At 54.1% G+C, this 115343-nt stretch carries 103 protein-coding genes and 4 tRNA genes (1 of these 107 running past the window's edge); 83 read left to right on the forward strand and 24 right to left on the reverse strand.

Annotation, left to right across the window (positions count from 1 at the left end):
• Positions 1-86: 86 nt before the first annotated feature.
• The 4 genes from AUQ42_RS09680 to AUQ42_RS09695 all read right to left on the reverse strand — a co-directional run bounded on the left by AUQ42_RS09680 (position 87) and on the right by AUQ42_RS09695 (position 4351).
• Positions 87-1199 (reverse strand): ABC transporter ATP-binding protein, encoded by a 1113-nt coding sequence (locus tag AUQ42_RS09680; protein ID WP_068518891.1) that lies wholly within the window; start codon positions 1197-1199, stop codon positions 87-89.
• Between the two features lie 4 nt (positions 1200-1203).
• On the reverse strand, positions 1204-2091 hold the full coding sequence (locus AUQ42_RS09685; protein ID WP_068518892.1) for a carbohydrate ABC transporter permease: 888 nt from the start codon (positions 2089-2091) through the stop codon (positions 1204-1206).
• On the reverse strand, positions 2084-2992 hold the full coding sequence (locus tag AUQ42_RS09690) for a carbohydrate ABC transporter permease (protein WP_068518893.1): 909 nt from the start codon (positions 2990-2992) through the stop codon (positions 2084-2086). The genes AUQ42_RS09685 and AUQ42_RS09690 overlap by 8 nt, the downstream gene beginning before the upstream one ends.
• Before the next feature lie 96 nt (positions 2993-3088).
• On the reverse strand, positions 3089-4351 hold the full coding sequence (locus tag AUQ42_RS09695; RefSeq protein WP_068518894.1) for an ABC transporter substrate-binding protein: 1263 nt from the start codon (positions 4349-4351) through the stop codon (positions 3089-3091).
• A gap of 691 nt (positions 4352-5042) precedes the next feature.
• Between AUQ42_RS09695 and AUQ42_RS15795 the strand changes: the two genes are divergently transcribed.
• Positions 5043-5207, forward strand: a complete 165-nt coding sequence (locus AUQ42_RS15795; RefSeq protein WP_114097336.1) for a DUF1127 domain-containing protein — start codon at positions 5043-5045, stop codon at positions 5205-5207.
• A gap of 205 nt (positions 5208-5412) precedes the next feature.
• Here AUQ42_RS15795 and AUQ42_RS09705 read toward each other — a convergent pair whose 3' ends face one another.
• Complete coding sequence (locus tag AUQ42_RS09705; RefSeq protein WP_068518896.1) at positions 5413-6987, reverse strand: cryptochrome/photolyase family protein; 1575 nt, start codon at positions 6985-6987, stop codon at positions 5413-5415.
• Between the two features lie 268 nt (positions 6988-7255).
• Here AUQ42_RS09705 and bfr (AUQ42_RS09710) point away from each other — a divergent pair, with 268 nt between their 5' ends.
• The 5 genes from bfr (AUQ42_RS09710) (at position 7256) to AUQ42_RS09730 (ending at position 11910) form a co-directional block, all read left to right on the forward strand.
• Positions 7256-7732, forward strand: a complete 477-nt coding sequence (bfr, locus tag AUQ42_RS09710) for a bacterioferritin (RefSeq protein WP_068518897.1) — start codon at positions 7256-7258, stop codon at positions 7730-7732.
• 21 nt (positions 7733-7753) lie between these two features.
• Positions 7754-8245 (forward strand): bacterioferritin, encoded by a 492-nt coding sequence (bfr, locus tag AUQ42_RS09715; protein WP_068518898.1) that lies wholly within the window; start codon positions 7754-7756, stop codon positions 8243-8245.
• Between the two features lie 214 nt (positions 8246-8459).
• Positions 8460-10985 (forward strand): heavy metal translocating P-type ATPase, encoded by a 2526-nt coding sequence (locus tag AUQ42_RS09720; protein WP_082817814.1) that lies wholly within the window; start codon positions 8460-8462, stop codon positions 10983-10985.
• A 15-nt stretch (positions 10986-11000) separates the two neighbouring features.
• Complete coding sequence (gene cueR, locus AUQ42_RS09725) at positions 11001-11384, forward strand: Cu(I)-responsive transcriptional regulator (protein ID WP_068518899.1); 384 nt, start codon at positions 11001-11003, stop codon at positions 11382-11384.
• A gap of 43 nt (positions 11385-11427) precedes the next feature.
• Positions 11428-11910, forward strand: coding sequence for a cytochrome c (locus AUQ42_RS09730; RefSeq protein ID WP_231856731.1), 483 nt, complete (start codon positions 11428-11430; stop codon positions 11908-11910).
• Between the two features lie 102 nt (positions 11911-12012).
• On the opposite strand, the gene AUQ42_RS09735 is transcribed toward AUQ42_RS09730, so the two are convergent.
• Both AUQ42_RS09735 and AUQ42_RS09740 read right to left on the reverse strand, forming a co-directional pair.
• Positions 12013-13125: a PAS domain-containing sensor histidine kinase gene (locus AUQ42_RS09735; protein WP_068518901.1), complete on the reverse strand. Its 1113-nt coding sequence runs from the start codon at positions 13123-13125 to the stop codon at positions 12013-12015.
• Positions 13126-13146: 21 nt separating this feature from the next.
• Positions 13147-14412 carry a D-amino acid dehydrogenase gene (locus AUQ42_RS09740; protein WP_068518902.1) on the reverse strand — a complete coding sequence of 422 codons (1266 nt, stop codon included), beginning with the start codon at positions 14410-14412 and terminating at the stop codon, positions 13147-13149.
• Between the two features lie 209 nt (positions 14413-14621).
• On the opposite strand from AUQ42_RS09740, the gene AUQ42_RS09745 reads away from it, so the two are divergent.
• From AUQ42_RS09745 to AUQ42_RS09795, 11 genes are all read left to right on the forward strand, one after another.
• On the forward strand, positions 14622-16085 hold the full coding sequence (locus tag AUQ42_RS09745) for a bifunctional ADP-dependent NAD(P)H-hydrate dehydratase/NAD(P)H-hydrate epimerase (RefSeq protein ID WP_068518903.1): 1464 nt from the start codon (positions 14622-14624) through the stop codon (positions 16083-16085).
• A gap of 251 nt (positions 16086-16336) precedes the next feature.
• Entirely contained in the window at positions 16337-17737 is a 1401-nt protein-coding gene (locus AUQ42_RS09750; RefSeq protein WP_068518904.1) for a malonyl-CoA decarboxylase, read from the forward strand.
• A gap of 168 nt (positions 17738-17905) precedes the next feature.
• Positions 17906-17990, forward strand: a tRNA-Leu gene (locus tag AUQ42_RS09755).
• 114 nt (positions 17991-18104) lie between these two features.
• The gene (gene tig / locus AUQ42_RS09760; RefSeq protein ID WP_068518905.1) at positions 18105-19565 is read left to right on the forward strand and encodes a trigger factor; all 1461 of its coding nucleotides are present in this window, start codon (positions 18105-18107) and stop codon (positions 19563-19565) included.
• Positions 19566-19608: 43 nt separating this feature from the next.
• Positions 19609-20238 (forward strand): ATP-dependent Clp endopeptidase proteolytic subunit ClpP, encoded by a 630-nt coding sequence (clpP, locus tag AUQ42_RS09765; protein WP_068518906.1) that lies wholly within the window; start codon positions 19609-19611, stop codon positions 20236-20238.
• A 301-nt stretch (positions 20239-20539) separates the two neighbouring features.
• Positions 20540-21805, forward strand: a complete 1266-nt coding sequence (gene clpX, locus AUQ42_RS09770) for an ATP-dependent Clp protease ATP-binding subunit ClpX (RefSeq protein WP_068518907.1) — start codon at positions 20540-20542, stop codon at positions 21803-21805.
• 130 nt (positions 21806-21935) lie between these two features.
• Complete coding sequence (gene lon / locus AUQ42_RS09775; RefSeq protein ID WP_068518908.1) at positions 21936-24347, forward strand: endopeptidase La; 2412 nt, start codon at positions 21936-21938, stop codon at positions 24345-24347.
• A 263-nt stretch (positions 24348-24610) separates the two neighbouring features.
• Entirely contained in the window at positions 24611-24883 is a 273-nt protein-coding gene (locus tag AUQ42_RS09780) for an HU family DNA-binding protein (protein WP_008891813.1), read from the forward strand.
• 113 nt (positions 24884-24996) lie between these two features.
• Positions 24997-25073, forward strand: a tRNA-Val gene (locus AUQ42_RS09785).
• 286 nt (positions 25074-25359) lie between these two features.
• Positions 25360-25436: transfer RNA gene (locus tag AUQ42_RS09790), tRNA-Val, on the forward strand.
• Positions 25437-25814: 378 nt separating this feature from the next.
• On the forward strand, positions 25815-26447 hold the full coding sequence (locus AUQ42_RS09795; protein WP_231856732.1) for a hypothetical protein: 633 nt from the start codon (positions 25815-25817) through the stop codon (positions 26445-26447).
• A gap of 85 nt (positions 26448-26532) precedes the next feature.
• Here AUQ42_RS09795 and fliG read toward each other — a convergent pair whose 3' ends face one another.
• Positions 26533-27552, reverse strand: coding sequence for a flagellar motor switch protein FliG (fliG, locus tag AUQ42_RS09800; protein ID WP_068518909.1), 1020 nt, complete (start codon positions 27550-27552; stop codon positions 26533-26535).
• A gap of 313 nt (positions 27553-27865) precedes the next feature.
• Here fliG and AUQ42_RS09805 point away from each other — a divergent pair.
• The 41 genes from AUQ42_RS09805 (at position 27866) to AUQ42_RS10005 (ending at position 70099) form a co-directional block, all read left to right on the forward strand.
• Positions 27866-27942: transfer RNA gene (locus AUQ42_RS09805), tRNA-Asp, on the forward strand.
• Positions 27943-28226: 284 nt separating this feature from the next.
• Entirely contained in the window at positions 28227-28592 is a 366-nt protein-coding gene (locus AUQ42_RS09810) for an NADH-quinone oxidoreductase subunit A (RefSeq protein WP_068518910.1), read from the forward strand.
• Positions 28583-29125: an NADH-quinone oxidoreductase subunit B family protein gene (locus tag AUQ42_RS09815; protein ID WP_068518911.1), complete on the forward strand. Its 543-nt coding sequence runs from the start codon at positions 28583-28585 to the stop codon at positions 29123-29125. Before AUQ42_RS09810 ends, AUQ42_RS09815 begins: the two co-directional genes overlap by 10 nt.
• 19 nt (positions 29126-29144) lie before the next feature.
• Positions 29145-29774 (forward strand): NADH-quinone oxidoreductase subunit C, encoded by a 630-nt coding sequence (locus tag AUQ42_RS09820; RefSeq protein WP_068518912.1) that lies wholly within the window; start codon positions 29145-29147, stop codon positions 29772-29774.
• A complete protein-coding gene (locus tag AUQ42_RS09825) occupies positions 29774-30952 on the forward strand; it encodes an NADH-quinone oxidoreductase subunit D (RefSeq protein ID WP_068518913.1) in 1179 nt (392 codons plus the stop codon). The genes AUQ42_RS09820 and AUQ42_RS09825 overlap by 1 nt, the downstream gene beginning before the upstream one ends.
• On the forward strand, positions 30949-31611 hold the full coding sequence (nuoE, locus tag AUQ42_RS09830) for an NADH-quinone oxidoreductase subunit NuoE (RefSeq protein WP_068518914.1): 663 nt from the start codon (positions 30949-30951) through the stop codon (positions 31609-31611). The genes AUQ42_RS09825 and nuoE overlap by 4 nt, the downstream gene beginning before the upstream one ends.
• Before the next feature lies 1 nt (position 31612).
• The gene (gene nuoF, locus AUQ42_RS09835; protein WP_068518915.1) at positions 31613-32893 is read left to right on the forward strand and encodes an NADH-quinone oxidoreductase subunit NuoF; all 1281 of its coding nucleotides are present in this window, start codon (positions 31613-31615) and stop codon (positions 32891-32893) included.
• Positions 32894-32920: 27 nt separating this feature from the next.
• Positions 32921-34981, forward strand: a complete 2061-nt coding sequence (gene nuoG / locus AUQ42_RS09840) for an NADH-quinone oxidoreductase subunit NuoG (protein ID WP_068518916.1) — start codon at positions 32921-32923, stop codon at positions 34979-34981.
• 86 nt (positions 34982-35067) lie between these two features.
• Positions 35068-36081 carry an NADH-quinone oxidoreductase subunit NuoH gene (nuoH, locus tag AUQ42_RS09845; RefSeq protein WP_068518917.1) on the forward strand — a complete coding sequence of 338 codons (1014 nt, stop codon included), beginning with the start codon at positions 35068-35070 and terminating at the stop codon, positions 36079-36081.
• 31 nt (positions 36082-36112) lie between these two features.
• On the forward strand, positions 36113-36601 hold the full coding sequence (gene nuoI, locus AUQ42_RS09850) for an NADH-quinone oxidoreductase subunit NuoI (RefSeq protein ID WP_068518918.1): 489 nt from the start codon (positions 36113-36115) through the stop codon (positions 36599-36601).
• An 83-nt stretch (positions 36602-36684) separates the two neighbouring features.
• Positions 36685-37293 carry an NADH-quinone oxidoreductase subunit J gene (locus tag AUQ42_RS09855; RefSeq protein ID WP_068518919.1) on the forward strand — a complete coding sequence of 203 codons (609 nt, stop codon included), beginning with the start codon at positions 36685-36687 and terminating at the stop codon, positions 37291-37293.
• Complete coding sequence (gene nuoK / locus AUQ42_RS09860) at positions 37293-37601, forward strand: NADH-quinone oxidoreductase subunit NuoK (protein ID WP_007089416.1); 309 nt, start codon at positions 37293-37295, stop codon at positions 37599-37601. Before AUQ42_RS09855 ends, nuoK begins: the two co-directional genes overlap by 1 nt.
• 7 nt (positions 37602-37608) lie before the next feature.
• The gene (nuoL, locus tag AUQ42_RS09865) at positions 37609-39612 is read left to right on the forward strand and encodes an NADH-quinone oxidoreductase subunit L (protein WP_068518920.1); all 2004 of its coding nucleotides are present in this window, start codon (positions 37609-37611) and stop codon (positions 39610-39612) included.
• A gap of 6 nt (positions 39613-39618) precedes the next feature.
• Positions 39619-41136: an NADH-quinone oxidoreductase subunit M gene (locus AUQ42_RS09870; protein WP_068518921.1), complete on the forward strand. Its 1518-nt coding sequence runs from the start codon at positions 39619-39621 to the stop codon at positions 41134-41136.
• 11 nt (positions 41137-41147) lie between these two features.
• The gene (nuoN, locus tag AUQ42_RS09875) at positions 41148-42587 is read left to right on the forward strand and encodes an NADH-quinone oxidoreductase subunit NuoN (RefSeq protein WP_324788949.1); all 1440 of its coding nucleotides are present in this window, start codon (positions 41148-41150) and stop codon (positions 42585-42587) included.
• 2 nt (positions 42588-42589) lie between these two features.
• Positions 42590-43357, forward strand: coding sequence for a biotin--[acetyl-CoA-carboxylase] ligase (locus AUQ42_RS09880; RefSeq protein ID WP_068518923.1), 768 nt, complete (start codon positions 42590-42592; stop codon positions 43355-43357).
• Between the two features lie 34 nt (positions 43358-43391).
• Positions 43392-44183 (forward strand): type III pantothenate kinase, encoded by a 792-nt coding sequence (locus AUQ42_RS09885; RefSeq protein ID WP_068518924.1) that lies wholly within the window; start codon positions 43392-43394, stop codon positions 44181-44183.
• An 81-nt stretch (positions 44184-44264) separates the two neighbouring features.
• Positions 44265-45941 carry a ribonuclease J gene (locus AUQ42_RS09890; protein WP_181848943.1) on the forward strand — a complete coding sequence of 559 codons (1677 nt, stop codon included), beginning with the start codon at positions 44265-44267 and terminating at the stop codon, positions 45939-45941.
• 146 nt (positions 45942-46087) lie between these two features.
• Positions 46088-46492 (forward strand): methylmalonyl-CoA epimerase, encoded by a 405-nt coding sequence (mce, locus tag AUQ42_RS09895; protein ID WP_008891215.1) that lies wholly within the window; start codon positions 46088-46090, stop codon positions 46490-46492.
• Between the two features lie 95 nt (positions 46493-46587).
• Positions 46588-46827: a DUF1467 family protein gene (locus tag AUQ42_RS09900; RefSeq protein WP_068518925.1), complete on the forward strand. Its 240-nt coding sequence runs from the start codon at positions 46588-46590 to the stop codon at positions 46825-46827.
• A gap of 433 nt (positions 46828-47260) precedes the next feature.
• Positions 47261-47818 (forward strand): hypothetical protein, encoded by a 558-nt coding sequence (locus tag AUQ42_RS09905; RefSeq protein ID WP_068518926.1) that lies wholly within the window; start codon positions 47261-47263, stop codon positions 47816-47818.
• Between the two features lie 199 nt (positions 47819-48017).
• Entirely contained in the window at positions 48018-49337 is a 1320-nt protein-coding gene (proS, locus tag AUQ42_RS09910; RefSeq protein ID WP_068518927.1) for a proline--tRNA ligase, read from the forward strand.
• 114 nt (positions 49338-49451) lie between these two features.
• Positions 49452-50702: a lipoprotein-releasing ABC transporter permease subunit gene (locus AUQ42_RS09915; RefSeq protein ID WP_068518928.1), complete on the forward strand. Its 1251-nt coding sequence runs from the start codon at positions 49452-49454 to the stop codon at positions 50700-50702.
• Positions 50695-51429, forward strand: coding sequence for an ABC transporter ATP-binding protein (locus AUQ42_RS09920; protein WP_068518929.1), 735 nt, complete (start codon positions 50695-50697; stop codon positions 51427-51429). The genes AUQ42_RS09915 and AUQ42_RS09920 overlap by 8 nt, the downstream gene beginning before the upstream one ends.
• Before the next feature lie 99 nt (positions 51430-51528).
• Entirely contained in the window at positions 51529-55014 is a 3486-nt protein-coding gene (gene dnaE, locus AUQ42_RS09925; RefSeq protein ID WP_068518930.1) for a DNA polymerase III subunit alpha, read from the forward strand.
• Positions 55015-55245: 231 nt separating this feature from the next.
• The gene (gene rpsB / locus AUQ42_RS09930) at positions 55246-56025 is read left to right on the forward strand and encodes a 30S ribosomal protein S2 (protein ID WP_068518931.1); all 780 of its coding nucleotides are present in this window, start codon (positions 55246-55248) and stop codon (positions 56023-56025) included.
• Between the two features lie 86 nt (positions 56026-56111).
• Positions 56112-57035, forward strand: coding sequence for a translation elongation factor Ts (gene tsf, locus AUQ42_RS09935; RefSeq protein ID WP_068518932.1), 924 nt, complete (start codon positions 56112-56114; stop codon positions 57033-57035).
• Positions 57036-57201: 166 nt separating this feature from the next.
• Positions 57202-57933: a UMP kinase gene (gene pyrH / locus AUQ42_RS09940; protein WP_068518933.1), complete on the forward strand. Its 732-nt coding sequence runs from the start codon at positions 57202-57204 to the stop codon at positions 57931-57933.
• Between the two features lie 2 nt (positions 57934-57935).
• A complete protein-coding gene (gene frr / locus AUQ42_RS09945; RefSeq protein WP_068518934.1) occupies positions 57936-58499 on the forward strand; it encodes a ribosome recycling factor in 564 nt (187 codons plus the stop codon).
• Between the two features lie 2 nt (positions 58500-58501).
• On the forward strand, positions 58502-59242 hold the full coding sequence (locus AUQ42_RS09950) for an isoprenyl transferase (protein WP_068518935.1): 741 nt from the start codon (positions 58502-58504) through the stop codon (positions 59240-59242).
• Positions 59229-60047 carry a phosphatidate cytidylyltransferase gene (locus AUQ42_RS09955; protein WP_231856733.1) on the forward strand — a complete coding sequence of 273 codons (819 nt, stop codon included), beginning with the start codon at positions 59229-59231 and terminating at the stop codon, positions 60045-60047. Before AUQ42_RS09950 ends, AUQ42_RS09955 begins: the two co-directional genes overlap by 14 nt.
• 39 nt (positions 60048-60086) lie before the next feature.
• Positions 60087-61247 (forward strand): 1-deoxy-D-xylulose-5-phosphate reductoisomerase, encoded by a 1161-nt coding sequence (locus AUQ42_RS09960; RefSeq protein ID WP_068518936.1) that lies wholly within the window; start codon positions 60087-60089, stop codon positions 61245-61247.
• A 38-nt stretch (positions 61248-61285) separates the two neighbouring features.
• Positions 61286-62389 carry an RIP metalloprotease RseP gene (gene rseP, locus AUQ42_RS09965; RefSeq protein WP_068518937.1) on the forward strand — a complete coding sequence of 368 codons (1104 nt, stop codon included), beginning with the start codon at positions 61286-61288 and terminating at the stop codon, positions 62387-62389.
• Positions 62389-64716 (forward strand): outer membrane protein assembly factor BamA, encoded by a 2328-nt coding sequence (gene bamA, locus AUQ42_RS09970; RefSeq protein WP_068518938.1) that lies wholly within the window; start codon positions 62389-62391, stop codon positions 64714-64716. The genes rseP and bamA overlap by 1 nt, the downstream gene beginning before the upstream one ends.
• Entirely contained in the window at positions 64716-65294 is a 579-nt protein-coding gene (locus AUQ42_RS09975; RefSeq protein WP_068518939.1) for an OmpH family outer membrane protein, read from the forward strand. The genes bamA and AUQ42_RS09975 overlap by 1 nt, the downstream gene beginning before the upstream one ends.
• Positions 65294-66313 (forward strand): UDP-3-O-(3-hydroxymyristoyl)glucosamine N-acyltransferase, encoded by a 1020-nt coding sequence (gene lpxD / locus AUQ42_RS09980; RefSeq protein WP_068518940.1) that lies wholly within the window; start codon positions 65294-65296, stop codon positions 66311-66313. The genes AUQ42_RS09975 and lpxD overlap by 1 nt, the downstream gene beginning before the upstream one ends.
• A gap of 11 nt (positions 66314-66324) precedes the next feature.
• Positions 66325-66774 (forward strand): 3-hydroxyacyl-ACP dehydratase FabZ, encoded by a 450-nt coding sequence (fabZ, locus tag AUQ42_RS09985; RefSeq protein WP_068518941.1) that lies wholly within the window; start codon positions 66325-66327, stop codon positions 66772-66774.
• A 2-nt stretch (positions 66775-66776) separates the two neighbouring features.
• Entirely contained in the window at positions 66777-67580 is an 804-nt protein-coding gene (gene lpxA / locus AUQ42_RS09990) for an acyl-ACP--UDP-N-acetylglucosamine O-acyltransferase (protein WP_068518942.1), read from the forward strand.
• Positions 67561-68424: an LpxI family protein gene (locus AUQ42_RS09995; protein WP_068518943.1), complete on the forward strand. Its 864-nt coding sequence runs from the start codon at positions 67561-67563 to the stop codon at positions 68422-68424. The genes lpxA and AUQ42_RS09995 overlap by 20 nt, the downstream gene beginning before the upstream one ends.
• Positions 68417-69583 carry a lipid-A-disaccharide synthase gene (gene lpxB / locus AUQ42_RS10000; protein WP_068518944.1) on the forward strand — a complete coding sequence of 389 codons (1167 nt, stop codon included), beginning with the start codon at positions 68417-68419 and terminating at the stop codon, positions 69581-69583. The genes AUQ42_RS09995 and lpxB overlap by 8 nt, the downstream gene beginning before the upstream one ends.
• Positions 69584-69658: 75 nt before the next feature.
• Positions 69659-70099 (forward strand): VOC family protein, encoded by a 441-nt coding sequence (locus tag AUQ42_RS10005; protein ID WP_068518945.1) that lies wholly within the window; start codon positions 69659-69661, stop codon positions 70097-70099.
• Between the two features lie 112 nt (positions 70100-70211).
• On the opposite strand, the gene AUQ42_RS10010 is transcribed toward AUQ42_RS10005, so the two are convergent.
• Both AUQ42_RS10010 and gltX read right to left on the reverse strand, forming a co-directional pair.
• On the reverse strand, positions 70212-71519 hold the full coding sequence (locus AUQ42_RS10010) for a citrate synthase (protein ID WP_068518946.1): 1308 nt from the start codon (positions 71517-71519) through the stop codon (positions 70212-70214).
• Between the two features lie 111 nt (positions 71520-71630).
• Positions 71631-73037, reverse strand: coding sequence for a glutamate--tRNA ligase (gltX, locus tag AUQ42_RS10015; RefSeq protein WP_068518947.1), 1407 nt, complete (start codon positions 73035-73037; stop codon positions 71631-71633).
• 177 nt (positions 73038-73214) lie between these two features.
• Between gltX and AUQ42_RS10020 the strand changes: the two genes are divergently transcribed.
• Complete coding sequence (locus AUQ42_RS10020) at positions 73215-75329, forward strand: ComEC/Rec2 family competence protein (RefSeq protein WP_068518948.1); 2115 nt, start codon at positions 73215-73217, stop codon at positions 75327-75329.
• 105 nt (positions 75330-75434) lie between these two features.
• On the opposite strand, the gene lexA is transcribed toward AUQ42_RS10020, so the two are convergent.
• The 5 genes from lexA to AUQ42_RS10045 form a co-directional block, all read right to left on the reverse strand.
• On the reverse strand, positions 75435-76142 hold the full coding sequence (lexA, locus tag AUQ42_RS10025) for a transcriptional repressor LexA (protein WP_068518949.1): 708 nt from the start codon (positions 76140-76142) through the stop codon (positions 75435-75437).
• 158 nt (positions 76143-76300) lie between these two features.
• Positions 76301-76780, reverse strand: coding sequence for a cyclic pyranopterin monophosphate synthase MoaC (gene moaC / locus AUQ42_RS10030; RefSeq protein ID WP_068518950.1), 480 nt, complete (start codon positions 76778-76780; stop codon positions 76301-76303).
• Between the two features lie 19 nt (positions 76781-76799).
• Positions 76800-77597 (reverse strand): indole-3-glycerol phosphate synthase TrpC, encoded by a 798-nt coding sequence (trpC, locus tag AUQ42_RS10035; RefSeq protein ID WP_068518951.1) that lies wholly within the window; start codon positions 77595-77597, stop codon positions 76800-76802.
• Positions 77594-78628 (reverse strand): anthranilate phosphoribosyltransferase, encoded by a 1035-nt coding sequence (trpD, locus tag AUQ42_RS10040; RefSeq protein ID WP_068518952.1) that lies wholly within the window; start codon positions 78626-78628, stop codon positions 77594-77596. Before trpD ends, trpC begins: the two co-directional genes overlap by 4 nt.
• Positions 78629-78661: 33 nt before the next feature.
• Positions 78662-79234, reverse strand: a complete 573-nt coding sequence (locus AUQ42_RS10045) for an aminodeoxychorismate/anthranilate synthase component II (protein ID WP_068518953.1) — start codon at positions 79232-79234, stop codon at positions 78662-78664.
• 270 nt (positions 79235-79504) lie between these two features.
• Between AUQ42_RS10045 and AUQ42_RS10050 the strand changes: the two genes are divergently transcribed.
• Complete coding sequence (locus AUQ42_RS10050; protein WP_068518954.1) at positions 79505-80731, forward strand: divergent polysaccharide deacetylase family protein; 1227 nt, start codon at positions 79505-79507, stop codon at positions 80729-80731.
• 77 nt (positions 80732-80808) lie between these two features.
• Here AUQ42_RS10050 and trpE read toward each other — a convergent pair whose 3' ends face one another.
• Positions 80809-82308 (reverse strand): anthranilate synthase component I, encoded by a 1500-nt coding sequence (gene trpE / locus AUQ42_RS10055; RefSeq protein WP_068518955.1) that lies wholly within the window; start codon positions 82306-82308, stop codon positions 80809-80811.
• An 85-nt stretch (positions 82309-82393) separates the two neighbouring features.
• Complete coding sequence (locus tag AUQ42_RS10060) at positions 82394-84286, reverse strand: peptidyl-prolyl cis-trans isomerase (protein WP_068518956.1); 1893 nt, start codon at positions 84284-84286, stop codon at positions 82394-82396.
• 331 nt (positions 84287-84617) lie between these two features.
• On the opposite strand from AUQ42_RS10060, the gene tpiA reads away from it, so the two are divergent.
• From tpiA to AUQ42_RS10120, 12 genes are all read left to right on the forward strand, one after another.
• Positions 84618-85373, forward strand: a complete 756-nt coding sequence (gene tpiA, locus AUQ42_RS10065) for a triose-phosphate isomerase (RefSeq protein ID WP_068518957.1) — start codon at positions 84618-84620, stop codon at positions 85371-85373.
• 97 nt (positions 85374-85470) lie between these two features.
• Entirely contained in the window at positions 85471-85806 is a 336-nt protein-coding gene (gene secG / locus AUQ42_RS10070; protein ID WP_068518958.1) for a preprotein translocase subunit SecG, read from the forward strand.
• Between the two features lie 125 nt (positions 85807-85931).
• On the forward strand, positions 85932-87560 hold the full coding sequence (locus AUQ42_RS10075) for a CTP synthase (protein WP_068518959.1): 1629 nt from the start codon (positions 85932-85934) through the stop codon (positions 87558-87560).
• A 78-nt stretch (positions 87561-87638) separates the two neighbouring features.
• Positions 87639-88496, forward strand: a complete 858-nt coding sequence (gene kdsA, locus AUQ42_RS10080; protein WP_068518960.1) for a 3-deoxy-8-phosphooctulonate synthase — start codon at positions 87639-87641, stop codon at positions 88494-88496.
• Between the two features lie 103 nt (positions 88497-88599).
• Positions 88600-89871, forward strand: a complete 1272-nt coding sequence (eno, locus tag AUQ42_RS10085; RefSeq protein WP_068518961.1) for a phosphopyruvate hydratase — start codon at positions 88600-88602, stop codon at positions 89869-89871.
• Positions 89872-90213: 342 nt separating this feature from the next.
• Positions 90214-90567 carry a septum formation initiator family protein gene (locus AUQ42_RS10090; protein WP_068518962.1) on the forward strand — a complete coding sequence of 118 codons (354 nt, stop codon included), beginning with the start codon at positions 90214-90216 and terminating at the stop codon, positions 90565-90567.
• Positions 90568-91120: 553 nt separating this feature from the next.
• Positions 91121-92131 carry a pyruvate dehydrogenase (acetyl-transferring) E1 component subunit alpha gene (gene pdhA, locus AUQ42_RS10095; protein ID WP_068518963.1) on the forward strand — a complete coding sequence of 337 codons (1011 nt, stop codon included), beginning with the start codon at positions 91121-91123 and terminating at the stop codon, positions 92129-92131.
• A 53-nt stretch (positions 92132-92184) separates the two neighbouring features.
• Positions 92185-93627 carry a pyruvate dehydrogenase complex E1 component subunit beta gene (locus AUQ42_RS10100; protein WP_068518964.1) on the forward strand — a complete coding sequence of 481 codons (1443 nt, stop codon included), beginning with the start codon at positions 92185-92187 and terminating at the stop codon, positions 93625-93627.
• A 63-nt stretch (positions 93628-93690) separates the two neighbouring features.
• Positions 93691-95010 carry a pyruvate dehydrogenase complex dihydrolipoamide acetyltransferase gene (locus AUQ42_RS10105; protein ID WP_068518965.1) on the forward strand — a complete coding sequence of 440 codons (1320 nt, stop codon included), beginning with the start codon at positions 93691-93693 and terminating at the stop codon, positions 95008-95010.
• 95 nt (positions 95011-95105) lie between these two features.
• Complete coding sequence (lpdA, locus tag AUQ42_RS10110) at positions 95106-96503, forward strand: dihydrolipoyl dehydrogenase (protein ID WP_068518966.1); 1398 nt, start codon at positions 95106-95108, stop codon at positions 96501-96503.
• 118 nt (positions 96504-96621) lie between these two features.
• A complete protein-coding gene (lipA, locus tag AUQ42_RS10115; protein WP_068518967.1) occupies positions 96622-97620 on the forward strand; it encodes a lipoyl synthase in 999 nt (332 codons plus the stop codon).
• Between the two features lie 38 nt (positions 97621-97658).
• On the forward strand, positions 97659-98117 hold the full coding sequence (locus tag AUQ42_RS10120) for a type II toxin-antitoxin system RatA family toxin (RefSeq protein ID WP_068518968.1): 459 nt from the start codon (positions 97659-97661) through the stop codon (positions 98115-98117).
• Positions 98118-98159: 42 nt separating this feature from the next.
• Here AUQ42_RS10120 and AUQ42_RS10125 read toward each other — a convergent pair whose 3' ends face one another.
• Together AUQ42_RS10125 and AUQ42_RS10130 are read right to left on the reverse strand one after the other, a co-directional pair.
• Positions 98160-98675, reverse strand: a complete 516-nt coding sequence (locus AUQ42_RS10125; RefSeq protein WP_068518969.1) for a CinA family protein — start codon at positions 98673-98675, stop codon at positions 98160-98162.
• 3 nt (positions 98676-98678) lie between these two features.
• The gene (locus AUQ42_RS10130; RefSeq protein ID WP_068518970.1) at positions 98679-99161 is read right to left on the reverse strand and encodes a phosphatidylglycerophosphatase A; all 483 of its coding nucleotides are present in this window, start codon (positions 99159-99161) and stop codon (positions 98679-98681) included.
• 224 nt (positions 99162-99385) lie between these two features.
• Here AUQ42_RS10130 and AUQ42_RS10140 point away from each other — a divergent pair, with 224 nt between their 5' ends.
• The gene (locus AUQ42_RS10140) at positions 99386-100708 is read left to right on the forward strand and encodes a M23 family metallopeptidase (protein WP_068518972.1); all 1323 of its coding nucleotides are present in this window, start codon (positions 99386-99388) and stop codon (positions 100706-100708) included.
• Entirely contained in the window at positions 100671-101123 is a 453-nt protein-coding gene (locus AUQ42_RS10145; protein WP_068518973.1) for a polymer-forming cytoskeletal protein, read from the forward strand. The genes AUQ42_RS10140 and AUQ42_RS10145 overlap by 38 nt, the downstream gene beginning before the upstream one ends.
• A gap of 149 nt (positions 101124-101272) precedes the next feature.
• On the opposite strand, the gene AUQ42_RS10150 is transcribed toward AUQ42_RS10145, so the two are convergent.
• Both AUQ42_RS10150 and AUQ42_RS10155 read right to left on the reverse strand, forming a co-directional pair.
• Positions 101273-101971, reverse strand: a complete 699-nt coding sequence (locus AUQ42_RS10150; RefSeq protein WP_068519200.1) for a haloacid dehalogenase type II — start codon at positions 101969-101971, stop codon at positions 101273-101275.
• Positions 101972-102050: 79 nt separating this feature from the next.
• A complete protein-coding gene (locus tag AUQ42_RS10155) occupies positions 102051-104084 on the reverse strand; it encodes a lytic transglycosylase domain-containing protein (protein WP_068518974.1) in 2034 nt (677 codons plus the stop codon).
• A 207-nt stretch (positions 104085-104291) separates the two neighbouring features.
• On the opposite strand from AUQ42_RS10155, the gene dapA reads away from it, so the two are divergent.
• From dapA to AUQ42_RS10175, 4 genes are all read left to right on the forward strand, one after another.
• Complete coding sequence (dapA, locus tag AUQ42_RS10160) at positions 104292-105173, forward strand: 4-hydroxy-tetrahydrodipicolinate synthase (protein ID WP_068519201.1); 882 nt, start codon at positions 104292-104294, stop codon at positions 105171-105173.
• A gap of 17 nt (positions 105174-105190) precedes the next feature.
• Positions 105191-105667: an SsrA-binding protein SmpB gene (gene smpB, locus AUQ42_RS10165; RefSeq protein ID WP_068518975.1), complete on the forward strand. Its 477-nt coding sequence runs from the start codon at positions 105191-105193 to the stop codon at positions 105665-105667.
• A gap of 132 nt (positions 105668-105799) precedes the next feature.
• Positions 105800-106459, forward strand: a complete 660-nt coding sequence (locus AUQ42_RS10170) for a sulfite oxidase-like oxidoreductase (protein WP_082817816.1) — start codon at positions 105800-105802, stop codon at positions 106457-106459.
• A gap of 88 nt (positions 106460-106547) precedes the next feature.
• Complete coding sequence (locus AUQ42_RS10175; RefSeq protein ID WP_082817817.1) at positions 106548-107048, forward strand: glutathione peroxidase; 501 nt, start codon at positions 106548-106550, stop codon at positions 107046-107048.
• A 27-nt stretch (positions 107049-107075) separates the two neighbouring features.
• Here AUQ42_RS10175 and recQ read toward each other — a convergent pair whose 3' ends face one another.
• The 3 genes from recQ to AUQ42_RS10190 form a co-directional block, all read right to left on the reverse strand.
• Positions 107076-108908 carry a DNA helicase RecQ gene (gene recQ / locus AUQ42_RS10180; RefSeq protein ID WP_068518978.1) on the reverse strand — a complete coding sequence of 611 codons (1833 nt, stop codon included), beginning with the start codon at positions 108906-108908 and terminating at the stop codon, positions 107076-107078.
• A 19-nt stretch (positions 108909-108927) separates the two neighbouring features.
• A complete protein-coding gene (locus AUQ42_RS10185; protein WP_068518979.1) occupies positions 108928-109569 on the reverse strand; it encodes a uracil-DNA glycosylase in 642 nt (213 codons plus the stop codon).
• 100 nt (positions 109570-109669) lie between these two features.
• On the reverse strand, positions 109670-110278 hold the full coding sequence (locus AUQ42_RS10190) for an NYN domain-containing protein (protein ID WP_068518980.1): 609 nt from the start codon (positions 110276-110278) through the stop codon (positions 109670-109672).
• 208 nt (positions 110279-110486) lie between these two features.
• Here AUQ42_RS10190 and folK point away from each other — a divergent pair, with 208 nt between their 5' ends.
• The 5 genes from folK to AUQ42_RS10215 all read left to right on the forward strand — a co-directional run.
• Positions 110487-111032, forward strand: a complete 546-nt coding sequence (gene folK, locus AUQ42_RS10195) for a 2-amino-4-hydroxy-6-hydroxymethyldihydropteridine diphosphokinase (protein WP_082817818.1) — start codon at positions 110487-110489, stop codon at positions 111030-111032.
• Between the two features lie 112 nt (positions 111033-111144).
• Complete coding sequence (gene rpoZ, locus AUQ42_RS10200; protein ID WP_068518981.1) at positions 111145-111477, forward strand: DNA-directed RNA polymerase subunit omega; 333 nt, start codon at positions 111145-111147, stop codon at positions 111475-111477.
• Between the two features lie 143 nt (positions 111478-111620).
• A complete protein-coding gene (locus tag AUQ42_RS10205; protein ID WP_068518982.1) occupies positions 111621-113765 on the forward strand; it encodes a bifunctional (p)ppGpp synthetase/guanosine-3',5'-bis(diphosphate) 3'-pyrophosphohydrolase in 2145 nt (714 codons plus the stop codon).
• 160 nt (positions 113766-113925) lie between these two features.
• Entirely contained in the window at positions 113926-114606 is a 681-nt protein-coding gene (locus tag AUQ42_RS10210; RefSeq protein WP_231856734.1) for a DUF2062 domain-containing protein, read from the forward strand.
• Positions 114603-115343, forward strand: the 5' portion of a protein-coding gene (locus AUQ42_RS10215; protein WP_068518984.1) for a pyridoxine 5'-phosphate synthase. Its footprint extends 12 nt past the window's final position; 741 of the gene's 753 nt are visible here — the first part of the coding sequence; the start codon lies at positions 114603-114605; the stop codon falls past the right edge of the window. Before AUQ42_RS10210 ends, AUQ42_RS10215 begins: the two co-directional genes overlap by 4 nt.

Below are 115343 nucleotides of genomic sequence, written 5' to 3' on the forward strand. Positions count from 1 at the left end.
CGGGCCGCTTTTTTCATGACCGGCGGGTTTGACACACCGGTAAAAGAAGAATGGCGGGTGGCCCCCAGAACCACCCGCCAGTCAGATCAGATCCGCAACTCGGTTTCCGGGTCAAACAGACTGATCTGAGACATGTCGGCCGAGAAGGTCATGCTCTCGCCCGGTGTCGGTGCGCGGTCCGGACGGACACGTGCGACGATTTCTTTGCCGGCAATGTCGATCACCGTCATGGTGTCGGCACCGGTCGGTTCGATCACTTCGACCTTGCTGTCGAAGTTGACATACTGGCTGCCCGGTTCGTCTGAGCCGGTACGCTTGTGTGTCAGGCCTTCCGGACGGATGCCAAAGACGACTTTCTTGCCGACATAGGCCTTGTAGCTTTCCGGTGCTTCGAACAGCGGCAGGGTAATCGGACCGCCATCACGTTCGATGGAAACGGCAAGCTTGCCACCATTGTCGATCAGGGTCGCATCGACAAAGTTCATGGACGGCGAACCGATGAAGCCGGCAACAAACATGTTGTTGGGGCGCTCATAGATGTTCTGCGGCGTATCGAACTGCTGAAGAATACCGCCTTTCATGACCGCGATGCGAGATGCAAGTGTCATGGCCTCGATCTGGTCATGGGTCACGTAAACGATGGTCGAACCAAGACGCTGATGCAGTTTCTTGATTTCGGTCCGCATATCAACGCGCAGCTTGGCATCAAGGTTGGAAAGCGGTTCGTCAAACAGGAAGATATCCGGATCACGCACAAGCGCACGGCCCATGGCAACGCGCTGACGCTGACCACCCGAAAGCTGGGACGGTTTGCGATCCAGAAGCGGCTCGATCTGAAGCAGCTTGGCGACATCGGCAACGGCTTTGTCACGTTCCTGTGCCGACACACCGCGGATTTCCAGACCAAAGGTGATGTTCTTGCGAACCGTCATGTTCGGGTACAGCGCATAGGACTGGAACACCATGGCGATGTTACGGTCTTTGGGGTGTACGTCGTTGATGACGCGGTCACCGATGCGGATTTCCCCGCCGGTCGAACTTTCCAGACCGGCAATCAGGTTCAGAAGGGTCGATTTACCGCAACCCGACGGACCGACAAGGACGAGAAACTCGCCATCTTCGATTGCCAGATTGATTTCCTTGAGAACTTCGACAGGGCCAAAGGCCTTGCGAACTTTATCGAGGGTGAGTGATGCCATTTGCTTATCCCTTCACCGAACCGGCGGTCAGGCCGCGGACGAAGTATTTGCCTGCCAGGACATAAACCAGCAATGTCGGAAGACCGGTCAGCAGGGCTGCTGCCATATCGACATTGTACTGTTTCACGCCGGTAGTGGTGTTGACGATATTGTTGAGTGCGACTGTCATCGGAGCGTTTTCGCCAGAGGCAAAGGACGCGCCAAAGAGGAAGTCATTCCAGATCTGGGTGAACTGCCAGATGACCGAAACCACGATGATCGGGGTCGAAATCGGCAGAATGATGCGCCAGAAAATGGTGAAGAAACCCGCACCGTCAATGGTGGCTGCTTTTACCAGTTCATCCGGGATCGATACGTAATAGTTCCGGAAGAACAGGGTGGTGAAGCAAAGGCCGTAAACGACATGGACCATAACAAGGCCCGGGGTCGAGCTGGCAAGGCCGAGCTTGCCAAGAACCTGTGACATCGGCAGCAGAACGACCTGGAACGGAATGAAGCACCCAAACAGCAGAAGCGCAAACACGATGTTGGCACCCTTGAACCGCCATTTGGTCAGTGCATATCCGTTGATCGCACCAAGGAAGGTCGAAATCAGAACGGCGGGGATCGCCATTTTGACCGAGTTCCAGAAATAGACTTTGATCCCGGTGCATTCCACACCGACGCAGGCTTCGTTCCATGCATAATTCCATGCATCAAACGTCACCACCCGCGGCAGCGAAATCAGTGATCCTTCGCGGATTTCGTCAAGCGACTTCAACGATGTTGAAATCATGACAATCAGCGGGAACAGATAATAGGCTGCGAACAGGATCAAAACGAGATAGAGCAAGCCGCGCAGCACCGTGTTTTTCCAGCCTGCGTCGTGGCTATAGGTCTGAAGATCAGCCATTTTTCTTGCCTCCGCGCAGTTCGGAATACAGGTACGGCACAATGATTGCCATAACGGTTGCCAGCATCATCATTGCACTGGCCGCGCCAACACCAAGCTGGTTGCGCTGGAATGCCATGGTGTACATGAAGGTTGCCGGAAGATCCGATGCGTAACCCGGACCGCCACCCGTAAGGGCGATGACCAGGTCAAAGCTTTTGACGGCCAGATGGGCCAGAACGACGATCGCACTCAGGAAAACCGGGCGGATCGACGGAATGATAATGCCGAAATAGATACGGGGCAGGCTGGCACCGTCCATATAGGCTGCGCGAATGATGTCCTGATCGACGCCGCGCAATGCCGCAAGGAACATTGCCATGACAAAGCCAGATGCCTGCCAGACAGCCGCAATCACAACCGTGTAGATCGCCATGTCCGAATTGACCAGCCAGTCGAACTTGAAGCTCGTCCAGCCAAAATCATGCATCATGCTTTCAAGGCCAAGGCCCGGATTGAGAAGCCATTTCCAGACGGTACCGGTCACAATGAAGGACAGGGCCATCGGATACAGGAAGATCGTGCGAAGTGCGCCTTCGGCGCGAATACGCTGATCGAGAAGAACTGCCAAGAGGCACCCGATGATCAGGCAGGTCACGATAAACAGACCGCCAAAGACCAGAAGGTTTTCAATGGCAACATGCCAGCGTTCCATTTGCCACAGGCGTTCGTACTGTCGCAGGCCTGCCCAATCCCATACAGGAAGCATGCGCGACTTGGAAAACGCCATATAGCCCGTCCACAGGATGAACCCGTAAACGAAAAACAGGGACGCAGCAAAGGACGGTGCAACAACGATCTTGGAAAGATGACGCTGGATGCGGGCCGTCAGGTTGCTTTCGGTGCTTTGAGAAGCCCCCATACCCTTTGCCTCAAAAGTTAAAGTAGCGGGAAGCAGGCCCCGGAAACCGGGGCCTGCATACGATTCAGTCGATAAGACTGTTCAGATCAGGTGAGATTAGTCTTTGGCCAGTTCAACAGCTTCGACCAGACGCGAGACGGCTTCGTCAGACGACATGTCGGAGTTGAAGTGGGCGGTGACAACGTCAACGATCGCACCGGACAGGTGGCCGCGAAGTGCCATGCCGTGTGCCATGGACGGCAGGAAGCCACCAGCTTCCTGGGCTGCCAGAAGGTCAGCTTCGGATTTCTTGGCGCAATCGTCGAACTTGTCGAGCGAAACACCAAGACGTGCCGGGATCGAACCTTTGAGAAGGTTGAAGGTTTCCTGGAACTTCTCGCCAACGATCAGTTCAGCGAGCAGTTTCTGGCCTTCGACCTTGTCGTCACCCGAAACGTTGAACATTGCAAAGCTGTCAACGTTGAACAGGTAGCCGTGCTCCGACGGGGTTGCCGAGCAGATGAAGTCTTTGCCCGGTACTTTGCCAGCAGCAAGGAATTCGCCTTTTGCCCAGTCACCCATGATCTGCATGGCAGCTTCGCCATTCATGACCATTGCGGTTGCAAGGTTCCAGTCACGACCCGGGAAGTCGGCATCGACATAACCGCGGATTTTACGCATCTGGTCGAACACCGCTTTCATGGTGTCGGATTTCAGAGCGTCTTCGTCGAGATCAACCAGAGCTTTCTGGAAGAATTCCGGGCCGCCAAGGCCAAGAACGACGGTTTCAAAGACGGTTGCGTCCTGCCACGGCTGACCACCATGAGCAACCGGGGTAATACCGGCAGCTTTGAGTTTGTCAGCAAGGGCGTTGAACTCGTCCCAGGTTTTCGGGGCTTCGGTCGCGCCGACTTTTGCCAGAAGGGTCGGGTTTGCCCAGATCCAGTCAACACGGTGAATGTTTACCGGAACAGCAACATAGTCGCCTTCATACTTCATGACGTCCTGAATCGCCGGCGGGATAACCTTGTCCCAGCCTTCTGCTTCGGCAACGTCATTGAGATCAGCAAGCGCACCCTGTTCGGCCCAATCCTGGATCGCCGGACCTTTAAGCTGAACAGCAGCCGGTGCGTCACCAGACAGAACGCGCGAACGCAGAACGGTCATGGCCGCATCGCCGCCACCACCAGCAACCGGGCTATCGACCCATTTGCCGCCTTTGGCTTCGAAATCTTCTTTAAGTGCAGCAACAGCTTTCGCTTCGCCGCCCGAAGTCCACCAGTGCAGAACTTCAGCGGTCGGCTCTGCATGTGCAAAGCTTGCAGTTGCGAGTGCAGAAATCGCCACACCGGTGGCGAGGATGGTTTTGCGCAGATACATTTAGGTTTCCTCCCTGGCTTTGAACCATTTGCAGCGACAACATGCTGTGAGAGACCGTTCAATGCATCCACAAAACTGTAACAGGGCGTTTCCAGAATGCGAACTGAAACAATCTGTTACAAAAATAATTTGGTAGCCAATCATCATATTGCAGGGCAGCAAAAACAATTAGAGCGTTTGTCAGCATCAAAGATGTTCCGGACCGTCACAAGTGCCGGAAAATTCAAGCATATTGGTATGGTTTACGATGTGATCCGGCACAAATGAAACCTGTTTTACGCCATTTGTCGGTTTTGACGGATCTGTTGTCGGGCGACAAAACAGGCGATCCTGTTTGCCCGACGTCAAATCGGTCATCAATTTCGCGAAAACAGACGTCATTTCCGTCAAAATTAAGCTGATATTGCCCGTGATCACCGGTGTTTTGCCGCGCCGCGGTACGTTTTGACGGGGCGTCCATTGGCTGAAAACATCTGTGAAATATGCATAACTTCGGGATTTTGTGGCCGATCAGCCGTAGTCGCGGGTTTATATGTGACGAAATGGAACAGATGATATGCAAACTTTGGCAATTGAGGATTGAGTGACCCTTGGGCATATTGCATTGCGAAACTACTGAGGTGAATGCGCCAGACAGTTGGAGGTGAGCTCCAAGGCAGCATTCGAATTTTGTAACCCAAGGAGGTTCAACATGTTCCTGTCCAGTATTCTTGTTGCTGTTCGCCGTTGGGCCTATGCACGCTCGGTTGCGAATGAACTTTACGGCCTCGATAAGCGCGATCTTGATGATGTCGGTATTTCTCACTGGCAGATCAAAGACGTTGCTCGTAAAGCAGCTCGTGACGCAATTGCATAACGCCAGCGCACTTTAGGCACCCGTTCATCGGGATTGCCAATGCGGAAGCCGGACATCAGTCCGGCTTTTTGTGTTTTGGGCGACAGTTTCGTCTTTTGGCAATTCTGTCTTTTGGCGTCCGGTCCAGAGCAGCCTTTCCTGCGATCAGCTTGCCGTTCTGGTTCGGAACGGGGAACCCGCCCGGCTTTGGGGTGATTTCCAGAATTTAAAACAGTGTTGCCTGCTTTGGCTGATTTGAAAAATCGCCTTTATCAAGACGGTTCAGGAACTGTTCGGCCTGTGTGATCAGGTCGCGCTTTGTCTGGTCTTTCATCCGGGCCCAGTTACGATATGGCATGCCGAGGCGGGGATTGTTGCCAAGCGTATCGGCATTGCGATCCAGAAAATGCCAGTAAAGCGCATTGAACGGGCAGGCGTCCGGCCCGGTGTTTTTGCGCGGATTGAATTGGCATCCCTGACAATAGTCCGACATGCGATCAATGTATTTTCCGCTGGCCGCATAGGGTTTGGACGCCATGACCCCGCCATCGGCATAAAGCGCCATGCCCAGGGTGTTTGGCAATTCAACCCATTCAAAAGCATCGATATAAACAGCCAGATACCAATCGCATACGTCCTTGACGGACAGACCGGCAAGCAGGGAAAAGTTACCAATCACCATCAGGCGCTGAATATGGTGGGCATAGGCATTGTCCAGCGTTTCGCCGATTGCATGACGCAAACAGTTCAGTGAAACGTTCCCGTCCCAGAAAAAGGCCGGCAGTGCCCGGCTGGCATTGAAATGATTACGCGTGGCGTAATCCGGGCCCATGAGCCAGTAAAGACCGCGCACATATTCCCGCCAGCCAAGAATCTGTCGAATAAAGCCTTCGACCGCATTCAGGGGCGCTGTGCCGTCGTGATAAGCGCGCTCAGCCGCCCGGCAGACTTCTTCGGGCAACAGCAATCCGATATTGAGATAGGGACTGATCAGGGCGTGATAAACGGTCGCACTTTTGACCGTCATCGCATCCTGATAGTCGCCAAAGCGGGGCAGGCGGGTGGTGATGAAATGATCAAGTGCAGCCCGCGCATCATCGCGCGTCACCGCCCATCCAAATGAACGGGTATCCCCAATGGCATCGGGGAAATCTGTGTCAACGCATTCCAGAAGATCGCGGGTTATCTCATCGGTTGCAAAGGACATTGGTTCAGGCGGTGTCACATCGTCGGGCAGGCGTTTGCGATTGTCGTGGTCAAAGTTCCATTTGCCACCGACCGGCTTGCCATCGGGTTCCATCAGAATGCCGCTTTCGCGCCGCAGCCCGCGATAGAAATATTCCATCCGCAATTCTTTGCGATTGCGTGCAAAATCCTCGAACGCGCCAAGTGTTGCAAAGAACCGGTCATCGGGGCGAATTTCAAGTTCCGCATCAAATTGCGTTTCCCAGCCCTCTATTTCCTTGCGAACCCGCCATTCCCCGGGCTCGGTGATGATGATTTTCCGGCAATTATACTGATCAAGGGATGACCGCAGTGCTTTGCTGAAGCTGTCGCAGGGGCGGCTTTGATAGTCATGATAATCGACAATGAAGCCTTCTTGGCGCAGCTGATCTGCGAAATGGCGCATTGCTGACAGGATCAGGACGATCTTTTGTTTGTGATGGGGGACATAGGTGGCCTCCTGACGGGGTTCGGCCATGACAATGACGTCGGTCTGCGGATCTGCATCGGCAAGACTTGAAACAGAGCGCGTCAATTGATCGCCCAATACGAAACGAATGGTCTGACAAGAAGGCATTTTGATCCCGGTACAGGCTGCGTGAATGTGGTTACGAGTCGTACGGATCAGGGGCGGTAAAAGATCGCATTCAGGTGATTTTTTGCCGAAGCGATTTTCATTCGCAGGCCCAAATCTGCGAATGATTTTTAATCAATCAGTGTAAATGAAGAATTTTAAGGAAATCGCCTAAATTATTGATAATGGTAATCAAAGGCGCGTTTTTCTCTTGAAACGGGTGGGGGCTGTTCCCAATATCTTGGTAGCCCAACCCATCAGGAGAGCCATGATGAAAGGTGATCCAAAGATCATCACATATCTTAATCGCATTCTGACCAATCAGCTGACTGCGATTAACCAGTATTTCCTGCATGCCCGGATGCTGCGCGACTGGGGCGTCGAAGAAATGGGCGAATATGAGTACAAGCTTTCCATCAAGGAAATGAAACGTGCCGATGACACGATCGAGCGCATTCTGTTCCTTGAAGGCCTGCCCAATCTTCAGAACCTCAATAAACTTATGATCGGCGAAAATGTCGAGGAAATCGTCAGTTGCGACATGAAGTTCGAACTGGCCTCCTTGCCGCTGCTGCGCGAAGCAATCACTGCATGCGAAAAAGCCGAAGATTTTGTCACCCGTGATCTGCTGGTCAAATTCCTTGAAGAACAGGAAGAACATGTCGACTGGCTTGAGACCGAGGAGTGGCAACTCGAACATGTCGGTATCGCAAATTACATTCAAAGCCGTTCAGGCGACGGCGACTAACCAGATCAGGAGCTTAACGCCATGAAGGGTAGTAAAAAGGTTATTGCCGCATTGAACAAACAGCTGACTGCCGAGCTGTCTGCGGCCGACCAGTACAACACGCATGCCGAAATGTATGCCGACTGGGGCCTGCATTCGCTGTATGAGCGCATGCACCATGAAAAGGACGAGGAACTTGAACACGCCAAGCGTTTGATCGAGCGTATCCTGTTCCTTGAAGGCGTGCCCGACACCGCATCGCGTGAACCGATCAAGATCGGCAAAACCGTGCCCGAGATGATGAAAAACGATCTCGAGCACGAATATCACGTGATCAACCTGCTTAAGGAAGCCATCAAGATCGCGGAAAAGGAAGACGACTTCCAGACCCGTCAGATGCTGGTTGGTTTGCTGGATGACAGCGAAGAAGATCACGCATACTGGATCGAACAGCAGATCCGCCTGATCGATATGATGGGCTTGCAAAACTACATCCAGTTCCGCGCGGCCGGGGAACCGAACCCGCACGGCTGATCGAATTTTCGATCAACGCTTCAAAAGCCCCGGAATTTGTCCGGGGCTTTTTTTATTATAATTCAAAGCTTTCCAGTCTTTTTGCGCATCGGAACTTTTCGGCTTGACCTTCCAGTTGCTGGAAGGTCTATCTTCCACCATATCAAACAGGGATGTGCGCCAAACGGCATTGAAGCCATGCGCCCCCCGTCAACCCGGATTGAGGTGACAAGATATGGATAGCCGGATCGAAACAACCGATCACACCGCCCAGGGTAGTGCCGCCCAAGAAGGCCCTTCCCAGGAAAGCACAGACAGTGGATCACAGGCAGCGTCCGCGCAACAGGACGAGGTCAGTTTACCGATTGAGGGCATGACCTGTGCCAATTGTGCCGGGCGCGTGGAAAAGGCGATTGCCGGTCTTGATGGCGTGACCGGGGTCGATGTCAATCTGGCACTGAATTCCGCCCATATCCGCTTTGACGGTAACAAGCTTGATACGGCAAAGATTGCAGATACCATCAAGGATGCCGGTTATAGCGTTCCGCAACAGCAGCTGTCTTTTGATGTTGATGGCATGACCTGTGCGAACTGTGCGTTGCGCGTGGAAAAGGCTTTGGCCGCGATGCCGGGCGTCACATCGGCCAGCGTCAATTTCGCCCTTGAACGTGCTGATATCGACGCGTTGCCCGGCAAGGTCAATGATGCAGCAGTCATCCGCGCGATTGAGGATGCCGGGTATCATGCAACGTCGCGCAACACATCCGCAACGGGCGATAATGATGCGACCGACGGGCAATCCGCCACCGACAATGGGCAGGCGCGCCGGTTTGACAAATCACTTGTGATGCTTGCGGTATCGGCACTTCTGACCGCGCCGCTGGTGTTGCAGATGGTGTGGATGAACTTGGGTGTGAATTATCACCTGCCGGCCTGGCTTGAACTGGTTCTGGCAACACCGGTGCAGTTCATCATTGGTCAGCGGTTTTACAAAGGTGCCTGGGCGGCATTGCGCCATCGCAGTGCCAATATGGATGTTCTTGTCGCACTGGGAACGTCGGCGGCCTATTTCCTGAGTGTCTATAACATGGTGGTCGGCAAGCCCGGCGACATGCATCTGTATTTCGAGGCATCAGCAGCGATCATTACGCTGATCCTGGCTGGCAAGATCATGGAAGAACGCGCCAAACGCGGTGCGTCTGCTGCAATCCGTGAATTGATGGCATTGCGCCCGCGGCGTGCACGCAAACTGGTTGATGGTGCCGGTGAACAGGATGTCGCCATCGAAAGTCTGACGGTGGGGGATATTGTCCGTGTGCTGCCAGGCGAACGTGTTCCGGTCGACGGGACTGTGCATGCCGGTGAAAGCGAACTGGACGAAAGTCTGATTACCGGTGAAACCCGGCCGGTGGCCCGCATGCCAGGCGATGCCGTTGTTGGCGGTGCGGTCAATGGCACCGGCCGACTGGATATCGAAGTACGTGCGGTTGGCGATGACACAACGCTTTCGCGGATCATTCGATTGGTTGAAAAGGCCCAGACAGGCAAGGCACCGGTGCAAAAACTGGTGGATCGTGTTTCTTCGGTGTTTGTGCCGGTGGTGGTTGTGATTGCCCTTGTGACCCTTTCGGTCTGGTTGCTGATGGGGTACGGGGCAGAGGCATCCATCGTTGCCGCAGTTTCGGTGCTGGTGATCGCATGTCCCTGTGCGCTTGGTCTGGCAACCCCGACCGCCCTTGTTGCGGGGACGGGCAGTGCCGCGCGTAACGGGATCCTGATCCGCAATTTCGAGGCCCTTGAACAGGCACATAACGTTGATACCGTGATCTTTGATAAAACCGGAACCCTGACCGAAGGAACACCGACGGTCCGTGATGTTCGTGCCTTAAACGGGGTCGAACGCAATGACATGTTGCGTCTGGTTGCGGCGGTTCAGGCGGCAAGCGAACATCCGCTTGCGCGTGCGATTGTGTCATTGGCCCGTGACGAGGAAATGCAGATCCCCGATATCACCGATTTCAAAGGCAAAACCGGGGCTGGTGTCCTGGCCAGTGTCGAAAACCATTCGGTTGCAATCGGGACAGAGGCCCTGTTGCAGGATCAGGGTATCGCATCGCCCCAACAGGCGATTGCCGATGAAATCAAACAGCATGAAAGCGAAGGCCGCACTGTTGTGCTGGTGGCGATTGACGCTGCGTTTGCAGGCTATATCACCCTTGAAGACCGCATTCGTGAAAGCGCCAAACAGGCGATTGCCGATCTTAAGGCGCGCGGCATTTCATCCATCATGTTGTCTGGTGACAGTCAGGATGTCGCAACCCATGTTGCCCGTGAATTGGGATTGGAGCGCGGGGAAGGACGTATTCGCCCGCAGGACAAGGCGCGCGAGGTCGAAAAACTGCGTAAGCAGGGCCGTCATGTCGCCATGGTTGGCGATGGCATCAATGATGCTCCGGCATTGGCGGCCGCCGATGTTGGTATTGCCATGGGCGGCGGTACCGATGTCGCCATGGAGACCGCGGGTATCACCCTGATGCGGTCGGATCCGGCACTGGTGTCGGCGGCTATTGATATCTCGATCGCCACGCGCCGCAAGATCGCACAGAACCTGTTTTGGGCCTTTGCCTATAACGTGGTGGGTGTGCCGCTTGCCGCTCTTGGCGTTCTGAGCCCGGCGATTGCCGGGGCGGCCATGGCGCTCAGTTCTGTTTCGGTGGTCGGCAACTCTTTGACGTTGCGCGGCTGGAAAGTCCGGCGTTAAGGCGGGGAGACAGTTATGAATATTTCCGATGCAGCAACCCGGTGCGGGCTTCCGGCGAAAACCATCCGCTATTACGAGGATATCGGGCTGGTTACGCCAGGGCGGCTTGAAAACGGATATCGCGATTACAGTGACGATGACCTGCATAAATTGCGGTTTTTGCAACGTGCGCGCGGGCTTGGATTCTCGGTCGAGGATTGCCGTGTCCTGTTGTCGCTTTACGAGGATCGCAACCGCGCATCGTCTGACGTAAAGGAAATCGCCAAGGCCCATCTGAGTGAAATCGAACGCAAGATTTCGGAACTGCAAAGCTTGCAGAAAACACTTTCCGATCTTGTGCATGCCTGCCACGGCGATGATCGTCCGCATTGTCCGATCATCAACGATCTGGCGCGCTGAAGCGCGGCCCGTGAATCAAAAAAGAAAAGAGAGAGACCAAAGCGTGCAAAACAAAGGTGTTATGGTGCTGGGGGCCGCTGTCGGGGCCGCCATCATGTATGGAATTGTTTCCTTTTTCGTCCCGCAGGCCGGGCCGCAACAGAACGTGGAATTGCACCCCGATGATCTGAAGGTCGTGGCTCTTGGCAAGAAAATCTATGACGCAAATTGTGCGTCCTGCCACGGCGTAAAACTGGAAGGTGAGGCCAACTGGCGCGAACGGGGTGAAGACGGTTTGCTGCCAGCGCCACCACATGATGAAACCGGTCACACCTGGCATCACCCCGATGCCCTGCTATTTGCCTTGACCAAATATGGTCCGGCCGCAATGGCAGGGGATGGTTACACCTCGGCCATGCCGCGGTTTGAGGATGTGTTGAGTGATGAAGAAATCATCGCCAGCCTGTCCTATATCAAAAGCCGCTGGCCCAAGGAGGTCAGACAACGCCACGACCAGATCAACCAGTCAGCTGCACAACAGCAATAGTATGCAGAGCTAATTGGTGCGTTCAGCACGGCTGCATGAAACACCAAGCCCCGCATCGAACGACCGATGCGGGGCCTTTATGTTGATATTCGGGATGCAGGGTTATCCGCGCGGCAGCGTGATGCGCACGGTTGTTCCTTTGCCCGGTGCGCTTTCGATGCTGAGATTGCCGCCATGCAGTTCGACCAGAAGCTTTGCCAGCGGAAGACCAAGTCCGGTCCCGGCACTTTCCTTGACCCCGGATGGGTGCAGCTGTGAAAAGCGGGCAAGTGCGCGCGGAATGTCATTCGGGCTCATGCCAACGCCATTGTCGGCAATCGCGATGGTGACGTCATCATCGGTGGATGTCAGATTGATCGTGATCGTACCGCCATCAGGGGTGAATTTCGCGGCGTTGCTCAGAATATTGATCAGGATTTGTTTGAGCTTCAGCTTGTCACAGCGAAGGGCAAACCCATCCTGGGGCAATTCGATCCGAAGATGGTGCTTGCGACGGGTGATGTCGTCACGAACCAGTTTGGCTGCTTCATTGATGACGATGCCAAGATCAGCGTCTTCGGCTTGAAGGGTCATGGACCCGGCCGACAGCTTGGACACATCAAGCACATTGTTCACAAGTTCAAGCAGGTGCTTGCCTGCTTCATACACATCGCGTCCGCAATCCCGATAACCATCGGGAATATCCCCCAGAACGGCCTGGGCGATCAGTTCGGAATTGCCGATGATCGCATTAAGCGGTGTACGCAATTCATGGCCCATATTGGCGATGAAGTCGGATTTTGATGCATTTGCGTCGGCCTGATGGCGGGTTTGTTCCATCAGGGATCGTTCGGCTTGTTGCTGACGATCATTTTCCAGAAGCGTCATCAAAACCGCAGTACGTGTTTCATTGTTCTGGAAATATTCAAGCGGGGCGATCGAAAGATCGCAAACATGGCTTTCGCGTGATGCACCAACCAGAACAATATCACCGCGCCACGTGCGGCCCGATGCGAACACGTCTTCGATATCGTTGATCAGGCCCTTGGAAAGAAAGCCGGCCTTGCGGCCCATCATGCGGTCGCGCGATACACCAATCAGGCGCGCGATGGCCTCGTTACACTGAAGAACAATACCGTTTCGATCACAGATGACAGCCGCATAGGGCAGGGCGTTCAAGACAACCTGATCGGCCAATGGCACACTGGTTGTGCCAATCGGTGTATTGCTGGTCATATCAGCCCCTGGTCCCATGGTTTACAGTAACGCTCGTTTAAAACGTTCGATACCCAGCCCTGTAAGTGGGATGTCAGGTGTGCGATTGCTTATAACGTCGGCGATTGCCTTTGCCGATCCACAACTCATCGTCCAGCCCAGCGTCCCATGCCCCGTGTTAAGGAACAGATTACCATATTTTGTGCCGCCAAGAATAGGGGCAGAATCAGGCGTCACCGGGCGCAATCCCGACCAAAAGGCGATGCTGGACCGGTCCCCGCAATTTGGAAACAATTCTAATGCCTTATCAACGATCAGCTGATTTCGGCGCGGCGACATGCGCAGGTTATACCCGTCAAGCTCGGCAGTGCCTGCAACCCGAAGTTGGTTGCCAAGTCTTGAATACACCATTTTAACGCTGTCATCGATCAGGGCGGTGTGCGGTGCGCCGTCATAGCCGGTCGTATCGATACTGATCGAATAGCCCTTGCACGGGTAAATCGGCAAATTGATGCCAAGCGGCCTGACCAGAAGCGGACTGTAACTGCCAAGACAGACCAAAAAGGCATCAGCTTTGATCTGCCCCTGATTGGTCTGGACTGCCGTGACCTTGCCATTGTCATGGATCAGCCGGTTAATCGTGGTGTTGAATTTGAAATCGGCACCACGGGCACGGCAATGGCCGGTCAGTTGTTCGGTGAATTTTCGGGCATCGCCACTTTCATCATCGGGGGTGTAGCTGCCACCGACAATAGGGGCCGTGCTTTGACGCAAGGCAGGTTCAATTTCGTAACATTCCTGCGTGCTGACCAGTTTTCGGCCAAGACCGAGTTCCTGCATCTGTTGGGTCGCACGCGCAACCGCAGCCATTTCGCCATCATCGCGGCAAATATGCAGGATACCCCGTTCACTGTGATCGTATTGCAGGTCAAGCTGACCGCGCAACGCACGCAGGCAATCACGGCTATAGGTCGCAACCCGCAAGGCCTTTTCAAGATTGATCTGCGCACGTTTATCCGTGCAATTGGCCAAAAACCGCAATCCCCAGGCAAATAGTTGCGGGTCAAAGCGCATTCTGATCAGAAGCGGCGCTTCTTCGCGACCAAGCCATTTCAGGATTTGTCCCGGCGTACCTTTGTTGGCCCACGGCGTCGCATGACATGCAGAAATCTGACCGCCATTGGCAAAGCTGGTTTCCTGCGCGCTGGCATGTTGGCGGTCAATTACCGTGACCTGATGACCATTTTGCAAAAGATACCAGGCCGCTGTCGTCCCGATGACGCCAGCACCCATAACGACAACATGCATGTGGGCAAAGCCTTGTTGCGGAAAGTGCGTGATCTTTGCAGACCAGAAAGATAACCCTATGTGCTAACTGTCTGATGTGCGAATTTTGGTGCAATATACTGTTACATCAGGAAAATGGCTACCGGTGACTTGCCATGTCCGGTGACCGGATGGCAGGCGGGAATTCCGCCATGCTGGTTGATGCTGCCGCGCAAAGCTGACGGGGTGAAATGTTCGAAATTCTGACCACAGACCAGATGTATGAAGCAGATCGTCGCACCATCGAAGGCGGGATTGCCGGTGATGTGCTGATGGAGAATGCCGGACGTGCGGTGTACGAAGAAATCGTGCGCCACTGGTCACCACGATCGGTATCGGTTCTGTGTGGGCCGGGCAATAATGGCGGGGACGGTTTTGTCATTGCGCGTTTGCTGCGCGAAGCGGGCTGGTCTGTAAGGCTTGGGCTGATGGGGGATGTCGCGGCCCTTAAAGGGGATGCCGCACATCATGCCGCGCGCTGGGAAGGCGCATCCGAACGCCTGTCACCGGCGCTGGTTGTCGGGGCGGATCTTGTTGTCGATTGTATCTTTGGTGCCGGGCTTGCCCGTGACATCACGGACGATATTGCGGTGCTGGTCACCACGATCAATTCAAGTACGGCTTCTGTGATTTCGGTTGATGTGCCCTCAGGCGTTGATGGCAATACCGGCATGATCCGCGGATGTGCGATCAAGGCGGATCTGACAGTGACGTTTTGCCGGGCCAAGCCGGGGCACTATCTTTTGCCGGGGCGATTGATGTGCGGTGAACTGGCCATTCGCGATATCGGGATTTCCGATCAGATCATTTCGGAAATCCGGCCAAATTGCTGGCGCAATGATCCTGTTTTGTGGCGGGCGGGCATCCATTGGCCCGGTCTTGACGGGCATAAATATCATCGTGGTCATCTTCTGGCTTTTGGTGGGGCTGCCATGACCGGGGCGACCCGCCTTGTCGCGCGGGCCGCACGGCGGTCCGGTGTCGGATTGTTGACGGTGGTATCCGACCCCGCAGTCTTGCCGATATACGGGGCCGATAGCCCCGGCGTGATGACCGCACCGATCGGTCAGATCGAAACTCTTTTGAATGATTGCCGGCATAACGCCTTTGTCATCGGGCCCGGATACGGGGTTGGCGACGATACAAGAAGCCTTGTTCTCAAACTTTTGCATCAGTGCCGGTCAACGGTTCTGGATGCGGATGCCCTCACAAGTTTTGCCGATGATCCGTCTACATTATGTTTTGCGGTTCAGGGGCCGACGGTATTGACCCCGCATGAAGGGGAATTCGGTCGCCTGTTCCCCGACATCGAAGGTGACAAACTGACCCGTGCGCGGGCGGCGGCGAAACGAAGTGGTGCGACGGTTCTGATCAAAGGTGCCGATACGGTCATTGCCGCCCCGGACGGGCGCGCGGCCATCAGCGCCATTGAAGCCCCCTGGCTGGCAACGGCCGGTTCTGGCGACGTGTTGGCAGGGATTATTTGCGGGCTGATGGCGCAGGGCATGGAAATGTTTGATGCGGCCTGCATGGGTGTCTGGTTGCATGGCCGGTGCGGTGCGGATATTGGCCCGGGGCTGATCGCCGAAGATATTCCGGACCATCTTCCCGTCATTCTGCGCGAATTGTGGCTGGCCTCGCGGAAGAAAGCCTGAACATTTCGCCATTGATCCCAGTGATTGCGCAAAGCGCGTTTTGCACCAAATTTGTGACAAGTACCAACAGGTGCTGGATGTTTGGTGCCGACCTTCCGATATAAATGTCAGACAGGCCGCATAAAGCCGCATAAAAAGTGATGCCAACGACATCTCCTGCATGTCTTACGTGGTGTGAAAAAAACAACGGTCAGTCGTGGTCTGCCCGGATCATGGCCGGGCTGTAAAACTGCTGGATGTGGGGGACAATCATGTCTCAGACCTTTCTTGACAGAACCATAGATAATCTTCGTCTGGCCTGGCGTGAATTGCGCGACAGTTCGGTTGTGCGCAGTCTTGGTCTTGATGAAGGCCAAAGCCGTCAGGATCGTTGGCGCCGTCAGATCGCAGATTGTTTGGCCCGGCGCGGTGGTGCGGTATCGGCGCGATCACGTGCGGCGGAACTTGGGCATGATTTTCTGCGCCTTGATGATGCTGGCAAACGTGCGTTTCTGCATTTGCTGGTCAATGAATTTGGCGTGGATCGCGATCATGTTTCGGCGGTCATGGCAGACTGGAACATGGCTGATGATCTGGCTGAACAGGCGCTTCTGGAGGCGGAGCTCAGAACCGCACTTGTGCCACCATTTCGCATGATCCTTAAGGAATTCAATTCCTTGCCTCAGGGGGTGAAGTTTCTGGTTGATCTGCGGGCTGATCTTTTGCGCTGGCGCAAGGAGGCACCGGGACTTGCGATTCTTGAACGCGATCTCAAGGAATTGCTGGCAAGCTGGTTTGATATCGGTTTTCTGGAATTACAGCGCATTACGTGGAATTCATCGGCAGCCCTTCTGGAAAAGCTGATCGCTTATGAGGCCGTTCACGCGATCCAGAGCTGGGACGATCTTAAGCGTCGGCTGGCCCCGGACCGCAGATGTTTTGCCTTTTTCCATCCGGGAATGCCCGATGAACCGCTGATCTTTGTCGAGGTCGCACTGGTTAACGGCATCGCCGGAAATGTCGATGCCCTGATCAAGGGCGATCAGGACGCACATGAACAACAAGGCCTTCAAGCGGGCGCAGTGGCCGATACCGCGATTTTCTATTCGATCTCGAACGCACAGGCTGGGTTGGCGGGGATCAGTTTTGGTGATTTCCTGATCAAGCGGGTGGTGGGTGAATTACAGCGCGATTTGCCCGACCTTAAACAGTTCAGCACCCTGTCACCGATCCCGGCACTGCGCGGCTGGATGAACAAACAGCTTGATGCAATGGCGCAAAAACAGGAAACCGGCCTGCCCAAGGCGATCGAGGCGGCCTTGCGTGATTGTGATGACCTGATGGGGCCAAAGCCGCCTGCCAAACATCCCGACGAGGTCAGCGAACGCACGCGTACCAATATCGAATATCTTGCCGCATGGTATTTGTTGAATGCCAGACGCCCGGAAACCGGGTCGGCATTTGATCCGGTGGCTCATTTCCATCTGACCAACGGCGCACGGGTCGAACGGCTTAACTGGAACGGCAATGGCAAGGAAAACGGCTGGCTACAGTCATTCGGGGTGATGGTGAACTATCTTTACGACCTTTCGATGATCGAAAAAAATCATGAAAGCTATGTCGGGCAGGGCAAAATTGCCGCATCTGGCGCGGTCAAACGTCTTTTGCGCTAGTTTCTTTTTTCACGCAAACCGTTGAAAGTCGCGCGATAGCGCGGCCGTTTGCCGGTTAATTTCGACAAGAATGCATTTGTCGAAAAGGCGATGCTTGCATGAGGTGAGCGAAGTTTGTATTAAGGCGCACTCATTCCGGTCTTACCGGCGTGATTTGCGTGCTTGTGTGCGGGCGTGGCGGAACTGGTAGACGCGCTGGATTTAGGTTCCAGTGGAGCAATCCGTGGGGGTTCGAGTCCCTTCGCCCGTACCACTTGCAGGCTTTAAAATTAGATCAGGTTTTATATTCGTTTAGTCATATTGACTTTCTGACGTCCGGACTGCGTCGCGTAACGGACATTATTCGAACCAAGCAAAAGAGTTATCTATGCAGGTTACTGAAACCAAAAACGAAGGCCTGGCGCGCGAGTTCAAAGTCGTCGTGCCCGCCGCACAAATCGAAGAAAAAGTCGTCGCCAAGCTTGACGAGATCAAAGACCAGGTTCGCCTGCCGGGCTTCCGTCCGGGCAAAATTCCGGCGAAACTCCTGCGTCAGCGTTATGGCCAGGCCGTCATGGGTGAAGTTCTTGAAGCTGCTGTGAACGAAAACACCGGCAAAGTTCTTTCCGACAATGACCTGCGTCCGGCTGTTCAGCCGAAAATCGAAGTCACCAAATTCGACGAAGGTGGTGATCTCGAGTTCGATATCGCTGTTGAAGTTATCCCGGCAATCGAAGCCATGGACTTCAAAAAGCTGAAGCTGACCCGTGAAGTTGTTGAACTTGACGAAGCCAAGGTTACCGAAACGCTTGAGCGTATTGCTGCTGCACAGGGCACCACTGAGCCGCTCGCACGCAAGCGCAAGTCGAAAAAAGGCGACGTTGTTGTCATCGACTTCCTCGGCAAAATCGACGGTGAAGCATTCGACGGCGGCAAAGCCGAAGATTACGAACTCGAACTGGGTTCGGGCTCCTTCATCGATGGTTTCGAAGATCAGCTGACCGGTGTGAACGCTGGTGACGAAGTTGTCGTCAAAGTGAAATTCCCGGAAGCTTACGGTGCAGCTGAACTCGCAGGCAAAGACGCCGAGTTCGACGTAACCGTCAAGGAAATCAAAGAAAAGAAACCGGCTGAGCTGGATGACGAACTGGCCAAAAAACTCGGTCAGGAATCGTTCGAAGCCCTCAAGGACGCGATCCGCAAGGATTACGGCCGCGAGTACGAATCGGTTTCCCGTCAGAAGCTGAAGCGTGAACTGCTTGACGCCCTTGCAGAAAACCACAGCTTCGAACTTCCGACCTCGCTCGTTGAAAACGAACTCGAAGGCATCATCGGTCAGATCAAACAGGCCCGTGAAGCTGGTCAGGAAGATGACGAAACCAAAGGCAAGTCCGAAGAAGAGCTGACCGAAGAGTTCCGCGAAATCGCAGAACGTCGCGTTCTTCTGGGTCTTCTGCTGGCAGAAGTCGGCCGTGCAAACGACATCCAGGTTACCCAGGAAGACGTGAACAAGGTCCTCGTTGCCGAAGCTCAGAAGTACCCGGGCCAGGAACAGCAGGTTATTGAATTCTATAAAAATAACCCGCAGGCCTTGCAGGCGCTTCAGGGCCCTGTATATGAAGACAAGGTCGTGGATTACATCGTCGAACTCGCCAAGGTTGAAGAAAAGACCGTTACGGTCGAAGAACTTCTGAAGCCGGAAGAGGAAGACGAAGCTCCGAAGAAGAAATCGGCTGCCAAGAAAGCACCGGCGAAAAAGGACGCAGAGAAAAAGGCTCCGGCCAAGAAAGCTGCTGCCAAGAAGCCGGCTGCGAAGAAAAAAGCAGCTGACAAATCCGACGAGAAGTAATCCGACCGGACACGGTTTAGGATAATGCAGGGAGTTGCAGTTGATGATTAGAGAACAGATGAATTCGCTTGTACCGATGGTGGTTGAACAGACCAGCCGGGGCGAGCGTGCCTACGACATCTTTTCGCGTTTGCTCAAGGAGCGTATCGTTTTCATCAACGGCCAGGTCCATGACGGCATGTCGTCGCTGATCTGTGCGCAGCTCCTGCATCTCGAATCGGAAAATCCGGACAAGGATATTTCGCTTTACATCAACTCTCCGGGCGGTGTTGTGACCTCGGGTCTCGCCATCTATGACACCATGCAATACATCCGTTGCGATGTTTCGACGGTGTGCATGGGGCAGGCGGCATCCATGGGATCGCTTCTTCTGATGGCCGGTGCAAAGGGCAAGCGTTATTGCCTGCCGAATGCACGCGTCATGATCCACCAGCCGTCCGGCGGTTTCCAGGGCCAGGCATCGGATATCGAAATCCATGCCCGTGAAATCTTGGCACTGCGTCAGCGTCTTAACGAGATTTATGTCGAACATACCGGCCGTGATCTCAAGACGATTGAAGATGCGATGGAGCGTGACAACTTCCTCACCCCGGATCAGGCCAAGGAATTCGGTCTGATCGACGAAGTGGTGACCTCGCGTCCGAAGCCGGAAGGCGATGAAAAGAAAGACTGATTGCCATATCGCAATCGGTGAATACGCCCCGGTCAATGGCCGGGGCGTTTTTTTATGTCTTGCCTCATGGCAGTTTTAAGTCATAGACAGGTAATTAGCGCGTGCGACAGGCCGATGTCTGGAACTTGTGGGTCGCTCGAACGTTCGGGTGATTAATGCAAGGGGTTTCGCAACCACGATGGCGGACCCATATCAAACATGACGCCATAACGTCGAAAAGCGCAGATTAAACGTTGAGATCGGTATCGTTTACCGGCTAACATGGCGATAAAAGATAACGTCAAACGTAATTGGGGTTTGTATGAGCAAATCGAATAGCGGGGACTCCAAGAACACTCTGTACTGTTCTTTCTGTGGAAAGAGCCAGCACGAGGTTCGCAAGCTCATCGCCGGTCCAACCGTATTCATCTGTGATGAGTGCGTAGAGCTTTGCATGGACATCATCCGCGAAGAGCATAAAACCCATCTCGTCAAATCGGCAGACGGGGTGCCTTCTCCGCAAGAGATTTGCAAGGTCCTTGATGACTATGTCATCGGTCAGGGCCATGCGAAAAAAGTTCTCTCGGTCGCGGTTCACAACCATTACAAACGCCTGCATCACGCCAGCAAGAATGAAGACATCGAACTGGCGAAGTCCAACATCATGCTGGTCGGTCCGACCGGTTGCGGTAAAACGCTTCTGGCCCAGACCCTGGCCCGTATTCTTGATGTGCCCTTCACCATGGCGGATGCCACCACCCTGACCGAAGCCGGTTATGTGGGTGAAGATGTCGAGAACATCATTCTCAAGCTGCTGCAGGCTGCGGATTACAATGTCGAGCGCGCCCAGCGCGGCATCGTCTATATTGACGAGGTCGACAAGATTTCGCGTAAATCCGACAACCCGTCGATCACGCGCGATGTCTCGGGCGAGGGTGTGCAGCAGGCATTGCTCAAGATCATGGAAGGCACTGTTGCATCGGTTCCGCCGCAGGGCGGCCGCAAGCATCCGCAACAGGAATTCCTGCAGGTCGACACCACCAACATCCTGTTCATCGTCGGTGGCGCGTTCGCCGGCCTGGATAAGGTGATTTCACAGCGTGGCAAGGGCAGCGCAATCGGCTTTGGTGCCGATGTTCGCAGCCCCGATGACCGCCGTACGGGTGAAGTTCTGCGTGAAGTCGAACCGGAAGATCTTCTGAAGTTCGGTCTGATCCCGGAATTCATCGGTCGTCTGCCGGTTCTGGCAACGCTTGAGGACCTCGACAATGATGCTCTGGTCAAAATCCTGACCGAGCCGAAAAACGCGCTGATCAAGCAGTATCAGCGCCTGTTTGACATGGAAGACGTGAAGCTCACCTTCCAGCCGGACGCGCTCAAGGCGATTGCCGACAAGGCAATCGAACGCAAGACCGGTGCACGTGGCCTGCGCTCGATCATGGAAGGCATCCTGCTTGATACCATGTTCGATCTGCCGACCATGGAAAGTGTCGAGGAAATCGTCATCAATAATGACGTTGTCGAAGGAAAGGCAAAACCGTTGCTGATCCATTCGGAGCGCCATGAAGGTGTCGAAAATACCGCCTGATCTTAAATCCCGCACCGGCATCCATTGCGGTGCGGGAATTTCAGCTTATCTAAGAAATGTTCGCGTTACTGGCGGGGCCTATGGCAGGACCCCAGCAACGTTTTTGGCTCAGAGTAGGGAATAGAACATAATGGTCGAATTGGCGCGTGGCGAAATTTACCCGGTGCTGCCGTTGCGCGACATTGTCGTGTTCCCGCACATGATTGTTCCGCTTTTTGTCGGACGCGAGAAATCGGTGCGTGCACTCGAAGATGTGATGCGCGAAGACAAGCAGATCCTGCTTGTTACCCAGAAGGACGCTGGTCTTGATGACCCGGCCGTCGAAGATCTCTATGAAGTTGGTACTGTCGCAACTGTCTTGCAGCTTCTCAAGCTGCCGGACGGCACCGTCAAGGTGCTGGTCGAAGGCGGCAAGCGTGCCGAGATTTCCGGTTATGTCGATAACCCGGACTTCTTCCAGGCTTATGGTGCCGTGCGCGAGGACGCTGACGAAGATGACAGCGAACTTGAGGCATTGGCACGTTCTGTGGTCACACAGTTCGAACAGTACATCAAACTCAACAAAAAAATTCCGCCAGAAGTCCTGGTTTCGGTCAATCAGATCGAAGAACCGGCAAAGCTTGCTGACACGGTGGCATCCCATCTGTCATTGAAGATTTCCGAAAAGCAGGAATTGCTGGAAACCAAGCTGGTTGGCGATCGTCTTGAGCGTATTTTCGGTTTCATGGAATCCGAAATCGGCGTGTTGCAGGTCGAAAAGAAAATCCGTAATCGCGTCAAACGCCAGATGGAGAAAACCCAGCGCGAGTACTATTTGAATGAGCAGCTTAAAGCCATTCAGAAAGAACTTGGCGAAGGCGAAGACGGCAAGGATGAAGCTTCTGAAATCGAAGAGAAGCTGAACAAGGCCAAGATGCCCAAAGAGGCAAAGGAAAAGGCCCAGGCAGAACTCAAGAAACTGCGCAATATGAGCCCGATGTCGGCAGAAGCCACCGTGGTGCGCAACTATCTTGACTGGATGGTGTCGATTCCGTGGAACAAGCGTTCGCGTGTTTCCCATGATCTGAAAAAGGCCAAGAAGGTCCTTGATAAGGAACATTACGGTCTTGAGAAGGTCAAGGAACGCATCCTTGAATATCTTGCGGTGCAGGCGCGTACCAAAAAAGTCAAAGGCCCGATCCTGTGCCTTGTTGGTCCTCCGGGTGTTGGTAAGACCTCGCTTGGTAAATCGATGGCCAATGCCACGGGCCGCAGCTTTATCCGCATGTCGCTTGGTGGTGTGCGCGACGAATCCGAAATCCGCGGTCATCGCCGGACCTATATCGGTTCCATGCCGGGCAAGATTGTCCAGGGCATGAAAAAGGCGAAATATTCCAACCCGTTGTTCCTTCTCGACGAGATCGAAAAAATGGGTTCGGATTTCCGTGGCGACCCGGCATCGGCCCTGCTTGAGGTGCTTGATCCGGAACAGAACTCGACCTTTAACGACCACTATCTTGAAGTCGATTACGATCTTTCGGATGTGATGTTCGTGACCACGGCCAACTCGCTTCGCATGCAGCAGCCGCTGCTCGACCGTATGGAGATCATCCGGATCTCCGGTTACACCGAAGACGAGAAAGTCGAAATCGCCAAACGTCACCTGATCCCGAAACAGATCAAGGATAATGGTCTGCGCAAAGGTGAATGGAGCATTTCTGACGAAGCGCTTCGTGATCTGATCCGCTTCTATACCCGCGAAGCCGGTGTGCGTAACCTTGAACGCGAACTGGCCCGTCTGGCGCGTAAGGCGACCAAACGCATCATGCTTGAAAATATCAAGACCGTGCGTGTGACGCCGCGGACGCTTGGCAAATATGCCGGTATCCGCAAGTTCCGCTATGGCGAGACCGAGGGTGAAGATCAGGTCGGTGTTGTTACCGGTCTTGCCTATACGGAATTCGGTGGTGATCTGCTTCAGATCGAAGCCGTTACCGTCCCGGGCAAGGGCAACATGAAAACCACCGGCAAGCTCGGTGAAGTCATGACGGAATCGATCCAGGCGGCAACGTCGTTCGTGCGGTCGCGTGCAACGGAATTCGGCATCAAGCCGACCCTGTTCCAGAAACGCGACATTCACGTTCACGTGCCCGAAGGTGCGACCCCGAAAGACGGCCCGTCAGCCGGCGTGGGCATGGTGACCTCGGTTGTTTCGGTTCTGACCGGAAATCCGGTGCGCAAGGATGTGGCAATGACCGGCGAAGTTACGCTGCGTGGCCGTGTTCTGGCGATCGGCGGTCTGAAGGAGAAACTTCTCGCGGCATTGCGGGGCGGGGTGAAAACCGTTCTGATCCCGCAGGAGAATGAAAAGGATCTCGAAGAGATTCCGGACAACGTCAAACGTGGCATGGAAATCATTCCGGTGTCCCATGTTGACGAAGTTCTGAGCCATGCTTTGGTCAATCCGCTGGTCCCGATCGAGTGGGAAGAGCCCGATGATGATGTTGCCGTCAAATCAAAGGACGGTGAAGAATCGGAGATCGGCGGTGTGACGACTCATTAAGGTTCGTTACAACCGGCAGAAAACAAGGGGAGCGACCATGTCGCTCCCCTTTTTCTGTGGATAACTTTGCCCAAGAATCGGCGAAGGGCCATGTCGAGATTGGTGTAAAGCGCAAAAAAAGGAAAAAAACGTCAAAAACCGCAGAAAACTGCGTCTCTCGCATTGACGAGCTGTTTGCTACCTGCTTACACTGCCCATGCAACAGGTTTGGGGCAAACCAAATTTCCTCATAACTCCGAACGTCCAAACAAGGGGGCCAGGAAGTGAATAAAAACGATCTCGTTGGAAGTGTAGCTGCTAAAGCTGATCTGTCCAAAGCTGACGCTGCTAAAGCGGTTGACGCTGTTTTCGATTCCATCACCGATTCTCTGAAATCCGGCGACGAAGTTCGTCTGGTTGGTTTCGGTACCTTCGCTGTCGCTGCTCGCGCTGCTTCAAAAGGTCGCAACCCGCGCACCGGTGAAGAAATCGACATCCCGGCATCGAAACAGCCGAAGTTCAAGGCTGGCAAAGGCCTTAAGGATGCCGTCAACTAAGTTTGACGAAGTTCTTAGAAAAAATGCCGGTGACACACGTCACCGGCATTGCTTTTTGTAAAAACCGTGTTATGTTCCGCCCCGCTTCTGCAGGAAACAGCGCGGAAACAAATGGGTGATTAGCTCAGCTGGTTAGAGCATCTCGTTTACACCGAGAGGGTCGGGAGTTCGAATCTCTCATCACCCACCATGAAGAAGGCAGCCCTAAAGGCTGCCTTTTTTCGTATCTGGCCGGATTGCGAATCTGGTCGAATCATTTCCGAATCACTGCGAAATCTTGCACGGCATTGCTTTGCCGAAATTATCGGACGTTCAGTGATGTTTACGGGGAATTTTGGCGGGTTCAGGTTGACCAGTTGCCGTGGATAAATACCCTTGAAATAGAAGTTACATTTTTCTGCAATCAGGGCATTGCTTTTTGAAAAAACCATGGTAAGTTCCGCCCGCTTCCGCAGAAAACAGGGCGGATACGCAACGGGTGATTAGCTCAGCTGGTTAGAGCATCTCGTTTACACCGAGAGGGTCGGGAGTTCGAATCTCTCATCACCCACCATGAAAAAGGCAGCCCTAAAGGCTGCCTTTTTTCTTTGCCGGTTTTCCCCTAATAAACATGAAATCAAGATCGCCATCTGCGCGTTTGCATGCGGGGTGATTTTGCGCTGCGTTACAGGGTGCGAAAAGGCCCTGTGTGGCGCATATGCTGTGTCATGACAAAGTGGATTGCTGCGTGTGCAACGGGGCTCTGTTGCGGGTTTGTGCAGCGGTTGACGGCCGTTGTTTTCGGCATCCGGGTTTGTGGGTGGCTGACAGGTGTGATCCGTCCCATTGAGATGGTGTGGTAAATATCTGTAAAAGTTGACGCTTGGGCATCTGCCGGGCAGTGTTAACAGCAAGGCACCAGCCACTGGATAAAAGAATCGGAACCTGCACCATGAATGCTTCCCCGGCTGAACGCGTTTCAAACCTTGTCAGACGACTTCGCCGTTTGATGTTTGTGCTGTTTCTGCCGTTGGTTCTGGCAAGTTGCTATCTGCCGGAATCCTTCAATATCGACATTTCGATGGAACGTAATGGTGACTATCGTCTGAGCTATCGCGGGCTACTGGTGCAGCCAAACATTACCCAAGGGCTGTTGGACAACAGTCTTGATGAAGCCGGTGAAAAGGAAAAGGTCGCCAAGGTTCTTGCCGATCTGAAACGCGATTCGGGTGTGCGTCAGCTGACCTATAACGGTCGGGGCGTCTTCAACATGGTTTATGAGCGTCGCGGCAATATCATACGCGAAAAAAGCTTCGTGTTTGTGCGTCGGCAGTCCCGCATCCTTGAGATGTTCTTTCACAAGGATCGTAATACTGTCGAAATTCGCGGCGGCTTTGTTCCCGATCAGTATCAGGACCGTCTGAATGCGCTGGGTTATCAGATGACCGGCAAGATCGAGTTCCGGACCACAGCGGGGATCCGCAGCCACAACGCCGCCGAGTTCAAGGAAGTGGGCGGCCAGAACCGGCTACGCTGGGAAATCAGGTCAATCACCGATCCCGTCCCCAATGTGATTGTCGGTTAGGGCAGGGATCAAGACGGCACATGAAAAAAGGGACAGCTTTTGCTGTCCCTTTGAATTTGGATGGTCGTCATGCCGTGCTGGCGATTTAGTAGACCATTTCGTCTTCGCCACTGCCTTCGGAAATGACGATCTGGCCCTGTGCAGCAAGTTCCTTGGCCAGCTGGACAATCATCATCTGCGATTCTTCGACATCGGACAGGCGGACCGGGCCAAGCGCATCCATGTCTTCTTTCATCATCTTGCCGGCACGTTCGGACATGTTCTTGAAGAACAGGTCGCGCATCTGATCGGTGGAGCCTTTAAGCGCCAAGGCAAGTTTGTCTTTTTCGACCTGACGCAGAAGGGTCTGAACGCCGTTATTGTCGAGACGGGCAAGATCCTCGAAGGTGAACATAAGGGCCTTGATCTTCTCGGCCGAGTCACGGTTGCGTTCTTCAAGTGCGGTCAGGAAGCGATCCTGGCTCTGACGGTCAAGGCTGTTGAAGATATCTGCCATCAGTTCGTGGTTGTCGCCGCGCGATCCACGCGCAAGGTTCGACATGAACTCGGTACGCAGGGTTTTTTCAATATTATCAAGAACTTCTTTCTGGACAGCTTCCATGCGCAACATACGCATGATGACTTCCATCGAAAAGTTTTCAGGCAGCAACGACAACACGGAAGCCGAGTGACCCGGCTTGAGTTTTGACAGAACCACGCCGACGGTCTGCGGGTATTCGTTTTTCAGATAGTTGGCAAGGACCGCTTCGTTGACGTTATTCAGCTTGTCCCACATGGTGCGGCCCGCCGGACCGCGGATTTCTTCCATGATGCCGTTGACGCGGTCTTCGGGAAGAACTTTCGACAGCAGTCGTTCGGTCGTGTCAAACGAACCGACAAGAGAGCCGGTCGATGACAGCTGGTCGGCAAATTCAACAAACAGACGTTCAACGATGTTGGCGCTGATGGTGCCAAGCCCGGACATGGTTTGGGAAATCTCTTTGATTTCCTCGTCATCCATCATGCTGAACATCTTGGTCGCGTGCTCTTCCCCAAGAGCAAGCATGAGAATCGCTGCCTTTTCCGGTCCGGCCAGTGATCTGTATTCTTCTTTAACGCGCCCCACGGGTGGTCTTCTCCGTCGTAATGACTCTGTCTTTCATTGAACCGACAATGCAAGAACGTGCCCCTATCGCACCGTAAGATAGGGGGAATTTGTCAACAATTCTATAAAAGCCGGCGCGTCTTTGCAAAGACCGACCGCACCTTGATGTGCAAAATGTACATAATGGGTGAAATCGGTACAAAATCGGGCCGAAATTGCCTTTCAGCGGGTGATGTTGACTGGCGCAATTGTCGAAAGGGTTGAAAACACTGCTAGCTGCTTGACTTGGTTTGGGGGGTGGTCTAACAAAGGCCCGCCGATTGATGGTCATTTTGCGGGCGTAGCTCAGTTGGTTAGAGCGCCGGCCTGTCACGCCGGAGGCCGCGGGTTCAAGTCCCGTCGCTCGCGCCATGACCCATCATCTGTTGTCTTTTGTCGGGCGTTTCGTCTTTTCCGCGATCGCCTTTTCATGTGTTGCTTACACTGCATCGCAGGGCAGGGTCTTGATCATCTCGACATGCGCCCCGATATCGGACGGTAGTAAACGGTAAAAAGATTAGAAAGTTTCCGGTCTTAGAGCAGCTTAATCCTGCTTGAGGACTGGAACTTGTGCGGTGCATACGTTATGGTGCGCCGTAATGGGCCAGGTGGGGACCTGGTCGGGTCACAAGGCCTGTTCTTGAGAGGTCAGAGAGATGCAAGAGCTTCTTTCGGAATATCTTCCGATCCTGGTATTCATCGGGATCGCCGTCGGTCTTTCGGCGGTAATCGTCATCGCGTCGCTGGTTCTTGCCAAGCAGGCACCGGATGTTGAAAAACTGTCCGCATACGAGTGCGGGTTCGCGCCGTTTGAAGATGCGCGTATCAAGTTCGACGTCCGGTTCTATCTGGTCGCAATCTTGTTCATTATTTTCGACCTCGAAGTCGCCTTCCTGTTCCCGTGGGCTGTTGCCCTCGGTGATATCGGGACTTTCGGCTTTGTATCGATGGTGATCTTCCTGGCTGTTCTGACGGTCGGATTTATCTATGAATGGAAGAAGGGAGCTTTGGAATGGGAGTGAGCACCAATACAGGCGCACCCCTGGCACCCGGTACGGATCAGGATGCACTGCTTAAGGGCGTGTTTGACGAGATGAATGACAAGGGCTTTGTCCTTGCCAATCTCGACAAGCTGGCAAGCTGGGCAAGCACCGGTTCCCTTTGGCCGATGACGTTCGGTCTTGCCTGCTGTGCTGTTGAAATGATGCATTCGGCTGCGTCGCGTTACGACCTTGACCGTTACGGTCTGGTGTTCCGCCCAAGCCCGCGTCAGTCAGACGTGATGATCGTTGCTGGTACGCTTACCAACAAGATGGCCCCGGCACTGCGTAAGGTCTATGACCAGATGGCAGAACCGCGCTGGGTTATTTCGATGGGTTCGTGCGCCAATGGCGGCGGTTACTATCACTATTCCTATTCGGTGGTGCGCGGTTGTGATCGCGTTGTCCCGGTTGACGTATATGTACCGGGTTGCCCGCCGACAGCCGAAGCGCTGATCTACGGCATATTGCAGCTGCAAAAGAAAATCCGCCGTACTGGTGTCCTGACACGCTGATCCGTAATAGGGGGCTTGCATGAGCGAACTGCTCAGCGATAACAGCGCCGCATTGAATGATCTTAAAGATCTTGTGGTGTCCCAGCTGGCCAACGAAATCCTCGAAAGCGAGATTCGTTACGGCGAGCTGACCATCGTCGCAAAGCGCGATGATATTCTTAAAGTTCTGACCTTCCTTCGGGATGATACCGGCTGCTTGTTCAAGCAGCTTATCGACGTTTGTGGTGCAGATTACCCGGAACGCCCGGAGCGTTTTGATGTTGTGTATCACCTGCTGTCGCTCAAACATAACCTGCGTATCCGCGTAAAGGTCCGCACCGACGAAGAAACCCCGGTACCGAGCTGTGTACCTGTTTTCAGCGCCGCCGACTGGTTCGAGCGCGAAGCATGGGACATGTACGGTATCTTCTTTGCCGACCATCCGGATCCCCGCCGTATTCTGACCGACTACGGTTTCGAAGGTCATCCGCTGCGCAAGGATTTCCCGCTGACCGGTTATGTTGAAGTTCGTTACGATGATGAGCAGAAGCGCGTTGTCTACGAGCCGGTAAAACTGGTTCAGGATTTCCGTAATTTCGATTTCGAAAGCCCGTGGGAAGGCATCCAGCATGTTCTTCCGGGTGATGAAAAGGCGGAGGGCAACGCCTGATGTCCGAACAAAAAATCAAAAATATGACCATGAACTTCGGCCCGCAGCACCCTGCGGCGCACGGCGTTCTGCGTTTGGTTCTGGAAATGGACGGCGAAGTCGTCGAACGTTCGGACCCGCATATTGGTCTTCTGCATCGTGGTACGGAAAAGCTGATCGAATATAAGAGCTATATTCAGGCGACCCCGTATTTCGACCGTCTCGACTATGTCGCGCCGATGAACCAGGAACATGCATATTGCCTGGCCATCGAGAAGCTTATGGGGATCGAGGTTCCCAAACGTGGTCAGTATATCCGTGTTCTCTATGCGGAAATCGGTCGTATTCTGAACCACATTCTGAACCTGACCGCGTTCGCACTGGACGTTGGTGCGATGACCCCGCTTCTGTGGGGCTTTGAAGAACGTGAAAAGCTCATGGAATTCTATGAGCGCGCCTGTGGCGCCCGTCTTCACGCCAACTATTTCCGTCCGGGCGGTGTTGCGGCCGATCTGCCGGCTGGTCTTCTTGAAGACATTGATGCCTGGGCCGATCAGTATGACGTGTTCCTCAAGGACTTTGACCGCGTTCTGACCGGCAACCGTATCTTCAAACAGCGTACGGTTGATATCGGTACCGTCAGCGCGGAAGAGGCCCTTGACTGGGGCTTTACCGGCCCGAACATCCGTGCATCGGGTCTGGCATGGGATCTGCGTAAATCGCAGCCCTATGATTCATACGAAGATTTCGACTTCGACATTCCGGTAGGCAAGAACGGCGACTGCTATGACCGCTTCCTTGTCCGCTTTGAAGAAATGTGGCAGTCGCTGAAAATCATCAAGCAGGCCATCAAGAATATGCCTGATGGTCCTGTTATTGTTGAAAATAACAAAGTGGCACCGCCGTCGCGCGCCGAAATGAAGCGTTCGATGGAAGCCCTGATCCATCACTTCAAACTCTTTACCGAAGGTTTCCACGTTCCGGCTGGCGAATGCTATGCCGCGGTCGAGGCACCGAAGGGCGAGTTTGGTGTGTATCTTGTTTCGGATGGCTCGAACCGTCCGTATCGCTGCAAAATTCGCGCACCCGGGTTCCCGCACCTTCAGGGTATCGACTTCATGTCCAAAGGTCACATGCTGGCCGACGTCGTTGCCAATATCGGGTCGCTAGATATCGTGTTCGGTGAGATTGACCGATGAGCCATTTGAGAAGACCAGCTCCGAAAGAGCTTCAACCTGTCAGCTTTGCTTTCACTCCGGAAAATCTGGAAAAGGCAAAGAAGATCATCGCCAAGTACCCGGAAGGCCGCCAGCAGAGCGCGGTCATGCCGCTGCTTGATCTGGCACAGCGTCAGACCGAAGGTAACTGGGTTCCGACCGTCGCAATGGATTACATTGCCGACATGCTCGAAATGCCGGCCATTCGCGTCTACGAGGTCGCAACCTTCTATACGATGTATAACCTTGCCCCAGTGGGCAAGAACTTCATCCAGGTTTGCACCACGACGCCGTGCTGGCTTCGCGGTTCTGCCGACGTTGTCGATACCTGCAAAAAGGAACTTGGCATCGGTGTTGGTGAAACGACCGAAGACGGTCAGTTCACCATGATCGAAGTCGAATGCCTTGGCGCATGTGTCAACGCACCGATGATGCAGATCAACGACGATTACTACGAAGACCTGACCCCGGAAACGACCAAGGCGATCCTTGATGCCCTTAAAAAGGGCGAGAAGCCGAAAGCCGGTCCGCAGAGCGGCCGTAAAGGTTGCGAACCGATGGGCGGTCCGAAGGTTCTGAAGGCATTCTGTGGCTGCGGCGCAGCTCCGCAGGATGCTGATGCAAGCGAAGGGGACGCCTGATATGCTGCAGGATAAGGATCGTATCTTTACCAACCTGTACGGTTTCCAGGATTTCGGCCTTAAGGGCGCGCAATCCCGTGGTAACTGGGATGGTACCAAGGCGTTGATCGAAAAAGGCCGCGACTGGATCATCGACGAGATGAAAGCATCCGGTATGCGTGGTCGCGGGGGCGCAGGCTTCCCGACCGGCCTGAAATGGTCGTTCATGCCCAAGGAATCCGATGGTCGCCCAAGCTACCTCGTCGTCAATGCCGACGAAGGCGAACCGGGCACCTGTAAAGACCGCGAAATCATGCGCAATGACCCGCATACCCTGGTCGAAGGTTGCCTTCTTGCCAGCTTTGCGATGAATGCACATGCAGCTTACATCTATATTCGTGGTGAGTTCTATCACGAGGCCTCCAACCTTCAGCGTGCGATTGACGAGGCATATGATGCCGGTCTGATCGGTAAAAACGCATGTGGTTCGGGTTGGGACTTTGACCTTTACCTGCATCTTGGTGCCGGTGCTTACATCTGTGGCGAAGAAACCGCCCTGATCGAAAGTATCGAAGGTAAAAAAGGTCAGCCGCGTCTCAAGCCGCCATTCCCGGCAAATGCCGGTCTTTATGGCTGCCCGACCACGGTGAACAACGTTGAAAGTATCGCAGCGGTTCCGACCATTCTGCGTCGCGGCGGTTCGTGGTTCTCAAGCTTTGGCCGTGAAAACAACCACGGTACCAAGCTGTTCGCCATTTCCGGTCACGTCGAAAAGCCGTGCACGGTCGAAGAAGCGATGAGCATTCCGCTGCGTGAACTGATCGAAAAGCATTGCGGCGGTGTCCGTGGTGGTTGGGACAACCTTCTGGCGGTTATTCCGGGTGGTTCGTCGGTTCCGTTGATGCCCAAAGACATTTGCGATGACGTCCTGATGGATTTCGATGGCCTGCGTGAAGTGGGGTCGGGTCTTGGGACGGCTGCTGTGATCGTCATGGACAAGTCGACCGACATTGTCTACGCGATCGCGCGTCTTTCGGAATTCTACAAGCATGAAAGCTGTGGCCAGTGCACGCCGTGCCGTGAAGGTACCGGCTGGATGATGCGTATGATGGCACGCATGGTCCGCGGCGAAGCCACGCTTGATGAAATTGATCTGTTGTGGGATGTGACCAAACAGGTCGAGGGCCACACCATTTGTGCGCTTGGCGATGCTGCTGCATGGCCGATTCAGGGCCTTATCCGTCATTTCCGTCCCGAAATGGAACGTCGGATCAAGGAATATCGCGCACGGATCGCGGCCTGAGAGGGGCCTGTTGAGAGGGATTGAGACATGCCGAAACTAACAGTTGACGGTATTGAAGTTGAAGTAGAAGCCGGGGCGACAGTCCTTCAGGCCTGTGAAGAGGCCGGTAAGGAAATCCCGCGTTTCTGCTATCACGAACGCCTGTCAATCGCCGGCAACTGCCGTATGTGCCTGGTTGAAATGGAACGCGCGCCCAAGCCGGTCGCGTCCTGTGCCATGCCTGCGGCAGACGGAATGGTGATCAAAACCGATTCCGACCTGGTCAAAAAAGCACGCAATGGCGTGATGGAATTCCTGCTGATCAACCATCCGCTGGATTGCCCGATTTGTGACCAGGGTGGTGAATGTGACCTTCAGGACCAGGCCATGGCCTATGGTTTTGATGCATCGCGTTACGCCGAGAAAAAACGCGCAGTGAAAGACAAGGAACTGGGCCCGATCGTCAAGACGATCATGACCCGTTGCATTCACTGCACCCGTTGCGTTCGTTTCTCCGAGGAAGTCGCCGGTGTCGGCACCATGGGTGCTGTCTATCGCGGCGAGGACACCGAGGTCGGACCGTATATCGAAGCTTCGATCAACTCCGAACTTTCGGGCAACCTGATCGATCTTTGCCCGGTCGGTGCTTTGACGTCCAAGCCGTACGCGTTCACCGCGCGTCCGTGGGAGCTGAAGAAAACCGACAGCATCGATGTGATGGATGCGGTTGGTTCGAACATTCGTATTGATGCCCGTACTGCCGAAGTTCTTCGTGTTCTTCCGCGTACGAACGAAGACATCAACGAAGAATGGATTTCGGACAAAACCCGTTACGCCATTGATGGTCTGAAGCGTCAGCGTCTGGATCGTCCGTATGTTCGCGTGAATGGCAAACTGACCCCGGCAAGTTGGGACGAAGCGTTTGCTGCGATCAAGGCAAAGGTTTCAGGCCTCGATGGCAAGAAAATTGCCGCTCTTGCCGGTGACACGGTCGATTGTGAATCCATGACCGCGCTCAAGGATCTGATGGGCAAGCTTGGCTCACCGAACCTTGATTGCCGTCAGGACGGTTCGAAGATTGGCGGCCCGCGTGCTTCCTATATCTTCAACAGCACGATTGCCGGTATCGACGAGGCAGATGCCTGCCTGATCGTTGGTGCAAATGTTCGCGCCGAAGCGCCGATCATCAATGCCCGTCTTCGCAAACGCTGGCGTTCGACCGCCGGCGATTTCAAAGTCGGTATCATTGGCGAAAAATGGGATCCGACCTACAAGAACGAGTATCTTGGCGCAGGCCCGGACACCCTTTCGGAAATTCTCGAAGGCAAGAACGAGTTCGCCAAAATTCTCGAAGCCGCTGAAAAGCCGATGATCATCGTCGGTATGGGCGCGCTGAACCGTGAAGATGGCGACGCCGTTCTGGCGACCACCCGCGCAATTGCCGAGAAGTTCGGCATGGTTGCCGGTGAATGGAACGGTTTCAACGTTCTGCACACCGCAGCATCGCGCGTCGGGGGCCTTGATCTGGGCTTTGTCCCGGGTGAGGGCGGTCTTGCAACCAATGACATTCTTGATGCCGCTGCCAAAGGCGACGTCGAGGTTGTCTACCTTCTTGGTGCAGACGAAGTCGACATGAGCAAACTGGAAAAGGCATTTGTCATTTACCAGGGTGCCATGGGGGATGCCGGTGCACAGGCAGCAGATGTTATTCTGCCCGGTGCGGCCTATACCGAAAAGAACGGCACGTATGTCAATACCGAAGGCCGCGCCCAGCAGGGCTGGCGTGCGATCTTCCCGGTTGGTGACGCGCGTGAGGACTGGGCGATTGTTCGTGCTCTTTCGGGTGCGCTTGACCAGACCCTGCCGTACAACAACATCGATGCCGTTCGCTCGCGGATGGTCGAACTCAGCCCGACCTTCGCGTCGCTGAACGTTCCGACCAAGGCAGAATGGACCGATTTCGGTAAAGCGGGTGACATGAAACCGGAAGGTTTCGCATCACCGGTTCGCAATTTCTATATGACCGACCCGATCAGCCGTGCATCGGTGACGATGGCCAAATGTACCGAGGCCTTCGTCAAGGATGCGGCTGCCGAGAAGGTTGCCTGAGTAAGATAGGCGACGCACTGTCGTCGCCTATCCCACAAGGGGGTGTCCCAATTCTGGGACGAAACGCAAAAGATACGGTTTGACCGATGGAACTTCTTTGGGACGGATATATTGAACCGCTGGTCTGGATCGTCGCCAAGATTTTGGCGATTGTCCTCCCGCTGTTGGGTGCTGTCGCCTATCTGACCTACGCCGAGCGTAAGGTTATTGGTGCGATCCAGCTCCGCAAGGGCCCGAACGTTGTGGGGCCGTTTGGCCTTTTGCAACCGCTTGCTGATGGTTTGAAACTGTTTCTGAAAGAAACAATCATTCCAAGCAGCGCGAACAAGGGCGTGTTTATTATTGCCCCGATGCTGACTTTCATTCTCGCGATCATTGCCTGGGCGGTTATTCCGTTCGACGAAGGCATGGTTCTGGCGGATCTGAATGTCGGTATTCTTTATATTTTCGCGATTTCTTCGCTGGGTGTTTACGGCATCGTGATGGCCGGTTGGGCATCGAACTCCAAATACGCATTCCTTGGTGCGCTGCGTTCCGGCGCGCAGATGGTTTCGTACGAGATTTCGATCGGCCTGATCATCATTTCGGTCCTGTTGACCACTGGCTCCTTGAACCTGAGCGACATCGTCCGCGGTCAGACCGGCGGTATCTGGGAGTGGAACTTCGTTTATCACTTCCCGATGTTCATCATCTTCATCGTGTCCATTCTGGCAGAAACCAACCGCGCACCGTTTGACCTTCCCGAAGCGGAAGCAGAACTGGTTTCGGGTTACAACGTCGATTATTCGGCCATGACCTTTGCGCTGTTCTTCCTGGGTGAATACGCCAACATGATCCTGATGAGTGGCCTGTGCGCCATTCTGTTCCTGGGTGGCTGGAGCGCGCCGTTGCCGTTCCTCGAATTCATCCCGGGCGCGATCTGGTTCATTCTGAAGATCTGCTTCGTTCTGTTCATCTTCCTGTGGGTCCGTGCAACCTTCCCGCGTTACCGTTATGACCAACTGATGCGTCTGGGCTGGAAAATCTTCCTGCCGCTGTCCTTCGCATGGGTCATGCTGGTTGCCACGTTCCTCGTTGTTTTTGACAAGGTCCCGGCCTGATCGCCGCGCATCGGAAAGAGAGAGGTAAACGATGTCATTTATTGATCGGACGGCCCGGAGCTTCCTGCTCGCGGAACTCGTATCGGGTATGGCGCTCACCTTGAAATATATGTTCAAGCCGAAAGTGACGCTGAACTACCCGTATGAAAAAGGCCCGCTGAGCCCGCGTTTCCGTGGCGAACATGCGCTGCGTCGCTACCCGAACGGGGAAGAGCGCTGCATTGCGTGTAAGCTGTGCGAAGCAATCTGCCCGGCACAGGCCATTACCATCGAGGTAGAGCCGCGTGACGACGGTTCGCGTCGTACAACCCGCTACGACATTGATATGACGAAATGCATCTATTGTGGTTTCTGCGAAGAAGCCTGCCCGGTGGATGCGATCGTCGAAGGTCCGAACTTCGAGTTCGCAACCGAAAACCGCGAGGAGCTGTTCTATGACAAGGACAAGCTGCTGGCAAACGGCGAGCGTTGGGAAGCCGAGCTTGCTGCACGATTGGAGGCAGACGCACCTTACCGGTAAGTGTCGCGTCTGATCGTTAGAAAGAGAGTTCATGGGCCGTTGTCAGCCAGAAGGGCGGCAACGGTTCGCCAAGGGGGTACCTTATGGTCGTACAGGCTTTGGCTTTTTACCTGTTTGCTACCGTCGCGGTCCTGTCCGCGACTGCGGTTGTGACCGTTCGCAACCCGGTGCATTCGGTACTGTTGCTGATCTTGACATTCTTTAACGCAGCCGGACTTTTCGTCCTGCTGGGTGCCGAGTTTCTCGCCATGCTGCTGGTCGTCGTCTATGTCGGCGCGGTTGCAGTCCTGTTCCTGTTCGTCGTGATGATGCTGGACATCAACTTTGTTGAAATGCGCCAGGGTTTCCTGAACTACCTGCCGATCGGGGTTCTGATCGCTGTGGTTCTGTTCGTCGAACTGGCACTGGTTGGCGCTGGTTGGACCCTTACCGACGGGGCGGTTGCGGTTCTCGCACAGCCGACACCGGAAGGGGTGACCAATGTCGAAGCACTCGGTCATCTGATCTATACCGATTACGCATACATCTTCCAGGCGGCTGGTCTGGTTCTGCTTGTTGCGATGATTGGCGCAATTGTCCTGACGCTGCGTCACCGTGAAGGTGTCCGCCGTCAGAAAATCTCCGAGCAGGTCAAGCGTTCCCGCGCTGATACGCTTGAAATCAAAAAAGTTCCGGTCGGAAGGGGGATCTGATGGAAATCGGTCTTGCACATTATCTGACCGTCGCGGCGATCCTTTTCACACTCGGGATCTTCGGCATCTTCATGAACCGCAAGAACGTCATCATCATCATGATGTCGATCGAGCTGATGCTGCTGGCGGTCAATATCAACCTGGTCGCGTTCTCGTCGTTCCTTGGCGACCTCGTTGGACAGGTCTTTACCATCTTCGTTCTGACGGTTGCTGCGGCTGAAGCGGCAATTGGTCTGGCGATCCTGGTCGTCTATTTCCGTAACCGCGGCACCATCGCGGTTGAAGACATCAACATGATGAAGGGGTAAGGCAGATATGTATCCGTTGATTGTATTCCTGCCCCTGATCGCGGCAGCCATTGCCGGGACCATCACGCTGGTTGGCGCCATGTCGACCGCCAAAGATGCCCCGCATGACGCGCATGGTCATCACCATCATGGTGTTTCTTCTGCTGATCGTGTGGCACAGCTTGTCACCGTTTGCGGTGTTGTTATTGCCTTTATCATTTCGATCTTTGCCTTTGTGGATGTCGCGCTTGGCGGCAACCCGCAGACGATCGAACTGTTCACCTGGATTTCTTCGGGCAGCTTTGATGCATCCTGGGCCCTGCGTATTGATACGCTGACCTGTGTGATGCTGATCGTTGTGACCGGGGTTTCCTCGATGGTGCACATCTATTCGATCGGCTATATGTCGCATGACCCGGACAAGCCGCGCTTCATGGCGTATCTCAGCCTGTTCACCTTTGCGATGTTGATGCTGATTACCGCCGACAACCTGATCCAGCTGTTCTTCGGCTGGGAGGGCGTTGGTCTTGCATCCTATCTTCTGATTGGTTTCTGGTATTCCAAGCCGTCGGCATCTGCTGCTGCGATGAAGGCCTTTATTGTCAACCGTGTCGGTGACTTTGGCTTTGCCCTTGGCATCTTTGCCGTCTATGTGCTGTTTGACAGCGTTCAGTTCGACGTCATCTTTGGCAATGCCGAAGAAGTCGCTGGTGCGACGCTGATGTTCCTGGGCCATGAATTCTCGGCGCTGGAAATTACCTGCTTCCTGCTGTTTATCGGCGCGATGGGTAAATCGGCACAGCTTGGTCTGCACACCTGGCTTCCGGACGCGATGGAAGGCCCGACCCCGGTTTCCGCACTTATTCACGCCGCAACCATGGTGACGGCCGGCGTATTCATGGTGGCACGTCTGTCGCCGATCTTTGAATATGCTGAAACCACCCTGATGATCGTGACCATTGTTGGTGCGACCACGGCATTCTTTGCTGCAACGGTTGGCTGTGTTCAGAACGATATCAAACGCGTGATCGCATATTCGACCTGTTCACAGCTCGGCTATATGTTCTTTGCGTGCGGGGTGTCGGCATATTCGGCTGGTGTCTTCCATCTGATGACGCACGGTTTCTTCAAGGCGCTTCTGTTCCTTGGTGCCGGTTCTGTCATCCATGCGATGTCTGATGAACAGGACATGCGCAAGATGGGCGGTATCTGGAAAATGGTTCCGCTGACCTTTGCTGTGATGATGGTTGGTACGCTTGCCATTACCGGCTTCCCGGGTCTTGCAGGCTTCTATTCCAAGGACCTTGTCATCGAAAGTGCCTATGCGGCACATACCGGTGTTGGTCTGTATGCCTTCTGGGCCGGTATTCTTGCTGCTCTGATGACCTCGTTCTATAGCTGGCGTCTTGTGTTCATGACCTTCTTTGGTGCGCCGCGCGCCGATGAACGGACCATGGCACATGTTCATGAAAGCCCGGCTGTCATGACTGGTCCGCTGCTGTTCCTGACCATTGGTGCGGTCTTTGCCGGCTGGTTCGCCAAGGACTGGTTCGGTGGTGGCGACTATGAAGAAATGCTGTCCTTCTGGAATGGCGCCATCTTCATGGCCGAAGGTCACCAGGCGCTTGAACATGCACACCATGTTCCGGGTTGGGTCAAACTGGCACCGTTTGTTGCCATGGTTACCGGCTTTGTCATTGCGCTTGTGATGTACAAACTGGTGCCGTCGCTTCCGCGCACCCTGGCGAACACCTTCAACGGTCTGTATCGCTTCGCGCTGAACAAATGGTACTTCGACGAACTCTATGACAAGATTTTCGTCAAGCCGGCCTTTGCACTTGGCTATGGCTTCTGGAAATCAGGTGATGGTGCCATCATTGATGGTTGCGGTCCGGATGGTGTTGCTGCTGCTTGCCGTAACATTGCACGTCGCGTCAGCGCCATTCAGAGTGGTTTCGTCTATCACTATGCATTTGCAATGCTGATCGGTATTGCAGCGCTGGTCTCCTACACAATTTGGAAGATGGGTTAACGGGCGATGAGTGATTGGCCAATTCTTTCGATCGTCACCTTCTTGCCGCTGGTCGGTGCAGCTCTGCTGCTGCTGATCAATGGTGAAGAGGCGACTGTTGCCCGCAATTCCCGTTGGGTTGCGCTTTGGACCTCGGGGTTCACCTTCCTCGTCTCCTTGATGCTGTGGGTGAACTTCGATGCAACGACCGCAGATTTCCAGTTCGTCGAGCAGGCGGACTGGATGCCGGGTCTGAACATTTCCTATCACATGGGCGTTGACGGAATTTCGGTTCTGTTTGTGCTGCTTGCGACCTTCCTGACGCCGATCTGTATTCTTTCGGCATGGGAAGCAATCCAGAAGCGCGTGAAGGAATACATGATCGCCTTCCTCGTTCTTGAAACGATGATGGTCGGTATGTTCAGCGCCCTTGACGGTCTGCTGTTCTATCTCTTCTTCGAAGGTGTCCTGATCCCGATGTTCATCATCATCGGTGTCTGGGGCGGTCAGCGTCGTGTCTATGCGGCATTCAAGCTGTTCCTTTATACGCTTCTTGGCTCGGTCCTGATGCTGGTTGCGCTGCTTGCGATGTATTTCGAAGCCGGCACCACCGACATCCCGACCCTGATGGAGCACGGATTCAGCTATAATATGCAGCTGTGGCTGTGGCTGGCATTCTTTGCATCCTTCGCGGTCAAGGTTCCGATGTGGCCGGTTCATACCTGGCTTCCCGATGCCCACGTTGAAGCACCGACTGCCGGTTCGGTTATTCTGGCTGGCGTGTTGCTGAAAATGGGTGGTTACGGTTTCCTGCGTTTCTCGCTGCCGATGATGCCGCTGGCATCTGAAACCTTCGCGCCGCTTGTTTTCACGCTGTCGATTGTTGCAATCATCTATACGTCCCTGGTCGCACTGGCCCAGCAGGACATGAAAAAGCTGATTGCATATTCGTCGGTCGCCCACATGGGTATCGTGACCATCGGTGCATTCACCTTTAACCAGCATGGTATCGAAGGTTCGATCTTCCAGATGCTGAGCCACGGTGTGGTTTCGGGCGCGCTCTTCCTTTGCGTTGGTGTTGTCTATGACCGCATCCATACCCGTGAAATTGACGCCTATGGCGGTCTTGTTCACCGTATGCCGAGCTACGCACTGATCTTCATGTTCTTCACCATGGCGTCTGTTGGTCTGCCGGGGACGGGCGGGTTCGTTGGCGAAATCCTTGCACTGCTTGGTGCATTCGAAGCCAACACCTGGGTTGCATTCTTTGCCGCAACCGGTCTGATCCTTGGTGCGGCTTATGCGCTGTATCTCTATCGCCGGATTATTTTCGGGGCACTCACCAAAGAGAACCTGAAAACCATCCTCGATCTGAGCCCGCGTGAATGGCTGATCTTTGCGCCGCTGGTGGTCATCGTTCTGTGGATGGGGGTCTATCCGGTCTCCTTCCTCGACATCATGCATGTTTCGGTTGAAAACCTTGTCAACCAGGTCGAAACGGCACAGGCTGCAGCGGCACATGCCGCCCAGCTGGCCGCGAATTGAGGGGAATGAACATGGGAGTTTCTATGCTCAACCTCGGGGCCGCACTGCCCGAAATGTTTATGGCAGTTTCTGCCTTGGCGCTGTTGATGCTTGGGGTTTTCGCCGGCAAGGACAAAGCGTTCCGTACTGTTTCCTGGCTGGCAGTTGCCGTTCAGGTCGTCGCCATCATCCTTGTGATGACGGGCGAGGGCGGTACCGCGTTCTTTGGACAGTTCAGTGCTGATGCATTTGCCAAGTTCTGCAAAGTCATGATCCTGATCGGATCTGCAACCGGCATCATCATGGCGATGAACTTTGCCGAACGTGAAAATATGGCACGTTTCGAGTTCCCGATCCTGATCACCCTTGCCACCCTTGGCATGATGGCGATGGTATCGGCAACCGACATGCTGTCGCTGTATCTTGGTCTGGAACTTCAGTCGCTTGCACTTTATGTAGTTGCTGCAATTCGCCGTGACACCGTGCGTTCGACGGAATCGGGCCTGAAATACTTCATCCTCGGGTCGATAGCATCGGGCATTCTGCTGTATGGCATGTCGATGGTGTACGGTTTCACCGGTTCCACCAATTTCGGCGTCCTTGCAGAAATCCTGACGGCTGGCAATCTGCCGGTTGGTGCGATGGTCGGCATGGCCTTTATCTTTGCCGGTCTGTGCTTCAAGGTTTCCGCTGTTCCGTTCCACATGTGGACCCCGGACGTTTATGAAGGTGCGCCGACCCCGGTCACGTCCTTCTTTGCGGTTGCGCCGAAGATCGCCGGTCTTGCATTGTTCATCCGTGTCGCAATCGGCCCGTTTGGCGGTGTTGTCGAAGACTGGCAGCAGATCATCGTTCTGATTTCGATCCTGTCGATGGCTGTCGGTTCGTTCGCGGCCCTGCGTCAGGAAAACATCAAACGTCTGATGGCCTATTCGTCGATCGGTCACGTTGGTTTCGCGCTTGTCGGTCTGGCAGCAGGCACCAAGGATGGTGTTACCGGTATTCTGGTTTATCTTGGCATTTACCTTGTCATGAACCTGGGCACCTTTGCCGTTATCCTGTGCATGCGTCGTAACGACCGGATGGCCGAAGAGATCACCGATCTTGCCGGTCTTGCCAAAACCAAGCCGCTGATGGCTGCGATCACCGCGATCCTGATGTTCTCGATGGCGGGTATCCCGCCGCTGGCTGGCTTCTTTGGCAAGTTCTATGTCTTCAAGGCGGCTGTCGATGCCGGTCTTGTGACGCTTGCAGTTATCGGTCTCGTGACCTCGGTTGTCAGTGCGTATTACTATCTGCGCATCATCAAGGTCATGTATTTCGACGAGCCGGTCGAAGGGTTCGATCGCAATGGTACCGAGATGAATGTGATCATGGCTGTTGCCACGATCGTCATCCTGGCCTTTGTCTTCTTCCCGAACCTTCTGATGGACAGCGCAGCGGCTGCTGCGGCATCCCTGTTCGGAATGTAAGAATGACAGCGCGAACGATCCGTCTTCCCGAAGGTTTCTACCTTCATGAACTGGAAGCGATCGACAGCACAAATGATGAGGCCAAGCGCCTCGCAGACAAGGGCGCCCAGAGTGGCGCCCTTGTTCTAGCAAGAACACAAACGTCCGGTCGCGGTCGCCGCGGCCGTGCATGGTCATCGCCGGTTGGAAATCTGTATTCATCCCTGTTGTTGCGCCCGACCTGTTCGTTGGCCGAAGCCGCACGGCTGACCTTCCTGATTGCGGTCTCGATGGCCGAGGCGGTCGAAATTGTGACCGGCAATCAGGTGCGCCCCGATTGCAAATGGCCAAACGATCTGATGGTCAATGGACGCAAGATTTGCGGTATTCTTCTGGAAAGTGCATCCAATCAGGGATCGGCGACCGACTATCTGGTGATTGGGACCGGGGTGAATGTTGCCTTTGCGCCCGATGATGCCGAACGACCGGCGACATCACTTTCGGCGCTTGGCGCACCGGTTTCGGTAGACGAGCTTGTATCGACCTATCTGGCGCGGATTGCCCATTGGCTTCCAATCTGGGAAGACAAGGGATTTGGTCCGGTTCGGGAAGCCTGGCTGTCGCGTGGGTACGGGATTGGCCAGCCGGTCGTGGCACGATTGACCGAACGCGAACTTTCGGGAACGTTTGTCGGACTTGATGATGATGGTTCACTTGTCCTAAGAGAAGACAACGGAACCGAACACCGTATCGGGGCGGGCGAAGTTTTCTTTGCCACCGGATCTGAATGATTACCTTGCGATTTAGCGGAGGCCTGTAAGCATCATGTTGCTTGCGATTGACGCCGGGAACACCAACATCGTCTTTGCTGTTTTTGATGGCGATACCATCAAGGGGCAGTGGCGCTGTTCAACCACCACCGAACGTACGGCCGATGAATTGGGGGTTTGGCTCCATCATCTGTTTGCGCTGGCAAATGTACCGGTTGATGCGATTACAGGTGCTATCATCGCAACTGTGGTTCCGGCTGCGGAATTCAGCCTCAAGACCCTGTGTCGCCGTTATTTCAGTGTCGAACCGATGGTGGTCGGCGATCCTGCGGTTGATCTTGATATGAAGATCATCATGGATCGCCCCAGCGAAGTCGGTGCAGACCGTCTTGTCAACGCGGTTGCGGCCCATCAATTGTTTGGCGGGCCGCTGGTCGTGCTTGATTTCGGGACGGCCACGACCTTTGACGTTGTTGATGGCAATGGTGATTATCTGGGCGGGGTGATTGCCCCTGGGGTCAACCTGTCGATCAAGGCATTGCATATGGCAGCCGCCCAGTTGCCGATGGTTGCCATCGAGGCCCCGCGCAATGTGGTCGGGAAAAATACCGTCGAAGCCATGCAATCAGGTGTCTATTGGGGCTATGTCTCGATGATTGAAGGCCTGTTGGCAAGGATCCGAAAACAGCAAAATCTTGATTACATCAAAGTCGTGGCAACCGGCGGACTTGCGCCGCTATTTGCAAAGGCTGTAGATGAAATTGAACATTTGCACGGCGATCTGACCATGTTGGGTCTTTTGATGATTTATCGTCGTAACAGCGACAAGATCGCCAAACAGGCCTGATCAGACCCGATCAGGTTTGCGCCGGGGGCGGGCACGTTTTGCGCCCCTGATCTGAGCGTCGAAAATAAAGGATTACGGTCAGTGGATTTGTATTTGCCAAAAGACGAAGTGTTGTTCGTGCCGCTTGGCGGTTCGGGCGAAATTGGCATGAACCTGAACCTTTATGGCTACGATGACCAGTGGCTGATGGTTGATATGGGGGTTTCCTTTGGCGAGGAAGGGCTTCCGGGTGTTGATGTTGTCATGCCCGACCCGTCCTTCATCGAGGACCGCAAGGACAAGCTGCTTGGTCTTGTTCTGACCCATGCCCACGAAGATCACCTTGGGGCTGTGCCGTATCTTTGGCCGCGGCTGAAATGCCCGATCTATGCAACGCCGTTTGCGGCCGAATTCCTTAAGGCCAAGCTTGCCGAAACCGATTTTGCAGATCAGGTGCCGATCCATGTGATCGAACTTGGCGGCCGGTTCAAGCTGGGCTGCTTTGACATCGAATTTGTCACCATGACCCATTCGATCCTTGAACCCAATGCGCTTGCCATCCGCACGCCCAAGGGATTGATCGTTCATACCGGCGACTGGAAATTTGATCCCGATCCCCAGATCGGCGAAGCATCCGACGTCAAAAAGCTTGAAGCACTGGGCGACGAAGGCGTCATGGCGCTGGTGTGCGATTCAACCAATGTCTTTTCCGAAGGCAAAACAGGATCAGAAGGCGAGGTCGCCAAAAATCTCTCGACCCTGTTTAAGGAACATCCGCAAGGACGCATTGCGGTTGCCTGCTTTGCGACCAACGTTGCCCGCGTGCAGTCGGTGATCGAAGCCGCGCATGAAAATGGCCGTTGCGTCGGACTTGCCGGGCGGTCGCTTAATCGCGTGACAGAAGCAGCCCGTGAAGTCGGTTACCTTACTGGCTATCCGAACCTTTTGTCCGACGAAGAGGCAATGGAAGTCCCCAAGGATCAGGTGCTTTTGATTTGTACCGGATCGCAGGGCGAACCGCGCGCGGCCCTTTCACGGATTGCCAAGGGTGACCATCCGACAGTGGAACTTGATCCGGGTGATACGGTTGTGTTTTCCGCCCGCGAAATTCCGGGGAATGAAAAATCCATCGGCTATATCCAGAATCTTTTGATCCGGCGCGGGATCAAGGTCATTACCGCCCGCGATGAACCGATCCACGTATCTGGCCATCCGGGACGTGAAGACCTGACACGGATGTATCAATTGACCCGCCCGCAAATTCTGGTGCCGGTGCATGGTGAAACCCGCCATCTGTGCGAACAGGCGGCATTGGGGGCGGAATGCCAGATCCCCGAACAGGTCATTCCCCATGACGGTACGGTCATCCGGTTGTCACCGGGCAATGCGCATGTGATTGGCGTGGCGGATGCGGGAATTCTTGCCCTTGATGGTGGCCGGTTGCTGAAACGTGATGCCGATACCATCCGCAACCGTAACCGGATTGTCTGGAACGGGGTCATGTTTGTCACCGTGGTCCTGAACCAGTTTGGCGAGATGGTGAATGATCCGATGATCACCGCGCCCAGCCTGTTTGACGAACCCGATGACCAGACGCGGCTTGATCATTTTGCGGCGGAAATCGGCAACCGGATTGATCAGCTTAATGATGACGAGGTCCTTGATGATGCGGCGGTTATCCTTGCCGTCCGTCAGGCATTGCGTCGTCCGGTACGCCAGCGCCTTGGCAAACGGCCATTGATCGAAGTCCATCTGGTGCGGGTAACCGAAAAGGGCTGATGACCCAATCAATGCGACCCTGATCACAGTCCATTGGGCGGGCGCGCGGATAATAACCCTTTCGACGAAATGGGGAATTGTCTTTTGGCGTCTGCCTATCCTAGATTGTCGGTGATCGGGCTGATCATATTCGCAGGAGCAAGACCATGATTGGACGGCTGAACCATGTCGCCATTGCCGTACCGGACCTTGAAGCAGGGATCGCGCAATATCGTGATGTCCTGGGGGCCAAGGTATCAGAGCCACAGGACGAACCCGATCACGGCGTAACCGTTGTGTTTGTCGAATTGCCCAACACCAAGATCGAATTGCTGTATCCGTTGGGGGACAATTCACCGATCAAGGGATTTCTTGAAAAGAACGCGTCGGGCGGCATTCATCATGTGTGTTATGAAGTCGACGATATCCTGGCTGCGCGCGACAAGCTTCAGGCAAGTGGTGCGCGTGTGCTCGGTGACGGGGAACCGAAGATCGGCGCGCATGGCAAGCCGGTACTGTTCCTGCATCCCAAGGATTTCAACGGTACACTGGTCGAACTTGAACAGGTCTGAGCCCGCGTAAATCATCATTTGGCATCATCCGACCAATCGGGCAGGGCACATCCATCCTGCCCGTCCTATCCGCATCACCATCAAAAGAGATCTTCATGAACTGGTTTTCGGGACTTCTGGTTTACATCGTTATCTGGTGGCTGGTGCTGTTCATGGTGCTGCCGTTTGGTGTGAAGCGGGCAGAAAATGTTGAACCGGGTCATGACAGCGGCGCCCCGCAAAAAGCCCATATGTGGAAAAAGGTGCTGGCAACCAGCCTGATTTCAGCGATCCTTTGGGTGGTTGCGGTTTTCGTTATCACCAGCGGCATGATCGAAGTCCGTCCGCCAAAATAATACCGGGTACGGTCAAACCACCAAAACAGGCCCGCCAACAGAAAACCCCGCACGAAATGCTGCGGGGTTTTGTCGTTTTATGCTGCAAGGAGAACCGGGATCAAAGCGGCGGGCAAAAAAAAAGCAAGATCACAAGGATCTTGCTAAGATGCTATTTTTATAGCTGTTTTCCCGTAATCTTTTTATGCTTCCTCCTAAGACCTGGGCTTCTTGGCACAGGTTTTAATTCGACGTCGCGCCTGCTTCTTGTATGCTTATTGGCAACAAAGCCTCCCGCAATTTTATGAGCGGCTGCGATACGCCTTCCGCAACGATCTTGCGTCGAAAGCGGAGGACTAAAAAGCCACATGTTTCAGTTTTATGCAAGCTGTTTTGACCAAACTTCACAAATGTTTCGATGCTGCAGTGCACACAGATAGGGTGAAACTAAGAGATGCATAATATTCCATTGGTCGAACCTATGTTAAGCCGTGGTTTTGGTCATAAAATCAGACTATTGGCGGCTGTCGCCGTATCATTGCTGGTGACGGGTTCGGTTTCTTCGGCATTGGCGCAGTCCGAATCCCCGCTGCCAACCAAACAGGATGAACCGGTATCCGGCGATGCCGACCCCGCGAGCGATGGTGCGGAAACCGAAAAGCCCAAAATCATCGTGTCGCGATCAGCCTGCAAGGCCCTGGTGCAGCATGTGCCCGATGATGATGTTGCCTACAAACCCGGCGTCGATGTTCACGGCAACAAGGTTGTCGGTGCCGATCTGGACGGGGGCAGCGACATCACCAAGTCCCTGCCCAAACAGATCGAATTTCCGGTTACGCTGGATTTCTTTGAATATAGCGGCATCGCAGTACCAAGCGGCATGAGCGGCGAGCAATCGGTTGGCAAAATCACCTATCGCAATGGCAGGGTGTATTTTAATGACCAGCCGCTGGGCGATAATGCCTATGATGATGAATTGATTGCGGCATGTCGTGCAGCGGGTTTCCGGTAAGCTGGCGATGGCGGAACTTTGGTCATCGCAGTTTTGCCATCATTGAAAATTAGGGTCCGCATTCAATTGCATGTGAACCTTATTTGGGCGGGGACCAGATAACCGAAGTTCCGGCTTGCGTTTCGGGCAGCTCTGTCGCATTTTCCGGGCAAGGTATTCAAACACCCAAATATTCAGATTTGATCATCACGAGGCATTGATGCGTCTTTCCCAGTTCTTCCTGCCGACCCTGAAGGAAACCCCGTCAGAAGCACAGATTGCTTCTCATCGTTTGATGCTGCGTGCCGGTATGGTCCGTCAGCTCACGGCCGGGATTTATTCATGGTTGCCGCTTGGTTACCGTGTTCTCAAAAAGATCGAGCAGATCGTTCGTGAAGAACAGGACGCCGTTGGTTGCAACGAATTGCTGATGCCGACCATTCAGCCGGCCGAGCTGTGGCAGGAAAGTGGTCGTTATGACGATTACGGTCTTGAGATGCTGCGTATCACCGACCGTCATGATCGCAAGATGCTGTTTGGTCCGACCAACGAGGAAGCGATCACCGATATCTTCCGCAAGGATATCCGCTCCTACAAGCAGCTGCCGCAACTGATGTATCATATTCAGTGGAAATTCCGCGACGAGATCCGCCCGCGCTTTGGCGTGATGCGTGGTCGTGAATTCCTGATGAAAGATGCCTATTCTTTCGATATCGATTACGAAAGTTCGCGTCACGCCTATAACAAGATGTTCCTGGCTTATTGCCGCACCTTTACCCGTCTGGGTGTCAAGGCGATCCCGATGGTGGCCGATACCGGGCCGATCGGCGGTGATTTGAGCCACGAATTCATCATTCTTGCCGATACCGGCGAAAGCGAAGTCTTCTGCGACAAGAAGTGGCTGGACAAAGATCTGAGCGGCAAGGGCGTTGACCTTAATGACCGTACTGCACTTGAAAACTGGGTGCAGGGTACGCTGGTTGACTATGCCGCGACCGAAGAAAAGCACGATGCGGACAACAGCCCGATTTCCGGCGACGACCTGATTGCGACGCGCGGTATCGAAGTTGGTCATATCTTCCATTTTGGCACCAAATATTCCGAACCGATGGGCGCGACTGTTCTGGGCCCGGATGGCAAGGAAGTGCCGGTCATGATGGGATCGTACGGTATTGGCGTTTCGCGTCTGGTTGGCGCACTGATCGAAGCATCACATGATGAAAACGGCATCGTCTGGCCGGATGCGGTTGCACCCTACAAGGTTGGTCTGATCAACCTGCGTACGGGCGATGACGAATGCGATGCCGCCTGTGAAGATGCCTATGGCAAGCTGACCAATGCCGGTATCGAGGTTCTTTATGATGACCGCGATATCCGTGCAGGCGGCAAGTTTGCCGACATGGACCTGATTGGTCTGCCCTGGCAGATCGTGATCGGTCCGAAGGGCCTTAAAAACGGTGTTGTCGAATTGAAAAACCGCAGAACCGGTGAAAAAACAGAAGTCACTTTCGAAGCGGCTCTGAATCAGATCAGCGCCTGATAGACCTTGTTCAAACGGGGCAGCGATTGCTGCCCCGTTGCCATTTCCGGTTCTGGATATATCTTAACCTGTTCAAACCGTTTCCCGACCCGCTTCCACAAGGATAGATTGCCCATGTTCAGTCCGTTCGAACGTATGGTGGCCTTCCGCTACCTGCGTCCACGTCGGCAGGAAGGCTTTGTTTCCGTCATCGCCATCTTTTCGTTGCTTGGCATCATGCTTGGTGTTGCAACGCTGATTATCGTGATGTCGGTGATGAACGGTTTCCGCGCCGAATTGCTTGGCCGTATTTTGGGGCTGAATGGGCATATTTCAGTTTATGCCCAGGGCAATGGCGGCATTGGTGATTATGCCAAGATCGAAAAGCAGATCGCTGAAAACGGCAATGTCATGATGACGGTGCCGGTGGTCGAAGGCCAGGTTATGGCGTCCAAGAATGGTCGCGCATCGGGTGCAATTGTGCGCGGCATGCGCCCCGAAGACGTCAAGAAACGCAAAACCATCGCCGACAATATCGTTTTCGGATCCCTTGATGATTTCAAGGGCGATGACACCGTGATCATGGGCGCACGTCTTGCCATGAAACTTGGGGTCGGGGTTGGCGATACGGTCAATCTGATATCGCCCAAGGGCAATGTGACGGCATTTGGTGCCGTGCCGCGGGTGCGCGCATATAAGGTCGCCGGCCTGTTTGACATCGGCATGTATGAATATGACAGCGGCTTTATCTTCATGCCGCTATCAGCAGCCCAGGTCTATTTCCGTCTGCCCGAAAAGATCACGCATTTCGAAGTGATGCTTGATGATATATCGGCGCTTGACGATACCATGGACCAGTTGCTGACAACTCTTTCCGGTGAAAGTCTGCGCCTTGTAAACTGGCAGCAATCCAATGCCGGATTCTTTAACGCGCTTCAGGTGGAACGCAATGTCATGTTCCTGATCCTGACGCTGATCATTCTGGTCGCGGCCTTTAACATCATTTCGGGCATGGTGATGCTGGTAAAGGACAAGGGGCGCGATATCGCGATCCTGCGGACGATGGGGGCAACCCGCCAGTCGATCATGAAGGTCTTTTTCCTGGCCGGGGCATCAATTGGTGTCTTGGGCACGATCAGTGGCCTGATCATCGGGGTTCTGTTCTGTCTGAATATCGAAAATATCCGTCAGTTCATCCAGAGCCTGACCGGAACCGATCTGTTTAACGCCGAGATCTATTTCCTGTCGCAGCTTCCGGCAGATATGGATGTTGGCGAAGTGGTAATGGTTTGCATCATGTCGCTGAGCCTGTCGTTCCTTGCGACCGTGTATCCGGCATGGCGCGCATCACGCCTCGATCCGGTGGAGGCACTGCGTTATGAGTGATCTTATCAAAACCACTGCTGAACAACGTTCGCGCAATGTCGTGCTGCGTCTGGAAAAGATTGATCGCATTTTCAATCAGGGTCCGGATCAGCTCGAAATTCTGAAATCGGTCGATCTTGAAATCCATCAAGGCGAAATTGTTGCGCTTGTCGGTCCGTCGGGTGCGGGCAAGTCAACGCTTTTGCAGATTGCCGGACTTTTGGAAAAACCCGATGGCGGGCTGGTTTCCATTGGTGGAAAGCGTAGCACGGATCTGTCGGACCTTGCGCGGACCGAAATGCGCCGGAACCATATCGGCTTTGTGTATCAGTACCATCATTTGCTGCCGGAATTTTCGGCCTTGGAAAATGTGGTCATGCCGCAAATGATCAATGGGCTGAAACGGTCCGAGGCCGAAGAACGCGGTCTCGAACTTCTGCGGTGCCTTGGTCTGGAAAAACGCGCCGATCATCGTCCGGCACGTCTGTCAGGTGGTGAACAGCAACGCGTTGCCATTGCGCGTGCACTGGCCAATGTGCCCGATGTGCTGTTTGCTGATGAGCCGACCGGTAACCTTGATCCGCATACTGCCGATACGGTGTTCGGCATGTTGATGGCACTGGTGCGTGAAACCGGTCTGGCGTCGCTGATAGCGACCCATAACCCGGAACTGGCGCGCCAGATGGACCGGGTTGTGACCCTGCGCGATGGTCATCTGGTCGAACTTGACCGGGCTGAACTTTCCTAATCGGTCAAAATTCTTTAAGCTGATTTCCAGCGTCGCTTCGCATTTTAGCAAGGCGGCGCTTTACCTGCCTTTTGTCTTATTTTCCGGGGTTAGACTTCGATGGAAAACGGTTTCGTCCATCTTCGTGTTCACACCAACTATTCGCTTGCCGAAGGTGCCATCACGACGAAGGAGCTTGCCAAACTTTGTGCAGCCGATGGCCAGCCCGCCGTTGCGATGACCGATACCGACAATATGTTCGGTGCTCTTGACTTTGCCGGCGCACTGAGTGGCGGCGGTGTGCAGCCAATCCTGGGTGTCCAGATGGGGGTTGAACGGTTTGGTGACAAACCGGCCGTTGGTAAAATTGCCCGTGAACCGATGCCAGATCGACTGGTGCTGATTGCCCAGAACAAGGAAGGTTATTTCAATCTTCTGAAAATCGTCTCACGCGCCCATATGACGTCCGAAGCCGGGAGCGAGCCCAAGGCGCTTTATGACCATATTCGGAAATATTCCGGACATATCATCTGTCTGACAGGCGGTCCGACCGGTCCGCTGGCCCGCTTGCTGGCCGATGAACAGGTTGAAAAGGCCGAAGAATGTCTTGCGCAGCTCAAGGATATTTTTGGCAACCGGCTTTATATCGAACTTCAACGCCATGGCGAGGAACTGGAAGATCTGGTGGAGCCTGGGCTGATCAAGCTTGCCTATGATCATGACGTTCCACTGGTTGCGACCAATAACTGCTACTTCCCGTCGGCAGATATGTATGAAGCCCACGACGTCTTCATCTGTATCGGGCAGGGGGCGGTTGTCGGCCAGGAAGATCGCTGGAAACTGACGCCCGATCATCGGTTTAAAACCGCAGCAGAAATGCGCGAACTGTTTGCCGATATTCCCGAAGCCTGTGACAACACACTTCTGATCGCCAAACGCTGCTCATGGCATGTCGAAAAAATTGACCCGATCCTGCCGCCATTTGATTGCGGTGAAGGCCGGACAGAGGTCGACGAGCTGCGTCACATGTCAGAAGAGGGGCTGAAAGGCCGCCTTGAAAAATATGTCTTTACCGAAGACATGTCGGATGCCGAAAAAGAAGAAATCGCCAAACCGTACTGGGAACGTCTGGATTATGAGCTGGGCATCATCAACCAGATGGGGTTCCCGGGCTACTTCCTGATCGTTGCCGACTTTATCCAGTGGGCGAAGGACCATGATATTCCGGTTGGACCGGGTCGTGGTTCGGGTGCCGGTTCGCTGGTTGCATATGCGCTTTTGATTACCGACCTTGATCCTTTGCGTTTCTCTTTGCTGTTCGAACGTTTCCTTAACCCGGAACGTGTGTCCATGCCCGACTTTGACGTCGATTTCTGTCAGGACCGGCGCGGCGAAGTTATCGAATATGTGCAAAAGAAATACGGCCATGACCGCGTGGCCCAGATCATCACATTCGGTAAGTTGCAGGCAAAGGCAGCCGTGCGCGACGTCGGGCGTGTGTTGAGCATCCCGTATGGTTATGTCGATAAAATCTGTAAAATGATCCCGGGCGACCCGGCCAAACCGATCCCGCTTAAGGAAGGGATTGATATGGAACCGGATTTGCGGCGTATTGCGCGCGAAGACCCGGACATTGACCGATTGCTGTCGATCGCAATGCAGATCGAAGGTCTTTATCGTAACTCCTCGACCCATGCCGCCGGTGTTGTGATTGGTGACCGCGATCTTGACGCGCTGGTCCCGCTTTATCGTGATCCGCGCTCGGACATGCCGGTAACCCAGTTCAACATGAAGTTCGTTGAAAATGCCGGTTTGGTGAAGTTCGACTTCCTGGGGCTTAAGACGCTGACGGTGATTATCGAGGCCGTCAACCTGATGCGTCAGCGCAAGGACGTCCCGCAAAACTTTGATATCGGGGCTATTCCGCTTGATGACCGTGCGGCGTTCAAGCTTTTGTCTGCAGCAGAAACGGTTGGCGTGTTCCAGCTTGAATCCCAAGGGATGCAGGACGTGTTGCGCGGCCTGAAGCCAGATACGCTAGAAGACATTATCGCTGTTGTGGCCCTGTATCGTCCGGGGCCGATGGATAACATTCCCCATTACATCGCGCGTAAGCACGGTCAGGAAGAACCTGACTATATGCATCCGATGTTGCAGCCGATCCTCGAAGAAACTTATGGCATCATGATCTATCAGGAGCAGGTCATGCAGCTTGCCCAGATCATGGCGGGTTATTCGCTTGGTGGCGCTGACCTGTTGCGTCGCGCAATGGGTAAGAAAATCGCCGAGGAAATGGAAAAACAGCGCGGGCTGTTTGTTGATGGTTCCGAAAAGAACGGCGTCGATCGTGCCCAGGCGTCTGATATCTTTGATCAGGTCGCAAAGTTCGCATCCTACGGCTTTAACAAATCGCACGCGGCAGCCTATGCGCTGGTGGCGTATCAGACTGCCTATCTGAAGGCGAACTATCCGGTCGAGTTCATGGCTGCTCTCATGACGCTCGATATGCATAACACCGAAAAACTGGCGGTGTTCAAGCAGGAGGTCGAACGGCTTGAGATCGAAATTCTGCCACCATGTGTGAACAATTCCCAGGTGGCGTTTTCGGTTGAAAACCATGACGGGGTTCGCAAAATCCGATACGCGCTGGCGGCGGTTCGAAATGTCGGTGATGCGGCGATGGAAAGCCTTGTCGCCGAACGCGAAGCCAACGGTCCGTTCAAGGACATTACCGATTTCGCGTCACGCATCGACAGTCGCGCTGTCAACAAACGTCTGCTTGAAAACCTTGTGCGGGCAGGGGCGCTTGATTGTCTGACGCCCAACCGCAAGGTCATGTTTGAAAATGTCGATAAGGTGATTGCCGTTGCGCAGCGTGAAATGCAGGCGCGCAATGATGACCAGATTTCGATGTTTGGTGATAGCAGCGGCTTTGGCAAGGACAAGATCCGCCTGCCTGATGATCGTGACTGGGTGCCGATGGAAAAACTGACCGAGGAATTTTCCGCCATCGGTTTCTATCTGTCAGCGCATCCGCTTGATACATTCGGCAAAAGCATCCAGCGGATCGGTATTGCCCCGATCAAGGAACTGCCCGCGCGTATGCGTGCCCAGAACAAGGGCGCCATTCGTCTTGCCGGGACATTGATCAATGCGCGTGAAATGATTTCAAAAAAGAACGGGTCAAAGTTTGCCTTTGTCATGTTCTCGGACCCGACCGGAAGCTTCGAGGTTGCCTTCTGGGCAGAAGCATGGGCGGCTTATAAGGAAATCATCAATGCGGGGCGGCCCGTTCTGTTGATTGTGGCAGCAGAAATGCGCGAAGGACAGTTGCGCATTCAGGGACAGCGCGTTGAGGATCTTGAACAGGCTGTTGCTGGCGCGGCCGAGGGTATCCGTATTCGCCTCAACCGTCCTGACCCCGTGCCGGAAATTTGCCAGCTTCTTGCCGATGCTGGCAAGGGACGGGGGCTCGTGACGCTTTCATCTGTTTGCGATGACGGTCGCATGGCCGAAATTGAACTTGAAGACAAATACAAGGTCGGGCCGTCACTGATCGGTGCGATTGGCGCAATTCCGGGTGTGGAATTCGCCGAAGAAATCTGATGATTTGACGTCGAAACTGTCTGCGTGTCGGGCAAAGGTTCCCGGATCGCGCAGAAATGCGTACTTTAGGGCTTGCATTCTTGTCGGGACGGGATTAAAACCCGCCCCGAACATCGCACGCGAAAGAGCGGCGACTGCCGTCATATGGCAACTCGTCCATCCGGTGTTTCATGCATGAGGCATGAGATTCCCTTTCGCGGAGGTATTAACCGGAAAAAGGTAGGAACTATTATGGCATTGCCAACCTTTACCATGCGCCAGCTCATGGAAGCTGGTGTCCACTTTGGTCACCACACCCGCCGTTGGAACCCGAAGATGAAAAAATTCATCTTTGGTGCACGTAACGACATCCACATCCTGAACCTGCAGGAAACCGTTCCGATGCTGCATCGCGCGATGCAGGCAGTTCGTGACGTAACCGCTTCTGGTGGTCGTGTTCTTTTCGTCGGTACCAAGCGTCAGGCTTCCCCGATCATCGCAGACGCTGCAAAGCGTTGCGGCCAGTACTATGTGAACCATCGCTGGCTCGGCGGCATGCTGACCAACTGGAACACCGTTTCCAACTCGATCAAGCGCCTTAAAGAACAGGAAGAAATCCTGTCTTCTGGTGCAGAAGGTCTGACCAAAAAAGAAATCCTGAACCTGACCCGTTCGCGCGACAAGCTTGAGCGCGCGCTTGGTGGTATCAAGGATATGGGTGGTCTTCCGGACATCATCGTCGTGGTCGACACCAACAAAGAATCTCTTGCCATCCAGGATGCCAAGAACCTGAACATTCCGGTCGTTGCAATCCTCGACTCCAACTCTGATCCGGCAAACATTCAGTACCCGGTTCCGGGCAACGATGATGCGATCCGTGCGATCCAGCTGTATTGCGATCTGTTCGTCGGTTCTGTTCTGGACGGTATCCAGGAAGAAATGACTGCTTCTGGCGCAGATCTCGGCGAAGCGGAAGAAGTTCCGGCCGAAGCAGCTGCCGCAGCTGACGCTGCAGAAGAAGCTTCCGCATAAGTTTCATTTTGTACCTGATGAAACGGCGGCTAGCATGCCGCCGTTTTGTTAGGTGTTCACCTGATCGCGTAATAGGGGCTTAAAAAATGGCTATTACCGCTGCTCTCGTAAAAGAGCTTCGCGAAACCACCGGCGCTGGCATGATGGATTGCAAAAAAGCGCTGTCTGAAACCGATGGTAACCTTGAAGCAGCTGTTGACTGGCTGCGTACCAAAGGTCTTGCTGCTGCTGCCAAGAAAGCTGGCCGTGTTGCTGCCGAAGGTCTGGTTGCTGTTGCTGTTGACGGCACCAAAGGTGCAGTTGTCGAGCTGAACTCGGAAACCGACTTCGTTTCGCGTAACGAAGACTTCCAGAAATTCGTCAGCGAAATCGCAGTACAGGCTGTTTCGGCAAATGGCGACATTGATACCCTTAAAGCTGCTGCTTTCCCGGGTACGTCGCGTAACGTCGAAGAGCAGGTTACCCACATGATCGCCACCATCGGCGAAAACATGTCCCTGCGTCGTTCGGCTGGCCTGTCGGTGGAAAAAGGCGTTGTTGCGTCCTACATCCACTCGGCTGTTGCTGCAAACCTCGGCAAGATCGGCGTTCTGGTTGCTCTGGAATCCGAAGCTGATGCTGCTGTTCTCGAAGGCCTGGGCAAACAGATTGCAATGCACATTGCAGCAACCAACCCGGCATCGGCAACGGTTGATGATCTGGATCCGGAACTGGTCGAGCGTGAAAAAGCCGTTCTGACCGAGCAGGCCAAAGAATCCGGCCGTCCGGCAGAAATCATCGAAAAGATGATCGAAGGTCGTATCCGTAAATATTACGAGCAGGTCGTTCTGGTTGAACAGACCTTCGTTATTGACGGTGAAAGCAAGGTCAAAGCCGTGATCGAAAACGCTGCCAAAGAAGCTGGTAAGCCGATCACCCTGAAGGGCTTTGTTCGCTTCGAACTCGGTGAAGGCATCGAGCGCGAAGAAAAAGACTTTGCTGCTGAAGTTGCTGAGCAGCTGAACAAATAAAACATCTGATCGGAATGGTGCGTTCGTCATCATTTCGTGTATGATCCAGACCGGCGAGGTCGGCAGCGCATATCCGCCCTGTTACTCGCCGGTCTTTTTATATCTGAATTTTGCATTTCCCGATCCGGGGCAGTGCGCTACATCGGCATTTAAGAGGCATTGAGATATGGCAGAAAACGGCCAACTGAAATTTCGCCGCGTTCTTCTTAAGCTCTCGGGTGAGGGGCTTTTAGGGAAACAGCAATACGGAATTGATCCTGAAACGGTTGACCGGATTGCCAGCGAAATCAAAGCCGTTCATGACATGGGTGCCGAAGTTTGCATGGTGATTGGCGGCGGGAATATTTTCCGCGGCGTCAAGGGCGCCTCACAAGGGATGGAACGCGCAACCGCCGACTATATGGGCATGCTTGCGACCATCATGAATGCGCTTGCGGTTCAGAACGCGCTTGAGCGCCACGGGGTTCAGACCCGTGTGCAGTCCGCGATCCCGATGTCCTCTGTTTGCGAACCCTATATCCGCCGTCGTGCTGTTCGTCACATGGAAAAGGGCCGCGTCGTCATCTTTGCTGCCGGGACGGGCAACCCGTTCTTTACCACCGATACCGCTGCTGCTTTGCGTGCGGTTGAAATGGGCTGTGATGCCCTGCTTAAGGGGACGCAGGTTGACGGTGTTTATACCGCAGACCCGAAAACGGACCCGACTGCAGAACGCTATGATCAGCTGACCTATATGGAAGTTTTGTCCAAAGATTTGCGTGTGATGGATGCATCGGCTATTTCTTTGGCACGCGAAAATGATATTCCGGTTATCGTATTTTCTTTGCATAATCCGGGTGCCTTTGCAGACGTTGTTACTGCGAAGGGGACGTTTACGATTATTTCGAATGGAGACTGAACGTGTCTGACGTTGCTGGCCTAAAAAAGGACCTGTCCCGCCGTATGGAAGGGGCTGTCGAAGTGTTGCACAAGGAATTCACCGGTTTGCGGACCGGACGCGCCAGTGTGAGCCTTCTTGAGCCGGTCATGGTTGAAGCCTATGGCGTTCCGACCCCGCTGAACCAGGTGGCGTCTGTTAGCGTTCCCGAGCCGCGTATGCTTTCGGTTCAGGTATGGGATAAGTCCATGGTCAAATCCGTTGAAAAAGCCATTCGTGATTCGGGTCTTGGCCTGAACCCGGCTGCTGACGGAACTCTCGTGCGCGTGCCGATTCCGCCGCTGAACGAAGAACGTCGTGCTGAATTGTCCAAAGTTGCTGGCAAATATGCCGAACAGGCCAAGATTTCCGTACGTAACGTCCGCCGTGACGGTATGGACCAGCTCAAAAAATGGGAAAAAGACAGCGAGATTTCCAAAGACGAGCTGCACAGCGAAGAAAAAGAGATCCAGAAGCTGACCGACAAGGTCATCGGTGAGATCGACGAAGCGCTGTCGCACAAAGAACAGGAAATCATGCAAGTCTGATTATGGCTGTGCTTTCTTCGCAAACCCAACCGTCAGATACGCAAACTGTCCCGCGTCACGTTGCCATCATCATGGATGGCAACGGGCGCTGGGCGCGTAGCCGCGGGCGGCCTCGTACAATGGGGCATCGCGCGGGCGTCGAGGCCGTGCGTCGCACGATCGAGGCATCTGTCGAGCTCGGTATCGATTATCTGACGCTGTACGGTTTTTCGACCGAGAACTGGAAACGCCCGGAAAGTGAAGTAAGTGACCTGATGGGCTTGCTGCGCCTGTTTATCAAGCGCGAGCTTTCCACCTTGCAGAAAAATGGTGTGAAAATCCGGATTATCGGTGACCGGTCGCGGTTTGCAGATGATATCCGTGCTTTGCTTGATAAGGCTGAAAGCGCAACCAGTGGCAATTCGCGGCTTAATCTTACAATTGCACTAAGCTATGGCGCGCGTGCCGAATTGACCCAGGCGATGCGTGAAATTGCCAAAAAGGTCGCATCCGGGGAAATTTCGGCAGACGCGATTACCGAAGATCTGATTGAACAGAACCTGTCGACAGTCGGGATCCCTGATCCTGATTTGTTAATCAGGACCAGTGGCGAACAGCGTATCAGCAATTTCCTTTTGTGGCAGTCCGCCTATACAGAATTCGTTTTCGAAGACGTATTGTGGCCGGATTTCGACCGTAACCATCTGGAAAAAGCCATTGACAACTTTGCCGGACGGGAGCGGCGTTTTGGTGCAGTCATCTGAAACCGAACGTCTCAAAGATAATAATTCCGGATTGAAACCGCGCATTCTTTCTGCGCTGGTTATGACCCCGGTGGCTGTTGCCGCTGTGTGGTTTGGATCACCATATTTCGATATTCTGCTGTTTGTTTTTTGCGCGGGCATGATGTGGGAATGGTCGCGCATGTGCGCGCCGGCAAACTATAATGGCATCTCGGTTGTTGCAGCTGTGGCACTTGGTGTTGCGATGTTGATGCAAATGACCGGCCAGGAAGAATATATCGTGATGCCGCTTGCCATCAGCGTCATTATTGGCGCTGCCCGGTCGGGCAAGAATTGGTTCATTGCCGGTTTTGGCATTCTGTATGTATCGCTTGCTGCATTGGCGGCACTTTGGTTGCGCAATCAGGATCATGACGGATTGCTGACCATCATGTGGTTGTTCTTCCTTGTCTGGGCCACCGATACGGGGGGCTACGCTTTTGGAAAGATGATCGGCGGGCCGAAGCTTGCACCGCGTTTCAGTCCGAAAAAGACGTGGGCGGGGCTGATTGGTGGTATGGTGTGTGCGGGGTTGATTGGCGCAATTGTCACCTATTTCAGTGCCGATGCAATCAACTGGATGATTGTTGGTGTCAGCATGTTGCTTGCTGTAGTCGCACAGATTGGCGATCTTGGTGAATCGGCGCTCAAACGTCGGTTTGCAGTCAAGGACAGCAGTAACCTGATCCCGGGTCATGGGGGCTTGCTTGATCGCGCTGACGGGATGCTGTCGGTATTTCCGGTTGCCTTTGTTATTATCTGTTTCGCAGGGCTTGCGCTGCGATAGGGCGGTTGAACCAGCGACCGCTTTTTTTACAGGTGTTTGATGAGTTTGAAGAAATCCGTCAGTGTTTTTGGCGTGACCGGTTCAATCGGGACCAGCACGGTTGATATTCTCAAAAGCCATGCGGACAAATATAGCGTCGATGCGGTGACAGCACACCGCAATGTTGAGGCTTTGGCGCAAATCGCCAGGGATCTGTCGGCAAAATTCGCGGTGATTGGCGATCCTAACCTTTATGATGAGCTGTGCGATGCGCTTGCCGGATCGGGTGTCGAAGCCGGTGCAGGTGAAAGTGCCCTGATTGATGCCGCTCAGCGCCCGTCCGATATTGTTATTGCTGCTATTGTTGGTGCTGCCGGCTTGAAGCCGACATTGGCGGCTATCCGCCGCGGGGCACGTGTCGGGTTGGCCAACAAGGAAACCCTTGTCTGCGCTGGTGCCCTTATGACGGCAGAAGTCGCGCAACATGGGGCGACACTCATTCCGGTTGATTCGGAACATAGTGCTATTTTCCAGGTTCTAGAAGACCGTCCGGAACACCAGGTTGATCGCATATTGCTGACGGCTTCAGGCGGACCGTTTCGCGAATGGTCCCTGGACAACATGAAGTCGGTGACCCGTGCACAGGCGCTTGCCCACCCAAATTGGGATATGGGGGCGAAAATCTCAATCGACTCTGCGACGATGATGAACAAGGGGCTGGAGCTGATCGAAGCCTGGCATCTTTTCCCGGTACCGGAAGACAAGATCGAAATTGTTGTTCATCCTCAATCGGTTGTGCATAGTATGGTCGAGTATTGCGATGGTTCGGTACTTGCGCAACTCGGTTCACCGGATATGCGAACCCCGATCGCCTATGCGCTGGCATGGCCGGAAAGGATCAAGGTCGATGTACCTCGTCTTGATTTTGCCACGATCGGAGGGTTGAACTTCCAACAACCGGATACAGAACGCTTTCCTGCATTGCGTTTGGCACGCCAGGCCTTGCAGGAAGGTGGTACACTGCCTACTGTCCTGAACGGCGCAAATGAAGTTGCGGTTGAGGCCTTCTTGCGCGATCAGATAGGGTTCCTGGATGTTGCGGGAATTGTCGAGACTGTGATGAACAAGATCGGCAGTCATCGATTGACCGATCTGGAACAGGTGTTTGAGACAGATGCGATGGTGCGCCGTGAAACGGCTGCCTGTATCGCTGCTGTTTAAGTTGAAATTTCCGGTTTTTCCGGACAAGGGACGTCTTGATGGAAACCTTACTTGCCTTTCTTTTTGTTCTGTCGGTTCTCGTGTTCGTTCACGAATACGGTCACTATTGGGTCGCCATCAAGAACGGGGTCAAAGTCGAAGCATTTTCCATTGGTTTCGGGCCGGAATTGTTCGGCTGGAAAGATAAAAAAGGTACGCGCTGGAAAGTAAGCCTGATCCCGCTTGGCGGTTATGTGAAGATGTTTGGCGACATGAACCCGGCAAGTGCCGGTCAGCGCGATGATCTTGATGCCGAAGAAGAAAAATACGCCTTCCATCACAAAAGTGTTGCTGCACGCGCAGCCATCGTGTTCGCCGGACCGTTTGCAAATTTCATCTTTGCCATTGTTGTCTTTACATTTTTGTTTGCCGCTGTTGGCCAACAGCGCGCGCTGCCGGTTGTTGGGGATGTGCTTGACGACAGTCCGGCTGCGACCGCCGGCTTGCTCAGTGATGATCAGATTACGGCAATTGATGGTGAAAGCGTTCAATGGTTCTCTGAACTCTCGGAAATCGTTCGTGCCCATCCGGCGCAAACACTTTCGGTTACGGTTCTTCGTGATGGCCAGCAGATCGATCTTTCTGTAACGCCAGAGGCAATCACTGCTGATGAAAGCGGTCAAACTCAGACCTTTGGACGTCTCGGTATTACAGCAGGGGCCTTTGACACCAGTCGAGACGGCGTGATCGATGCCGTAAGCCGGGCGTTTGAGACATTCTATTCGCTGACAACGCAAACTTTTGCCGCCCTTGGTGAAATGATCAGCGGTGATCGCGATAGCTCTGAGCTTGGTGGGCCGATCCGGATTGCACAGATGTCGGGGCAGGTGGCCGAAGGGGGCCTGGGACCTCTTCTGTTCTTTATGGGCTATCTTTCAATCAGTCTTGGGTTGATCAATCTGATGCCGGTACCTGTTCTTGATGGCGGGCATCTTGTGTTTTACGCGATCGAGGCAATTCGCGGTAAGCCATTGGGGGCAAAAGCACAAGAATATGGTTTCCGTATCGGCGCTGGTTTGGTATTCAGCTTAATCATTTTCGCAACGTGGAACGATTTGACGCAATTGGGTGTCTTCAGTTTCCTCAAAGGACTTGCTGGCTAATGAATGACAGCAACAGGGGGGTTAACTTGCTGCGTAAGGTAAAAGCGGCCGCACTGGCTGCGGCACTGCTTGGCGGTACAGCGCCAATTGTTATTCCGGTGGCAGCATATGCCCAACAGAATTCCGGCCTGATTCGCGAAATTCAGGTCGAAGGCAATAATCGAATTGAAAGCGGTACCGTCAACGCGTATCTGACCGTTGCGCCCGGTGATTCCTATGACGCCCGCCAGATCAATGATTCCCTGAAGGCATTGTTCTCGACCGGTCTGTTTGCAGACGTGTCGTTCAGCTTCAACCAGGGTGTGTTGAAGGTAAACGTTGTTGAAAACCCGATTATCAACCGCATTGCATTTGAAGGTAACAATCGTCTGAAAGACGACGTTCTCAGTGCCGAGTTGCAGTTGCGTCCGCGTGTTGTTTATACCCGAACCAAGGTTCAGGCAGATGTCCAGCGTATTCTGGAATTGTATCGCCGAAGCGGGCGTTTTGCGGCAACTGTTGATCCCAAAGTCATTCAGCTCGACCAGAACCGCGTTGATCTGGTCTTTGAAGTTGATGAAGGCGAAGCAACCGGTGTTCGCAAGATCAATTTCGTCGGCAACAAGGCGTTTGATGACGGTGAGCTTTCCGATGTCATCCGTACCACCGAAAGTGCGTGGTGGAAAATTCTGACATCCGATGACAACTACGATCCCGATCGTGTGACCTTTGACCGTGAATTGCTCCGTCGCTTCTATTTGTCGGCGGGGTATGCCGATTTTCAGGTTCTGTCATCTGTGGCGGAACTGACGCCGGATCGTTCCGATTTCTTCATCACCTATACGGTGAGCGAGGGACAGAGATATCGTTTTGGCGATGTAAAGATCGTATCGCAGATCGACAAAATCGATGCGGATTCCCTGTTGCCATTGATCGAGATCGAAAAAGACGAATGGTATAACGCGACCATGGTCGATGATGCTGTTGATGCATTGACCAACAGTGTCGGCGATCAGGGCTATGCCTTTATCGATATCCGCCCGAGTGTTCAGCGCAACCGTGAAACCGGTACCATTGATCTGACCTTCACGATTGCCGAAGGACCCAAGGTCTATGTCGAACGGATTGATGTTGTCGGCAACGTTAGGACGCTTGACGAAGTTATTCGACGTGAATTCCGTCTGGTTGAAGGCGACGCATTCAGCAGTTCGAAAATGAAGCGTTCAAAGCAGCGTATTGAAAACCTGAACTTCTTCAAATCGGTTGATGTCAAAACCCTTCCGGGCCAGACGCCGGATCAAACCATCCTTGAAGTCGATGTTGAAGAAAAATCGACCGGCGAATTTTCAATCGGGGCAGGTTACGGCACGGATAACGGTGCTTTCGGGCAGTTGGGTATTCGTGAACGCAACCTTCTTGGTAAAGGCCAGGATCTGCGACTTAACTTCACTTTGGGTTCCACGGATCAGCAAATCGATTTGTCCTTCACCGAGCCTTATTTCCTGGATCGTGAAGTCGCCGCCGGTTTCGATGTTTATCGTCGTGAAGAGGATAACCAGGACGAAAGCTCGTACGATGAAGAGCAGACTGGTGGACGTCTTCGTGCCGGCTTCAAATATACCGAAGACCTGTCTCATTCGTTCCGCTACACGCTTGAGCAAAACAGCTATTCCGACATCGACGAAGATGAAGCATCCCGGCTGCTGTTGGCAGAAGAAACCGAATTTGTTGAATCCGCCATTGGTCACACGCTGACTTATGACAAGCGTGACAGCGCCGTCGCCCCGACCGAGGGCTATTTTGGGCGCTTGTCCAACGATTTTGCGGGCCTTGGCGGGGACGAGACCTATCTCCGTACGCGACTTGAGGGCGGTTATTACTATCCCCTTGATCGCGAGCACGAATGGGTTCTCTCGACCCGTGCCGGTACCGGTTATATCTTTGGTATCGGTGATGACACCCGCATTTCCCAGCGCTTTATGGTTGGTGGTTCCAACCTTCGCGGTTTCGAATCCGCCGGTGTAGGCCCGCGTGATATCGCAACAGGTGACTCCCTTGGTGGCAAGATGTATTACACCGGGTCTGTCCAGATGGACTTCCCGCTTGGTTTGCCGTCCGAGTTTGCCCTGAAAGGGCGCGTATTCAGTGACTTCGGCTCATCCGAAGGCGTTGACGGTGCGCGTGCCGGTGAAATTTATGACACCGGGTCCATCCGTGGATCGGTCGGTGTCGGTGTTGGTTGGGAATCGCCGTTCGGCCCGATCGGTGTCGATCTTTCCCAAGCCATCCTGAAAGAAGACCACGACAAAGAGGAAGTGTTCCGACTTAACTTCGGAACCAGATTCTAATGATGAAAAAGTCGTTCCAGAAAATTCTCGTTGCGTCTGCACTCGTTTTTGGTGCCGCAATGGTTCCGCAGGCCCAGGCGCAAGAAACGCCAAATCCGGAAACCGTCGCATCGGTCATGATTGTCGATTATGCGGGCATCATGCGTGAAGCATCGGCCATGCAGGACGTCAAAAAGCAAATTCGCGAGCGTCAGGTAACCTATCAGCAGGATATCGAAACGCGTCAGCAGGCGCTGCGCGAAGAGGAAAAGCAACTGGCGCAACAGCGCACTTTGCTTGCCGCTGACGTCTATCAGGAAAAGCAAAAGCAGTTCCAGCAAAAGGTCGCAGCATTCCAGAAGTTTGCCCAGGGACGCAGCCGTGTACTTGATCAGGCGCTTGCCGAAAGTCAGGCAACTTTCCAGAAAGCATTGAACGAGGTTATTGCCGGTCTGGCTGAAGAGCGCCGCGCAACTCTCGTCCTGCATCAGGCACAGGTGATTATCTTTGCCAATGCAATGAATGCCAGCAAGGAAGTGTTTGACCGGATCAATAAAAAAGTGCCGACGATCAAGGTTGAGTTCAAGGAAGGCTCCTGATGGCTGATTCCCGTTTCTTTAGCCGCAAAGGACCATTCAGCGTCGCGCAAATTGCCGAGCTGACGGGAGCAGATGTTGTAAATGCTCCTGATCGCGACCGCGTGTTTGATGATGTTTCGCCGCTGCAAAATGCCGACAGCACGATCCTGAGCTTCTTTGATAACCGCAAATACATTGATGCGTTTATCAATAGCAAAGCCGGCGCGTGCTTTGTCCGGCCCGAGTTTGCCGACCGGGCACCAAAGGACATGGTCCTGTTTACGACCAACGATCCATATCGTGCCTATGCCAAGGCTGCGACGGCGTTTTACCCGTTCGAGACCGGAAATGGTTCCATTTCCGAATTCGCGGTTGTTGACCCGTCTGCCAAGCTTGGAAACGGCGTGCAGGTCGATGCCGGGGCCGTTATCGGTGCGAATTGTGAAATCGGTGATGGAACCATCATCGAAGCCAATGCGGTAATCGGCAAGGGTGTGGTTATTGGTGCGGGATGCCGGATCGGGGCAAATGCATCAATCAGTCACAGCCTGATTGGCAATCTTTGCCTGATTTATCCTGGTGCGCGTATCGGTCAGGATGGGTTTGGCTTTGCTATGGGCCCGCAAGGGCACGTAAAAGTGCCGCAACTGGGCCGCGTTGTAATTGGCAATGATGTTGAGGTCGGGTCGAATTCCACGATTGATCGTGGTGCGGGCCCGGATACCGTTATCGGCAATGGTTGCCGTATCGACAATCTGGTGCAAATCGGCCATAACGTCGAAATGGGTATGGGATGTGTTATCGTATCCCAGGTCGGCATTTCGGGATCGACCAAGCTTGGCAATTTTGTGGTTCTTGCCGGGCAGGCCGGGATCACCGGCCATCTTGAAATTGGCGATGGCGCCAAGGTTGCTGCCCAATCGGGTGTCATGAAAAATATCGGGCCGGGGGAAACAGTTGGCGGAAGTCCTGCTGTTCCGGTCATGGAATATCATAAACAGACGGTGGCCTTGTCCCGTCTGATACGAAAAAAGAAATAAGGGCTACACACATGACCGAATTGGTAAGTGTTGATATTCAGCGCATTCTGGAAATGATTCCGCACCGTTATCCGTTCCTGTTGATCGACAAGGTTGTCGATATTGCCGAGGGTGAATCCGCAACCGGCATCAAGAACGTAACGATGAACGAGCCGCAATTTACCGGTCATTTCCCGCAGCAGCCGATCATGCCGGGTGTTCTGATCGTTGAAAGCATGGCGCAAACTGCAGCCATCTTGGTTGTTCAGACCCTGGGTGCGGATGCCGAAGGCAAACTTGTCTATTTCATGAGCATCGATAACGCCCGTTTCCGCAAGCCGGTTACACCGGGTGATGTCATGCATATTCATGTCACCAAAAAGCAAAGCCGCGGACCGGTCTGGAAGTTCGAAAGCCAGGTCAAGGTTGACGGTCAGGTCGTTGCCGAGGCCACCATCGCCGCGATGATCCGGGATAACTGATAATGTCAAAAGTGCATCCAACCGCCGTTGTCGAAGATGGCGCGCAGATTGGTCAGGATGTCGAAATCGGGCCGTATTGCGTTATTGGTCCGAATGTTGTCTTGGGTGACCGTGTCAAATTGCACAGCCATGTTGCGGTGGCCGGGCTCACGACCCTTGGCGAGGAATGTGAAGTCTATCCGTTTGCTTCGGTCGGTCATGCGCCGCAGGACTTGAAGTTCAAGGGCGAGCAAAGCCGCCTTATCGTCGGCAAGCGCACGAAAATTCGTGAAGGTGCGACCCTCAATCCCGGTACCGAAGGTGGCGGGATGGAGACCACCATCGGCGATGACTGCCTTCTGATGACCGGGGCCCATGTCGGGCATGATTGTCACGTTGGAAATCATTGCATCCTGGTCAATAACGGCACTTTGGCCGGGCATGTTGTGGTTGAAGATTTCGCAATTGTTGGCGGATTGTCGGCCGTGCATCAATTTGTGCGCATTGGCAAACACGCCATGATCGGTGGCATGACCGGTGTCGAAAGCGATGTGATCCCTTATGGGTCGGTGATCGGCAACCGTGCATATCTGTCGGGCCTGAACATTGTCGGCCTGAAACGGCGCGGATTTGATCGTGAAACCATCCATTCCCTGCGCAAGGCATACCGTTTGCTGTTTGCCCAGGAAGGAACGCTGGCCGAGCGCGTAGAAGAAGTTGCCAAAGACTTCGAGGGTGTCGGTCCGGTGATGGAAATCATCAACTTCCTCAAAGCGGAAAGCATGCGTTCCGTATGTACGCCGAAATATGACAGCTCCGCAGGATAATCCGCTACCGAAACTGGGGATTATTGCTGGGGGCGGGGCGCTTCCGGCCCGCTTGGCTTCTGCTGCGCAGACGGCCGGGCGGGCTGTTTTCGTTGTGAAACTTGACCGCCACGCCGATGACCCCGAACTCGACCAATATCCCGGAATAACGGCAAGGCTGGGGGCTGCTGCCAGGATTCTGGACGCGATGCGTGACAATGCTTGTCAGGATGTCGTCCTTGCCGGCAAGGTTGCCCGCCCAAGTTTCACGGCCATTCGGCCTGATTGGCGCGCGGCCAAGCTTTTGATGAAAGTCGGCATGAAGGCACTGGGCGATGACGGATTGCTGCGTCTGGTCGGTCAGGAGCTTGAACGCGAGGGCTTTCGACTGGTTGGTGCGCACGAAATTTTGACAGATCTTGCTGTTTCAGAAGGCGTTCTTGGCACCATCAAACCCGATGATCAGGCATTAAGTGACGCCAGACATGGCTTGCGGGTTGCCCGGATCCTTGGTCAGGCGGATGTCGGGCAGGGATGTGTCGTGCAACAGGGGCTTGTTCTGGCTCTCGAAGCGATCGAGGGCACGGATGAAATGGTGCGTCGATCAGCCAATTATCGTCGTGACGGCGTTGGCGGAGTTCTGGTCAAATCATCCAAACCTCAGCAGGACAAACGCCTTGATCTTCCGGCTATCGGTCTGACGACGTTGGAAGAAGCCCACAAGGCAGGCCTGCGTGGTATTGCGCTTCTGGCTGGTGGGACAATGATCATTGACCGGTCGGCTGTGATTGAACGTGCGGACAGGCTCGGGATGTTTGTCATCGGCATCCGTCCGGAACATGACGGGGATCCCGAAAATGACTGATGATGCCCCGGCAACCGGGCCTAAAATCATGCTTGTTGCGGGCGAGGCATCCGGTGATCAGCTGGGCGGGCGTCTGATGGCGGCAATTAAACGTCAGGAACCGGAAGCCCGTTTCATCGGCGTCGGTGGCCCGCGCATGGAAAGCGAGGGCCTTAAAAGCCTGTTTCCGATGAATGAGATGTCCGTCATGGGGCTGACCGAGGTCGTGCCCCATATTCCGCATCTGCTCAAACGGATCTCGCAAACGGCGGAATTTGCCAAAACACAAAGGCCCGACGCCGTCGTTACCATAGATGCCCCGGATTTCAGTTTTCGCGTTGGTAAAAAGCTGAAGGGCAAAGGCATTCCCCTGATCCATTATGTCGCACCATCGGTGTGGGCCTGGCGGGAGGGACGGGCAAAGAAGATTGCCGGATTTCTGGACCATCTTCTCGCGCTATTGCCGTTTGAACCGCCATACTTTGAAAAAGAAGGCCTTCCAACCACCTTTATCGGCCACTCAGCGGTCGAAGAGCGTCATGACGGCAATGCTGAACGGTTTCGGGCCAAACACGATCTGGACGCGGATAAACGGCTTTTGGCGGTATTGCCCGGCAGCCGCAATTCCGAGGTAAAGCGTCTGTTGCCGATTTTCCGGGAAGTAATTGACGCCATCGCTGCAAAATATCCCGATACCCGGATTGTCGTGCCGACGGTCAGTAAGGTGGCGCAAACGGTAACCGACGAAATGCAAGACTGGCCGTTATCGCCGATTGTCGTTACGACCGATCAGGAACGGCATGATGCGTTTGCGGCGGCCAATTGTGCCCTTGCCGCATCGGGTACGGTATCGCTGGAACTGGCGATTGCCGGTGTGCCGCATGTCATTGCCTATCAGGTCAATGCGATTACGGGCTGGATCGCCAAACGTCTGATCAAGATTGACACCGTCACCATTGTCAATCTTGTCCTCGGGCGGAAATTGATCCCCGAGTTTCTCCAGGACAAATGCCGGGCAAAGGCGATTTTGCCTGCGCTTGAAGATTTGCTGAATGCGACCCCGACATATGAACAGCAAAAGGCCGGATTTGACGAGGCATGCCAGATGCTTGGTTTCGGGGATCGCGCGCCCAGCGAAAAAGCAGCCGAACAAATTCTGGCAATTATCGCTAAAAAATAATGGCTAACGACTGGCATCGGTCGTGAAATGCATTTAGTTTCAGGTCATTGATCAATCCATGACGGAGACATTGCTATGCGTTATTTGCACACGATGGTGCGTGTCGAAAATGTCGATGAATCGCTGAAATTCTATTGCGATCTGCTTGGCATGAAAGAGACCCGCCGTATCGAGAGCGAGCAGGGGCGTTTCACCCTGATCTATCTGGCTCCGCCGGCTGATATCGAAAGTGCCAAGGCAACCAAGGCCCCGGAACTCGAACTGACCTATAACTGGGATCCGGAAAGCTATACCGGTGGGCGCAATTTCGGCCATCTCGCCTATGAGGTCGACGACATCTATGCGACCTGTCAGAAGTTGATGGATGCCGGTGTTACCATTAACCGTCCGCCGCGTGACGGCCGCATGGCGTTTGTGCGTTCGCCTGACGGAATTTCGATCGAATTCCTTCAGAAGGGCGGTAACCTTGAGCCGGCCGAACCATGGGTAAGCATGGAAAATACCGGCAGCTGGTAACACGGTATATCCGGTGAACAGCCAATACCTGTTCACCGGGATTGAAATGCAAAAAGGCCCGGATTTCTCCGGGCCTTCTTTTTGATCTTGTTCAGATCGTCGTCGGTACGACTTAGCGTTTGTCGACCGGAACGAACGGACGTTCTGCGACGCCGGTAAACAGCTGACGCGGACGACCGATTTTCTGCGACGGATCTTCGATCATTTCTTTCCACTGGGCGATCCAGCCGACGGTACGTGCAACCGCGAACAGCACGGTGAACATGCTGACCGGGATACCCATCGCCTTGAAGATGATGCCCGAATAGAAGTCGACGTTCGGATAGAGTTTCTTCTCGATGAAGTACTCGTCTTCACGTGCAATGCGTTCGAGTTCCTGGGCAACGTCAAGCAGCGGATCGCTGATGTTGAGTTCCTTGAGAACTTCGTGGCAGGTTTCCTGCATGACTTTGGCGCGCGGATCGTAGTTTTTGTAAACGCGGTGACCAAAGCCCATCAGACGGAACGGATCGTTCTTGTCTTTTGCTTTTGCAACGAATTCCGGAATGTTTTTCACATCGCCGATTTCGTTAAGCATAACCAGAACCGCTTCGTTCGCACCGCCGTGTGCCGGGCCCCACAGGGACGCGATACCAGCAGCAATACAAGCGAACGGGTTCGCACCCGAAGAACCGGCAAGGCGCACGGTCGAAGTCGAAGCATTCTGTTCGTGGTCGGCATGCAGGATCAGGATACGATCCATTGCCTTGGCCAGAACCGGATTGACTTCGTATTCTTCGCACGGGTTGCCAAACATCATCTGAAGGAAGTTTTCAGCAAAGCCCAGCTTGTTGTTCGGATAACGGAACGGCTGACCGATCGAATATTTGTATGCCATCGCTGCGATGGTCGGCATTTTCGCAATCAGGCGATAAGCCGAGATCAGACGCTGCTGCGGATCATTGATGTCGGTGCTGTCATGATAGAAAGCAGACATTGCGCCAACGACACCGCACATGATGGCCATCGGATGCGCGTCACGGCGGAAGCCGTTATAGAAATTGCGCATCTGCTCATGCACCATGGTGTGCATGGTGATGTCATTTTCGAACTGTGCCTTCTGGGTGGCGTTCGGGAGTTCCCCGTACAGCAACAGATGGCAGACTTCCAGGAAGTCGGAGTTTTCTGCAAGATCGTCAATCGCATAACCACGGTGGCGCAGGATCCCTACGTCGCCGTCAATATAGGTTAGCTCGGACTGGCAGGAGCCGGTCGAAGTGAAGCCCGGATCATAGGTAAAATATCCAGTTTCAGCGTACAGCTTGCGAATGTCGATAACAGACGGGCCTACGCTACCCTCAATCACCGGCATCTCGAACGACTTGCCAGTGGCATTGTCGGTCAGTGTTACGGTGTGGGAAGTCTTGGAATTCTGAGCCATGACTTATTTTTCCTTCCCTGTTTGAACGAACACGGTTTCAAGTTGGGTGCAGCATAATGCTGCGGCGCATTAAGCGCAAACAGACTATTAGTTTTTTATAATTCGCTGTTGTTATGCATCGAAATGTCGAATGCGTTTCAGCGTTTGCTCTTTGCCAAGCACGATCATTACTTCGAAGATGCCTGGTGAAGAATTGGAACCGGTAAGCACCGCCCGCAAGGGCTGCGCAACTTTTCCGAGTTTAAGATCAAGTTTCTCGGCAGTTGCACGAACACATGCGTCAACGTTCTCTTCGGTCCAGCTTTCAAGCGCTTCAAGACTGTTGGCCAATTCTGCAAACAGACCTTCAGGTGCGCTATCGATCAGGGACTGAGCTTTCTCGTTAACGGACAATACGCCGTCAGTAACATAGAAGGCCGAAGATTCGGCGAGCTCGATAAGTGTCTTGGCCCTTTCTTTAAGGCCTGACATGCCATTGATCAAGATTTCTTTTTGCGCTGCATCAATTGCATCGGTTCCAATAATGGCCGCAACCCGTTCGGAAATCTCGTCTACAAGCCGTTTATCATCGGCCTGACGCATGTAAATGCCGTTAAGGTTTGTCAGCTTCGCAAAGTCGAAACGTGCCGCACCCTTGCCAACATCCTTGATGTCGAACCATTCGATGGCCTGTTCCTGGGAAATGACTTCATCATCGCCATGACCCCAGCCCAGACGCAGGAGATAGTTGTTCACGGCTTCCGGCAGGAAACCCATCTCGTCGCGATAGGAATCAACACCCAGCGCACCGTGACGTTTCGACAGTTTCGCACCATCCGGCCCGTGAATAAGCGGAATATGGGCAAAGGTCGGAACATCCCAGCCCATGGCGTCATAAAGCGCCTTCTGGCGGAACGCGTTGGTCAGGTGATCGTCACCGCGAATGACGTTGGTAACGCCCATATCATGGTCATCAACAACAACCGAAAGCATATAGGTCGGGGTGCCGTCGCCACGCAGAATGACATAATCGTCAAGCTGTTCATTGGCGACACGGACTTCACCCTGAACCTGATCATTGATCACGGCGTCGCCATCCTGCGGCGCCTTGAGACGCACGACAGGTTTTACACCTTCCGGGACTTCTGATGGATCGCGATCACGCCAGGTGCCGTCATATTTCATCGGGCGACCTTCGGCGCGGGCCTTTTCGCGCATCGCGGTCAATTCTTCGGGCGTGCAATAGCAATAATATGCTTTGCCGGCATCCAGCAATTGTTGTGCAACTTCGGCATGGCGGTCGCGACGGGCGAACTGGAAAGTCGGTTCATCGTCTGCGGTCAGGCCAAGCCAGTTGAGCCCGTCAAAAATGGCTTCGACGGCCTCGGGCGTTGAACGTTCGCGATCGGTATCTTCAATACGCAGCAAGAATTTGCCGCCGGTGTGCTTGGCATAAAGCCAGTTATAAAGGGCGGTGCGTGCGCCGCCGATGTGTAAAAACCCGGTCGGAGACGGGGCAAAACGGGTAACAACCGTCATTCAATCTATCCGCTATCTGGATGTTGTCGCTTGTCGTATGGACTTTTGGCGTGCAGGCTATAGCACAAATGACACGCTGTTGCACCACAGCCGATGTTAGATAGAAACTAAGCTTAAGGCGGGCTATTGGACATTCGTCGTAATACTTTTACAAGAAGTATTAAAAAACAAAGGCTTGTGGGGTTTTTCTCGCAAGTCATATTTGTTGTTACAAGCCAAAGAAATAAATGGTTTCTGTCATCTGTTATCTTCTTTGGGTTGGGATGTGCCCTTTATTTCTTGCTTCCTGCGCGCATTTCCGTTGCAGAGATTTCAGTTGCCGTGATTCTTTCGTTCTGCGCGTTCTGGATGGTTCGCAGCAAAGCCTGGCTGGCATTTTTGATGCAACTGATGGCCAGTATTACAGCAGGTTGTCTGATCAGTGCCTTGCATACGGAACTGGGACCGGAAAATATCCCGACCAGAACCCTTTATTCGACCGAAATCACCGGAACTGTCATCGGTATTGAACCCCGCGGCAGTCGCATGCGCGTTACCCTTGATCCGACAAATATTCAGGGTCTTTCCAAAGATCAGATCGGCTGGAATATCCGGCTCAGTTTTCTCGGTGACAGTGCGCTTTCTATCGGTGATGAGGTGCGCGTAAAGGCACGGTTGTTTCCCCTGCGCCCGCCGTCGGTTCCCGGTGATCCCGATTTCGCGCGCAACCTTTATTTCAGCCAGATCGGCGCAACAGGGTTTGCATTCGGTCGTCAGTTCGAAGTGTTGAGCGAGAAGGATGCATATGAAAACAATGGCATAGGATCGATTGTTGAATATCTGCGTCAGAAAATATCCGACGTGATCAATCGATATGTAACCGCGCCCGAAGCCGGGATTGCCAAAGCATTGATCATCGGTGAACGCGGCGATGTCACTGCTGAAATTGCCGAGGATCTGAGAAAATCCGGGCTTGCCCATCTTTTGGCGATTTCCGGATTGCATATGGGGTTACTGTGCGGAACTGTTTTCTTTCTGGTGCGTCTGGGATTGGCTGCGATACCGGGGATCGCATTGCGCTATCCGGTCAAAAAATGGGCGGCACTTGCGGCCGCCGGGGCGGGGTTCATTTATCTCGGACTGTCGGGGGCAACAGTGCCGACGCAGCGGGCCTTTGTGATGCTGCTGGTTGTATGGATCGCCCTGTTGCTTGATCGCCGTGCCATATCGTTACGGCTCGTGGGGGTGGCCGCACTGGTTGTTCTGGTGTTAAGGCCCGATGCGGTACTTGGTGCCAGTTTTCAACTTTCCTTTGCGGCTGTAGGGGCACTTGTTGCCTTTTATGACGGGCCCGGGCGCCGTTGGCTTGACCGCCATGGCGGACGTCCGTGGCATGAACGTCTTGTGGTCTATATGGCGGGGCTTTTGATCACCAGTGTCATTGTGACGGTTGTGACGGCACCGATTATCGGATTTCATTTCGGGCGGATATCGGTGCTTGGCATTGTTGCCAATCTGGTTGCCATTCCGATAATGGCATTCTGGGTGATGCCGTTAATTGTACTGACGCTGGCATTCATGCCATTCGGGTTGGCGGGCGGTGTGCTTGCGCTGATGACGCCCGGATTGACTGTTCTGATCAAAACAGCATCCCTTGTCGCCGCCCAGGAATGGGGGTTGTGGTATGTGGCCGGTCTCGGTGATGTGGCAACCGCCTGTTTGTTGCTGGCAATTGCGTGGGCCGTGATCTGGCGCGATCAGATTGCCCTTGTGGTGTCCGGGCCGCTTTTGATCATTGCCATCATTGCGCAGGTGACCCACCAAACACCAGATGTTCTTGTATCGGGTGATCAGGAAAGCTGGGCCGTTTATGACAGGGAACTGGAAATCCTGCATGTGGCCGACGGACTTGGTGATTTCCAAAAATCCCTGTGGATGAGCCGTTTTGGCATCCGTCCGGAAGATGAAGCCACAAGAATAAGCCATTGTAAAAACGATCCCTGTCTTCTGGTCACTGGCGCTGGTGATAAGGAGACTAGGACCATTGTCGCAACCAGTCTGGCCAATCCGTTCTATGCCTGTCGCAATGCCGATCTTATGATTACGCTAAAAAACGATTTGCCAATCCGAACCTGTCGCCAGGCCGGGGCGCGGGTGATGATTGATGATGACGTCTTGTGGTGGCAGGGCGGTGTCGCCCTTGATACGGCTAAGCTTGATCAGGGAAGGTCGTCATTTGAAACCGTGCGGGCAATATCCGGTCACTGGCCATGGATCGTTATTGGCGGCAAAGCTGCTCCATCGCAACGGTAATCAGTGGCCGTGACTGGATCTGGTCGGGCGAACTGATCCCGAATACATAAAATCGCCCGAGTGAAGATCACAACGGGCGATTTTGTGTGTGCAGTTGTCGGTGGCTTAATACTGGCGCAGCAACCCGACCAGGCGGCCCTGAATGCGGACGCGATCCGGTGACAGGGCGCGCGTCTCATACCGGGCATTCGCCGGTTCCAGAAGAACCTCACCGCGCCCGCGTTTAAGGCGCTTAAGGGTCGCTTCGCTGTCATCGACAAGGGCAACGACAATCGTGCCATCATGGGCCTGCTCGCACCGCTGGATCAGAACGGTATCACCATCAAGGATGCCGGCCTCGACCATGGAATCACCCGATACTTCAAGTGCATAATGATCGCCTGATCCCAAAAGGGCAGCGGGCACCTGAACCATGGTGCTTTGATCACGCAATGCCTCAATCGGGGTACCCGCAGCAATTCGCCCGTAAAGCGGAAGCGAAATGGCTTCACCGGTTTCGGAAAAGGCCGTAGGCACGGTTGCCGGACGATGGGGGGCTTTGCGCGCACTGGCAATGGATGTGACGTTGTTCGGGGTTTCGGGGGTGTCATCGTCGCTGTTTTCCGGAAGCCGGATGACTTCCAGCGCACGGGCGCGATGCGCAAGACGGCGGATAAAACCGCGTTCCTCAAGCCCGGTAATCAGACGATGGATCCCCGATTTGGATTTAAGGTTCAGGGCCTCTTTCATTTCATCGAAAGAGGGCGAGATACCGTGATCGCGAAGGTAATTGTCAATATAGACCAGCAACTCATATTGCTTGCGCGTCAGCATGATATTTCCCGAACCTGTAGCAAGAACAAAAAGGATACATAAATGTTCTACTTTAGTTCTTTTGTCGGGTCAAGCGCGTCGGGCCAAAAACAACGGATTGGCCGTAATTCAGGCAATAGTTGCGGCTTTTGAATTGTGCTCGCCCGCCAGCAAACACCCTAATCGGCGATGAAAGTCCCCGATTTCCCGCCTTCCTTGCGAGTGACGCGGATATCGGTAATCTGCATGGCCTTGTCGACAGCCTTGCACATGTCAAACACGGTCAAGGCGGCGACAGAGGCCGCTGTCAACGCCTCCATCTCGACACCGGTTTTGCCGGTGGTCTTGCAGGTCGCAGTGATATCGACCCCGTCAACATCATCGGCCAGTTCAAGATCAACCGTCACCGATGTCAGGGGCAGGGGATGGCAAAGCGGGATCAGATCGGGGGTCTTTTTTGCTCCCATGATCCCGGCAAGCTGGGCGATACCAAGAACATCACCCTTTTTGTGGCCACGATCGGCAATCAGCTTTGCCGTTTGCGCAGACATCAATACCCGCGCCTTGGCAATGGCAATGCGGGTGGTATCGGCCTTGTCCGAAATGTCCACCATCACGGCGTTGCCACCGGCATCAATATGGGAAAGCTTGTCTGTCATGTGCTTTGCCAGTCTCAGGTCAGGCCGCAAGGCCAAGAAGGTTGCGGGTTGCCGCAGTCACGTCATCCTGACGCATCAGGCTTTCCCCAATCAGGAAGCACTGCGCACCAACCTTGGCCATGCGTGCAAGGTCTTCGGGCGTGAACAATCCGCTTTCGGCGACCAGAAGACGGTCGCTATCGACCATGCCAGCCAGTTCCTCGGTCGTGGTCAGCGAAATTTCCATGGTCTTGAGGTTACGGTTATTGACCCCGACCAGACGCGATTTCAGTTTCAGGGCACGTTCAAGTTCCGGCGCGTTGTGAACTTCGATCAGAACATCCATGCCAAGACTGTGTGCGGCATCTTCAAGTTCGGCAGCCAGTTCGTCTTCAAGAGCTGCCATAATCAAAAGAATGCAATCGGCCCCCAAGGCGCGTGCTTCGGTGATCTGATAGGGATCAACCATGAAATCCTTGCGCAATGCCGGAAGATCAACAGCCGCACGCGCCGCCACAAGATAGCTGTCATCACCCTGGAAATAGGGCACATCGGTCAGAACCGAAAGGCAGCTTGCCCCGCCAGCCTGATAGGCCTTTGCCAGTTCCGGCGGATTGAAATCGGCGCGGATTAGTCCCTTGGATGGGGATGCTTTCTTGATTTCGGCAATCAGGCCATAACGGCCATCGGCAACACTGGTTTCAAGGGCCTTGATAAAGCCGCGTGGTGCCGATTGAGCTTTGGCTTCGGCTTCAAGTGTGCCAAGGCTTTTGCGGGACTTGCAGGCGGCAACGTGTTCGCGTTTGTCGTCGCAGATTTTCTTAAGAACGTCGCTCACGCTGCGTTTCCTTCGTTGGTAATGGTGACAAGACCCTGAAGCGTTTCTGCGGCCTTGCCGCTATCAATTGCTTCGGATGCCTTTTTGATGCCATCGGCAAGATCGCTGGCAACGCCGGTCACCACAAGTGCCGCCCCGGCATTCATCAGAACGATATCGCGATAGGCATCTTTTTTCGCTGCCAGAAGGTCAAGAATGGCCTTGGCATTCACATCCGCATCGCCGCCCTTAAGGTCATCAAGCGTTGCTGTCTCAAACCCGAAATCGCCCGGGGAAATTTCAAAGGTCCTAACATTGCCGTCTTTGACTTCGGCGACAAAGGTCGGGCCCGTGGTCGAGATTTCATCAAGACCGCTGTGGCCATGAACCACCCATGCATGAACCGATCCAAGGCGATTGAGCACATGGGCAACCGGTTCGACCCATTCCTTGGCAAAGACGCCAAGAACCTGGCGTTTGGTCTTTGCAGGGTTGGCAAGCGGACCCAGCAGGTTAAAGATCGTGCGTGTGCCCATTTCAACGCGGGTCGGCATCACGTGACGCATCGCCGAATGGTGACGGGTCGCCATCATGAAGCACAGCCCAATCTCACGGAGGGCCTTTTCCAGCAATTTCATATCGGCATCAAGATTGACACCAAGCGCCATCAACACATCAGCCGAACCCGATTTCGACGATGCCGCGCGGTTGCCGTGTTTGGCAACAGTCGCACCTGCGGCGGCGGCAACAATCGCCGCACCGGTTGAAATATTGAAGGTGCCGCTGCCATCACCACCTGTGCCACAGGTATCAACCGCATTTTCCGGGGCAATGATGCCGGTGGCCTTTTCACGCATGACACGTGCTGCCCCGGTAATTTCGTCAACGGTTTCGCCCCGAATGCGCAACCCCATCAGGAAAGCCCCCATTTGCGACGGGGTTGCCTGACCCGACATCAGCACGTTAAAGGCCTGTTCGGCCATGCTTTCGGTCAGCTTTTCACCATCTGCGACTTTGGCCAGAATTGGCTTCAGATCATTATCAGTCGACATTCGGGTTTCCTCGGTTTGCGGTCCGGTGCGGTTTCAGGCGCCGGTAAAGTCGATAAAATTCTTTAACAATGCGTGGCCATGTTCCGATGCGATGCTTTCGGGATGGAACTGAACGCCATGTATCTGATGGGTTTTGTGCCGAACGCCCATGATCAGACCATCCGCGCTTTCGGCCGTGATTTCAAGACTGTCAGGCAAAGTTTCGCGTTCAATCACCAAAGAATGATAACGCGTTGCTTCAAACGGGCTTGGAAGACCGGCAAAGACGCTGGCGCCTGAATGGTTCATGGCATCGGTTTTGCCATGCATGCATTCGGGGGCGCGAACAACCTTGCCGCCAAAAGCCTGACCAATCGATTGATGGCCAAGGCACACGCCCAGAAGTTTGACCTGGCCGGCTGCTTCCCTGATCAGATCAAGACAGATACCTGCGCGTTCCGGATCACAGGGGCCAGGTGAAATCACAATGCCTTCGGGCTTGAGAGCAAGCGCATCTTTAACGGAAATCTCATCATTGCGGCGCACTTCGACCTCGGGGCCGAGTTCGCGCAGATAATGCCACAAATTGAATGTGAAGCTGTCGTAATTATCGATGAGGAGATACATCGGAAAAGGCGCCTGTACACATGAAGGTCGGCAGAGAATAAACGCCCTTGCCGCTACGTCAAGCGGAAGCAGGGTAAGGGTTTTTTCCTACAGCCGGTTGTTGTCGCCCGCGCATAAAGGATCTCTTAACCCGGTGCTAACCAGCACCGATTTAAAACATCCCGACAATATCCGACATGATCGGTCTATAATCACCATATGGGAAGGAGCTGCGAGGTCATCTTCGCAGAGCCTACGAGCGACCCAGAAAACGATACTGGAGACCACCGCGTGGCACGCCGGGCAACGACCGCCAAACGAAAAAAGGCGGCACCCAAAAAATCCAACCGCAAAAAAGCTGCACCGAAAAAGAAATCGGGTGGCATTGGCCGCCTGATGCTGGGGGGTGCCTTTGTTGCGGGAACGCTGTCGGCCATTATTGCCGTTGGCAGCATGCTTGAACTTGACCGCGCGTCCGACGAGTTCGGCCGTGCATCCGATCAGCGTGCACCCGACTATACACTTGCGGCACCCGAAACAAAGCCGATGCTGCGCAAGGATTATCAGCTTCCCGACACACCGCCCACGGGCATTCAGGGACGCACAGGCTATCTGATTGATGAAAACGGGCGCCAGACGGCAAATCAGACCAAAAATCAGGGGCAGGGTGGGCAAAACCTGTCCGATTTCGTCGAAAACCCGAAACCAGACTCCAAAACATCGGTCTTGCCTGGTGAAAGCGGTACGGATAGCCCGGCGCTGACAACTGCTACGCCGACAGACAATTCTGTGCCCTGGCGCAAATTTGCAGCCCTTGCCCCCGATGCCGGGCAGAAACCGGTCATTGCAATCGTGATTGATGATGCCGGTCTGGACCAGCCGCGCACCGCGCGCACGGTCAAACTGCCCGGACCGATCACGATTTCCTATTTGCCCTATGCTCGCGATTTGCAGCCGCAAGTCAATGCCGCACGCACTGCCGGGCACGAGGTCATGCTTCACATGCCGATGGAGCCGTCATCTGCTGCGGTGGATCCGGGGCCGCACGCGCTGCTTGCGACCTATGATCGTCAAAAAATCCTCAGTGAAATGAACTGGATGCTTGACCGGTTTGACGGTTATGTCGGTGTGAACAACCATATGGGCAGCAAATTCACATCCGATCCGGAACGGATGCGGATCGTGATGGAAGTCATGAAGTCGCGCGGATTGATGTTCCTTGATTCGCGTACAAGCGCCACATCGGTCGGCTATTCGACCGCCAACAAATTCGGCGTTCCCGCCATCACACGCGACGTTTTCATCGATGATGCGGATGATGCGGAAAAAATCGCAGAAATGCTGGCGCGTACCGAACGTGTAGCAGCCAAACAGGGATATGCGATTGCCATTGGACATCCCCGTGACCTGACGATCAGTGCCCTTCAAAAATGGATACCCGAAATCGAAGCACGCGGCTTTGTGCTTGTTCCGGTCACGGATATCTTGCGCCGGTCATCACAAAGCGTAACCGGTTAGTTTGATATTCTGAAAAATGCAGACATTAAAAGGGCCGCAAATGATTGCGGCCCTTTGGTATTTGATCAGCTTGGATATTACGCAAATCGGTATGCTTCGCGGGCCGCGGCCATCAGGGCACCGGCCTTGTTGCGGCATTCCTTGTGTTCGAGTTCCGGTTTGCTGTCGACGACAATCCCCGCACCGGCCTGAATATGGATTTTCTCGTCCTTGATGACGGCGGTGCGCAGCGCGATACAGGTGTCCATTGACCCGTCAGCCGAGATATAGCCGATACACCCGGCATAAATGCCGCGCCGTACCGATTCCAGTTCATCAATGATTTCCATGGCCCGAACTTTGGGGGCACCCGATACGGTTCCGGCCGGGAAGCCGGCCTTGAGCGCATCCATGGCGTCATATTTCGTTTCGTCAATCTGACCGACGACATTGGAAACGATATGCATGACGTGGGAATAATATTCGATCTGTTCGCGATCTGTGACGCGCACGGTGCCCGGTTTTGACACGCGCCCGACATCATTGCGACCAAGATCAAGCAACATCAGATGCTCGGATCGCTCTTTCGGATCATCCAGAAGGTCCTGGGCCATGACCTTGTCGTCTTCTGGCGTTTTGCCGCGCCGGCGTGTTCCGGCAATCGGGCGAATGGTGACTTCGCCGTCGCGCAGCCGCACCAGAATTTCCGGGCTGGCGCCGACCACCTGGAAACCACCAATATCAAGATAGAACATGAAAGGTGACGGGTTGATTCGGCGCAGCGCACGATAAAACGCAAAAGGCGGCAACTGATAGGGCAGCGTATAGCGTTGCGACAGCACCACCTGGAAAATGTCGCCAGCCCGGATATATTCCTTGGCCTTGTCGACCATGTCATAAAACCCGGCTTCATCCACGCTGACCTTCGGAGCGGGCAGGGTATCGGGCACGGATTTGGAACGGCGATCGATGAACAGATTGCGCTGGAACTGCATCACCACGTCATTGAGCCGCGCACAGGCCAGATCATAAGCCGCATTGGCATCAATGCCGTCTTCCGGGCGGACCGGGGTGACGACGGTTACGGTATCTTCGATGGTGTCAAAGCTTGCCGTGACGGTCGGGCGAATGAAAATGCCATCAGGTACGCCAAGTTCGTCTTTGTTGCTGTCTGGCAGCTTTTCCATCAGACGCACTGTGTCATAGCCCATATAGCCAACCAGACCGGCACTCATTGGCGGCAGATTGTCGGGCAGTTCGATATGGCTTTCGGCAATCAGCTTTTTCAGGCTTTCAAGCGGGGCTTCGGCTTCGTCAACGAAGGCGTCGGCATCGGCCATCGCACGGCGGTTCAGTTCGGCCTTGTTGCCAAAACACCGCCAGATCAGGTCGGGTTTAAGGCCCAGAAACGAATACCGACCGCGAACAGCGCCGCCTTCAACAGATTCAAGCAAATAGGTATTGGGCATGCCTTCGGCGATCTTGAGGAAAGCCGAAACCGGCGTATCCAGATCGGCTGTCAACGCAGTCCAGAGAACCTGCGAGACGCCGTTATCGTAATTTTGCTTGAAGCTGTTGAAATCCGGTTTGATTTCCATGGTCTATCCAAATGTTGGTCTTGGTCGTAAATGTCATAAAAGAAAAAGGGCGACCGGATCAACCGGTCGCCCTTTTGTGTGGCTGTCAGTTTGCAGCGGACGGGGCGTAAAGCCCGTTAATCACGCTGTTATTGACTGTGACCGAGATTTCATCACGCAGATAGTCAAGATACTGCGACAGGATATCTTCATTGATTGCCTGTTTGAGTTCATCATTGACCGGCTGGGCATCTGCGGTTTCGACATTGGCTTTCTTGATTTCGTCAAGACGCACAACCAGGACGTCTTCACCGGTCTGGATCGCCTTGGCCTTGCCGTCTTCAAGCGTGAAGAGGGCTGCTGCAACCGCCGGATTGACATCAGCACCAAGGCCCTGTCCTGTCCGCTTTGTCAGGCCGCTTTCCTTGACCGATGCGCCATTTTCCGATGCAACTGCTGAAAGGTCGGCACCCGATGTGTTGACGCTGTTGGCAAGTTCTTCGGCCTTGGCAACCATCAGTTTCTGGCGTTCTTCGGACTTCCAGGCGGCAATGACATCTTCGCGGACATCTTCGAACGGGCGCAATGCCGACGGCGTTACATTTTCAACCCGGACAACATAACGGGTGCCCGATGCGGTTTCTTCAAGGAAGCTTTCCTCGCCGTTTTCAAGCTCGAAGATCTTTTCATTGATCTCGTCAGCCCCGTCGATGTTTTCGCCGGCAAGACCTTCGCCACGGACAATGCCGTTAAGCTTGTAGGTCTTTGCACCGACATCGCGTGCAGCGTCTTCGATCGGGGTGCCAGCACCCAGTTCCTCGTCGAAATTGGCCGCCAGATCATAGATCGCGTCTTCGGCCTTGAACTGTTTGATACCGTCGACAATCTCGTCGCGGACTTCGTCAAGCGACTGAACGCTGCCCGGCGTTACCGACGTCACACGCAGGATATGCCAGCCAAGTGCCGTTTCAACAGGTTCGGAGAAACCGCCTTCGGGCAGGGCAAATGTCGCGGCACTCAGATCAGGCAAAATGTCGTTGGCGGTGAATTCGCCAAGCTTGACCATCGACTCATCCATGCCGGCTTCCTTGGCCGTTTCCATGAAATCGGCACCGCCCTGAAGGCTTTTGTAAGCTTCGCGTGCGGACTGTTCATCACCCGGCGCAAACAGGATTTGCTCGACAACGCGCTTTTCCGGGGTCTGGAATTCTGCCTCGCGCTGCTTGTAGGACTCCGCGATTTCGTCTTCGGTAACAGTGACCGTCGCAATCAGGTCCGCAGCACTCAGCGTTGCAAGCGTTACGTCACGGCTTTCCGGTGCCGTGAACTGCGCTGCATTGTCTTCGTGGAATTTGCGAAGGGTGGCGTCATCTGCAACGGCGATATCATCGAACTCTGCACCATTCAGGGCAAAGAACGAACCGCGACGCTGTTCATTGCGATAGGCAACAATCTGTTTGGCCATCATTTCCGGAACGGATGCCGTGCCGGTCAGGCTGCCGACAACCTGCTGGCTCATCAGATCGCCACGAACACCTTCGATGAATTCCTGTTCGGTGTAGCCCGCAGTGTAAAGAGCCTGAAGGAAACGGTCGCGGCTGAACTGGCCGGTGGTCGGGTCCTTGAAGTTGTCCGACGCAAAGATGGTATCGCGGACTTTATCGTCGCTGATGCCGATCCCCATATCCTTGGCGTCTTCACGCAGCACCTTCTGCGAGACAAGCGACTGAACCGTATTGTTCAGAAGACCCATCTGGACAGCCTGTTGCTGGTTGAAATTCGGGCCGAATACATTTCGCATATTCTGCACGCTGCGCTGGAAGGCGCGTTCCAGTTCGACCGGGGTGATCTTCTGGCTGCCGATTTCGGCAACTTCACGCGATGTGCCAAGATTCAGCATCGATGCGTTCAGGCCCCAGATAACGAAGCTCAGTGCAATCACGCCAAAGATCACTTTGGCAAAGATTGATTTCGAAAATGTGCGAATGCCAGCAAGCATATGATAAGCCTAACAATTCGTGGTTTGGTGTCGATATAATGTATCGACAGCTTTTAATTATGATCGCCCAGGGACGCAAATCCCGACGAAATTGCCGGGCATCTTAATGGCGAGAGGTAACAGCGGCAACAGCCGATTGCATAGAAGATCATTGCAATTCCAAACGAAATGCATGAACGCGTGTTTTCCGGGACTTGGCCCGGTGCGGTGGACATGCTAAAAGCCGCTTCGAAATTGATCCTGTAACAATTCGTAACGATTGCCATTGATGCAATATCGAATTGTTATCAAAGGAATTTATCTGAAATCGACCAGCACGAGGTAGCTTCCCATGACCCAACGCCGTCCCCTGATCGCCGGAAACTGGAAAATGAACTGTTTGCGTGCGGATGGTCTTGCGCTGGCATCCGGACTTGCTGCAAAGGCATCCGAAAAGGGAACTCTGGGCTGCGATCTTCTTGTATGTCCGCCTGCGACACTGCTGTCTGATGTGGTTGGCGTCACCAAGGATAGTGCAGTTGGCGTTGGTGGTCAGGATTGCCACGCAGCCGTATCGGGTGCGCATACCGGTGACATTGCTGCACCCATGCTGGCCGATATCGGTGCTGGGTATGTTCTGGTCGGTCATTCGGAACGTCGTGCTGATCATGGTGAGAGTTCGACGGATATCCGCCGCAAGGCCATTGCGGCACATGATGCCGATCTGGTTGCTGTTGTTTGTGTCGGTGAAACTGAACAGGAACGCGATCTTGGTGCGACCCTGTCTGTTGTAAACGGGCAGGTGGCTGTTTCGGTTCCGGACGGGGCAACCGCAAAGAATACCGTGATCGCCTATGAGCCGGTCTGGGCAATCGGAACCGGACGTACCGCAAGTGTTGCCGAAGTCGCCGAAGTTCACACCGCGATCCGGGCCGAGCTTGTCAAACGCTTTGCCGATGGGAACGAATTCCGGATTCTTTATGGTGGTTCGGTCAAGCCGTCCAATGCGGCGGAATTGCTTGCCCTTGAAGATGTCGATGGCGCGCTTGTCGGCGGGGCGAGCCTCAAGCTTGAAGATTTTTGGAAAATTATTGAAACTTGCGCCTAGCCAACAGCCATAAAACGCGTTAAATACGCATCAAATTTATGCCCGATCCGGGCCAAATTGCGTTCGGATCGGAAGTTAGGACAAGAGTTTCGAGACCATGCAAACAGTCATTCTGGTAATCCACCTTCTTCTTGCGCTTGGCTTGATTGCCGTCATTCTCGTGCAGCGCAGCGAGGGCGGTGGGCTTGGTATCGGCGGTAACAGCGGCGGCGGAGGCGGTGGCTTCGGCGTGATGAGTTCACGCGGCGCTGCGAACCTGCTGACCCGTACCACTGCGATTCTGGCAGGTGCATTCATGATCACCAGCATCATTCTTGCACTGCAGTCCAACAGCCACACCAAGCCAGCTTCCATTCTGGAACAGGCACCGGCTTCGGCCCCGGCGGTTACTGAACCCGCCGAGGATACCGGGCCCGCGGCTCCGACCCGCTAAACAAATTAACCGACGACACGAGGCGGCAAACTTGCCGCCTCAATTTTTGATTGTTGTATTCCCCGGTTCGTGATGCACTAAACGGCATTGAACCGAGGCTTTGTGCTTTGAGATGAGGCAAAGAAATGACTCGTTATATCTTTATTACCGGTGGCGTTGTTTCTTCGCTGGGCAAGGGCCTGGCTTCCGCTGCTTTGGGTGCTTCGTTACAGGCACGCGGCTTTACAGTTCGTCTGCGCAAGCTTGATCCGTATATCAACGTTGATCCGGGCACCATGAGCCCGTACCAGCATGGCGAATGCTATGTGACCGAAGACGGTGCCGAGACCGACCTTGATCTTGGTCACTATGAACGTTTCACCGGCGTTTCTTCCCGCCGTTCCGACAACGTGACCACCGGGCGCATCTATTCGAACGTGATCGCCCGCGAACGCCGCGGTGACTATCTTGGCGGGACCGTTCAGGTCATTCCGCACATCACCGATGCGATCAAGGAATTCGTTCAGTCTGACGCGACCGAGGACTTTGTTCTTGTCGAAATCGGCGGCACGGTTGGCGATATTGAAAGTCTGCCATTCCTTGAAGCGATCCGTCAGATGGGCAACGATCTTGGTGATGGCCGCACGCTGTTTATGCACCTTACTCTGGTGCCTTATATCTCGACCGCAGGCGAGCTGAAAACCAAACCGACCCAGCATTCCGTCAAGGAACTGCAAAGTGTCGGTATTCAGCCTGATATTCTGCTGTGCCGTTGTGATCGTGAAATTCCGATCAATGAACGCCGCAAGATCGCGCGTTTCTGTAACGTCCGCGAAGCAGCAGTCATTCCGGCCTATGATGTCGATAACATCTATCAGGTGCCGATCAGCTATCACCAGTACGGCCTTGATAGCGAAGTTCTCCATCACTTCGGTCTTCAGGCCCAGGACCCGGATCTGGCACCGTGGGAAAACATCTGCAACACCATCCGCAACCCGGAAGGTGAGGTCACCATCGGTATCGTTGGCAAATACATCCAGCTTCCCGATGCCTACAAATCCCTGACCGAAGCCCTGACCCATGGCGGTATCGCCAACAAGGTCCGCGTCAATCTGGAATGGATTGCGTCTGACGAGCTGGAAAAAGAAGGCAACGTCAACGAAATCCTGTCCAAGCTTGATGCGATCATGGTTCCGGGCGGCTTTGGCGAACGTGGCGCAGAAGGCAAGATTGCCGCAGCACGCTATGCCCGTGAAAACAAGGTGCCGTATTTCGGTATCTGCTTTGGCATGCAGATGGCTGTTCTCGAAGCAGCCCGTAACCTTGCCGGTCTGAAAGATGCATCTTCGTCTGAATTCGGCCCGACCAAAACCCCGCTTGTTGGTCTGATGACCGAATGGGCAAAGGATGGCGGTTCGGTTGAACGTCGTACCGGCGAAGATGACCTTGGCGGCACCATGCGTCTGGGCAATTATGAGTGCAAGCTGGTTGACGGCACCCGTGCACGCGACATCTATGGCAGTGAAACCGTTCTGGAACGTCACCGCCATCGCTATGAAGTTAACGTAAACTTCATGTCGCAGCTTGAGGAAAAAGGTCTTAAATTCTCGGGCCTGTCGCCGGATGGTCGTTTGCCGGAAATCGTTGAATACCCGGATCATCCGTGGTTCATCGGTGTCCAGTTCCACCCGGAACTGCGTTCGCGTCCGCTCGACCCGCATCCGCTGTTCGTGTCATATATCAAGGCCGCCAAAGAGCGCAGCCGTCTGGTATAATTGGCACGCAGTCTGATTGCGCGAATGGCCGCGTGCTGTATACGTGAATGGCCGAATGCTTGAATGAAAGTCATCGCAATGACCGAAATTAAAACTGTCAAAGTCGGCAATATCGAAATCGCCAATGACAAGCCCTTTGCCGTTCTGGCCGGGCCGTGCGCGATCGAAAGCCGTCAACATGCACTCGAAATGTCCGCAGCCCTCAAGGAACTGTCCGAAGGGCTCGGCATCGGTCTGGTTTACAAAAGCTCGTTTGACAAGGCGAACCGCACCAGCACCACATCCAAGCGCGGTGTTGGTCTGTCCGAAGGTCTCGATATCCTGGCAGAGGTCAAATCGGTCACCGGTCTTCCGATCGTGACGGATGTGCATTTGCCCGACCAGTGTGCGGCGGTTGCCGAAGTTGCCGATATTCTTCAGATCCCGGCATTCCTGTGCCGTCAGGCGGATCTGTTGCAGGCAGCGGGCAAAACCGGTCGTGCGGTCAATGTCAAAAAGGGCCAGTTCTTGGCACCCTGGGACATGGCCAATGTGGCCAACAATCTTGCCGCGACCGGCAATGACAATATTATGCTCTGTGACCGTGGGACCAGCTTTGGCTATAACACGCTTGTCACGGACTTCCGCGGACTTCCCACCATGGCCCGTCAGGGCTATCCAGTTGTTTTCGATGCAACCCATTCGGTTCAGCAGCCAGGCGGCCAGGGCACGTCGTCCGGCGGCCAGCGTGAATTCGCGCCGGTTCTGGCCCGCGCAGCCGTTTCGGTTGGTATCGCAGCACTGTTTATCGAAACCCACGATAATCCGGCAACGGCCATTTCGGATGGCCCGAACCAAATCCCGTTGAACAAATTACCCGAAGTTCTTTCGGTCCTGATGGAACTGGACAAAGTGGCAAAAGCCAATCCGGTTCGTCTGGATATGTTTGACGCATGATTTTCAAATGCCGCCAATCGTCATTGGCGGCATTCTTTTTTGCTGTAACCTGCATGCCTGACAAAAAGGCATGGTTCCTACCAGTGAGGAGAACGTTTCTGTCATGACCGCTATTATCGATATTCGCGGCCGCGAAATCCTTGACAGCCGTGGTAACCCGACGGTCGAAGTTGATGTAACTCTGGAAAATGGCGCCTTTGGTCGTGCAGCCGTTCCGTCGGGTGCATCCACCGGTGCCCACGAGGCTGTTGAACTTCGCGACAAGGAAGACCGTTATCTTGGCAAAGGCGTGACCAAGGCTGTTGCCTCGGTCAATGGTGAGATTTTCGAAGCGCTGGTCGGCATGGATGCCGAAGACCAGGTTGCTGTCGACAATGTCATGATCGAACTCGACGGCACGGATAACAAGTCCCGTCTGGGTGCCAATGCCATTCTTGGCGTTTCACTTGCGACTGCAAAGGCGGCTGCTGAGGACGCAGGTCTTCCGCTTTACCGTTATGTCGGCGGTGCCTTTGCCCGTACGCTTCCGGTCCCGATGATGAACATCATCAACGGTGGCGAGCACGCCGATAACCCGATCGACGTTCAGGAATTCATGATCATGCCGGTATCGGCAGAAACCGGTTCTGACGCGATCCGCATGGGTGCGGAAATCTTCCACAACCTGAAAAAGGCGCTGTCGGCAGATGGTCTGAACACCAACGTCGGTGACGAGGGCGGCTTTGCGCCGAACATCGCATCGACCGAAGCTGCCATCAGCTATGTCATGAAATCGATCGAAGCTGCCGGTTATCGTCCGGAAGAAGACGTCGTTCTGGCCCTTGATGCGGCATCGACCGAATTCTACAAAGACGGCAAATATGTCCTGGCGGGCGAGGGCAAGACCCTTGATTCCAGCGGCATGGTCAAATACTGGGCCGACCTTGTTGGAAAATACCCGATCTTCTCGATCGAAGACGGTATGGCCGAAGACGACTGGGATGGCTGGGCTGAACTGACGGCTGCCATTGGCGCCAAGACCCAGCTTGTCGGTGATGACCTGTTTGTCACCAACCCGAAACGTCTGGCTGATGGCATCAAAAAAGGCGTGGCCAACTCGATCCTGGTCAAGGTGAACCAGATCGGTACGCTTTCTGAAACGCTGGAAGCTGTCGAAATGGCTCATCGTGCCGGTTACACCGCGGTCATGTCGCACCGTTCGGGCGAAACCGAAGATTCGACCATTGCTGATCTTGCTGTTGCGACCAACTGTGGTCAGATCAAAACCGGCTCGCTGTCGCGTTCTGACCGTATGGCAAAATACAACCAGCTGATCCGCATCGAAGAGATGCTTGATGCCGGTGCCTACTATCCGGGTCGTTCGATCCTGAAATAACCGGAACGGGTGATTTCATATCACCGGATTTCTGCGGGATGCGCCATAAACTGGTGCATCCCGTTTTTTGTTTCGATGGCGTTTTGCGGGCTGACTGACAGTGGAAAACAGTAAATCAGAACTATCTGATTGACCGTAAATTGCGGTGCTTGAGGGTGCCGTTTAACGCTATTTTTACCAATGTCTGTGTTACTTGGTGCGTAATATTGGCCGATCTATGACTTTGTTCTAAGGCAAGTTGCTGAATGCAAAGGGAAATGACGTATGTTGTTTTCTTGTTTTGGTTTCAAAATGGTCAGTGATGCGGTCAAAGTCGCGTTTCCGCGCAAGGGGCAAGGGTAAATGTCGTCACACTCACCGGTTTTTCGTCGTCTGCAACAGGCAGTCGCGCCGGTCATCGCATTTACAGTCATGGCATATTTCATCTTTCACAGTGTGGAAGGTGAACGTGGTCTGCTGACCTACTGGTCGATGCAGGACCGGGTGACCGAAATTGCCAAGGTGCTTGATGAAACGACCGAGCGCCGCAAAAAGCTTGAACAGCATGTCATTTCCTTGCGCGCCAATCATCTTGATCCCGATCTTCTCGATGAACGCGCACGTGCGATGCTGAATGCCGCACATCCCGATGACGTCATCATCTTTCATCATGACGGTTATCAGGATATGACCACCATCGCTGCCCACACCAACTGATCTGTTCCCGAACGGCTGATCGCATCCGCCCAGAGAATCCGGGGGCGTGGTATCCTGTGTTTGGGCGGGGAAATTGGCCGTTGCGGCACACTGTCACATCAAAAATCAAAGAAATTCCTGGTTGTGAAATCTGGTCAGCAATGATCGCTTGCCGGTAAGGTATTGTTTAAACTGACTTCTGGTTTATAGTCGGAAAACTGGCCGGATCGGTTGATTGCATTGATAATGAATGCATTCTTTGGGTTGTTTTCGATCTAGAACGGCTATGCGGTATTATCGTCATAAAAGCATAGCATTTGTGACGCAGGGGAATGAACGAAATTTAACGCATTCGCCCAAGTCGCTGAAAATACTCAATCTCTGTATATTTGCCAAAATACACAAATTAACTAAAATCGGGTTTATTTGTGATTGTGCGTTGCAAAACAACAGTTTATTCGGCGTTTGATTGCTTGCCCTTGGAGGTCGTTTTAGGTAGTCATTTCGGTGGTCCAGTACCGAATTAAGCGCTCATACATGATGCTTAAGCGATAGCCATCCACCGGGAGGAAACATGGCGACCACGAAACGCAAACGCGCCACTACGCGCGCCGACAACCAGGCGAGCAGTGACGATCTCCTCAAATATTACCGTGAAATGCTGCTGATCCGCCGCTTTGAAGAAAAAGCCGGTCAGTTGTATGGCATGGGTCTTATTGGTGGCTTCTGTCACCTGTATATCGGGCAGGAAGCCGTTGTTGTCGGCATGCAGTCTGCCATCACGGGTGATGATGGTGTGATCACCAGTTACCGTGATCACGGCCACATGCTGGCTTGCGGCATGGATGCCGGTGGGGTTATGGCCGAACTGACGGGCCGCGAAGGCGGTTATTCCCGCGGTAAAGGCGGCTCCATGCACATGTTCTCGAAAGAAAAGAACTTCTATGGCGGCCACGGGATCGTCGGTGGCCAGGTGCCGCTGGGGACCGGTATTGCCTTCAATTACAAATATCGCGGTGAAGACCGTGTTTGCCTGACTTATCTTGGTGACGGTGCCGTCAACCAGGGTCAGGTCTATGAAGCCTTCAACATGGCCGCCCTCTGGCAGCTTCCGGTGGTTTATTGCATCGAGAACAACCAGTACGCCATGGGCACCTCGACCCAGCGTCACTCGTCCAGCCCGGACCTTTATCAGCGCGGTATGGCCTATGGCATTCCGGGCGAACAGGTCGATGGCATGGACGTTCTCGCGGTCAAGGAAGCCGGTGAACGCGCCGTTGCTCACTGCCGCGAAGGCAAAGGCCCTTATATCCTTGAGCTGAAAACATACCGCTATCGCGGTCACTCGATGTCGGACCCGGCGAAATATCGCACCAAGGACGAACTCGACAAGATGCGCAAGGAACACGACCCGATCGATATGGTCAAAAAGCTGCTGATCGATGGCAACATCATCGACGAAGCTGGCCTTAAGGATATCGACAAGGAAGTGAAAGCCGAAGTCGCAAAAGCGGCCGAGTTCGCGCAGAACAGCCCGGAACCGGATGTTTCTGAACTGTTCACCGATATTCTGATCGACGCGTGATCGCGACTTTCGCGAACCGCTTTTGACCGATATTTCCCGGGAGAGAGGGAACAATGCCGATTGAAGTTTTGATGCCGGCCCTGTCGCCGACCATGACCGAAGGCACGCTTGCCAAATGGAACGTCAAGGAAGGCGACACGATCGCATCCGGTGACGTCATCGCAGAAATCGAAACCGACAAAGCAACGATGGAAGTCGAAGCTGTCGATGAAGGTACTGTGGGCAAGATCGTCATCGCCGAAGGTACTGAAAATGTCGCAGTGAATGCTGTTATCGCCTATATCCTCGAAGAAGGCGAAGACGCATCCGCGCTTGATAACGTTTCTGCATCGTCTGGCGGCGCTGCACCGGCTGCCGAAGAAAAACCGACTGCACCGGCCGAAGAATCAGCACCGGCTGCAAGCACGGCAAGTGCCGCACCGGTTGCGGCCAGCGGCGCAATCGAACGTTCGGACGCCGAGCCGCGCGCCATGAGCGTGATGAACGCGACCCAGGACGAAAAGACCTATACCAGCTTTAAAACCCAGACCGTGCGTGAAGCCCTGCGTGATGCAATGGCCGAAGAAATGCGTGGTGACGAAAACGTCTTCGTCATGGGTGAAGAAGTCGCACAGTATCAGGGTGCCTACAAAGTCACCCAGGGGCTGCTTGACGAATTCGGTGACCGCCGTGTTGTCGACACCCCGATTACCGAAATCGGTTTTACCGGTATGGCAACGGGTGCGGCATTCATGGGCCTCAAGCCGATTGTTGAATTCATGACATTCAACTTCGCCATGCAGGCCATTGACCACATCATCAACTCTGCGGCCAAGACGCTTTACATGTCCGGTGGCCAGCTTGGTTGCCCGATTGTCTTCCGCGGTCCGAACGGTGCTGCTGCCCGTGTTGGCGCACAGCATTCGCAGTGCTATGCATCCTGGTATGCACATTGCCCGGGTCTTAAGGTGATTGCACCGTGGTCGGCAGCTGACGCAAAAGGCCTTCTTAAGGCCGCGATCCGTGATCCGAACCCGATCGTCTTCCTCGAAAACGAAATCATGTATGGTCAGAGCTTCGAAGTTCCCGACGATGACGACTTCGTTCTGCCGATCGGCCAGGCCAAAATCGAACGCGAAGGAACCGATGTCACCATCGTTGCTTTCTCGATCATGGTTGGCAAGGCGCTCAAGGCTGCTGAACAGCTGGCAGAGCAGGGCATCTCGGCCGAGGTCATCAACCTGCGTACCATTCGTCCGCTCGATGTGAACACCATCATTCGCTCGGTAATGAAGACCAACCGTCTTGTTACCTGTGAAGAAGGCTGGCACTTCGCCGGTATCGGTTCGGAAATCGCATCTGTGGTCATGGAACATGCCTTTGACTATCTCGATGCACCGGTTGCCCGCGTGACCGGCGAAGATGTTCCGATGCCGTATGCTGCAAATCTCGAAGCGCTTGCGCTTCCGCAAGAGCAGCACATCGTCGATGCGGCCAAGGCCGTTTGCTATCGCTAAGTGATACGGACAGGGGCAGGCGCCGTCCAATGTGCGCCGCCCCGTTACCGGGAGAATGTGTTCATGCCTGTAAAAGTATTGATGCCGGCCCTGTCGCCGACCATGACCGAAGGCACCTTGGCAAAATGGCACGTCAAGGAAGGTGACACCGTTGAATCGGGCGATGTCATCGCAGAAATCGAAACCGACAAAGCCACGATGGAAGTCGAAGCCGTCGACGAAGGCAAGATCGGTAAAATCCTTGTTGCCGAAGGCAGCGAAGGTGTTGCTGTAAACGAAGTCATCGCGCTTCTGCTTGAAGAAGACGAAGACGAAAGCGCGCTGGATGGTGCCGATACGTCTGCTGCGGGTGCTGCCCCGGCGGCCGAAGCCCCGTCCGAGCCCGCATCTTCGTCGGCACCGGCCCAGTCAGATGCACCAGTAAAAGCCGGCCCGGCCCCGGCCGCACCGGTTTCGGGTGGTGATCGGATCAAGGCAAGCCCGCTTGCGCGTCGCATTGCCGCCAATGACGGTGTTGATCTTGCATCGGTTACCGGTTCTGGCCCGCGTGGCCGTATCGTCAAACGTGATGTCGAAGCCGCCAAATCGGCAAAACCGGCAGCAGAATCCGCATCCGCCGAAAAAGCAGCACCGTCTGCACCTGCTGCGGCAGCAGCACCGGCCGCTTCGGGCTGGAACCCGGATCTTACCGGTCTGCCGGAATACGAGGAAATCCCGAACAGCGGCATGCGCAAAACCATCGCGCGTCGCCTGACGGAATCCAAACAGCAGGTTCCGCATTTCTACCTTACGGTCGATTGCGAACTCGACAATCTGTTGGCAACCCGCAAGCAGCTGAATGAAAAAGCCGGTGACGGCGTCAAGATTTCGGTCAATGACTTTGTCATTCGTGCGGTGTCGCTGGCGCTTAAGAAAGTCCCGGCTGCCAACTCCATCTGGACCGACAAGGCGACCCTTCAGTGCAAGAAACAGGATATCTCGGTGGCGGTTGCCATTGATGGTGGCCTGATCACGCCGGTCGTTCGTGATGCCGGTTCCAAAGGTCTTGCTGAAATCTCGTCCGAGATGAAAGCACTGGCTGGCAAGGCCCGTGATGGCAAGCTGATGCCCGAAGATTACCAGGGCGGGACCTTCTCGGTTTCCAACCTTGGCATGTTTGGCATCAAGGAATTTTCTGCCATCATCAACCCGCCGCAGGGCTGCATTCTGGCCGTTGGTGCCGGTGAACAGCGCCCGGTCGTCAAGGATGGCGCACTTGCCATCGCGACCGTCATGAGCTGCACGCTTTCTGTCGACCACCGTGCGGTCGATGGTGCGGTCGGTGCCCAGTTCATGGCCGAATTCAAAAAGCTGATTGAAGACCCGCTGAGCATGCTGCTCTAACGGTCCAAAGTTGCGCGGGGACTTTCGAAAGTCCCCGCAAGCATTTGAATTTTAAGACCTGTGACCGGATACGGGCAGGCGAAGGAGATCCTACGATGGCGGATAGCAATTTCGACGTAATCGTGATTGGTGCAGGTCCGGGTGGTTATGTAACCGCAATCCGTTCTGCCCAGCTTGGCCTGAAAACGGCCGTTGTTGAACGTGAACATCTTGGTGGCATTTGCCTGAACTGGGGCTGTATCCCGACCAAGGCGCTGCTGCGTTCGGCCGAAGTTTATCGCAACATGAAACACGCCAAGGAATATGGCCTGTCCTGCGAAAAACCGTCCTTTGATCTTGATGCGGTCATTCAGCGTTCGCGCGGCGTGTCCAAGCAACTTGCTGGTGGCGTTGGTCATCTTCTGAAAAAGAACAAGGTCACCGTGATCAACGGCGAAGCCAAGTTTGACGGTCCGAAAAAGATCGTTGTAACGGGCAAGGATGCCGGCACTTATACCGCGAAAAATTACATCATCGCGACCGGTGCGCGCGCCCGTTCGCTGCCCGGTCTCGAAGCCGATGGCAAAGTTGTTTGGGATTACAAAAAGGCGATGACGCCTGACAAAATGCCCAAAAGCCTTGTTGTTGTCGGTTCTGGCGCGATTGGGATCGAGTTTGCCAGCTTCTATCACACCATGGGTGCGGATGTGACCGTGGTTGAAATCATGCCGCAGATCATGCCGGTCGAGGACAAGGAAGTCGCAGCCCTTGCTCAGAAGATGATGACCAAGGACGGGATGAAAATCCTGACCGAAGCCAAGGTCGCCAATCTCAAACGCAATGCAGACAATGTTGTTGTGACGGTCGAAACCAAAGACGGCAAGAAACAGGAACTCACCGTTGATCGCGTGATTTCGGCTGTTGGTGTGATCGGCAATACCGAAAATCTTGGTCTTGAAACCACCAAGGTCAAAGTTGATCGCAACGTCATTGGCACCGATGAATATTCCCGCACGGCCGAACCGGGCATCTTTGCCATCGGTGACGTTGCCGGCCCGCCGATGCTTGCCCACAAGGCCGAGCATGAAGGCGTGATCTGTGTTGAAAAAATCGCGGGCGTTAAAAACGTCCATCCGATTGATCCGCTCAAGATCCCGGGATGCACCTATTGCCACCCGCAGGTCGCAAGTGTCGGCCTGACCGAAGCCAAGGCCAAGGACGCGGGTTACGACGTCAAGGTCGGTAAATTCCCGTTCATCGGCAATGGCAAAGCGGTTGCATTGGGCGAGGCCGAAGGTCTGGTCAAAACCGTGTTTGATGCCAAGACCGGTGAATTACTTGGTGCGCACATGGTGGGCGCCGAAGTGACCGAACTGATCCAGGGCTTTGTTGTTGCGATGGGCCTTGAAACGACCGAAGAAGATCTGATGCATACGGTCTTCCCGCATCCGACCCTTTCGGAAATGATGCATGAGTCGGTCCTTGACGCTTACGGGCGTGCGATCCACTTCTAAAATATTGCGTTTTACCGGGCGCACATGCCCGGTATGACCATTTTTGACGAATGTCGGTTTGACAAATGCGTGACGTGGCGGCAAATTGCCGCCCGTCCAATCCTTCGGAGGTAACTCTATGTCGACGGCGCGCAACGAAGCAAAAGCACTTCGTCACCCGGAAAAACAAAAACGGCCTGATCGTCCTTCCGGACGCAAGCCGTCCTGGATTCGCGTCAAGGCGCCAACCTCCAAGGGTTATCAGGAAACCCGCGAACTTGCGCGTGGCCTGAACCTTCATACGGTTTGCGAAGAAGCCGCTTGCCCGAATATCGGGGAATGCTGGCAGAAGAAGCACGCATCCTTCATGATCATGGGCGATACCTGCACGCGTGCATGTTCGTTCTGTAACGTGAAGACCGGCATGCCAAACGCGCTTGACCCGTTCGAGCCGGAAAACCTTGCAATGGCCGTTGCCGACATGCAGCTCAAGCATGTTGTGATCACCTCGGTTGACCGTGATGATCTTGCCGATGGCGGGGCAGCCCATTTTGCCCGCGTGATCGAAGCCATCCGCTACAAGTCGCCGGAAACCACCATTGAAATTCTGACACCGGACTTCCGTGACAAGCCAGGTGCCGTTGAAATCGTCGCCAAGGCCCGTCCGGACGTGTTCAACCACAATCTTGAAACGGTTCCGCGTCTTTACACCAATATCCGTCCGGGCGCGCGTTATTACCAGTCGCTGCGTATCCTTGATCGCGTCAAGCAGATTGACCCGACCATCTTCACCAAATCCGGCCTGATGGTTGGTCTTGGCGAAGAACGCAAGGAACTGGCACAGGTGATGGATGACTTGCGTGTGGCGGATGTCGATTTCCTTACCATCGGTCAGTATCTTCAGCCGACGCTGAAACACGAACCGGTGCATCGCTTTGTCACGCCGGACGAGTTTGACGAATATGCGTCGATGGCACGTGGCAAGGGCTTCCTGATGGTGTCGGCAACGCCGCTGACCCGTTCGAGCTATCACGCTGATCGTGACTTCGAACAGCTGCGTGAAGCCCGCGAGAAAAAACTCGCCGCCGCAGAAGAAGCAAAAGCCAAGGCAGCACGCGCAGAAGTCGCTGCCCAGTAAACCTGAAACGATACGCGCGACGACAAGGGGAGATACGAGTGCCGACGCATGCAGAGCGCAGGAAACTGCCCTATACGCCGGAACAGCTCTTTGAACTCGTCGCGGATATCGATTCCTATTCCGAGTTTCTGCCGTGGTGCGTTGCATCACGGGTGCGCAAGCGTGATGGCGATGTCTTGCAGGCCGATCTTGTAATCGGCTTCAAGATGTTTCGGGAAAAATACACGTCCAAAGTCACCCTTCAACGCCCCCATCGCGTCGATGTCGAATATCTTCAGGGGCCGTTCAAATACCTCAATAACCATTGGGTATTCGAAGAGGACGAAGATGGTGGGACCTGGCTTGATTTCTTTGTCGATTTTGAATTCCGCTCGGCATTGCTGCAAAAGATGATCGGTGTCGTCTTTAACGAAGCAGTCAAGCTGATGGTTGGCGCATTCGAAAATCGCGCCCGCGAAGTCTATGGGGATCCGAACACCGGTTCTTCGCAAAGCTGATAATGCGATAAGGTGTGCTTTAACAGGGCCGGGCAGGGTGCTTTAACCGCCCAGGCCCTTTTTCTGATCAATCATCTCTGAGATCAGTGCAAATGCCTTAAGAACCGTGGCCTTGCGAACGGCGTGGCGGTTACCGGCAAAAACTTCGTGATAGGTAACCGTCTGGCATCCTTGGCCAGCACAACCAAAATGAACCAGCCCGACGGGCTTGGTTGCCGTTCCGCCGCCCGGGCCGGCAATGCCGGTCACTGAAACAGCAATGCTGGCATTGGGCGCACGGTCAAGTGCGCCTTCACACATGGCGCGTGCAACCGGTTCGGAAACCGCCCCATGTCGTTCAAGTAACGCTGTTTTTACGCCAATCAGTTCATGTTTGGCTTCGTTGGAATAGGTCACGAACCCGCAATCGACAACGGACGAGCTGCCATCCACCCCGGTCAGCGCCCCGGTAATCAAACCACCGGTACAGGATTCGGCCGTGACAATCATTTCGCCATTTGCGGTGCATTTCGCAATCAGCGTGCTTGCCGCTGCAAGAATGTCCTCATCGATTTGCATAACTCATCCACCCGTCAGGTAAACCACGCCCGCCAGCACGATCATGGCAAAGATACCGGCCAGAACATCGTCAAGCATGATGCCGAAACCGCCTCCGACCCGACGGTCGACCCAGCGGATCGGCCAGGGCTTGGCCACATCGAATGCACGGAACGCCACAAAGGCCACAAGAAGCCACACAATGTCCATCCAGTCGGCTGCCAATGGCACGACAAGCAGGCACATCCACTGACCAACGACTTCGTCAATTACAATTTCACCCGCATCATGAATGCCAAGCAAGTGACTGTATTGATGGGCAACCCAAATACCGATCGCAAAAATAATGATGCTGGCGATAATCAGCGCCTCATTGCCGCCGTAAATCCAGATCATCCAACCAAAGGGTAGGGCGGCAAACGATCCGGCTGTTCCCGGCGCCTTGGGGCTTTTGCCGCTATAGAACCAGGTTGCCAAACATGTGATCAGAAAACGGGAAAAAGCCATGGATCAGATACGTATGAGCTGTGAAAGATGGCCATAGGTAACACACCAAAGTGCCCGCACGGTGAAATTTTTACCCTTAAGGGTGTGTTAACACACTTGCCTGCGTGCAAAGTTACAGGTAGCGTAAAGAAAAAGATTAATAAGTCGCAGGCGGGGTCAAAGAAACTCTACGCAACCGGGATACCCGGGCGTGAATACGGGCAACTAGGGGTTAGACACTGAATATGTCGGCGTTTCAAGGCATGCGTCGCTTGGTGGATAAATGGTTTCCTGACCGGCAAATTCTTGTTCGGTCCAATGATTCTGTTTACCAGCTTCGTCTTGGAAAATATGGACAGCTTGCGCTGGCTTCGTTCGGAGCCGCGGCCATTATCTGGTCGGTGGGTGTAACTGGTTATAGTTGGTACCTCGATCAGCGTCTTGCAACGCGTGAGGAACAGCTTTTCCGCAGCGAGCTTTCCTATAATCGTCTGATTGCGCGTGTGACCGAAAGTCAAAGACGTTTCGGCGAAATCACCGCACAGATGGAAGATACCCATCGCAATTTGCTGTCGATGGCTGAAAAGAACCTGCAGCTTCAGGCGCGGGTACAGGATTACACTTCCAAACTCGCCAGCAGCGAGAAGGAAAAAGTCCGGATTTCGGCCCTTCGCACATCGATGGATAACCAGATGAATGCGCTTCAGGGGCAGATTGACGGGATTACCAACCGTAACCTTGCGCTGCGCGATGAACTCGAAACCGTTGAAACCGTCATGTCGCGTGTGATGCGTGAACGTGATCAGGCCCTGCAACGGTCCAAAAAACTTCAAAGTGAACTCAGTGATGCGCGCCAACGCATTGCCGATTTGCACACGGTCCAGCAACAGGCCATGCAGCGTGTCGCCGAAACGGCCGACAACACGATCCTTGAGCTGGAAAACGTTCTGGAAATGACCGGTTTGCAGCCGGAAACCTTCATTCTTCCGCCGATGAAACCCCAGGAGCCGGGGGTCGGTGGTCCGTTCGTGGCGTTCGAACCTGAACACCCCAAGGACGAGGAATTTGTAAATGTGGCGATGGCGCTCAGTGATCGTATGGATCAACTCGCCAATCTGCATGACAGACTGAAAAAGACGCCAATCGGGGAACCTGCCGCGTCTTATTATCTTTCGAGCTCGTTCGGTAAACGAAAAGACCCGATCAATGGTCGCTGGGCTTTTCATTCCGGTGTTGATCTTGCCGGGCCGATCAGAACACCAATTCTGGCAACTGCACCGGGTAAAGTGGTGCATGCAGGATGGAGTGGAAAATACGGGAAGATGGTCGAACTCGATCACGGGAACGGCATTAGAACCCGTTATGGACACTTATTTAAGGTCCTCGTCAAGAAGGGCGACGAAGTGCGTTACCAGGATCAAATAGCGTTAATGGGAAGTACCGGACGAAGCACGGGCAGCCATGTACACTACGAGGTTTTGGTCCATGACAAGCCGGTCAATCCCCTAAAGTTTATTGAGGCGGGACGTTATGTTTTCAAAAACGAGCAAGACGACACAAACAACTAAAAGCGGCAACCCGGTTGCAGAAAAAAAGGGTGGCCTTTCCATTATCAATGCGGATCTCCGGGTTACCGGTGATCTGATCTCGGAATCGGATGTTCAGGTCGACGGTTCTGTGAATGGTGACATTCGCACCCGTACCCTTACCATCGGTCAGCATGGCGAAGTGCGCGGCGAAATTGTCGCTGACAAGATCCGGATTTGCGGGGCCGTTATCGGCCAAGTCCGTGCACGCGATGTTTCGCTGTCTGAAACCGCACGTATGATTGGTGATATTCTTCACGAAAGCCTTTCAATCGAACCGGGCGCCCATATCGAAGGGCATTGCCGTCGTATTGAAGGTGTGTCTGAAGAAGGCGGTCTTACCGTCATTCAGGCCGGCCAGGTCGTTGCGGCCAACGTGAAAAAAGAACACAAATAATCATCAAAAAGATGGTGCTGATGGTGCCGCGATGACGGGTCCGGTTATCGCAAAGCCACACAGAAAAGCAAAAAGGCAGGTCTTATTGGACCTGCCTTTTTCAATTGTGTTTGCAAAACTTGCCCGGTTACCGGGCCGCATCACATGATCTATGCCTTTTCCGGGTTGGACAGCAGCGGCAACAATTCGTCAAGACCACCCAAAACCACGTCCGCCTCGTGCGACAGCCGTTCTTTGGGTTGCTTGCTTCTGTTGATCCAAGCGGTGCGGAAACCGAAATGCCCGGCCCCGGCAATATCCCAGCCATTTGACGACTGGAACGAAATTTCGGCCGGCTCCAGTTCAAGTTTGTCTGCGGCCAGCTGGTAAACATCGGGATGGGGTTTATAGGTCTTCAGGTCGTCAACACAGATGATCTGGTCAAACAGCGACAGAATTCCTGACGATTTGGCAGCTGAAATCAGCATATGTTTTGCGCCATTTGACAGAATGGCAAGCTTGTGTCCCTGCGCCTTGAGGGTGTTGAGCGTTTCGACCACCTCGGGAAAGGTATCAAGCGACAGGTATGTTTCCATCAGTTTGGCGCGCAGAACCGGATCTTTCTTGCCGGTCTGGTCCATCGCGTAATCAAGCGCATCGCCTGTCACGGTCCAGAAATCGGCAAAATCCCCCATCAGGGATCGAAGCCAGGTATATTCAAGTTGCTTCTGACGCCATAAAGCGGAAAGGCGGTCTGCCTCGTCACCGACGGCATCACGCAGTTTCGCAACCGCCGAACCGACATCAAACAACGTTCCATATGCATCGAAAACAAATGCGCGGCAGGAAGACAGTACATTCTCGGACATATTGCTGACCTTTTCTGACAAGCAGTATTGATCAAATATGGGCAATCAGGCCAAAAGCGCAAATGAAGCCCCGGGCAGGTCAATCCCGCCCGGGTGTCTCATTCTGGCCCATTGCAATCTCATCGCGCGCAAAACGCCGACGATAGACATAGGTTCCCTCCATTACGCGCTGTACGTAATTGCGGGTTTCGCTATAGGGAATCATTTCGATCCAGTCGACCAGATCAACTTCCGGATCACGGGGATCGCCATATTCGTTGATCCACTGGCGGACACGCGTCGGACCGGCATTGTAGCTGGCAATCGTAAGGGCCTCTGCGCCATCCCAACGATCAAGAAGCCTGCTGAGATAGGCGCGTCCCAATGTGATGTTGAAGGACGGGTCATCGGTCAACCGGTCGGTTTCATAATCAAGGTCAAGTGACTTTGCCATGCGCTTGGCCGTGGCCGGCATCAGTTGCATCAAACCACGCGCACCTGCGGATGACACGGCCTGCGGGTTGAACAGGCTTTCCTGACGCATGATGGCATGAACCAGTGCCGGATCGGGCGCATGGCCAAGCGGCACCTGTTCATGGATCGGGTAGGCGGCATCAAGATAACCGCTGCCGGTGCGAATGCTGCGCTTGGCGGCAATGATGCCAAGGTCGGCACGGCCATATTCGCGGGCAAGGTCGGTCGCCATTGCAAGGTATTCCGGCTCGTCATGTTCATAGACGAGCGCCATGATGAATGGCCGGATAATGTTGCCAAGCCCGATGGCGCCAAGCTTGCGCACGACCTGAACAAGTTCCTGATTTTCAAATGCGGCGCGCTGCTCCGCCGTCGGCACCGGCTGTTCAACCGAATAGGATGGTTTCAGGCCAAGCGCATCAATGGCAAGCTGCCCGTAGAATGTGTGGGCATGCTGGGCGGCGAGTTCATACCATTCCTTGGCCCGCTTTTCATCGCCAAGTGCCGCATTGGCACGACCGGCCCAATAGGCCCCGCGCGACAGGCTGATCGGGTATTGGACAACGTCATACAGGTTCTGGAAATGGGTCAGTGCAATGTCGGCATCGCCCAGAAATTCCAGCGCGATCCAGCCCGCATACCATTCGGCTTCCGCAATATCGCCCGGATCGGTTTGCCCGTGATTGGCAACCAGACGATAGGCGTCGGTGATATGGCCCTTTTGCAAGGCACGCCGCGCCAGAATGGCCTTTTCAAGCCACCAGTATTGCGGGCGGATCGAGATATAGGCAAGGTCGTTTGCCTGCGACAAAAGCAAATCACGGGCTTCCTGATCGCGGTCCTTGACCCGACGCCAGCGCACGCGTTCATAAATCAGACCCGGATCATTCTGATATTTCTTCGGGACCCGGTTGATGGCCGCATCGACACCGCCGGTCATCGCGCGCAGGGCTGCGCGGGCTTCTGCCAGCAGGCGATAGTCATTGCTGACATATTTCATTGTGCGTGACGCGGTAGTCAGGCGACCTTCCCACAACAGACGGTCAAGACGCTGCTGATGGGTTTCCTGATCGATATATTTGCCATATCGGTCCAGAAATCTTTTTTCCTGCCCGCGACCGAAATTCTCGTTGATCCAACTGGTCCGGACAAGGGCAATGGCCGCCGATTCCTGACCAGCGCCCAACAGCGCCTTGATCTGGCGGGTTGCACCATCGGCTGTAACCGGGGCAGACCGTTTGAACCATGCCAGAATTTCATCATCGGGCACGGCGTCATTCATTGCCTCTTCGGCACGCTGACGCAACAGGGCCTGACTTGGCCAGGTCGGGTGGGTGTCGATGAAATTGGTAATTTCTTCAAAGCTGCGGCCGGAATTCGGCGACGTCAGCAACATCCATTCGGCTGCCTTTTGCAGCAACGGATCGTCGAAATTGGGCAGAAGCTTTTCAAAGCTTTCGGTACGACCATCTTCGACGGCATCAAGGAATGCGTTCAAACGTGCGCGACTGACAGCCGAATAGGTCGGCGAGGGCGGCTGCATCAGAAGAATGCTATCTTCGTTTGCTGCTGCCTGTGCCAGATGACCTGTTGGCATCAATATCGAAAAGCCCAGTGCCAATGCGCAGACTGAAACTCTGCGGAAAGACGCTTGCGCCATGTAATTGTCCCCTTTGCCTGACGGCAGCGAATGCACTCTAGACCGGCGCATTATGACAGTGAAATCCGGAAAAGCCAAACAGTCCTGAAGGGAAATTGCAACCCCGATTACAGTTCCTTTCGATTAATGTATACAGTGCTTGCGGGATTGGCGAACAGCCGCTATTTTCGCGACCGCTTTCAATATATCCAATGTTTGGAGATCTCCATGTTTAAGGGTTCAATCACAGCTTTGATCACACCGTTCACGCAAGATGGTGCGATTGATGAAAAGGCGTTCCAGTCTTTTGTGGATTGGCAGCTTAAACAGGGCACGACAGGTGTGGTGCCTGTCGGAACCACTGGTGAATCCCCGACGCTGAGCCACGCTGAACATCATCGTGTTGTTGAACTGGCACTCGAAGTTGCCAAGGGCCGTGGCCCGGTAATTGCCGGAACCGGTTCCAACTCGACCGCAGAAGCCGTTTCGCTGACGCGCCATGCGCAGAATGCCGGTGCGGATGCCGCACTTGTTGTAACGCCTTATTATAACAAGCCGACCCAAAAGGGCCTGTATGCACATTACAAGGCCGTTCATGATGCAACCGATATCCCGATTGTCATCTATAACATTCCGGGTCGCTCGATTGTGGATATGAGCGTCGCGACCATGGCCGAACTGGCAAAACTGCCGCGTATCGTTGGTGTAAAGGACGCGACCAGCGATCTGGAACGTCCGGCACTGACCCGTTTGGCGGCCGGTGCTGATTTCTGCCAGCTGTCGGGCGAAGACGGGACAATCGTTCCGTTCCTGGCGCAGGGTGGGCATGGCTGCATTTCGGTCACATCGAACATTGCGCCGAAGCTGTGTGCAGAACTGCATGCTGCCTGGGCTGCCGGGAACATTGCCAAGGTTCAGGAGTTGAACTACCGTCTGATGCCGGTTCACAAGGCAATGTTCTGCGAAGCAAGCCCGGGACCGGTCAAATACGCGGCTGAATTGCTTGGCCTTTGTGGCAGCCACATGCGCTTGCCGATGGTCGAGATCGCCGATGAATCCAAACGCAAGGTCGAAGCCGCGCTTAAGGGTGCCGGACTGCTCGGCCACTAAGCGATAATTAGCGTCTTATGGCACCGAAGAAAGAAACAGATAACAATAAGGTCGTTGCGCAAAACCGACGCGCGCGCTTTGACTATTTCCTGACGGAAACATTCGAAGCCGGGATCGTTTTGCGCGGGACCGAGGTCAAATCGCTCCGCGATGGCAAGGGCAATATTCAGGAATCCTATGCCGAAGCCAAGAATGACGAAGTCTGGCTGATCAACGCATATATTCCTGAATATCAAAGCAAGATGCCGTTCGGCCACGAAGAACGCCGTCCGCGCAAATTGCTGCTGCATAAACGCGAAATCGCCAAAATGCATGATGCCTTGAACAAAAAGGGTTTTACCCTTGTTCCGGTCAAATTGTATTTCAATGAACGCGGGATCGCGAAGCTGGAACTCGCCATTGCCGAAGGCAAGAAAAAGGCCGACAAACGCGAAGCGGTCAAGGAACGTGACTGGCAACGTGACAAGGCGCGTATTATGCGCGATTTCGGCTAATTGCCGAACAAGGCCCGGGTTATCGCGCGGAAGTGAATTGCCTTTTGCGACCGGTTTTATGATTAAATGGCGTTGTCATGGTGAACATGTCAGCGCCATTTTTCGTATCAGCTTGTGACAAGGGAGAAAGCGGTGACGCAAAGTTTTTCTGGAAAAATCAAAGACAAGCTGATCGAGGCCAAGCGCAAATGGGCCAAAGATGGTCGTTTGCTGACCGGGACATCCGATGTCGCACGCGAAAACCGTCTGCCGCCGGGGCAGCGGCTGGTAAAGGATTGGCCGGTACTTGATCTGGGCATCACGCCCCATGTCAGTGCAGATGACTTCCGGCTTGATATCACCGGACTGGTTGAAAATCCGCTGTCGCTTGGGTTTGTCGATCTTCTTGATCTACCAAATGTCCGGGCGCGCAATGATATTCATTGTGTGACCAGCTGGTCGCGATATGACAATGACTGGCAGGGCGTGTTAGCGCTAACATTGGCGGAAATGGTCAGGCCGCATCCCGATGCCAAACATGTATTGTTTACCGCACATGACGGTTACACCACAAATGTGAGGATTGATCAGTTTCTTGATGAAGATGTCTTGATTGCCCATCACTGGAATGATGAACCGTTAAGCGAAGAACATGGCGGTCCGGTCCGTGTTGTCATTCCTAAGCTGTATTTCTGGAAAAGCACCAAATGGGTCCGCGAAATCCGGTTTGTCAAAGAAGACGCACCGGGGTTCTGGGAAGAACGCGGATATCACAATAATGCCGATCCCTGGACCGAGGAACGATATGGCTAGGTGTTTTCCTCAAATTGAAAAGCGTCGGCATTTCACTGTATTATGCATGCTTGCAGTGATTACGGTCATTTTTTCCTGGAGAGGAACCATGGCATCGGAAGATGCAAAAACGGCGTATGACTTTTCATTCCCGTCCATCATTGGCGGGGAACTTCATCTTGCCGATTATCAGGGCAAGGTCATCCTGTTGGTGAATACGGCATCGATGTGCGGGTTCACCCCGCAATATACCGGCCTGCAAAAATTGTGGGATGATTACCGCGATGACGGGTTGGTCGTGATCGGTGTGCCATCAGGCGATTTCGGCGGTCAGGAATATGCCGAAGATGCCGCCATTCAGGAATTCTGCGAAGTCAATTTTGATGTCGATTTCCCGATGACATCAAAAACCAACGTGTCCGGGGCCGATGCACATCCATTTTACAAATGGGCGATTGATGTGCTGGGCGCGGATAAGGCGCCAAACTGGAACTTTCACAAATATCTGATCGGGCGAAACGGGGAACTGGTGGCCAGTTTTGATACACGCGTGAAACCGGGCGATGATGTGATTGTTGACGCCATCAAAGCACAGCTGTCAGGGCGCTAGGGCCGGATCATAGTTTTCGGGCGGCTGTTAGCGCCGCCCGTCCATCACATCAAGAAACGCCAGCCCATACTGATCGAGTTTCTTGACCCCAACCCCGTTAATCGACGCCATGTCTTCGAGTGTGCGGGGCTTGAAACGTACCATTTCCCAAAGTGTCCGGTCGCTGAAAATGACATAGGGCGGGACATTCTGGCTGGAGGCCAATTCGCGGCGCATGGTGCGCAACCGTTCCCAAAGATCGCGGTCTTCCTCGTTTTCAAATTCGGTATCGAAATCGCGCAGGCGCCGCGTCATGGCGCGTTTGCTTTCGCCCGGGTCCTTGCGCATTTCGACAACTTTTTCACCGCGCAGGACCGGTCGCGATTCCTCGGTCAGGTAAACACCGCCATGCCCTTCGACATCGACCTGCAAATATCCCATGGCAAGAAGCTGACGGAAAACCGATCGCCATTGCGGTTGTGGGATATCCTTGCCAATTGCATAAACCGAAAGCTGATCATGGCCGTTCTGGCGGATTTTTTCGGTTTTGCGGCCCATGAGAACTTCGATCACATGAGCCGGGCCAAACCGTTGACCTGTCCGATAGACCGCCGAAAGCGCCTTGCGAGACGCATCGGTGGCATCCCAGGTATCGACCGGCTCAAGACAGGTATCGCAATTGCCACAGGGCTGATGTTGATCTTCGCCAAAATAGGACAGGATGACCTGGCGACGGCATTTGGTGGTTTCTGCAAGTCCGACCAGCGCATCAAGCTTGCGCGATTCAATGCGTTTCTGGGCTTCGGGCGCGTCGGAACTTGCTACCATGCTGCGGATCGAAACGATGTCTGAAAGGTCGTAATTCATCCAGGCATTGGCCGGAAGTCCGTCACGGCCCGCACGCCCGGTTTCCTGATAATAGGCTTCCATGCTTTTGGGCAGGTTCAAATGCGCAACAAAGCGCACGTTGGGTTTGTCGATGCCCATGCCAAAGGCCACAGTCGCACAAATGATCATGCCATCTTCACGCAGGAAGCGATCCTGATGGAGTTGTCGTGTTTCCTGTGTCAGGCCCGCATGATAGGGCAAGGCAGGGCGACCGTTATCGGTCAGCCATTGCGCGACATCTTCGGTCTTGCGGCGTGACAGGCAGTAGACAATCCCGGCATCTTCGGCATGTTCACGATTGAGGAACGACAGCAGGCGCTGCTTGGCGTTGCCCTTGGTTTCAATGCGATAGGTGATATTGGGACGGTCAAAGCCGGTAATGAAGCATTTGGCATCGGTCAGATGCAGGTTTTCGGCAATGTCCTTGCGGGTCGGTGTATCGGCCGTCGCAGTAAGGGCGATGCGCGGCACATGGGCAAAGCGCGTCGGCAAAAGGTCAAGCCGACGGTATTCCGGGCGGAAATCATGCCCCCATTGCGAAACACAGTGTGCTTCGTCAATCGCAAACAAGGAAATGCTGATACGATCAAGTAGATTAAGGAACCGGTCGGTCGCAAAACGTTCCGGTGCGACATAAAGAAGATCAATATCGCCATCAACGGCCCGGGCCTCGATCTCGCGGGCGGCTTCGGGGGCCAGGGTCGAATTGATAAAGGCCGCCTTGACGCCAAGCTGATTAAGAGCGTCGACCTGATCTTTCATAAGCGCGATCAGTGGTGACACCACAACAGCGGTACCCGAACGGCACAGGGCAGGGACCTGATAGCATAATGATTTGCCACCACCCGTGGGCATCAGTACCAGTGCATCATTGCCGGCAATCACATGATCAATGATTTCAGCCTGTTGGCCGCGAAAGCTGTCATAACCAAACACCTCGCGCAGGACGTCTATCGGCAGACGTTGTACGGGTCGGTCGAGCAGGTCGTTCATGGGCGATGTATCAGGCAAATTAACCGTCCAGATGTGCGCGAATGTCGGCAAAGACGTTTTCAAACATCTCTGGCGTCAGGCGATAAGTCTGGGTGTTGTAGCGCGAACAGTGATAGCTATCAAACAATGTGATGCCATTTTCCATTTTATGCGATGCGCCATGGCCAAATTTAAGCGATGAAAGTTTAAGTCCAAATGTCCTGAGCATCGCCTGATGGGCAACCTGACCAAGGCACAAAATGGCCGAAAGGTTTTCCATCGCATCAAATTCGCTGATCAGAAAAGGCCGACAGGCATTGGCTTCCGGTCCGGTCGGTTTGTTTTCCGGCGGGACGCATTTCACCGCATTGGTGATGCGACAATCAAGCAATTCAAGCCCGTCGTCAGGTCGCTTGTCATAGGTGCCCCTGGCAAAGCCGAACTTTTTAAGCGTGTCATACAAAAGGTCCCCGGCATAGTCGCCGGTAAACGGACGCCCGGTGGCGTTGGCCCCCTTAAGACCCGGTGCAAGTCCGACAATCAGCAATCGCGCATTCAGGGGCCCGAACGGCCGGACCGGGCCATTATAGAAATGCGGAAACTTTTCCTGATTGGCGCGCCGGAATTCGACCAGTCGCGGACAAAGCTGACAATCAATGTCGGGTTGCTGATAGGCGGTCATGGCAAGTCTGACATGCTTGCCGGTTACGGTTCGGACCGTAACCGGTCGTGATCACGTTGGGCGTATTTCCGGGCTTGTTTCCGGGCGAATTCGGGGTTTCTTACTCGAAATCGAAATCGTCAAGTTCCGGATGATCGGGGTGATCGTCGATATCGGGATGATCGTCATCGCGGCGTTGCTGAACCTTGCGCGCGATCGTTCCTTCGAGTTCGGTCAGCTCGATAAAGTTGTCGGCCTGGCGGCGCAGCTCGTCTGCGACCATCGGCGGATTGGATTTGACCGTCGATACGACCGTGACGCGAACGCCTTTGCGCTGTACGGCATCAACCAGACGCCGGAAATCACCATCGCCCGAGAAAATGACAACATGATCAAGATGTTGCGCCATTTCCATGACGTCAATTGCCAGCTCGATATCCATGTTGCCCTTGATCTTGCGGCGACCGGCAGCATCGGTGAACTCCTTGGTCGGTTTGGTGACCATGGTGTAGCCGTTATAATCAAGCCAGTCGACAAGCGGACGGATCGGGGAATATTCCTGATCTTCGATAAGGGCGGTATAGTAGAAGGCCCGGATCAGTTGACCTTTTTGGGCAAAAAGATCGAGTAAGCGTTTGTAATCAATATCAAAACCAAGAGACCGCGCCGCGGCATAAAGGTTCGAGCCGTCAATGAACAGCCCGATGCGTTCCTGCGGGTAAAAAATCATCCTGAAATTCCTCAAACATCAAATTTAATTATGCAGTTCCAAAAATACGGAACTCTCAATATCTACCGTGGGCAGAGGGACAAAGAAAGGCGAAAATATCGTAGACAGAGTATGATGGCTCCCTTAGATATGCCGTCTTTCGCGCAGCTGGCGAACAAGCCGTTGCTCGTTGAACCAACAAATATCCACCGAACTGAAAGTCTGCCTTGTGAGCACGCTGTCACCATCGACCACCAGCACACCGTCGGATGACGCCATTCTGATTGCGTTTGGTGCCAATCTGCCTACGGAAGAATATGGTGCGCCTGCACAAACATTGAAAGCCGCGTTGCAGCGTTTAATGCAGGATGGTGATATTTTGATCGATGCGGTGTCGTCCTTTTACGAGACGGCACCCGTTCCGATCTCTGATCAGCCCTGGTATGTGAACGGGGTGGCAAGAATTTCGACAAAGCTTTCTGCCCATGATCTGCTGGCGCGTCTTCATGAAGTGGAGGCCGAATTCGGTCGGGTGCGCCGCGAACGAAATGCGGCGCGTGTGATTGATCTTGATCTGATTGCCTATGGCCGCGAACAGCTTCGTGAGGAGGGCGGCATTCAGGTTCCCCATCCCCGGATGGCTGAACGCGCCTTTGTTCTGTTGCCTTTGCGCGATGTTGCGGGTGACTGGGTACATCCGGTGATCGGGCGCACGATAGAAGATCTGATTTCGGAACTGCCCGAAGATCAGCAGATCAGAAAGCAGGCGGACTGACGAAAAAGCGTGCGAAAACCTGCGCCAATAAGCGGTTTCGCTGTTGCAACACAGAAGATCCGGCGTTATATAGGTCGGTCTGGACACCCCAAAAGTATTTCTGGAGACATTTATGGCGCGCGTTACCGTCGAAGATTGCGTTGACAAGATACCGAACCGCTTTGAGCTTGTTATGCTTGCAGCTCAGCGTGCACGCAACATCTCGGCCGGTGCAGAACTGACCATTGATCGTGATAACGACAAGAACCCGGTTGTTGCGCTGCGTGAAATCGCCGAAGAAAAAGTCGATTTCGACGATCTGCGCAACGGCATGGTGCAGGGTCTGCAGCGGCATGTTGAAACTGACGAGCCGGAAGAAGCCGAAGACGATTTCGGTCCGAAACTGGTCGCAGAAGCTGTCGAAGACGCATCGGCTGGTGTTGTGCTTCCGTCAGAAGATGAATAAGGCCAGATTGATATTGATCTGAGCCCGTTTGAAAAGAAAAGCCACGGTATTCATCTTCCGTGGCTTTTTTTTGTCTAAATCGTACTATCTTATGTAAGGGCTCGGTCATGAGCCCTGCTTGGACTATACGGAGATGCCCCTGAATGATGCGCCAATACGAACTTGTTGAACGGGTGAAAGCCTATGATCCGGATGCGTGTGAAACAACGCTGAACCGGGCATATGTTTATGCAACCCAAAAACACGGTTCGCAGAAGCGTGCGTCCGGCGACCCGTATTTTTCCCACCCGATCGAAGTCGCGGGCATTCTGACCAATTACAAGCTCGACTGTGACACGATCATTACAGCATTGCTGCACGACACCATCGAAGATACCGATGCCACCCCGGAAGAAATCACCAAGCTTTTCGGGACCAACATCATGAAGCTGGTCGATGGTGTGACCAAGCTGACCCAGATCGAGCTGAAATCCGCAGATTCCAAACAGGCAGAGAACTTCCGCAAGTTGCTGCTTGCGATGTCGGAAGATATCCGTGTTCTTCTTGTGAAGCTGGCGGACCGTCTGCATAACATGCGGACCCTGCATTATATCTCGAAGCCGGAAAAACGCGTGCGTATTGCGGCTGAAACGCTTGAGATTTATGCACCGCTTGCCGAACGTATCGGTATGCATGACATCAAGGAAGAGCTCGAAGATCTTGCCTTCCAGCATATCAATCCCGAGGCCCGTGATTCTATTCTGGCGCGTTTGGAATTCCTGCGCGAAAAGGATGACAATGTTGTCAGCCGCATTGTCTCCGAGCTTAAGGAAGTCATTTCGCGGCAGGGATTGAAGGTCGATATCTACGGGCGTGAAAAACGTCCATATTCGATCTGGCAAAAAATGCAGCGCAAGAACATCACGTTTGGCGAGCTGTCAGACATCATGGCATTCCGTGTTCTGGTTGATGACATGCCCGAATGTTACGAAGTTCTTGGCTATATGCATGCCAATTACAAGGTGGTGCCGGGCCGGTTCAAAGATTACATCTCGACCCCAAAGCCCAACGGGTATCGTTCGATCCACACCACGGTTCTCGGCCCCGAAAACCATCGGATCGAGGTGCAAATTCGTACCCGCCAGATGCACGAGGTCAACGAAAACGGTGTGGCAGCACACTGGGCCTATAAGCAGGAAGCCCCGACAGGACAGCAAAAAGAAGGTGTTCAGTATCGCTGGCTGCGCGACCTTCTGGATATACTTGAACATGCGTCGGAACCCGAAGAATTCCTTGAACATACCAAGCTTGCGATGTTCCAGGATCAGGTCTTCTGTTTCAGTCCGAAGGGCGATGTGATCGCCCTGCCGGCACGTGCAACCCCGGTTGATTTCGCCTATATGATCCATACCCATATCGGGGACACCTGTGTGGGGGCCAAGGTCAATGGCGCGATGGTGCCGTTGCGCACTGTGCTGAATAACGGTGACCAGGTCGAAATCGTCACATCAAAGGCGCAAACGCCGAATCCAACCTGGGAACGGTTTGTTGTTACCGGGAAAGCACGGGCGCGCATTCGCCGTTTCATCCGTCAGCAGCAGGAAGACCAGTACAAGGATCTTGGCAAGGCGATCCTGCAAAAGGCATTCCGCCAGGAAGGCTATGATTATTCCGACAAGGCGATTGAAGGCGTTCTCAAGATCTTCAAACAGCCATCTGTCGATGCGCTTCTGACGCTGGTTGGTGCGGGCCACCATACCGGGCGCGAAGTTGTTCATGCTGTCTTCCCGGGCTCCAAGGACAAGGAAACCGCACGCAAGGTTGTCCCGCTTGAAAAGGTCCGGGCGCGCAAACATGACCACGCCATTCCGATCAAGGGCCTTATTCCCGGGATGGCGGTGCATTATGCCGGCTGTTGCCATCCTTTGCCCGGTGACCGCATTGTCGGAATTGTTACAACCGGAAAAGGTGTGACAATCCATACGATTGATTGCGATACGCTTGAAACATTTACCGAGCAGCCGGAACGCTGGCTTGATGTTGGTTGGGACAATGACGGTGAACCCGAACATTTCATCGGACGTCTGGGCTTGACGGTCGGACACGAGCAGGGGGCGCTCAGCTCGATTACCAGTGTGATTGCCAAGAACCATGGCAACATTACCAATCTTCGCTTTACCAATCGCACGACGGACTTCTTCGAAATGCTGATTGATATCGACGTTGTCGATGTCAAACACCTGACCAATATCATCGCAGCCCTGCGGGCGACACCGGTGGTAAATGCTGTTGAGCGCGCGCGCGGATAATGGCGGGCTGTGAACCCAATCATCTTTTAGGTGAGAAACGCGTAAAAACCTTGCCAAGCGCGCAGTCAGCACTTACCCATATGCCTCGACTTTTTATTGCGTTACCTGATTTGTTCCAGAACTGACCCGCATGTTTCGGCGCCGCATTAAACCATCATCTTTGCAACGAGTACGTAACGTAGTCTGGCCGCGTGGCGGGTGGCGTCGTTCTTCACAGTATTTTGCACATCGTGTCGCACGTTTGCCCGGAACGCCTTATAGCATTGCGTCGGGCTTTGCGATTGGTGCGGCTGTGTCCTTTACGCCGTTTATCGGGTTCCATTTTGTTGTTTCGGCACTGATCAGCCTGTTGACGCGCAGCAATGTGGTTGCATCCCTTCTGGGGACTGTTGTCGGGAACCCCTGGACATTTCCGTTTATCTGGTTGTGGCTGTATACCTGCGGCAACTGGATGCTCGGTGTTGATGAATCGAGTGTCGCTGTTCATTTCGACATGGCCGTTCTGTGGGATTTTGTGGTTCTGGGACTTAGCTATGTCGGGGGCGGGCTGATCTTCGGGCATTGGGATCCTGCGGATCACCAGACGCTTGGCCAGCTTTGGAGCAGCATCGTTGATATCATCTGGCCGATGCTGGTGGGATGTGTGCCGACCTCAATCGTGGTCTGGGCGCTGTTCTATTTCCCGGTGCGTCGGGCGGTTGTCATTTACCGTCACAACCGGATCTTGCGCCGGATGAAAAAATCGGAGCGGCACGGGATTGGTCCCATGCTTGAAAGTGCCAAGGAAAAAATTGGCAGTGCTGCAAAGAGTGCCACCAAAAAGCAGGATGAAACCCCATGAGTTCGAAACTTCGGCTCGGCGTTAATATCGATCATGTTGCGACCATTCGAAATGCGCGTGGTGGCAATAGTCCTGATCCCGTGCGGGCCGCCGCCTTTGCAAAGGCTGCTGGTGCCGATGGCATTACCGCGCATCTGCGCGAAGATCGCCGCCATATCCGTGACGAGGATATGAAGCGACTGCGCACTGAAATTGACCTGCCCCTTAATTTCGAGATGGCAGCAACTGACGAAATGCTGGCGATTGCGCTCGCGACCAAGCCGCATGCTGTGTGTCTGGTGCCGGAAAAGCGTGAAGAACGGACCACAGAAGGCGGTCTGGATGTTGTCGGCGGTCACAATCACCTTAAACGGTTTGTGTCGGAACTGGGCGATGCGGGTATCCGTGTGTCGCTGTTTATCGAAGCGTCCAAAGATCAGCTTGATGCTGCCAAAAGTCTTGGCGCGCCGGTTGTCGAAATCCATACCGGCGCCTATTGCGATGCTGAAAATGGCGCAGACCGTGCCCATGAACTTGAACGTATCCGCAATGCCGTGACATACGGGGCAGGGATCGGGCTTGAAATTCATGCCGGGCATGGGCTTAACTTCGAAACGGTCGAACCGATTGCTGCAATGGCTGAAATTGCCGAACTGAATATCGGGCATTTCCTGATTGGCGAAGCGGTGTTTGTCGGGCTTGAAGCGGCGATTGCCGAAATGCGTCGTTTGATGGATGCCGCACGCGGTCAGACGAGT

It is taken from the genome of Thalassospira sp. MCCC 1A02491, assembly GCF_001613785.1.
In the GTDB taxonomy this organism is placed as follows: Bacteria; Pseudomonadota; Alphaproteobacteria; order Rhodospirillales; family Thalassospiraceae; genus Thalassospira; species Thalassospira povalilytica.

What these genes read in the sequence shown, in the direction of transcription:
- AUQ42_RS15795 (WP_114097336.1), top strand. Translation starts at nt 5,043, where the DNA reads ATGTTCCTGTCCAGTATTCTTGTTGCTGTTCGCCGTTGGGCCTATGCA.
- lpxD (WP_068518940.1), top strand. Translation starts at nt 65,294, where the DNA reads ATGGCTGATTCCCGTTTCTTTAGCCGCAAAGGACCATTCAGCGTCGCG.
- nuoG (WP_068518916.1), top strand. Translation starts at nt 32,921, where the DNA reads ATGCCGAAACTAACAGTTGACGGTATTGAAGTTGAAGTAGAAGCCGGG.
- cueR (WP_068518899.1), top strand. Translation starts at nt 11,001, where the DNA reads ATGAATATTTCCGATGCAGCAACCCGGTGCGGGCTTCCGGCGAAAACC.
- kdsA (WP_068518960.1), top strand. Translation starts at nt 87,639, where the DNA reads ATGACCGAAATTAAAACTGTCAAAGTCGGCAATATCGAAATCGCCAAT.
- AUQ42_RS10140 (WP_068518972.1), top strand. Translation starts at nt 99,386, where the DNA reads ATGTCGGCGTTTCAAGGCATGCGTCGCTTGGTGGATAAATGGTTTCCT.
- tpiA (WP_068518957.1), top strand. Translation starts at nt 84,618, where the DNA reads ATGACCCAACGCCGTCCCCTGATCGCCGGAAACTGGAAAATGAACTGT.
- AUQ42_RS10105 (WP_068518965.1), top strand. Translation starts at nt 93,691, where the DNA reads ATGCCTGTAAAAGTATTGATGCCGGCCCTGTCGCCGACCATGACCGAA.
- nuoK (WP_007089416.1), top strand. Translation starts at nt 37,293, where the DNA reads ATGGAAATCGGTCTTGCACATTATCTGACCGTCGCGGCGATCCTTTTC.
- AUQ42_RS09870 (WP_068518921.1), top strand. Translation starts at nt 39,619, where the DNA reads ATGAGTGATTGGCCAATTCTTTCGATCGTCACCTTCTTGCCGCTGGTC.
- AUQ42_RS09815 (WP_068518911.1), top strand. Translation starts at nt 28,583, where the DNA reads ATGGGAGTGAGCACCAATACAGGCGCACCCCTGGCACCCGGTACGGAT.
- AUQ42_RS09680 (WP_068518891.1), bottom strand. Translation starts at nt 1,199, where the DNA reads ATGGCATCACTCACCCTCGATAAAGTTCGCAAGGCCTTTGGCCCTGTC.
- clpX (WP_068518907.1), top strand. Translation starts at nt 20,540, where the DNA reads ATGAGCAAATCGAATAGCGGGGACTCCAAGAACACTCTGTACTGTTCT.
- tig (WP_068518905.1), top strand. Translation starts at nt 18,105, where the DNA reads ATGCAGGTTACTGAAACCAAAAACGAAGGCCTGGCGCGCGAGTTCAAA.
- AUQ42_RS09950 (WP_068518935.1), top strand. Translation starts at nt 58,502, where the DNA reads ATGGCTGTGCTTTCTTCGCAAACCCAACCGTCAGATACGCAAACTGTC.
- AUQ42_RS10205 (WP_068518982.1), top strand. Translation starts at nt 111,621, where the DNA reads ATGATGCGCCAATACGAACTTGTTGAACGGGTGAAAGCCTATGATCCG.
- AUQ42_RS10060 (WP_068518956.1), bottom strand. Translation starts at nt 84,286, where the DNA reads ATGCTTGCTGGCATTCGCACATTTTCGAAATCAATCTTTGCCAAAGTG.
- AUQ42_RS09995 (WP_068518943.1), top strand. Translation starts at nt 67,561, where the DNA reads ATGACAGCTCCGCAGGATAATCCGCTACCGAAACTGGGGATTATTGCT.
- rseP (WP_068518937.1), top strand. Translation starts at nt 61,286, where the DNA reads ATGGAAACCTTACTTGCCTTTCTTTTTGTTCTGTCGGTTCTCGTGTTC.
- lipA (WP_068518967.1), top strand. Translation starts at nt 96,622, where the DNA reads ATGTCGACGGCGCGCAACGAAGCAAAAGCACTTCGTCACCCGGAAAAA.
- bamA (WP_068518938.1), top strand. Translation starts at nt 62,389, where the DNA reads ATGAATGACAGCAACAGGGGGGTTAACTTGCTGCGTAAGGTAAAAGCG.
- AUQ42_RS09975 (WP_068518939.1), top strand. Translation starts at nt 64,716, where the DNA reads ATGATGAAAAAGTCGTTCCAGAAAATTCTCGTTGCGTCTGCACTCGTT.
- AUQ42_RS09810 (WP_068518910.1), top strand. Translation starts at nt 28,227, where the DNA reads ATGCAAGAGCTTCTTTCGGAATATCTTCCGATCCTGGTATTCATCGGG.
- fabZ (WP_068518941.1), top strand. Translation starts at nt 66,325, where the DNA reads ATGACCGAATTGGTAAGTGTTGATATTCAGCGCATTCTGGAAATGATT.
- AUQ42_RS10010 (WP_068518946.1), bottom strand. Translation starts at nt 71,519, where the DNA reads ATGGCTCAGAATTCCAAGACTTCCCACACCGTAACACTGACCGACAAT.
- trpD (WP_068518952.1), bottom strand. Translation starts at nt 78,628, where the DNA reads ATGTCGACTGATAATGATCTGAAGCCAATTCTGGCCAAAGTCGCAGAT.
- dapA (WP_068519201.1), top strand. Translation starts at nt 104,292, where the DNA reads ATGTTTAAGGGTTCAATCACAGCTTTGATCACACCGTTCACGCAAGAT.
- AUQ42_RS09880 (WP_068518923.1), top strand. Translation starts at nt 42,590, where the DNA reads ATGACAGCGCGAACGATCCGTCTTCCCGAAGGTTTCTACCTTCATGAA.
- mce (WP_008891215.1), top strand. Translation starts at nt 46,088, where the DNA reads ATGATTGGACGGCTGAACCATGTCGCCATTGCCGTACCGGACCTTGAA.
- gltX (WP_068518947.1), bottom strand. Translation starts at nt 73,037, where the DNA reads ATGACGGTTGTTACCCGTTTTGCCCCGTCTCCGACCGGGTTTTTACAC.
- AUQ42_RS09855 (WP_068518919.1), top strand. Translation starts at nt 36,685, where the DNA reads ATGGTCGTACAGGCTTTGGCTTTTTACCTGTTTGCTACCGTCGCGGTC.
- lpxA (WP_068518942.1), top strand. Translation starts at nt 66,777, where the DNA reads ATGTCAAAAGTGCATCCAACCGCCGTTGTCGAAGATGGCGCGCAGATT.
- AUQ42_RS10125 (WP_068518969.1), bottom strand. Translation starts at nt 98,675, where the DNA reads ATGCAAATCGATGAGGACATTCTTGCAGCGGCAAGCACGCTGATTGCG.
- pdhA (WP_068518963.1), top strand. Translation starts at nt 91,121, where the DNA reads ATGGCGACCACGAAACGCAAACGCGCCACTACGCGCGCCGACAACCAG.
- AUQ42_RS09735 (WP_068518901.1), bottom strand. Translation starts at nt 13,125, where the DNA reads ATGACCAGCAATACACCGATTGGCACAACCAGTGTGCCATTGGCCGAT.
- AUQ42_RS09720 (WP_082817814.1), top strand. Translation starts at nt 8,460, where the DNA reads ATGGATAGCCGGATCGAAACAACCGATCACACCGCCCAGGGTAGTGCC.
- AUQ42_RS10155 (WP_068518974.1), bottom strand. Translation starts at nt 104,084, where the DNA reads ATGGCGCAAGCGTCTTTCCGCAGAGTTTCAGTCTGCGCATTGGCACTG.
- AUQ42_RS10150 (WP_068519200.1), bottom strand. Translation starts at nt 101,971, where the DNA reads ATGTCCGAGAATGTACTGTCTTCCTGCCGCGCATTTGTTTTCGATGCA.
- AUQ42_RS10175 (WP_082817817.1), top strand. Translation starts at nt 106,548, where the DNA reads ATGGCATCGGAAGATGCAAAAACGGCGTATGACTTTTCATTCCCGTCC.
- AUQ42_RS09905 (WP_068518926.1), top strand. Translation starts at nt 47,261, where the DNA reads ATGCATAATATTCCATTGGTCGAACCTATGTTAAGCCGTGGTTTTGGT.
- AUQ42_RS09795 (WP_231856732.1), top strand. Translation starts at nt 25,815, where the DNA reads ATGAATGCTTCCCCGGCTGAACGCGTTTCAAACCTTGTCAGACGACTT.
- lon (WP_068518908.1), top strand. Translation starts at nt 21,936, where the DNA reads ATGGTCGAATTGGCGCGTGGCGAAATTTACCCGGTGCTGCCGTTGCGC.
- nuoF (WP_068518915.1), top strand. Translation starts at nt 31,613, where the DNA reads ATGCTGCAGGATAAGGATCGTATCTTTACCAACCTGTACGGTTTCCAG.
- bfr (WP_068518897.1), top strand. Translation starts at nt 7,256, where the DNA reads ATGAAAGGTGATCCAAAGATCATCACATATCTTAATCGCATTCTGACC.
- lpxB (WP_068518944.1), top strand. Translation starts at nt 68,417, where the DNA reads ATGACTGATGATGCCCCGGCAACCGGGCCTAAAATCATGCTTGTTGCG.
- secG (WP_068518958.1), top strand. Translation starts at nt 85,471, where the DNA reads ATGCAAACAGTCATTCTGGTAATCCACCTTCTTCTTGCGCTTGGCTTG.
- AUQ42_RS10090 (WP_068518962.1), top strand. Translation starts at nt 90,214, where the DNA reads ATGTCGTCACACTCACCGGTTTTTCGTCGTCTGCAACAGGCAGTCGCG.
- AUQ42_RS09705 (WP_068518896.1), bottom strand. Translation starts at nt 6,987, where the DNA reads ATGCCTTCTTGTCAGACCATTCGTTTCGTATTGGGCGATCAATTGACG.
- dnaE (WP_068518930.1), top strand. Translation starts at nt 51,529, where the DNA reads ATGGAAAACGGTTTCGTCCATCTTCGTGTTCACACCAACTATTCGCTT.
- AUQ42_RS09900 (WP_068518925.1), top strand. Translation starts at nt 46,588, where the DNA reads ATGAACTGGTTTTCGGGACTTCTGGTTTACATCGTTATCTGGTGGCTG.
- AUQ42_RS09820 (WP_068518912.1), top strand. Translation starts at nt 29,145, where the DNA reads ATGAGCGAACTGCTCAGCGATAACAGCGCCGCATTGAATGATCTTAAA.
- nuoL (WP_068518920.1), top strand. Translation starts at nt 37,609, where the DNA reads ATGTATCCGTTGATTGTATTCCTGCCCCTGATCGCGGCAGCCATTGCC.
- tsf (WP_068518932.1), top strand. Translation starts at nt 56,112, where the DNA reads ATGGCTATTACCGCTGCTCTCGTAAAAGAGCTTCGCGAAACCACCGGC.
- AUQ42_RS10130 (WP_068518970.1), bottom strand. Translation starts at nt 99,161, where the DNA reads ATGGCTTTTTCCCGTTTTCTGATCACATGTTTGGCAACCTGGTTCTAT.
- AUQ42_RS09690 (WP_068518893.1), bottom strand. Translation starts at nt 2,992, where the DNA reads ATGGGGGCTTCTCAAAGCACCGAAAGCAACCTGACGGCCCGCATCCAG.
- nuoH (WP_068518917.1), top strand. Translation starts at nt 35,068, where the DNA reads ATGGAACTTCTTTGGGACGGATATATTGAACCGCTGGTCTGGATCGTC.
- AUQ42_RS10100 (WP_068518964.1), top strand. Translation starts at nt 92,185, where the DNA reads ATGCCGATTGAAGTTTTGATGCCGGCCCTGTCGCCGACCATGACCGAA.
- nuoE (WP_068518914.1), top strand. Translation starts at nt 30,949, where the DNA reads ATGAGCCATTTGAGAAGACCAGCTCCGAAAGAGCTTCAACCTGTCAGC.
- moaC (WP_068518950.1), bottom strand. Translation starts at nt 76,780, where the DNA reads ATGACAGACAAGCTTTCCCATATTGATGCCGGTGGCAACGCCGTGATG.
- AUQ42_RS09825 (WP_068518913.1), top strand. Translation starts at nt 29,774, where the DNA reads ATGTCCGAACAAAAAATCAAAAATATGACCATGAACTTCGGCCCGCAG.
- rpsB (WP_068518931.1), top strand. Translation starts at nt 55,246, where the DNA reads ATGGCATTGCCAACCTTTACCATGCGCCAGCTCATGGAAGCTGGTGTC.
- AUQ42_RS10145 (WP_068518973.1), top strand. Translation starts at nt 100,671, where the DNA reads ATGTTTTCAAAAACGAGCAAGACGACACAAACAACTAAAAGCGGCAAC.
- lpdA (WP_068518966.1), top strand. Translation starts at nt 95,106, where the DNA reads ATGGCGGATAGCAATTTCGACGTAATCGTGATTGGTGCAGGTCCGGGT.
- AUQ42_RS09695 (WP_068518894.1), bottom strand. Translation starts at nt 4,351, where the DNA reads ATGTATCTGCGCAAAACCATCCTCGCCACCGGTGTGGCGATTTCTGCA.
- recQ (WP_068518978.1), bottom strand. Translation starts at nt 108,908, where the DNA reads ATGAACGACCTGCTCGACCGACCCGTACAACGTCTGCCGATAGACGTC.
- nuoI (WP_068518918.1), top strand. Translation starts at nt 36,113, where the DNA reads ATGTCATTTATTGATCGGACGGCCCGGAGCTTCCTGCTCGCGGAACTC.
- AUQ42_RS09740 (WP_068518902.1), bottom strand. Translation starts at nt 14,412, where the DNA reads ATGCATGTTGTCGTTATGGGTGCTGGCGTCATCGGGACGACAGCGGCC.
- nuoN (WP_324788949.1), top strand. Translation starts at nt 41,148, where the DNA reads ATGGGAGTTTCTATGCTCAACCTCGGGGCCGCACTGCCCGAAATGTTT.
- rpoZ (WP_068518981.1), top strand. Translation starts at nt 111,145, where the DNA reads ATGGCGCGCGTTACCGTCGAAGATTGCGTTGACAAGATACCGAACCGC.
- AUQ42_RS09750 (WP_068518904.1), top strand. Translation starts at nt 16,337, where the DNA reads ATGTCTCAGACCTTTCTTGACAGAACCATAGATAATCTTCGTCTGGCC.
- pyrH (WP_068518933.1), top strand. Translation starts at nt 57,202, where the DNA reads ATGGCAGAAAACGGCCAACTGAAATTTCGCCGCGTTCTTCTTAAGCTC.
- clpP (WP_068518906.1), top strand. Translation starts at nt 19,609, where the DNA reads ATGATTAGAGAACAGATGAATTCGCTTGTACCGATGGTGGTTGAACAG.
- AUQ42_RS10045 (WP_068518953.1), bottom strand. Translation starts at nt 79,234, where the DNA reads ATGTATCTCCTCATCGATAATTACGACAGCTTCACATTCAATTTGTGG.
- AUQ42_RS10075 (WP_068518959.1), top strand. Translation starts at nt 85,932, where the DNA reads ATGACTCGTTATATCTTTATTACCGGTGGCGTTGTTTCTTCGCTGGGC.
- AUQ42_RS09920 (WP_068518929.1), top strand. Translation starts at nt 50,695, where the DNA reads ATGAGTGATCTTATCAAAACCACTGCTGAACAACGTTCGCGCAATGTC.
- AUQ42_RS10185 (WP_068518979.1), bottom strand. Translation starts at nt 109,569, where the DNA reads ATGACCGCCTATCAGCAACCCGACATTGATTGTCAGCTTTGTCCGCGA.
- AUQ42_RS09915 (WP_068518928.1), top strand. Translation starts at nt 49,452, where the DNA reads ATGTTCAGTCCGTTCGAACGTATGGTGGCCTTCCGCTACCTGCGTCCA.
- lexA (WP_068518949.1), bottom strand. Translation starts at nt 76,142, where the DNA reads ATGCTGACGCGCAAGCAATATGAGTTGCTGGTCTATATTGACAATTAC.
- eno (WP_068518961.1), top strand. Translation starts at nt 88,600, where the DNA reads ATGACCGCTATTATCGATATTCGCGGCCGCGAAATCCTTGACAGCCGT.
- AUQ42_RS10005 (WP_068518945.1), top strand. Translation starts at nt 69,659, where the DNA reads ATGCGTTATTTGCACACGATGGTGCGTGTCGAAAATGTCGATGAATCG.
- AUQ42_RS09745 (WP_068518903.1), top strand. Translation starts at nt 14,622, where the DNA reads ATGTTCGAAATTCTGACCACAGACCAGATGTATGAAGCAGATCGTCGC.
- proS (WP_068518927.1), top strand. Translation starts at nt 48,018, where the DNA reads ATGCGTCTTTCCCAGTTCTTCCTGCCGACCCTGAAGGAAACCCCGTCA.
- AUQ42_RS09885 (WP_068518924.1), top strand. Translation starts at nt 43,392, where the DNA reads ATGTTGCTTGCGATTGACGCCGGGAACACCAACATCGTCTTTGCTGTT.
- smpB (WP_068518975.1), top strand. Translation starts at nt 105,191, where the DNA reads ATGGCACCGAAGAAAGAAACAGATAACAATAAGGTCGTTGCGCAAAAC.
- AUQ42_RS10190 (WP_068518980.1), bottom strand. Translation starts at nt 110,278, where the DNA reads ATGATTTTTTACCCGCAGGAACGCATCGGGCTGTTCATTGACGGCTCG.
- trpE (WP_068518955.1), bottom strand. Translation starts at nt 82,308, where the DNA reads ATGGAAATCAAACCGGATTTCAACAGCTTCAAGCAAAATTACGATAAC.
- AUQ42_RS09685 (WP_068518892.1), bottom strand. Translation starts at nt 2,091, where the DNA reads ATGGCTGATCTTCAGACCTATAGCCACGACGCAGGCTGGAAAAACACG.
- AUQ42_RS09960 (WP_068518936.1), top strand. Translation starts at nt 60,087, where the DNA reads ATGAGTTTGAAGAAATCCGTCAGTGTTTTTGGCGTGACCGGTTCAATC.
- bfr (WP_068518898.1), top strand. Translation starts at nt 7,754, where the DNA reads ATGAAGGGTAGTAAAAAGGTTATTGCCGCATTGAACAAACAGCTGACT.